General features: G+C 63.5%; 101 protein-coding genes, 7 tRNA genes, 2 pseudogenes and 1 riboswitch (2 of these 111 running past the window's edge). Of the genes and pseudogenes, 69 read left to right on the forward strand and 41 right to left on the reverse strand.

What is annotated here, in order from left to right; all coding sequences use genetic code 11:
* From Q8Z05_RS16045 to Q8Z05_RS16085, 9 genes are all read right to left on the reverse strand, one after another.
* Positions 1 to 949 carry the 5' portion of a 3-hydroxyacyl-CoA dehydrogenase NAD-binding domain-containing protein gene (locus Q8Z05_RS16045; RefSeq protein WP_305940584.1) on the reverse strand. Its footprint begins 1,238 nt before the window's first position, so only the first 949 of its 2,187 coding nucleotides appear in the window; the start codon lies at positions 947 to 949; the stop codon falls past the left edge of the window.
* Positions 946 to 2,286, reverse strand: a complete 1,341-nt coding sequence (locus Q8Z05_RS16050; RefSeq protein WP_371745869.1) for a thiolase family protein — start codon at positions 2,284 to 2,286, stop codon at positions 946 to 948. The genes Q8Z05_RS16045 and Q8Z05_RS16050 overlap by 4 nt, the downstream gene beginning before the upstream one ends.
* 178 nt (positions 2,287 to 2,464) lie before the next feature.
* Positions 2,465 to 3,805 carry an HRDC domain-containing protein gene (locus Q8Z05_RS16055; protein ID WP_305940585.1) on the reverse strand — a complete coding sequence of 447 codons (1,341 nt, stop codon included), beginning with the start codon at positions 3,803 to 3,805 and terminating at the stop codon, positions 2,465 to 2,467.
* Between the two features lie 57 nt (positions 3,806 to 3,862).
* Positions 3,863 to 4,513 carry a DUF3000 domain-containing protein gene (locus Q8Z05_RS16060; RefSeq protein WP_305940586.1) on the reverse strand — a complete coding sequence of 217 codons (651 nt, stop codon included), beginning with the start codon at positions 4,511 to 4,513 and terminating at the stop codon, positions 3,863 to 3,865.
* A gap of 61 nt (positions 4,514 to 4,574) precedes the next feature.
* Complete coding sequence (locus tag Q8Z05_RS16065; RefSeq protein ID WP_305943596.1) at positions 4,575 to 5,663, reverse strand: threonine aldolase family protein; 1,089 nt, start codon at positions 5,661 to 5,663, stop codon at positions 4,575 to 4,577.
* A 37-nt stretch (positions 5,664 to 5,700) separates the two neighbouring features.
* Positions 5,701 to 6,405, reverse strand: a complete 705-nt coding sequence (locus Q8Z05_RS16070; protein ID WP_305940587.1) for an SDR family oxidoreductase — start codon at positions 6,403 to 6,405, stop codon at positions 5,701 to 5,703.
* The gene (locus Q8Z05_RS16075; protein WP_305940588.1) at positions 6,402 to 7,832 is read right to left on the reverse strand and encodes a DUF6421 family protein; all 1,431 of its coding nucleotides are present in this window, start codon (positions 7,830 to 7,832) and stop codon (positions 6,402 to 6,404) included. Before Q8Z05_RS16075 ends, Q8Z05_RS16070 begins: the two co-directional genes overlap by 4 nt.
* 193 nt (positions 7,833 to 8,025) lie before the next feature.
* The gene (gene msrB, locus Q8Z05_RS16080; protein WP_305940589.1) at positions 8,026 to 8,511 is read right to left on the reverse strand and encodes a peptide-methionine (R)-S-oxide reductase MsrB; all 486 of its coding nucleotides are present in this window, start codon (positions 8,509 to 8,511) and stop codon (positions 8,026 to 8,028) included.
* Between the two features lie 14 nt (positions 8,512 to 8,525).
* Positions 8,526 to 9,017, reverse strand: coding sequence for a hypothetical protein (locus tag Q8Z05_RS16085; RefSeq protein ID WP_305940590.1), 492 nt, complete (start codon positions 9,015 to 9,017; stop codon positions 8,526 to 8,528).
* Positions 9,018 to 9,285: 268 nt separating this feature from the next.
* On the opposite strand from Q8Z05_RS16085, the gene Q8Z05_RS16090 reads away from it, so the two are divergent.
* A complete protein-coding gene (locus Q8Z05_RS16090) occupies positions 9,286 to 10,530 on the forward strand; it encodes an alpha/beta hydrolase family protein (protein ID WP_305943597.1) in 1,245 nt (414 codons plus the stop codon).
* Here the strand turns inward: Q8Z05_RS16090 and ybaK are convergent.
* From ybaK to Q8Z05_RS16105, 3 genes are read right to left on the reverse strand one after another with little or no spacing between them, the layout of a single operon-like run.
* Positions 10,514 to 11,026, reverse strand: a complete 513-nt coding sequence (gene ybaK, locus Q8Z05_RS16095) for a Cys-tRNA(Pro) deacylase (protein WP_305940591.1) — start codon at positions 11,024 to 11,026, stop codon at positions 10,514 to 10,516. The two genes, Q8Z05_RS16090 and ybaK, sit on opposite strands and share 17 nt — an antisense overlap.
* 22 nt (positions 11,027 to 11,048) lie before the next feature.
* Positions 11,049 to 11,510 carry a SufE family protein gene (locus Q8Z05_RS16100; protein WP_305940592.1) on the reverse strand — a complete coding sequence of 154 codons (462 nt, stop codon included), beginning with the start codon at positions 11,508 to 11,510 and terminating at the stop codon, positions 11,049 to 11,051.
* A gap of 10 nt (positions 11,511 to 11,520) precedes the next feature.
* Positions 11,521 to 12,432, reverse strand: a complete 912-nt coding sequence (locus Q8Z05_RS16105) for a sulfurtransferase (RefSeq protein WP_305940593.1) — start codon at positions 12,430 to 12,432, stop codon at positions 11,521 to 11,523.
* A 233-nt stretch (positions 12,433 to 12,665) separates the two neighbouring features.
* On the opposite strand from Q8Z05_RS16105, the gene zapE reads away from it, so the two are divergent.
* Positions 12,666 to 13,703, forward strand: a complete 1,038-nt coding sequence (gene zapE, locus Q8Z05_RS16110; protein ID WP_305940594.1) for a cell division protein ZapE — start codon at positions 12,666 to 12,668, stop codon at positions 13,701 to 13,703.
* A gap of 79 nt (positions 13,704 to 13,782) precedes the next feature.
* On the opposite strand, the gene Q8Z05_RS16115 is transcribed toward zapE, so the two are convergent.
* From Q8Z05_RS16115 to Q8Z05_RS16140, 6 genes are all read right to left on the reverse strand, one after another.
* On the reverse strand, positions 13,783 to 14,052 hold the full coding sequence (locus Q8Z05_RS16115) for an antitoxin (protein ID WP_305940595.1): 270 nt from the start codon (positions 14,050 to 14,052) through the stop codon (positions 13,783 to 13,785).
* 172 nt (positions 14,053 to 14,224) lie between these two features.
* Positions 14,225 to 14,299, reverse strand: a tRNA-Val gene (locus Q8Z05_RS16120).
* 43 nt (positions 14,300 to 14,342) lie between these two features.
* Positions 14,343 to 14,415, reverse strand: a tRNA-Gly gene (locus tag Q8Z05_RS16125).
* 57 nt (positions 14,416 to 14,472) lie between these two features.
* Positions 14,473 to 14,547, reverse strand: a tRNA-Val gene (locus Q8Z05_RS16130).
* Between the two features lie 41 nt (positions 14,548 to 14,588).
* Positions 14,589 to 14,659: transfer RNA gene (locus Q8Z05_RS16135), tRNA-Cys, on the reverse strand.
* A 46-nt stretch (positions 14,660 to 14,705) separates the two neighbouring features.
* Positions 14,706 to 14,778 (reverse strand) — tRNA-Gly (locus Q8Z05_RS16140).
* Between the two features lie 340 nt (positions 14,779 to 15,118).
* Between Q8Z05_RS16140 and Q8Z05_RS16145 the strand changes: the two genes are divergently transcribed.
* The 14 genes from Q8Z05_RS16145 (at position 15,119) to hisF (ending at position 26,353) form a co-directional block, all read left to right on the forward strand.
* Positions 15,119 to 15,193: transfer RNA gene (locus tag Q8Z05_RS16145), tRNA-Val, on the forward strand.
* A 104-nt stretch (positions 15,194 to 15,297) separates the two neighbouring features.
* Entirely contained in the window at positions 15,298 to 16,194 is an 897-nt protein-coding gene (locus Q8Z05_RS16150; RefSeq protein WP_305940596.1) for a PD-(D/E)XK nuclease family protein, read from the forward strand.
* A gap of 68 nt (positions 16,195 to 16,262) precedes the next feature.
* Positions 16,263 to 16,850, forward strand: a complete 588-nt coding sequence (gene def / locus Q8Z05_RS16155; protein WP_305940597.1) for a peptide deformylase — start codon at positions 16,263 to 16,265, stop codon at positions 16,848 to 16,850.
* Entirely contained in the window at positions 16,847 to 17,767 is a 921-nt protein-coding gene (gene fmt / locus Q8Z05_RS16160; protein ID WP_305940598.1) for a methionyl-tRNA formyltransferase, read from the forward strand. The genes def and fmt overlap by 4 nt, the downstream gene beginning before the upstream one ends.
* A complete protein-coding gene (locus Q8Z05_RS16165) occupies positions 17,764 to 19,374 on the forward strand; it encodes an RsmB/NOP family class I SAM-dependent RNA methyltransferase (RefSeq protein ID WP_305940599.1) in 1,611 nt (536 codons plus the stop codon). The genes fmt and Q8Z05_RS16165 overlap by 4 nt, the downstream gene beginning before the upstream one ends.
* A gap of 29 nt (positions 19,375 to 19,403) precedes the next feature.
* A complete protein-coding gene (gene rpe, locus Q8Z05_RS16170; protein ID WP_305940600.1) occupies positions 19,404 to 20,096 on the forward strand; it encodes a ribulose-phosphate 3-epimerase in 693 nt (230 codons plus the stop codon).
* 60 nt (positions 20,097 to 20,156) lie between these two features.
* A riboswitch (FMN riboswitch) is annotated at positions 20,157 to 20,309 on the forward strand.
* 117 nt (positions 20,310 to 20,426) lie between these two features.
* Entirely contained in the window at positions 20,427 to 21,623 is a 1,197-nt protein-coding gene (ribD, locus tag Q8Z05_RS16175) for a bifunctional diaminohydroxyphosphoribosylaminopyrimidine deaminase/5-amino-6-(5-phosphoribosylamino)uracil reductase RibD (RefSeq protein ID WP_305943598.1), read from the forward strand.
* Positions 21,623 to 22,291: a riboflavin synthase gene (locus Q8Z05_RS16180; protein WP_305940601.1), complete on the forward strand. Its 669-nt coding sequence runs from the start codon at positions 21,623 to 21,625 to the stop codon at positions 22,289 to 22,291. Before ribD ends, Q8Z05_RS16180 begins: the two co-directional genes overlap by 1 nt.
* Positions 22,288 to 22,989 carry a 3,4-dihydroxy-2-butanone-4-phosphate synthase gene (gene ribB / locus Q8Z05_RS16185; RefSeq protein ID WP_305940602.1) on the forward strand — a complete coding sequence of 234 codons (702 nt, stop codon included), beginning with the start codon at positions 22,288 to 22,290 and terminating at the stop codon, positions 22,987 to 22,989. The genes Q8Z05_RS16180 and ribB overlap by 4 nt, the downstream gene beginning before the upstream one ends.
* Positions 22,986 to 23,699 (forward strand): GTP cyclohydrolase II, encoded by a 714-nt coding sequence (ribA, locus tag Q8Z05_RS16190; protein ID WP_305940603.1) that lies wholly within the window; start codon positions 22,986 to 22,988, stop codon positions 23,697 to 23,699. Before ribB ends, ribA begins: the two co-directional genes overlap by 4 nt.
* A gap of 29 nt (positions 23,700 to 23,728) precedes the next feature.
* Positions 23,729 to 24,214: a 6,7-dimethyl-8-ribityllumazine synthase gene (ribH, locus tag Q8Z05_RS16195; protein WP_305940604.1), complete on the forward strand. Its 486-nt coding sequence runs from the start codon at positions 23,729 to 23,731 to the stop codon at positions 24,212 to 24,214.
* A gap of 103 nt (positions 24,215 to 24,317) precedes the next feature.
* Positions 24,318 to 24,581, forward strand: coding sequence for a phosphoribosyl-ATP diphosphatase (locus tag Q8Z05_RS16200; RefSeq protein ID WP_028270786.1), 264 nt, complete (start codon positions 24,318 to 24,320; stop codon positions 24,579 to 24,581).
* A gap of 58 nt (positions 24,582 to 24,639) precedes the next feature.
* Positions 24,640 to 25,500 (forward strand): ATP phosphoribosyltransferase, encoded by an 861-nt coding sequence (gene hisG / locus Q8Z05_RS16205; protein ID WP_305940605.1) that lies wholly within the window; start codon positions 24,640 to 24,642, stop codon positions 25,498 to 25,500.
* A 76-nt stretch (positions 25,501 to 25,576) separates the two neighbouring features.
* Entirely contained in the window at positions 25,577 to 26,353 is a 777-nt protein-coding gene (hisF, locus tag Q8Z05_RS16210; RefSeq protein ID WP_305940606.1) for an imidazole glycerol phosphate synthase subunit HisF, read from the forward strand.
* 31 nt (positions 26,354 to 26,384) lie between these two features.
* Here the strand turns inward: hisF and Q8Z05_RS16215 are convergent, their stop codons facing one another.
* Positions 26,385 to 27,029, reverse strand: a complete 645-nt coding sequence (locus Q8Z05_RS16215) for a TIGR03085 family metal-binding protein (protein ID WP_305940607.1) — start codon at positions 27,027 to 27,029, stop codon at positions 26,385 to 26,387.
* A 101-nt stretch (positions 27,030 to 27,130) separates the two neighbouring features.
* Here Q8Z05_RS16215 and hisI point away from each other — a divergent pair, with 101 nt between their 5' ends.
* The 11 genes from hisI to pyk all read left to right on the forward strand — a co-directional run bounded on the left by hisI (position 27,131) and on the right by pyk (position 42,391).
* Positions 27,131 to 27,553, forward strand: a complete 423-nt coding sequence (gene hisI, locus Q8Z05_RS16220) for a phosphoribosyl-AMP cyclohydrolase (RefSeq protein WP_305940608.1) — start codon at positions 27,131 to 27,133, stop codon at positions 27,551 to 27,553.
* 77 nt (positions 27,554 to 27,630) lie between these two features.
* Positions 27,631 to 29,226: an anthranilate synthase component I gene (locus Q8Z05_RS16225; RefSeq protein WP_305940609.1), complete on the forward strand. Its 1,596-nt coding sequence runs from the start codon at positions 27,631 to 27,633 to the stop codon at positions 29,224 to 29,226.
* 8 nt (positions 29,227 to 29,234) lie between these two features.
* Positions 29,235 to 29,879, forward strand: coding sequence for a Trp biosynthesis-associated membrane protein (locus Q8Z05_RS16230; protein WP_305943599.1), 645 nt, complete (start codon positions 29,235 to 29,237; stop codon positions 29,877 to 29,879).
* Between the two features lie 74 nt (positions 29,880 to 29,953).
* Positions 29,954 to 30,241 (forward strand): HGxxPAAW family protein, encoded by a 288-nt coding sequence (locus tag Q8Z05_RS16235; RefSeq protein WP_305940610.1) that lies wholly within the window; start codon positions 29,954 to 29,956, stop codon positions 30,239 to 30,241.
* A 2-nt stretch (positions 30,242 to 30,243) separates the two neighbouring features.
* The gene (gene trpC / locus Q8Z05_RS16240) at positions 30,244 to 31,062 is read left to right on the forward strand and encodes an indole-3-glycerol phosphate synthase TrpC (RefSeq protein WP_305940611.1); all 819 of its coding nucleotides are present in this window, start codon (positions 30,244 to 30,246) and stop codon (positions 31,060 to 31,062) included.
* An 84-nt stretch (positions 31,063 to 31,146) separates the two neighbouring features.
* Positions 31,147 to 32,478 carry a tryptophan synthase subunit beta gene (gene trpB / locus Q8Z05_RS16245; RefSeq protein ID WP_305940612.1) on the forward strand — a complete coding sequence of 444 codons (1,332 nt, stop codon included), beginning with the start codon at positions 31,147 to 31,149 and terminating at the stop codon, positions 32,476 to 32,478.
* Positions 32,475 to 33,293, forward strand: a complete 819-nt coding sequence (trpA, locus tag Q8Z05_RS16250) for a tryptophan synthase subunit alpha (RefSeq protein ID WP_305940613.1) — start codon at positions 32,475 to 32,477, stop codon at positions 33,291 to 33,293. The genes trpB and trpA overlap by 4 nt, the downstream gene beginning before the upstream one ends.
* Positions 33,294 to 33,295: 2 nt before the next feature.
* A complete protein-coding gene (gene lgt, locus Q8Z05_RS16255; protein WP_305940614.1) occupies positions 33,296 to 34,483 on the forward strand; it encodes a prolipoprotein diacylglyceryl transferase in 1,188 nt (395 codons plus the stop codon).
* 262 nt (positions 34,484 to 34,745) lie between these two features.
* A complete protein-coding gene (gene gltB / locus Q8Z05_RS16260) occupies positions 34,746 to 39,362 on the forward strand; it encodes a glutamate synthase large subunit (RefSeq protein ID WP_305940615.1) in 4,617 nt (1,538 codons plus the stop codon).
* The gene (locus Q8Z05_RS16265) at positions 39,355 to 40,812 is read left to right on the forward strand and encodes a glutamate synthase subunit beta (protein ID WP_305940616.1); all 1,458 of its coding nucleotides are present in this window, start codon (positions 39,355 to 39,357) and stop codon (positions 40,810 to 40,812) included. Before gltB ends, Q8Z05_RS16265 begins: the two co-directional genes overlap by 8 nt.
* Before the next feature lie 88 nt (positions 40,813 to 40,900).
* Positions 40,901 to 42,391, forward strand: a complete 1,491-nt coding sequence (gene pyk / locus Q8Z05_RS16270) for a pyruvate kinase (RefSeq protein ID WP_305940617.1) — start codon at positions 40,901 to 40,903, stop codon at positions 42,389 to 42,391.
* 177 nt (positions 42,392 to 42,568) lie between these two features.
* On the opposite strand, the gene Q8Z05_RS16275 is transcribed toward pyk, so the two are convergent.
* Positions 42,569 to 43,174 (reverse strand): ANTAR domain-containing response regulator, encoded by a 606-nt coding sequence (locus tag Q8Z05_RS16275; protein ID WP_011691554.1) that lies wholly within the window; start codon positions 43,172 to 43,174, stop codon positions 42,569 to 42,571.
* A gap of 206 nt (positions 43,175 to 43,380) precedes the next feature.
* Between Q8Z05_RS16275 and Q8Z05_RS16280 the strand changes: the two genes are divergently transcribed.
* Together Q8Z05_RS16280 and Q8Z05_RS16285 are read left to right on the forward strand one after the other, a co-directional pair.
* Positions 43,381 to 43,462 (forward strand) — tRNA-Leu (locus tag Q8Z05_RS16280).
* Positions 43,463 to 43,550: 88 nt separating this feature from the next.
* Positions 43,551 to 44,681: a tyrosine-type recombinase/integrase gene (locus tag Q8Z05_RS16285; RefSeq protein WP_305940618.1), complete on the forward strand. Its 1,131-nt coding sequence runs from the start codon at positions 43,551 to 43,553 to the stop codon at positions 44,679 to 44,681.
* Positions 44,682 to 44,699: 18 nt separating this feature from the next.
* Here the strand turns inward: Q8Z05_RS16285 and Q8Z05_RS16290 are convergent, their stop codons facing one another.
* Together Q8Z05_RS16290 and Q8Z05_RS16295 are read right to left on the reverse strand one after the other, a co-directional pair.
* Positions 44,700 to 44,945, reverse strand: coding sequence for a hypothetical protein (locus Q8Z05_RS16290; RefSeq protein WP_305940619.1), 246 nt, complete (start codon positions 44,943 to 44,945; stop codon positions 44,700 to 44,702).
* Positions 44,946 to 45,002: 57 nt separating this feature from the next.
* Entirely contained in the window at positions 45,003 to 45,278 is a 276-nt protein-coding gene (locus Q8Z05_RS16295) for a winged helix-turn-helix domain-containing protein (protein WP_305940620.1), read from the reverse strand.
* A gap of 226 nt (positions 45,279 to 45,504) precedes the next feature.
* Between Q8Z05_RS16295 and Q8Z05_RS16300 the strand changes: the two genes are divergently transcribed.
* Positions 45,505 to 46,008: a hypothetical protein gene (locus Q8Z05_RS16300; RefSeq protein WP_305940621.1), complete on the forward strand. Its 504-nt coding sequence runs from the start codon at positions 45,505 to 45,507 to the stop codon at positions 46,006 to 46,008.
* Here Q8Z05_RS16300 and Q8Z05_RS16305 read toward each other — a convergent pair.
* The gene (locus Q8Z05_RS16305; protein ID WP_305940622.1) at positions 45,962 to 46,285 is read right to left on the reverse strand and encodes an ArsR/SmtB family transcription factor; all 324 of its coding nucleotides are present in this window, start codon (positions 46,283 to 46,285) and stop codon (positions 45,962 to 45,964) included. The two genes, Q8Z05_RS16300 and Q8Z05_RS16305, sit on opposite strands and share 47 nt — an antisense overlap.
* Positions 46,286 to 46,596: 311 nt before the next feature.
* On the opposite strand from Q8Z05_RS16305, the gene Q8Z05_RS16310 reads away from it, so the two are divergent.
* The 4 genes from Q8Z05_RS16310 to Q8Z05_RS16325 all read left to right on the forward strand — a co-directional run bounded on the left by Q8Z05_RS16310 (position 46,597) and on the right by Q8Z05_RS16325 (position 53,621).
* Positions 46,597 to 47,379, forward strand: coding sequence for an RNA polymerase sigma factor (locus tag Q8Z05_RS16310; RefSeq protein WP_305940623.1), 783 nt, complete (start codon positions 46,597 to 46,599; stop codon positions 47,377 to 47,379).
* A 777-nt stretch (positions 47,380 to 48,156) separates the two neighbouring features.
* Positions 48,157 to 49,278 (forward strand): C40 family peptidase, encoded by a 1,122-nt coding sequence (locus Q8Z05_RS16315; protein WP_305940624.1) that lies wholly within the window; start codon positions 48,157 to 48,159, stop codon positions 49,276 to 49,278.
* A gap of 272 nt (positions 49,279 to 49,550) precedes the next feature.
* Complete coding sequence (locus Q8Z05_RS16320; RefSeq protein WP_305940625.1) at positions 49,551 to 51,518, forward strand: ATP-binding protein; 1,968 nt, start codon at positions 49,551 to 49,553, stop codon at positions 51,516 to 51,518.
* 282 nt (positions 51,519 to 51,800) lie between these two features.
* Complete coding sequence (locus Q8Z05_RS16325; protein ID WP_305940626.1) at positions 51,801 to 53,621, forward strand: ATP-dependent nuclease; 1,821 nt, start codon at positions 51,801 to 51,803, stop codon at positions 53,619 to 53,621.
* A 179-nt stretch (positions 53,622 to 53,800) separates the two neighbouring features.
* Here Q8Z05_RS16325 and Q8Z05_RS16330 read toward each other — a convergent pair whose 3' ends face one another.
* Positions 53,801 to 54,085, reverse strand: a complete 285-nt coding sequence (locus tag Q8Z05_RS16330) for a hypothetical protein (protein WP_305940627.1) — start codon at positions 54,083 to 54,085, stop codon at positions 53,801 to 53,803.
* A 180-nt stretch (positions 54,086 to 54,265) separates the two neighbouring features.
* Here Q8Z05_RS16330 and Q8Z05_RS16335 point away from each other — a divergent pair, with 180 nt between their 5' ends.
* From Q8Z05_RS16335 to Q8Z05_RS16400, 14 genes and pseudogenes are all read left to right on the forward strand, one after another.
* Positions 54,266 to 54,553, forward strand: a complete 288-nt coding sequence (locus Q8Z05_RS16335) for a hypothetical protein (RefSeq protein WP_043480665.1) — start codon at positions 54,266 to 54,268, stop codon at positions 54,551 to 54,553.
* A gap of 12 nt (positions 54,554 to 54,565) precedes the next feature.
* Positions 54,566 to 55,954: a type IV secretion system protein gene (locus tag Q8Z05_RS16340; RefSeq protein WP_305940628.1), complete on the forward strand. Its 1,389-nt coding sequence runs from the start codon at positions 54,566 to 54,568 to the stop codon at positions 55,952 to 55,954.
* Entirely contained in the window at positions 55,947 to 56,327 is a 381-nt protein-coding gene (locus tag Q8Z05_RS16345) for a hypothetical protein (RefSeq protein ID WP_305940629.1), read from the forward strand. The genes Q8Z05_RS16340 and Q8Z05_RS16345 overlap by 8 nt, the downstream gene beginning before the upstream one ends.
* Before the next feature lie 9 nt (positions 56,328 to 56,336).
* Entirely contained in the window at positions 56,337 to 57,437 is a 1,101-nt protein-coding gene (locus Q8Z05_RS16350; protein WP_305940630.1) for an SCO6880 family protein, read from the forward strand.
* Complete coding sequence (locus tag Q8Z05_RS16355) at positions 57,434 to 58,894, forward strand: ATP-binding protein (protein ID WP_305940631.1); 1,461 nt, start codon at positions 57,434 to 57,436, stop codon at positions 58,892 to 58,894. Before Q8Z05_RS16350 ends, Q8Z05_RS16355 begins: the two co-directional genes overlap by 4 nt.
* A 9-nt stretch (positions 58,895 to 58,903) precedes the next feature.
* Positions 58,904 to 60,715: a type IV secretory system conjugative DNA transfer family protein gene (locus Q8Z05_RS16360; RefSeq protein ID WP_305940632.1), complete on the forward strand. Its 1,812-nt coding sequence runs from the start codon at positions 58,904 to 58,906 to the stop codon at positions 60,713 to 60,715.
* Entirely contained in the window at positions 60,702 to 61,211 is a 510-nt protein-coding gene (locus Q8Z05_RS16365) for a hypothetical protein (protein WP_305940633.1), read from the forward strand. Before Q8Z05_RS16360 ends, Q8Z05_RS16365 begins: the two co-directional genes overlap by 14 nt.
* A gap of 169 nt (positions 61,212 to 61,380) precedes the next feature.
* Positions 61,381 to 62,463, forward strand: a complete 1,083-nt coding sequence (locus tag Q8Z05_RS16370) for an ArdC-like ssDNA-binding domain-containing protein (RefSeq protein WP_305940634.1) — start codon at positions 61,381 to 61,383, stop codon at positions 62,461 to 62,463.
* Positions 62,464 to 62,524: 61 nt separating this feature from the next.
* Entirely contained in the window at positions 62,525 to 63,037 is a 513-nt protein-coding gene (locus Q8Z05_RS16375; protein ID WP_305940635.1) for a single-stranded DNA-binding protein, read from the forward strand.
* 281 nt (positions 63,038 to 63,318) lie between these two features.
* Positions 63,319 to 64,815 carry a type I restriction-modification system subunit M gene (locus Q8Z05_RS16380; RefSeq protein ID WP_305940636.1) on the forward strand — a complete coding sequence of 499 codons (1,497 nt, stop codon included), beginning with the start codon at positions 63,319 to 63,321 and terminating at the stop codon, positions 64,813 to 64,815.
* On the forward strand, positions 64,812 to 65,933 hold the full coding sequence (locus tag Q8Z05_RS16385; RefSeq protein WP_305940637.1) for a restriction endonuclease subunit S: 1,122 nt from the start codon (positions 64,812 to 64,814) through the stop codon (positions 65,931 to 65,933). Before Q8Z05_RS16380 ends, Q8Z05_RS16385 begins: the two co-directional genes overlap by 4 nt.
* Positions 65,933 to 66,868, forward strand: a complete 936-nt coding sequence (locus Q8Z05_RS16390) for a restriction endonuclease (protein ID WP_305940638.1) — start codon at positions 65,933 to 65,935, stop codon at positions 66,866 to 66,868. The genes Q8Z05_RS16385 and Q8Z05_RS16390 overlap by 1 nt, the downstream gene beginning before the upstream one ends.
* 127 nt (positions 66,869 to 66,995) lie before the next feature.
* The gene (locus Q8Z05_RS16395; RefSeq protein ID WP_305940639.1) at positions 66,996 to 70,412 is read left to right on the forward strand and encodes a DEAD/DEAH box helicase family protein; all 3,417 of its coding nucleotides are present in this window, start codon (positions 66,996 to 66,998) and stop codon (positions 70,410 to 70,412) included.
* A gap of 107 nt (positions 70,413 to 70,519) precedes the next feature.
* Positions 70,520 to 70,761: pseudogene (locus Q8Z05_RS16400) on the forward strand (transposase); the annotation flags it as partial.
* 66 nt (positions 70,762 to 70,827) lie between these two features.
* Here the strand turns inward: Q8Z05_RS16400 and Q8Z05_RS16405 are convergent.
* The 5 genes and pseudogenes from Q8Z05_RS16405 to mobF all read right to left on the reverse strand — a co-directional run bounded on the left by Q8Z05_RS16405 (position 70,828) and on the right by mobF (position 77,064).
* Positions 70,828 to 71,322: a hypothetical protein gene (locus tag Q8Z05_RS16405; RefSeq protein ID WP_305940640.1), complete on the reverse strand. Its 495-nt coding sequence runs from the start codon at positions 71,320 to 71,322 to the stop codon at positions 70,828 to 70,830.
* On the reverse strand, positions 71,322 to 71,855 hold the full coding sequence (locus tag Q8Z05_RS16410; RefSeq protein WP_305940641.1) for a hypothetical protein: 534 nt from the start codon (positions 71,853 to 71,855) through the stop codon (positions 71,322 to 71,324). The genes Q8Z05_RS16405 and Q8Z05_RS16410 overlap by 1 nt, the downstream gene beginning before the upstream one ends.
* Positions 71,856 to 71,891: 36 nt before the next feature.
* Positions 71,892 to 72,341: pseudogene (locus Q8Z05_RS21480) on the reverse strand (cutinase family protein); the annotation flags it as partial.
* 605 nt (positions 72,342 to 72,946) lie between these two features.
* On the reverse strand, positions 72,947 to 73,471 hold the full coding sequence (locus tag Q8Z05_RS16415) for a hypothetical protein (RefSeq protein WP_305940642.1): 525 nt from the start codon (positions 73,469 to 73,471) through the stop codon (positions 72,947 to 72,949).
* A 20-nt stretch (positions 73,472 to 73,491) separates the two neighbouring features.
* Entirely contained in the window at positions 73,492 to 77,064 is a 3,573-nt protein-coding gene (mobF, locus tag Q8Z05_RS16420; protein WP_305940643.1) for a MobF family relaxase, read from the reverse strand.
* A gap of 134 nt (positions 77,065 to 77,198) precedes the next feature.
* On the opposite strand from mobF, the gene Q8Z05_RS16425 reads away from it, so the two are divergent.
* From Q8Z05_RS16425 to Q8Z05_RS16455, 7 genes are all read left to right on the forward strand, one after another.
* Positions 77,199 to 77,408, forward strand: a complete 210-nt coding sequence (locus Q8Z05_RS16425; RefSeq protein ID WP_305940644.1) for a hypothetical protein — start codon at positions 77,199 to 77,201, stop codon at positions 77,406 to 77,408.
* A 1,624-nt stretch (positions 77,409 to 79,032) separates the two neighbouring features.
* Positions 79,033 to 79,923, forward strand: coding sequence for a hypothetical protein (locus Q8Z05_RS16430; RefSeq protein WP_305940645.1), 891 nt, complete (start codon positions 79,033 to 79,035; stop codon positions 79,921 to 79,923).
* 289 nt (positions 79,924 to 80,212) lie between these two features.
* A complete protein-coding gene (locus Q8Z05_RS16435; RefSeq protein WP_305940646.1) occupies positions 80,213 to 80,599 on the forward strand; it encodes a TetR/AcrR family transcriptional regulator C-terminal domain-containing protein in 387 nt (128 codons plus the stop codon).
* Positions 80,600 to 80,794: 195 nt separating this feature from the next.
* Positions 80,795 to 81,283 carry a hypothetical protein gene (locus Q8Z05_RS16440; RefSeq protein ID WP_305940647.1) on the forward strand — a complete coding sequence of 163 codons (489 nt, stop codon included), beginning with the start codon at positions 80,795 to 80,797 and terminating at the stop codon, positions 81,281 to 81,283.
* Complete coding sequence (locus Q8Z05_RS16445; protein ID WP_305940648.1) at positions 81,280 to 82,311, forward strand: hypothetical protein; 1,032 nt, start codon at positions 81,280 to 81,282, stop codon at positions 82,309 to 82,311. The genes Q8Z05_RS16440 and Q8Z05_RS16445 overlap by 4 nt, the downstream gene beginning before the upstream one ends.
* On the forward strand, positions 82,308 to 82,757 hold the full coding sequence (locus Q8Z05_RS16450) for a hypothetical protein (RefSeq protein WP_305940649.1): 450 nt from the start codon (positions 82,308 to 82,310) through the stop codon (positions 82,755 to 82,757). The genes Q8Z05_RS16445 and Q8Z05_RS16450 overlap by 4 nt, the downstream gene beginning before the upstream one ends.
* Positions 82,750 to 83,934, forward strand: coding sequence for an alpha/beta hydrolase (locus tag Q8Z05_RS16455; protein ID WP_305940650.1), 1,185 nt, complete (start codon positions 82,750 to 82,752; stop codon positions 83,932 to 83,934). Before Q8Z05_RS16450 ends, Q8Z05_RS16455 begins: the two co-directional genes overlap by 8 nt.
* An 8-nt stretch (positions 83,935 to 83,942) precedes the next feature.
* Here Q8Z05_RS16455 and Q8Z05_RS16460 read toward each other — a convergent pair whose 3' ends face one another.
* The 6 genes from Q8Z05_RS16460 to Q8Z05_RS16485 all read right to left on the reverse strand — a co-directional run bounded on the left by Q8Z05_RS16460 (position 83,943) and on the right by Q8Z05_RS16485 (position 90,768).
* Positions 83,943 to 84,974: a DUF4192 domain-containing protein gene (locus Q8Z05_RS16460; protein WP_305940651.1), complete on the reverse strand. Its 1,032-nt coding sequence runs from the start codon at positions 84,972 to 84,974 to the stop codon at positions 83,943 to 83,945.
* A 773-nt stretch (positions 84,975 to 85,747) separates the two neighbouring features.
* Complete coding sequence (locus Q8Z05_RS16465) at positions 85,748 to 86,719, reverse strand: glycoside hydrolase family 43 protein (RefSeq protein ID WP_305940652.1); 972 nt, start codon at positions 86,717 to 86,719, stop codon at positions 85,748 to 85,750.
* A complete protein-coding gene (locus Q8Z05_RS16470; RefSeq protein ID WP_305940653.1) occupies positions 86,716 to 87,534 on the reverse strand; it encodes a carbohydrate ABC transporter permease in 819 nt (272 codons plus the stop codon). The genes Q8Z05_RS16465 and Q8Z05_RS16470 overlap by 4 nt, the downstream gene beginning before the upstream one ends.
* Positions 87,531 to 88,487 carry a carbohydrate ABC transporter permease gene (locus Q8Z05_RS16475; RefSeq protein ID WP_305940654.1) on the reverse strand — a complete coding sequence of 319 codons (957 nt, stop codon included), beginning with the start codon at positions 88,485 to 88,487 and terminating at the stop codon, positions 87,531 to 87,533. Before Q8Z05_RS16475 ends, Q8Z05_RS16470 begins: the two co-directional genes overlap by 4 nt.
* A 63-nt stretch (positions 88,488 to 88,550) precedes the next feature.
* Positions 88,551 to 89,822: an ABC transporter substrate-binding protein gene (locus Q8Z05_RS16480; RefSeq protein WP_305940655.1), complete on the reverse strand. Its 1,272-nt coding sequence runs from the start codon at positions 89,820 to 89,822 to the stop codon at positions 88,551 to 88,553.
* 19 nt (positions 89,823 to 89,841) lie between these two features.
* Positions 89,842 to 90,768: a family 43 glycosylhydrolase gene (locus Q8Z05_RS16485; RefSeq protein ID WP_305940656.1), complete on the reverse strand. Its 927-nt coding sequence runs from the start codon at positions 90,766 to 90,768 to the stop codon at positions 89,842 to 89,844.
* 108 nt (positions 90,769 to 90,876) lie between these two features.
* Between Q8Z05_RS16485 and Q8Z05_RS16490 the strand changes: the two genes are divergently transcribed.
* On the forward strand, positions 90,877 to 91,887 hold the full coding sequence (locus Q8Z05_RS16490; protein WP_305940657.1) for a LacI family DNA-binding transcriptional regulator: 1,011 nt from the start codon (positions 90,877 to 90,879) through the stop codon (positions 91,885 to 91,887).
* A gap of 876 nt (positions 91,888 to 92,763) precedes the next feature.
* Here the strand turns inward: Q8Z05_RS16490 and Q8Z05_RS16495 are convergent.
* Positions 92,764 to 94,101, reverse strand: a complete 1,338-nt coding sequence (locus Q8Z05_RS16495) for an MFS transporter (RefSeq protein ID WP_305940658.1) — start codon at positions 94,099 to 94,101, stop codon at positions 92,764 to 92,766.
* 98 nt (positions 94,102 to 94,199) lie between these two features.
* Positions 94,200 to 95,714, reverse strand: a complete 1,515-nt coding sequence (locus Q8Z05_RS16500) for a xylulokinase (protein ID WP_305940659.1) — start codon at positions 95,712 to 95,714, stop codon at positions 94,200 to 94,202.
* Positions 95,715 to 95,858: 144 nt separating this feature from the next.
* On the opposite strand from Q8Z05_RS16500, the gene Q8Z05_RS16505 reads away from it, so the two are divergent.
* The 6 genes from Q8Z05_RS16505 (at position 95,859) to Q8Z05_RS16530 (ending at position 102,315) form a co-directional block, all read left to right on the forward strand.
* Positions 95,859 to 96,701, forward strand: coding sequence for a DeoR/GlpR family DNA-binding transcription regulator (locus Q8Z05_RS16505; RefSeq protein WP_305940660.1), 843 nt, complete (start codon positions 95,859 to 95,861; stop codon positions 96,699 to 96,701).
* Between the two features lie 4 nt (positions 96,702 to 96,705).
* On the forward strand, positions 96,706 to 97,764 hold the full coding sequence (locus Q8Z05_RS16510; protein ID WP_305940661.1) for a zinc-dependent alcohol dehydrogenase: 1,059 nt from the start codon (positions 96,706 to 96,708) through the stop codon (positions 97,762 to 97,764).
* Positions 97,761 to 98,420 (forward strand): class II aldolase/adducin family protein, encoded by a 660-nt coding sequence (locus Q8Z05_RS16515; RefSeq protein ID WP_305940662.1) that lies wholly within the window; start codon positions 97,761 to 97,763, stop codon positions 98,418 to 98,420. Before Q8Z05_RS16510 ends, Q8Z05_RS16515 begins: the two co-directional genes overlap by 4 nt.
* A 191-nt stretch (positions 98,421 to 98,611) precedes the next feature.
* Complete coding sequence (locus Q8Z05_RS16520; protein ID WP_305940663.1) at positions 98,612 to 100,168, forward strand: sugar ABC transporter ATP-binding protein; 1,557 nt, start codon at positions 98,612 to 98,614, stop codon at positions 100,166 to 100,168.
* 20 nt (positions 100,169 to 100,188) lie between these two features.
* Positions 100,189 to 101,187: an ABC transporter permease gene (locus tag Q8Z05_RS16525; protein WP_305940664.1), complete on the forward strand. Its 999-nt coding sequence runs from the start codon at positions 100,189 to 100,191 to the stop codon at positions 101,185 to 101,187.
* Positions 101,188 to 101,238: 51 nt separating this feature from the next.
* Positions 101,239 to 102,315 carry a substrate-binding domain-containing protein gene (locus tag Q8Z05_RS16530; protein ID WP_305940665.1) on the forward strand — a complete coding sequence of 359 codons (1,077 nt, stop codon included), beginning with the start codon at positions 101,239 to 101,241 and terminating at the stop codon, positions 102,313 to 102,315.
* Between the two features lie 525 nt (positions 102,316 to 102,840).
* Here the strand turns inward: Q8Z05_RS16530 and ppgK are convergent.
* The 4 genes from ppgK to Q8Z05_RS16550 form a co-directional block, all read right to left on the reverse strand.
* The gene (ppgK, locus tag Q8Z05_RS16535; protein ID WP_305940666.1) at positions 102,841 to 103,632 is read right to left on the reverse strand and encodes a polyphosphate--glucose phosphotransferase; all 792 of its coding nucleotides are present in this window, start codon (positions 103,630 to 103,632) and stop codon (positions 102,841 to 102,843) included.
* A 230-nt stretch (positions 103,633 to 103,862) separates the two neighbouring features.
* Positions 103,863 to 104,753: an arginase family protein gene (locus Q8Z05_RS16540; protein ID WP_305940667.1), complete on the reverse strand. Its 891-nt coding sequence runs from the start codon at positions 104,751 to 104,753 to the stop codon at positions 103,863 to 103,865.
* A gap of 44 nt (positions 104,754 to 104,797) precedes the next feature.
* Positions 104,798 to 104,938: a hypothetical protein gene (locus Q8Z05_RS16545; RefSeq protein WP_305940668.1), complete on the reverse strand. Its 141-nt coding sequence runs from the start codon at positions 104,936 to 104,938 to the stop codon at positions 104,798 to 104,800.
* Positions 104,939 to 105,132: 194 nt separating this feature from the next.
* On the reverse strand, positions 105,133 to 106,017 hold the full coding sequence (locus Q8Z05_RS16550; RefSeq protein WP_305940669.1) for a LysR family transcriptional regulator: 885 nt from the start codon (positions 106,015 to 106,017) through the stop codon (positions 105,133 to 105,135).
* Positions 106,018 to 106,124: 107 nt separating this feature from the next.
* Here Q8Z05_RS16550 and Q8Z05_RS16555 point away from each other — a divergent pair, with 107 nt between their 5' ends.
* From Q8Z05_RS16555 to Q8Z05_RS16585, 7 genes are all read left to right on the forward strand, one after another.
* Positions 106,125 to 106,892, forward strand: coding sequence for a cyclase family protein (locus Q8Z05_RS16555; RefSeq protein ID WP_305940670.1), 768 nt, complete (start codon positions 106,125 to 106,127; stop codon positions 106,890 to 106,892).
* A complete protein-coding gene (locus tag Q8Z05_RS16560) occupies positions 106,889 to 108,265 on the forward strand; it encodes a hypothetical protein (RefSeq protein ID WP_305940671.1) in 1,377 nt (458 codons plus the stop codon). The genes Q8Z05_RS16555 and Q8Z05_RS16560 overlap by 4 nt, the downstream gene beginning before the upstream one ends.
* A gap of 170 nt (positions 108,266 to 108,435) precedes the next feature.
* Entirely contained in the window at positions 108,436 to 110,001 is a 1,566-nt protein-coding gene (mmsA, locus tag Q8Z05_RS16565; protein WP_305940672.1) for a multiple monosaccharide ABC transporter ATP-binding protein, read from the forward strand.
* The gene (gene mmsB / locus Q8Z05_RS16570; protein WP_305940673.1) at positions 109,998 to 111,338 is read left to right on the forward strand and encodes a multiple monosaccharide ABC transporter permease; all 1,341 of its coding nucleotides are present in this window, start codon (positions 109,998 to 110,000) and stop codon (positions 111,336 to 111,338) included. Before mmsA ends, mmsB begins: the two co-directional genes overlap by 4 nt.
* A gap of 74 nt (positions 111,339 to 111,412) precedes the next feature.
* Positions 111,413 to 112,498, forward strand: a complete 1,086-nt coding sequence (locus tag Q8Z05_RS16575) for a substrate-binding domain-containing protein (protein WP_371745871.1) — start codon at positions 111,413 to 111,415, stop codon at positions 112,496 to 112,498.
* Between the two features lie 322 nt (positions 112,499 to 112,820).
* Positions 112,821 to 112,937, forward strand: a complete 117-nt coding sequence (locus Q8Z05_RS16580) for a hypothetical protein (protein WP_305940675.1) — start codon at positions 112,821 to 112,823, stop codon at positions 112,935 to 112,937.
* 344 nt (positions 112,938 to 113,281) lie between these two features.
* Positions 113,282 to 113,783, forward strand: partial view of a hypothetical protein gene (locus Q8Z05_RS16585; RefSeq protein WP_305940676.1) — the 5' portion only. The gene runs 155 nt beyond the window's last position; the window shows 502 of its 657 coding nt (coding positions 1–502); its start codon is at positions 113,282 to 113,284; its stop codon lies beyond the right edge, outside the window.

Raw genomic sequence — 113,783 nt, forward strand, 5'->3', positions numbered from 1 at the left:
CGTCGGTCTGCATGAGGCCGGCCAGCGTCTCGCACTCGAGCGCCGCGGACTCCGGCTGGGTCATGGTCCGGTTGGCCGCCATGATGTCCAGGACCTTGGCCGGGGCGGGGGACGCATTGGACGTCTTGGCCTCCACGAAGGCCCGCCCGCCGGCTACGGCCTCTGCCCAGCGTTCGGCCACCGCCGGGTCGGCCGGGTCGACAGCGTTGCGGCGTTCCGGGACCGTCTCGCCGGAGATGACGCTTGCGGCCCACGCGAGGGACAGTTCCACGAAGTCGGCCGGTTCAAACATGGCGTCGGCAATTCCCAGGCCGAAGGCCTGCGGACCCGTAAGCGTCCGGTTGTTGCTGAGCGGATTCTCGATCATCACCTTGACGGCGTTTTCGGGTCCGATCAGCCGCGGCAGGATGTACACGCCGCCCCAGCCGGGCACAAGGCCGATGAAGGCTTCGGGAAGCGCCAGTGCACCGGCCCCGCTGGAAACCGTGCGGTACGTGGACTGCAGGGCGATCTCCAAGCCGCCGCCCAGGGCCACGCCGTTGATGAACGCGAAGCTGGGCACTCCCAGGTTGGCCAGGGTGGCGTACACGTCGTGGCCGAGCTGCGCCATCCAGAGGCCGTGGTCCCGGTTGTTGAGGGACTTGACGGCGGAAAGGTCCGCGCCCGCCACCAGGAAGTAGGGTTTGCCCGTCACGCCGACGCCCACGATCTCGCCGCGGGCGGCACGCTCCTTGAGCCCCTCAAGGACTGTGCCCAGCTCCACCAGGGTGTTCGGACCCAGGGTGGTGGGCTTGGAGTGGTCCAGGCCGTTGTCCAGGGTGATCAGCGCGAAGGTTCCGGCGCTGGGCTTGCCTGCGGCGCCCGGCAGCGCGATGTCCTGGACGTACGAATGCGTGACCGTCTCGTCGGGGAAGAGATCGGCAAGCTTGCGGAAATCGGCGGCGCTCATGCTGCGGCTCCTTCGGTTTTGGTGCTGGCAGTGTCAGTTTCGGCGGAGGAATTGTCGGTTGGGAATACGGCGCCGCTGTAGCCTGTGTAGTCCGAGTGATGCGGGTTTTCCCAGATGACGGTGGCCCCCATGCCCAGGCCGATGCACATGGTGGTCATGCCGTACCGTACTGACGTGTCTTCCTGGAACTGACGGGCCAGCTGGTTCATCAGTCGTACGCCGGACGAGGCCAGCGGATGCCCGACGGCGATGGCGCCGCCGTACCGGTTGACGCGGGGATCGTCGTCGGAAATGCCGAAGTGGTCCAGGAAGCTCAACACCTGGACGGCGAAGGCCTCATTGATTTCGAACAGCCCGATGTCCTCGATGCCGAGTCCGGCGTTCTTCAGCGCCTTTTCCGTTGCGGGGACCGGGCCGATGCCCATGACCTCGGGCTCCACGCCGGCAAAGGCGTAGCTGACCAGGCGCATCTTCACCGGCAGCCCAAGCTCTGCGGCGGCCTCCGACGAAGCAAGCAGGGCCGCCGTCGCCCCGTCATTCAGCCCGGCGGCATTGCCGGCAGTCACCCGGCCATGGGGCCGGAAGGGTGTGCGGAGCGCAGCGAGGTCCTCGAGGGAAGTGCCCGGGCGGGGCGGTTCGTCAACGGAGTTGAGCGTCCATCCCTGACCCGGCTTCATGGTGGCCACCGGCACCAGGTCCGGCTGGATCTGGCCCTTCCCGTAGGCTGCTGCCAGCTTGTCCTGGGACGCCGCGGCATAGGCGTCCGTGCGGTCCTTGGTGATGGCCGGGAACCGGTCGTGCAGGTTCTCCGCGGTGTTGCCCATGTTCAGTGCGGCCGGGTCCACCAGGCGTTCGGACATGAACCGGGGATTGGGATCGGCGCCCTCGCCCATCGGGTGGTTGCCCATGTGTTCCACTCCGCCGGCGATGACCACGTCGTACGCACCGAAGGCAATGCCGCTGGCGGTGGTGGTCACGGCGGTCATGGCGCCGGCGCACATCCGGTCCACGGCGAAGCCCGGGACGGTGCGTGGAAGCCCGGCCAGCAGGGCGGCGGTGCGGCCGATGGTGAGGCCCTGGTCGCCGGTCTGGGTGGTGGCGGCGACAGCCACCTCGTCAATGCGGTCCGCGGGGAGCGAGGGGTTGCGGCGCATCAGTTCGCGGATGCACTTGACCACGAGGTCATCGGCGCGGGTTCCGGCGTAGATACCCTTCTCGCCCGCCCGGCCGAACGGGGTGCGGACACCGTCCACGAAAACGACGTCGCGGACGGTTCTGTTCCGTCCGCTGCTGGGCTTTCCGCTGCTGTGTTCTCCGCTGTGGCGGGGCTGGCTCACGTGATACTCCTCATCGAGACATTGGTGCCGGACGCGCGCCAGTGGCAGCGGCAATCCGGGCGGCATTGATTCCAATGTTACTCGTGAGTAACTTAGCTGGCAAGGACCCTGGCGGACTGTTGTTGTCCGCCCCGGCGGCGCAGCCTGCCGAACCGGCTTGCAGCGCAGGTTCGGAAGCCTAGCCCTCCGCTGCGGGAGCGGCCCTGGGTTCCTTCGGTTCCTTGGGAGGCAGCGGCTGCGGATTGAGGAACGCTGCTGTAATCAGTGGCGCTGTCAGCTCGATCTGCCACGGCCGGGCGCCGAGCTCGCTGAGCTCTTCGCCGATCGCTTCTTCGCTGAGCTCCGCGGGCGGACGCCAGGCCACGCGGCGGAGGAAGTCGGGGGTGAGCAGGTTTTCGACCGGAAGGTTCAGTTCGTCTGCTTTGTCCTGGAGCAGGGGCCTGGCTGTCGCAAGCCGTTCGGCTGCGGCCGGGTCCCGGTCCGCCCATACGCGCGGCGGCGGCGGCGCGTTGGTGGGCAGGTGCAGCGGCGGGAGTTCCTCCATGGTCCGGGCGGTCGCGATGCACCGCAGCCAGCGCGGGGCTTCGCGCTGCGCGGCCCGGCCGTGGAATCCCTTGGTGCCCAGCAGCTGCGGAACGGTGGAGGGCATGGCCTTGGCGGCTGCCACCAGGGAAGAGTCGGGGATGAGCCGGCCGGGGGCGACGTCCCGCTTCCGGGCCAGGGAATCGCGTTCCAGCCACAGCTCCCGGACGGCGGCGAGCTGGCGGCGGTCCCGGATCTGGTGCAGACCGGAGGTCTTGCGCCACGGGTCCACGCGGGGCGGGGCGAGCCCGGCAGCCAGGATGGCAGCGAATTCCTGCTCGGCGTACTCGAGCTTTCCGTCGGCCTGGAGCAGTTCGATGAGTTCCTCGCGCAGCTCGGTGAGGACTTCGACGTCCAGGGCCGCATACCGGAGCCAGGGTTCAGGCAGCGGGCGGGTGGACCAGTCGGCAGCGGAATGTTCCTTCGCGAGGCCGAATCCGAGCAGCTGCTCGATGACGGCGGCCAGCCCCACCCGCGGCAGCCCGGCCAGCCGCGCGGCCAGTTCGGTATCGAACAGTTTGTGCGGCCACATGCCAAGCTCGGAGAGGCAGGGAAGGTCCTGGCTTGCCGCGTGCAGGATCCATTCGACACCTTCCAGGGCGTCGTTGATGATCTGCAGGTCCCCGAAGGGTTCCGGATCGATGAGCCATGTTCCTGAGCCCTCGCGCCGGATCTGGACCAGGAAGGCCCGTTGCCCGTAGCGGAAGCCCGAAGCGCGTTCCGCGTCCACGCCGGCGGGGCCCGTCCCCGCGGCTATGGCGGCGGCGCAGCGTTCCAGTCCTGCGGGGGTTTCAATGACTAGCGGCACTCCGTCACGGGGAGCGTCAAGGTCAATGACCTCGGGGACCAGGCTGTCGAAGCCTTCCACCGTGATGTGGGGAGTGATGTCAGCAGCCGGGACGCCGGCTGTGGTGTGTTCCGGATTTTGAGGGGTCATGATGCCTTCAGTTTACCGACATCGCGCTGGAGCGCGCCCCGCCGTGGCCAGCCATGGTCAGTTGCGCCGCCTGCGGGGGAGTGCGGAGACGCCCTCCGGCAACGGAGGGAGTCCGGCGAAGGTGCAGACCATGTCCGACCATGCCTCCAGGTGGGACCGGATATCCGGCCCCTCGGGCGTCCAGGACGCCCGCAGTTCAATGTCGATTGAACCCGGCCGGTCAGCGAGGGTGCCGAAGCTCTCGGACAGGATCCTGGTGGCCGTTCCGCCCGCTGCGCGGTAGGGCGCCTTATGGTTCTCCAGTGCCTCTACGAGCCAGGTCCACGCAACCGTTCCCAGCATTTCATCATTCCCCATTTCCGCCTCAAGCTGGGCGCGGATGTAGGTGACGATCCGGAACTCCCCATCCCACACCGCCGAGCCGTCAGGGTCGTAGAGCAGGATGAACCGGCCCGTGGCGAGTTCCTCGGCGTCGTCGTCAACAGTTCCGGAGGCCCGGACCAGCGCGGCGGAAACGGGTCCGTGTACGGCGGCGGGGGCCGGTCCAGGGACGGGGCCGATGACCTCCGCGCCCAGGGCCACCGCGAAGGGCGCCAGCCGTGAGGGCGCGGGGATCTCGTCCAGGTGCAGCTCACTGCGGCACCGTGCTTTTCGGAGGGATCCCAATGCGGCAAGGAACTCCGCGGGAACCTGGGCGAGTGCGTTCACATTCGCAGGTTACGCAAAGGATGGCGCCGATTCCGGCAGGCTCGCCGCCCCGTGCGCCCGCTCACCGTGCCGCCAGCTCCCGCTTGATGGCGGCAACGAACGAATCCACGTCCTCTTCGCTGGTGTCAAAGGAGCACATCCAGCGGACTTCCCGGGCGGCTTCGTTCCAGTCATAGAAGCGGAATGATTCCCTCAGCCGATCCGCAACACCTTCGGGCAGGATGGTGAACACTCCGTTGGATTCCGTCTTCTGCGTGGGCTCCACGCCGTCGATCCCCTCAACGGCCGCGCGCAACCGGGAAGCCATCGCGTTGGCGTGCCTGGCCGAGCGCAGCCACAGGTCGCCCTCGAGCAGGGCAATGAACTGCGCGGACATGAACCTCATCTTGGAGGCGAGCTGCATGTTCATCTTGCGGAGGTACACCAGGCCGTTGGCGGCGTCGGGGTTCAGGGCCACCACCACCTCGCCGAACAGGAGCCCGTTCTTGGTGCCGCCGAAGGAGAGGATGTCCACGCCGGCGTCGCGCGTAAATGCCCGGAGCGGCACGTCCAGGTGGGCGGCGGCGTTGGCCAGCCGGGCGCCGTCCATGTGGAGTTTCATGCCCTTGGCATGGACGTGGTCGGCGATGGCGCGCACCTCGGCCGGGGTGTAGCACGTGCCGAGTTCGGTGGTCTGGGTGATGGACACGGCCAGCGGCTGGGCACGGTGCTCGTCGCCCCAGCCCCAGGCTTCCTTGTCGATCAGTTCGGGCGTGAGCTTGCCGTCGGCGGTGGGGACCTGGAGCAGTTTGATGCCGCCGATCCGCTCCGGGGCGCCGTTCTCATCCATGTTGATGTGCGCCGTCGATGCGCAGATCACCGCGCCCCAGCGGGGGAGCAGGGACTGCAGCGAAAGGACGTTGGCCCCGGTCCCGTTGAACACGGGGAAACATTCGATGCCGGGGCCGAAGTGCTCCTCCATGAGCACGTGCAGGCGGGCAGTGTAATCATCTTCGCCATAGGACACCTGGTGGCCCTCGTTGGCCGCTGCCAGCGCCGCCAGGACTTCCGGGTGGACGCCTGAATAGTTGTCCGAGGCAAAGCCCCGGACGGCTGGGTCGTGGAGCCGGGCCGCGGTGGCGGCAGGGGCAGTTTCAACTGTGGTTGTCATCGCTTTGGTCACGCTTTCAGTCTAGGGATGTCCGCGATTAACGGGTAAGAAGCAGCCGCCGGCCGTTCAGTTTCGCGGCGGGGGTGGCGAAAAGTCCGACGGCGGCAGCCGCCAGGTCCTCAACGTCGGTGAAGCCGGGGAAGCCGCGGCCGGGGGAGCGCTCCCGCATGGCGGCATCCACGAGGCCTTTCACCACGAAGATGACAGCAGCGCTGTGCGACTCCCGGCTGAAGCCTTCGGCAACCGCCAGGGTCCACGCCTCAGCAGCCGCCTTCACCGCCACGTAACTTGCGCCGGCCGCCGTCGGGGTTTCGGCTGCGGTGGAGGTCACCATGGCGAAACGGCCGGAGTCCGACGCCGCCAGGTCGTCGTAGAACACCCGCGTCACGTTCCTCAGGGTGGTGACGGCGCCCCGTTCCAGGAAGTCCCAGTCCTCGTCGCTCTGGTCCGTGATGCCTTTGGCGCCGCGCCAGCCACCCACCAGGTGGATGACGCCGTCGACCTTTCCGGCTGTGCCGGAAATATCGGCATGCAGCTCCCGGACGCCGGCGAGGCTGGCGAGGTCGCAGACGAGCGGAGTGACGGCGTCGCCCGCTGCCGCGGCGGCGGCGGCGATCCGGGAACTGTCCGAGCCGACCGTGAAAACCCTGTGGCCGGCTTCGCGCAGCGCGCGGGCCGTGGCGATCCCGGACGGGCTACTGCCGCCCGCGACCACCACGTTCAGTGGGCGTCCGGCACTCATCCGGCGTTTAGGGCCGTGGGAACCGTACCGGCCGCTGTGCCGCCGGCCGTGCCGTCTTCACCGCGGTCCGACGAGCCCGTGATTCCGGCCGTGGACTCGATGACGGGACGCATCTTCTTTTCGAGGGCCTCATAGAACATGGACAGCGGGAATTCGTCGTCGAGCACCTGGTCGGTCAGGCCGCGCGGCGGGCCGGCAAGCGGCAGCGCGTCCGGGCCCTTGGCCCAGACGGACGCGGGGTTGGGCGTCACGGTCCCGGAGATCAGCTGGTACGCGGCCAGCCAGTGGGCTGCCTTGGGCCGGTCGATCGAGCGCCAATAAAGCTCCTCGATCCGTACCCCGAGTTCAACCACGACGTCGGCAACTTCGTCCCAGTCAATGCTGAGCTTGCTGTCGGTCCAGTGCAGGACCCGGTGCTGGTGCATCCAGGCAAAGAGCAGCTGGCCGCCGAGGCCGTCGTAGTTGCGGACGCGGCTGCCGGTGATGGCGAAGCGGAAGATACGGTCGAAGATGACGGCGTACTGGACCAGTTTGGCATGCCGGCGTGCCTCGGGGTTGGCCTCTTCGTCCTTTTCGATTTTCACGGATTCCCGGAAGGCTGTCAGGTCGCAGCGGAGTTCCTCCAGTGAATACAGGAAGTACGGCATGCGCTGTTTGATCATGAAGGGGTCGAAGGGCAGGTCCCCGCGCATGTGGGTGCGGTCATGGATCAGGTCCCACATCACAAACGTTTCCTGCGTGAGTTCCTGGTTTTCCAGGAACTCCGCGGCCTCGGCGGGGAGCTCCAGGCGGGTGATCCCGGCCGCGGCTCCGAGGACCCGGCGGAAGCGGGCGGCTTCCCGGTCGGCGAAGATGGCGCCCCAGGTGAACGTCGGAGTCTCCCGGACCGCGACGGTTTCCGGGAACAGGACGGCTGAGTTGGTGTTGTAACCGGGGGTGAAATCGAGGAAGCGGATGGGCACGAAGAGCTTGTTGGAGTATTCGCCCGCTTCGAGGCCGGCGATGAATTCCGGCCAGATGACCTCGATCAGGACGGCCTCCACGAGGCGGTTGCTGCTGCCGTTCTGGGTGTACATGGGGAAGACCACCAGGTGCTGCAGCCCGTTGATGCGGTGCTCCTGTGGCTGGAAGGCGAGCAGGGAGTCCAGGAAATCGGGTACGCCGAAGCCGCTGGCGGCCCAGCGGCCGAAGTCGCAAACCAGCAGTTCGAGGTACAGGGCATCGTGCGGGAAGGACGGCGCCAGGGCTTCCACGGACTCGCAGATGGCGCGCACATGCGCGGCGGCGGCCTCGTGGTCACTGGCGGCGGGTACCGAGCCGTCCTGGGCCTGGAGGGCCTGGATAGCCGTGGCGGCGGTCTTGAGGCGCAGCCACTCCGGGTGGTTCCCGGTGAGCTGTGCGGGGGCGGTGATAGCGGTCGTTGTCATCGTCGGCGATCGCCTTTCTGGTTGCTTGGAGCTTCTACCGTGAGCGTAGCAAGCAAACAGATCTCCTAATGCAAAATTGGCTTGAGCATAAGAAAGACTTGTGCAACTGGATGAGGCGACCCGCCCCAGCCGTAGCGGGGGCGGGGCTGCCCTGCAGGTCCCGGGCATATTCCCGGTTGGAAGAGGAAGGAGGCTACTCGGCTTTGTCCGCTGACACCAGGGTCAGCGAGACGGAGTTGATGCAGAAGCGCTGGTCCGTGGGGGTGCCGTAGCCTTCGCCTTCAAACACGTGGCCGAGGTGGGAGTCGCAGCTTCCGCAGCGGACCTCTACCCGGTCCATGCCCATGGTGCGGTCATGGATGTAGCGGACTGTGCCGTCGGCAAGCGGCGCCCAGAACGACGGCCAGCCGCAGTGGGAATCAAACTTTTCCTTGCTGGTGAACAGTTCTGCACCGCAGGCGCGGCACTTGTACACGCCCGCTGTGTGGGTATCCCAGTATTCGCCGGTGTATGGCCGCTCGGTCCCCGCCTGCCGGAGTACCCGGTACTCCTCGGGCGTCAGTTCCTGGCGCCACTGTTCGTCGGTCTTTTCAACCCGCGGGGCGGCGCCCTCCCCGGCAGGTCCGTCCTCCGGGGCGTGGACGGGCGCGACTTTTGGCTTGTTGCTAAAGATGTTCATAGCTTCGTCAACGCCTAGGAGTCCCCGATAAATCCCGAGCCGGCGTACAGGTGCAGCACCGGAAGCCCCAGCTGGTCCTGTGCCTTGTTGGCCCAGTCGGTATGGAAGGTGTCGGCAATGGCGTGGGGGCGGGTGATGACGACCGCCTGGCCGGCGCCGAGTTCCTTGACCTTGGCCACGAGGCCCTGCACGGCGCCGCCGTCCACCACCTCGCCCGTTACTCCGCCGCCGATCCCGGCCAGCGCGTTGAGCGACACCGCAAGCGTCTCGGCTGCGGCAGCGCGCTCGGAGGCAGGATCCGGAGCGTGGGACGTCAGTTCACGGAAGGCCTTGGCGACGTCGAGGAGGGAGAGGTTTTCAAGGAAGTCCACCAGCAGGTGCCGTTCCGTGTTGGCCGGAACCAGTACCACGAGGGGCGCGTCACCCCCGTCCACCAGGCGTTCGATGTTCACGCGGTCGTCCGCACCCAGCGGCTCTTCTGTCAGAATGACGATTGGATCGCTCATGCCCCCAGCCTAGTCCCGGGCCGACCGTCCCGCACGAATTTCAGCCGGGCCGGTTTTGCCCGGTCACCGGAGGGTTGAGGCGCATCCATCCGCTGTTCCGTCTTCGCTGTTCCGGCGCCGGTGGCATGCCCGGCGGCGTGCCCGAATATGTCCGGAGGCTGGCAGCAGTAAGAATGGATCCATGGCATCCCTTCCGGGCCTGCGCCCCGCCACCACATCGAAACCGAACCGTGCCTTGGACAGGGTCCAGGGCACCGCCGACGCCGGCATGTCCTCCAGCGCGAAATGGGCTGTTGGCGGCGTCATCGCCGGAGGAGCCGCCGCGGGGCTGCTGGGCGCCGGATCGTCGGCCCTCGCCCTCTACTTCGCCCGGCGGGTCATCACACCGGTGCGGGTCCGGGACGAAGACCAGGAAGTGCTGGCCGTGATCCGCGCCGCGGACGGCGTCCAGGTCATCCTGGCCGCCACTGACGACGCCACAGTCGAAGGCACCTATGGGCTGTTCTTCGATGGCGGCCGCGGGCACGCCCGGATCGGCAGGATCATTTCGTACTCACCCGCGGAACGCACGGTCCTGCGCGAGGTGGAAGCCGTCTATTCGGGCGATCTCGCCAAAGCCCGCCGCGGCTACTGGAGCGGCGCCACCCATCCGGACGCGGCGTCCATCGGGCTGTCGGCCGAGGACGTTGACATCGAAGTGGAGGGCGGCGTCGCGCCGGCGTGGCTGGTCCGCAGCCCGGGCCGCTCCGAGGTCTGGGCCATCATGGTTCACGGCCGCGGCGCGAGCCGGCAGGAATGCCTCCGCGCCCTGCGGCCGGCACGGGAACTCGGCATGACCAGCCTGGTGATTTCCTACCGCAATGACGGCCTGGCACCCTCGGCGCCGGACGGACGCTACGGCCTCGGCTCCACTGAATGGCGCGACGTCGAAGCAGCCATCAGTTACGCCGTTGCCAACGGCGCCAAGGACGTCGTGTTGTTCGGCTGGTCCATGGGCGGCGCGATCTGCCTGCAGACGGCGGACCTCTCACGGCACCACAACCTGATCCGCGCGATGGTCCTTGACGCGCCGGTCGTTGACTGGGTCAACGTGCTGGCCCACCATGCCCAACTTAACCGCATCCCGTCCGCCGTGGGACGCTACGGGCAGCTGATGATGGGCCACCCCGTGGGCCGGCGCCTAACGGGGCTGGCGGCGCCCGTTGACCTGAAGTCAATGGACTGGGTCTCCCGGGCCGTGGAGCTCAGAACTCCCACCCTGATCCTGCATAGCGTGGACGACGAATACGTGCCGTACGGGCCTTCGGCCAGCATCGCCGAGAAGAACCCGGAGGTGGTCACCTTCGAGACATTCCAGGGGGCCCGGCACACCAAGGAGTGGAACGTGGACCCGGAGCGCTGGGAGGCCCTGGTCACCGCCTGGCTGCGGCGGCAGCTGGCGCCACGGTTCAAGCCGGGCGCACGCTCACGGAAACACGGTGCCTCCGGCCCTGCGGCTAACGCTCCGGAGTAGCTTTCGGGCCGGTCCCGATGCGGGCGGTGATGGCGCCGGTGAGCCGGACCAGGTGGGCCGGGGCCAGTTCGACATCGAGACCCCGCCTGCCGCCGGAGACGAGGATGCTCTCCTGGCCCAGGGCGCTGTCGTCCAGCACGGTGGGGGAGGGGTGGCGCTGCCCCAGCGGTGAAATGCCCCCGAGGACATACCCTGTCCTGCGCTGTGCCGTAGCCGGATCAGCCATGGCAGCCTTCTTGGCGCCCAGCGCAGCGGCGATTGCTTTCAGGTCGAGGTTTCCGTGGACCGGGACTATCCCCACCGCGAGCCTGCCGTCGACATCAACCATGAGCGTTTTGAAGACCTTCGCGGGATCCACCCCCAACACCTCGGCCGCTTCCGTGCCGTAGCTGGCGGCAGAGGGGTCGTGGATGTAGGGATGCAACACGAAGGGAACGCCGGCCGCAGCGAGGGCTGCTGTGGCCGGCGTTCCCTGGGAAGCCTGTTTGCGCGCCATGCCGTGCCCGGACCGTCGGGCCCTAGGCCTGCGCGGCGGCGGAGGCGGCGACCTTGCGCTTGATGCGTCCCAGCATGGCCGTCATTCCCCGCATGCGCAGGGGAGTGATGGCCCGGGTGAGGCCCAAGAGTTCGGGCATGTCATCGGGGATTGCGAGGATCTCCGGCGCCGTGAGGCCATCGAGGCCTTCGTGCAGGACACCTGCGAATCCCCGGGTGGTGGGTGCTTCAGCCGGCGCCTTGAAGTACAGCCGCACGCTGTCCGGCGAACCGGCGTCGTGCTTTTCCGTTTCAATGGTCAGGAACAGCGGCGACTGGCACTCGACAACCTGCTCCAGCAACTCCGGATGGTCCTTCAACCGGTCCGGCAGTTCGGGAAGCCCCTGCGAGAATTCCAGCAGCAGTTGCAGCCGCTCGGGTTCGGTCAGGGCCTGGAAGTCGTCAACTATTTCCGCCAGCGCGGCGGGAAGGGCGTGGTTATTCATCACGTCCAGTTTACGCCGGTACGGTGCCGCGCTCGGATCCCTTGGTGATGGGTACCCGCACGGCGTTGCCCCACTCGGTCCAGGAGCCGTCGTAGTTGCGTACGGTATCGAAGCCCAGCAGGTACTTCAGGGCGAACCACGTGTGGCTGGAACGCTCGCCGATACGGCAGTACGCCACCACGTCGTCGCCCTCCGTGAGGCCGGCTTCGCCGAGGTAGAGGGCCTCGAGTTCAGGGCGGTTGCGGTAGGTGCCGTCCTCGGCCGCCGCACGGGCCCACGGGATGGAAGCGGCGGTGGGGATGTGGCCGCCACGCAGGGCGCCTTCCTCGGGGTAGGCAGGCATGTGGGTGCGCTGGCCGGTGTATTCCTCGGTGGAGCGCACGTCGATCAGCGGCTTGCCGAAGTGGGCCAGAACGTCCTCCTTGAATGCGCGGATGGGGGCGTCGTTGCGGTCCACCTCGGGGTATTCGGCAGGTGAGGGGACGGTGACATCCGTGGTGAGCGCACGGCCTTCGGCGATCCACTTGTCGCGGCCACCGTCGAGCAACCTGACGTCCTCGTGGCCAAACAGGGTGAAAACCCACAGTGCGTAGGCAGCCCACCAGTTGGACTTGTCGCCGTAGATCACCACGGTGCTGTCCCGGGAGATCCCCTTCGCTGCGGCCAGTGCCGCAAACGCCTTGCCGTCAACGTAATCGCGGGTGACCTCGTCATTCAGGTCCGTATGCCAGTCGATCTTGACGGCACCGGGAATGTGGCCGGTTTCGTAGAGGAGGACATCTTCATCGGACTCCACCACCACGAGCTTGCCGCCGTCCAGCGCGCCGCCGTCGAGGGCTGCCGCCAGCCATTCGGTGGAGACGAGGCGCTCCGGGTGCGCGTACGCTGCAAATTTTTCGTTTTCTTCAACTGGGTAGGACATGGGGATGGCCTTTCACTGAAACGGTCAAACTGAAACGGTCAGGGGCCCCTTGCCACCGGGAGGCGTTGCTGCGGCCGGGCCAGTTCCAACACTAGCCACGCCCCGGCAGTATTGCGCCACTGCGTTCACAGGGCGAAATATGCCCTTGGTCACGTGCGCTCGCCGCGTTAATAGGCCGAAGCCGCATTGCCGGTATTCTTTCTGGGGACACGAGACCAGCAGAACGGACCACCTTGGTACAGATCGAACAGCTCTCCGCGCGGACACCGTCAGTATCCGTGGATGAACTCCTCAAGGGTTTCTATCCCTCCCCGCGGTTCGGCGAGGTGTCCTTTGGCAGCTACCGTCCCGACCCTTCACAGCCGAGCCAGGCGGGCGCGGTCACGGCGTTGGAATCGTTCGCGACCGGCGTCGGTGCCAACGGAAGCTCCGGACTGTTCAGGAAGCTGTTTGCGAAGAAGGACAATTCGCGTGCCGGCATCTATCTGGATGGCGGCTTCGGTGTGGGTAAGACGCACCTGCTGGCCTCGCTGTGGCACGCGGCCCCCGGGCCCAAGGCGTTCGGCACCTTCGTGGAGTACACCAACCTGGTAGGCGCCCTCTCCTTCCGCAAGACCGTTGAGGCGCTGAGCAACTACAAGCTCGTGTGCATCGACGAGTTCGAACTCGACGATCCGGGCGACACGGTGCTGATGTCCCGGCTGATGCGGGAACTGGCGGACGCCGGGGTCAAGCTGGCCGCCACCTCCAATACCCTCCCCGGTTCACTGGGAGACGGACGGTTCGCGGCGGTCGACTTCCAGCGGGAGATCCAGGTGCTGGCAGACCAGTTCGACGTGGTGAGGATCGACGGCGAGGACTTCCGCCACCGCGGACTCCCGGCAGCGCCGGCTCCGTTGAAGAACGACGAGCTGACGCACCACATGCAGGCGGAATTCCACGGCAAGACGGTGGCCCGGGACGATTTCAAGACCCTTATCAACCATCTCGCGGGCGTCCACCCCAGCCGGTACCGGCAACTCCTGGCCGGCATCGAAGGCGTGGTGTGGCGTGATGTTGAAACCATCACGGAGCAGGCAGTGGCCCTCCGGTTCGTCGTGCTGGCGGACCGGCTGTACGACAAGGACGTGCCCATCCTCGCCAGCGGCGTTCCGTTCGATCAGCTCTTCACCGAAGAAATGATGAACGGCGGTTACACCAAGAAGTACTACCGGGCGGTGTCCCGGCTGACGGCGCTGGCCCGCGAAGGGCAGAACCACGAACCGTCCTAGTTTTTGAGCGCCGCCCTTAAACGCCAAAGGTGCCGGCGCCGCCTCACGGCGGGACCGGCACCTCGCTGACGTTCCTGGGTTAGAGGCCCTGCTGCCGGGGTTCACCGGTTACAGGGGGCTCTCCGGCGACGGGAGGTTCTTCGACGACGGGTGCCGTTTTCGGCCTGTTGTCGACCTTATCCACGAGGCCGGCTGCGCCTTTCTGAACGGAATCGATCTTGTCGGCGTACTTTCCGCCGGTCTTTGTGTCGATGAAATCACCGGCTTTGCCGATGCCGTCCTTGATGGCCTGTTCATTGCCACCAACCAGTCGCTGAGCCTTGCCCTTTAGATCGTCAAGAATACCCACGGGCACCTCCCTTCTGTCGCGGAGCCAGATCGCTCCTCCGCCTTCGATCCTAGCCCGAGTCACTGGGCGTGCCAAGGGTACGCGCCGGGAGTTGTCTAGGGTCCTGGTGCCCTATTCAGGGTGGCTGTGCCGGAGCCGGGCAGCAAAAAAGCAGCTCCGGAGAGCTGCTTCGTGGTGGGCGATACTGGGATCGAACCAGTGACCTCTTCCGTGTCAGGGAAGCGCGCTACCGCTGCGCCAATCGCCCGGGCCCGGAGTAGCCGGGGGTGTTACGGGATTAAAGAAAAGAGAGCGGACGACGAGATTCGAACTCGCGACATCCACCTTGGCAAGGTGGTGCTCTACCAGCTGAGCTACGTCCGCACATGAAGCACGTACCGGCGGAACCGGACGTTCAACAACAAGCAAGTTTCCTTGCTCTGGTGGGCGATACTGGGATCGAACCAGTGACCTCTTCCGTGTCAGGGAAGCGCGCTACCGCTGCGCCAATCGCCCAAATGTTCTCCGGGATGAACCGGATACCAAGGTTTTCACCGAGGTGGGTACGGGATTCGAACCCGTGTATACGGCTTTGCAGGCCGCTGCCTCGCCTCTCGGCCAACCCACCGTGTAAGCCAGGTTCCTGGGAACCTTTGCCATGACAGTGTCCTGCGAGCGGACGACGAGATTCGAACTCGCGACATCCACCTTGGCAAGGTGGTGCTCTACCAGCTGAGCTACGTCCGCATTATTGTCAGCATTTCCATGCCGCATTCGGCATTTCCTCGCGTTCCAACGAGTAAGAACTCTATAGGAGGTTCTGGCAACTTACAAATCGGGGAGTCGTCACAGACGCCCGACGGCCCTGCTTCCTTGAAATCTAGGGGATTTTCCTAATTACAGGGTTGTAATTCAGGGGGTTCCGTTGCTGCGTTTGTGGTCCGTACCCCGCGGCAAGGCGCCCGATGGCAGCCTGCCGTCCCCGGGGGCCGGGGCCTTCAGGATCGACTGCTGCAGGCGAGCAATCCGGTGCCCGGTCGTCCGATTTCCAAATGGCGCCGGGGTGGGCTAGCATTCAATGGCATTGGGGCGATTGGCGCAGTGGTAGCGCGCTTCGTTCACACCGAAGAGGTCACTGGTTCGAACCCAGTATCGCCCACCAATGAATGGCCCGTTCCGCTGACCCAGCGGAACGGGCCATTTCGCTTTTCCGGCCTTTCCAGTGCGGGCCGCAATCCTGTCAGCCCTCCATGAAAGAGTGATTGCATGACTGATCCACTCCTTGCCCACGCCACGGAATACGGGCGGATGTATGCGCGCTCCACATCCGAGTCATTTTCCGTCCCGTCCATCACCACTGTCATCGGCCAGCAGCCGCACGGTCTGGATGGCTGGTTCGGCTACATGGGGGCGAACAGCCTGGCCAGCGATCCGCTGCTGCCCGGCATCCTGGGAAGCCCTGCCAAGGTCCGGCAGGCGGTCAGCCGGGCCGCCAAAGCCGCGGAGGCGTACCGCGACGACGCCGCCAAGCGCGGTGACCGTGTGCACAACTACTGCGAACAGGTTGCGCTCAGGGCGCTCGGCCGGCCTCATCAGATGAAGGAAATGCGGGAGGCGTTGGCAGCCAACGGCGAGGAAGCCTTCGCGGCGCGCTTCGATGAATGGTGGGAACTCTTCGGCGTGGAGCCCGTGGCTCCGGAAGTCACTGTCTGGAACAAGACCGTGGGCTACGCGGGAACCCTTGACCTTGTTGCCAAAATCAATGGCAGGACCTGCATCATCGACTACAAGACCAAGGGGACCACCCGGGACGGAACCGTCAAGCCGCTGGACGACAAAGTGGTGATGCAACTGGTGGCGGGCATGAAGGCCGAAGAAAGCCTCGTGGACCCCGTTGCCGGGGAATGGGAGCCCTGGCAGCACGGCGAATCACCCATCCTCCTGGCGGTTGCCATCGGGCAGACAGAGGTGCGGCCGATGCGGGCCAACCCGGATGTGCTCAAGCACCACTGGTGGAAGTTCTGCGCCCTCCGGCGGGTCTGGGAGATGTCAGCCGACACTGTCAGTGCCGGAACGGCGCTGCTCCCGGTGGCACCGCCGCCGGTGCCTGCATCGCCGGGCTCTGCACAGGCGCCCGAACTTCAGGCTGTGCCCGGCAGGTAGCCGGCCAACTAAACTGGACTGGATCCCACCGCCTATTCCCGTAGAGCTCACCGAAGGACAGATTGCACATGGCCATTTTGAATATCCGCATTATCGGCGACCCTGTGCTGCGCACGGTTGCCGAGCCCGTGACGGAATTCGGGCCGGAACTCGCGAAACTCGTTGCAGACATGACCGAGACCATGGAGGACGTGGACGGCGCAGGGCTGGCCGCGCCCCAGGTGGGCGTCAGCAAGAGGGTCTTCACGTACCGCATCGGCGGAGTGGAAGGCCACATCATTAACCCGGTGCTCGAAAACAGCGAGGACTTCCAGCCCGATGAGGTGGAGGGCTGCCTTTCCATCCCGGGCCTTGGCTTTCCCGTCCGCCGGCGCCGGGCCACCCGGGTCACCGGCGTCGACCTGCACGGAAACCCCGTCACCGTGGAGGGCGAGGGCATGCTGGCCCGCTGCTTCCAGCATGAAACAGACCACCTGGACGGCATCCTCTTCACCGACCGGCTCGAAGGCGAAGACCGCAAGTCCGCCCTGCGTTCCATCCGCAACGCCAACTACGACGCCATCACCGAACGGACGACGTCGAAGCGGGCTAAGACCGTGGGATCCAGTTTCGGCGGCGGCAGCTTCGGCGGCGGCAGCTTTGGCGCTGCCGAGTGAGGGTTCTCTTCGCCGGGACTCCCGCTGTCGCAGTGCCCTCCCTGGATGCATTGGTCCAGGCAGGCTTTGACGTCGTCGCCGTCCTGACCCGGCCGGACGCGCCGATCGGACGCAAACGCGTGCTCACGCCGTCGCCCGTTGCCGCGCGCGCCGCCGAACTGGGCATTGAGGTGATCCATGCCGCCAAGGTTGACGCGGAGGTCACGGAGAGGATCGCGGCCACGGCGCCTGATGCCGCGGCCATCGTGGCCTACGGAGGCCTCATCCCGCGCGCTGCGCTGGACATTCCCCGGCACGGCTGGATCAACCTGCACTTCTCCCTGCTCCCCGCCTGGCGTGGCGCCGCACCCGTGCAGCGCGCCGTCATGGCCGGCGACGACATCACCGGAGCTGTGACGTTCCTCCTCGAAGAAGGGCTGGATACCGGTCCTGTATTCGGCACCCTCACCGAGGCAGTCCGCCCGGACGACACCTCCGGAGAACTCCTGGAGCGGCTCTCGCACAGCGGCGCGGTGCTGCTCGCCCAGACATTGTCGGCGATCGAGGCGGGCCGCGCGGTAGCTGTTCCGCAGTCAGGCGACGTATCCCTGGCGCCCAAACTGGGCCTCCACGACGGTCGGATCAACTGGCACGAACCCGCCCTCGCCCTCGGGCGCAGGGCGCGCGGCGTGACGCCCGAACCCGGCGCGTGGACCACATTGGACGGACAACGGGTCAAACTCGAGCCTGTTGTGCTCCGGCCCGACGCCCCGGCACTGCGGCCGGGACACGTACTGCCCGACGGGAAAAGCGTTTTGGTAGGCACGGGATCGCACCCGGTGGAGCTGACGCGCATACAGCCCTCGGGCAAGAAGATGATGGCCGCCGCCGACTGGGCGCGCGGACAGGCAGCACTGGAAGGCGTGGTATTCGAATGAGCGAGTCCGGCACAGGCGGCAGCGGCCGCGGCAGGGGCCCCCAGCGGGGGAACGCAAGCGGCGGCGGAGCAGGAGCCGGCGGGCAGTCCAGCGGATTTTCCGGCCGTGGCCGCGGCCGGGACGGCAGCCAGCGGGATGCCCAGGGCCGGGAGCGCAACCGCGGACCCAAGCGGAACTTCAGCGAGAACGCCCCTTCCCAGCGCACGCGGCGTGCCGATCCGGCCCGCCTGGTGGCGTTTGAGGTGCTGCGGGCGGTCGCTTCGGAAGACGCCTACGCAAACCTGGTCTTGCCGGCCCGGATCCGCCACCACGGGCTGGACAAGCGGGACGCAGGGTTCGCCACCGAGCTGAGCTACGGGGCGCTGCGCGGCCAGGGGACCTATGACGCCGTTCTGGCCCGCTGTGTTGACCGGCCGCTGGACCAGCTGGACCCCGCCATCCTCGATGCCCTGCGGATCGGCGCCCACCAGCTCCTGGCCATGCGCGTTCCCGCCCACGCGGCACTGGACCAGACCGTGGGACTTGCCCGGGCCGTCATTGGCGCCGGGCCGTCCGCCCTGATCAATGCTGTCCTGCGCAAAGTCTCCGCCCACACCCTTGAGGAGTGGCTTGAGCTGCTCCTCAGCGACGAGCACGATGACACGCGGATCGCCTCCATCCGCTACGCCCACCCGGAATGGATTGTCCGCGCCCTCAGGCAGTCACTCGTGGCACACGGTCGGCCGGTCACCGAAATCAACGAACTCCTCGAAGCGGACAACGCCGCCCCGGTGGTCAACCTCGTGGCACTCCCCGGACTGGGGACCTTGGACGACGCCCTGGAAAGCGGCGCCACCGCCGGTGAGCTCGTGGAAGGCTCGGCGCTCTCCAGCGGAGGAGACCTGGGCCGCCTGGCGTCAGTCCGTGACGGCAGCACCCGGGTGCAGGATGTCGGCTCGCAGCTGGTGGCCCGGGCCATGGCTGCCGTGGAACTGAACCGCACGGAGGCGCAGTCCGCCGGCCAGGTCGGAGAGAAATGGCTGGACCTGTGCGCCGGACCGGGCGGCAAGGCTGCCCTGTTGGGCGCCCTTGCCCGGCAGCAGGGCGCCACCCTCCTGGCCAATGAACCCGCCCCGCACCGTGCCAAGCTGGTGCGGCAGGCTCTGTCCGCGGTCCCGCATGAGGTCTGGCATGTCCGGACCGGAGACGGCCGCGACGTAGGCGCTGAAATGGCGGGGACGTTCGACCGCGTGCTCGTCGACGTCCCCTGCAGCGGACTCGGTGCATTGCGGCGCAGGCCCGAATCCAGGTGGCGGCGCACGCCCAAGGACCTTGCGGACCTCGGCCCGCTCCAGCGTGAACTGCTGAAGTCGGCACTGGACGCTGTCCGGCCCGGCGGCGTGGTGGCCTACGTGACCTGTTCGCCGCACCCGGCCGAGACCACCGCCGTCGTCTCCGATGCGCTGCGCAAGCGCGACGACCTGGAACTGCTCGACGCCGGCGCCGCCCTCGATAAAGTCAGCCTGCCCGGACACCTTGACGCCGGGCACGAACTGACAGCCCAGCTGTGGCCCCACGTCCACCGGACGGACGCCATGTTCCTGGCGCTCATCCACAAGAAACCCTGATCGCTCCGCCTTACGTGAAAGGAGCCCACATGGCTCAGTGCTGCATCAACCCCAGCATCCTCTCCGCAGACTTCGTCAACCTGGAGGCGGAGCTGCGCAGAATCAGCAACGCCGATGCCGTCCACGTTGACGTCATGGACAACCACTTTGTGCCGAACCTGACCCTCGGCCTGCCCGTGGTCCAGCGCATCCAGGCCGTGAGCCCGGTGCCGCTGGACGCGCACCTCATGATCGCCGATGCAGACCGCTGGGCCCCCGCCTACGCCGACGCGGGCCTCGCCTCCGTGACGTTCCACGTTGAAGCCTCAATCGCCCCCATCAAACTGGCACGGGAGCTCCGCGCACGCGGGGCAAAAGCCGGAATGGCCCTGCGCCCGGGCACCCCGGTGGAGCCGTACCTGGACATGCTGTCCGAACTGGACCTCCTGCTGATCATGACCGTGGAACCCGGCTTCGGCGGCCAGTCGTTCCTCGACCTGACGCTCCCCAAGATCAGGCGCGCCCGGGCAGCGATCGACGGATCCGGCACCGGAGTGGCACTACAGGTGGACGGCGGCATCACCGACGAGACCATTGTCCGGGCGGCAGAAGCGGGAGCCAACGTTTTTGTGGCCGGCTCCGCCGTCTATGGCGCAGCGGACCCCGCGACGGCGATCGACCGCCTCCGGGCAGCCGGCTCCCGCCCGGTTTCGGCCGGAACAAGCTCTGTTTCGGAATCATGACGGCGTCTGGCGGGAATAGCAGGACCAAGCAGTCAGTTGTGACAGAATAACAACACACACTACGTGCTCCGGGGTCGGTGTAAGTCCGAACCGGCGGTGATAGTCCGCGACCCGCGAGCCGGCACAGATCCTCTCCAGGAACTGGTCCGGCGGACGGTTGAACCGGTGAAATTCCGGTACCGACAGTTAAAGTCTGGATGAGAGAAGCACGTACAGCTGTTACTGCACTGCCCCTTGGGCTGTGCGGTATTGCGCTGTCGTATACCCCCGGAGCCTACGCGGTTCTCGAGGGAAGGAACGACGAACGCTTTGACGCCGCCGACAACAGCCATGTTCAGTGCAGCCGAGATCGATGCCATGGAGGCAGCTCTCGCCGCTGCGCTCCTCGGCCCCCGCGGGGCAAACCCGCTGGTGGGCGCCGTCGTCGTCGGACCCGACGGCCGGCAACTGGTCACGGGTTACCACCGTGGGGCCGGAACGGCGCACGCAGAAGCTGACGCCATAGCCCAGGCCGGCATGAAGGGCATCGATCTGGCCGGATCCACCATGGTGGTCACCCTGGAGCCCTGTAACCATTGCGGACGAACCGGGCCCTGCGCCCAGGCCATCATCGACGCGGGCGTCACGTCAGTGGTGTACGCCGTGGACGATCCCCACGATCCCGCAGCCGGGGGAGCCGCAACGCTGCGGGCCGCAGGCGTCAGCGTGCGTTCCGGGTTGGCCGCGCGTGCAGCGTTCGAGCTGAACCGCCGCTGGTTTGAAGCCGTACTGGCCCAGCGTCCTTTCGTCACCCTCCACATCGCCCAGACCCTGGACAGCCGCATCGCCGCGGCGGACGGCACCAGCCAGTGGATTTCCAGCCCGGAATCCCTCGCTGACAATCACGGGCTCCGCAGCCGCGTGGACGCCATCCTGGTGGGCACGCAAACACTCCTGGTGGATAATCCGCGGCTTACCGCACGGGATGCGTCGGGCGAGACGGCAGGCAGCCAGCCGCTGAGGGCCGTGATGGGGCTGCGCGGAATCCCCGACGACGCCGCCATCCACGGCGACGACGGCCGAGTGCTACACCTGCCCACCAGGGATCCGCACGAGGCCTTGGCACAGCTCTTCTCAGCCGGTGTCCGCCACCTCATGGTGGAAGGAGGGTCGCGGATCCTGAGCGCTTTCCTCGCCGCGGGACTCGTGGACGAGCTCATCGTGTACCTGGCGCCCACCCTTCTCGGTTCCGGCACGGCAGCCCTCGGCGACCTCGGCATCACCACCCTGGCCGATGCACAGGCCTGGGAATGGGACCAGGCGTCCGGGGGAGCCGTGCAGACCCTCGGCCGGGACCTAAGGCTCCACCTCTTCCCGGGGCATGCCGAACCGGCGGCCACAACTGCCCGGCCGGCTGAATCGGCGGAACCGGCCCCGGCAGCCGCGACGGCGGCTGCGCCCCTCCCCGAATTTTTTTCACCCGTCACCAGCTCACCCGAATCCTTACCGCACCGCACCGGCGCGGGTACCGCCACAGGAGGCAACTGATGTTTACCGGAATTATTGCCGAACAGGGCAAGGTCCTGTCCGTGGAACGTGACGGCGACGTCAGCGCCACAGTGCGACTCCATGCACCCGGCAGTACAGAGGGGCTGGCCCTCGGCGGCTCTGTGGCCGTCAACGGCGTATGCCTGACCGCTACGGCCATTGACGGCAAGGAATTCAGCGTCGACGTCATGGGCGAGACGCTGGTACGCAGCACCATCGGCGAGCTCGAAGCGGGAGACACCGTGAACCTGGAACGCTGCGTTCCTGCCGGCGGGCGCCTGGACGGGCATGTTGTCCAGGGGCATGTGGACGGCGTCGGTGAACTCCTCGAGCGCGAAGCACTGGGCAACTGGGACCGCCTGCGCTTCGGGGTGCCACCGAGGCTCGCCCGCTATATCGCTGAAAAGGGCTCCATCGCCGTCGACGGCGTCTCCCTTACCGTCACTGCAGTCAGCGACGCCTCTGAAGCGGCCCCGTGGTTCGAAGTGGGCCTCATCCCCACCACGTTGGCCGAAACCGGCCTGGGTGCCAAGAACCCCGCCAGCCGCGTCAATCTCGAAGTTGATGTGCTGGCCAAGTACACCGAACGCCTGCTCGCGTTCGCCGGCGGCGCTGCCACCGGCGCGGGAACAGCCAACGTCGCAGCCGGAACGGGGGAATCCAAGTGAGCCATGTCAAGAATACGACCGCCTTTCGGGTGGCAGCAGACCGGGTCCTGGACCCGATCGAAGACGCCGTCCGGGCCATGGCTGCCGGCCGTCCGGTCCTCGTAGTGGACAACGAGGACCGTGAAAACGAAGGCGACATCATCTTTGCCGCCCAGCACGCCACCCCGGAGCTGATGGGCTGGACCGTCCGCTACAGTTCCGGCGTGATTTGCGTTCCGCTCGACGGAGCCCGGGCGGATGCCCTGCTGTTGCCGCCGATGGTAGCCGTCAACGAAGATGCCAAGGGCACCGCCTACACGGTTTCCTGCGATGCTGCGGTGGGCGTAAGCACCGGGATTTCCGCGACGGACCGGGCCCTCACCGCCCGGGTGCTGGCTGACCCCGCGAGCCGCCCGGAATCGATCACCCGTCCCGGGCATGTTTTTCCGCTGCGGGCCGTTAACGGTGGAGTACGTGAGCGCCCGGGCCACACCGAAGCGGCCGTGGACCTGTGCCGGCTTGCCGGCCTGGAACCCGTGGGCGTGATCGCCGAAGTGGTGTACGACAACGGAGAGATGATGCGCCTGGACGGACTTCGCGGTTTCGCTGCTGAACATGGATGCCCGCTGATCTCGATCGAGGATCTGGTGTCATATTTGGACGCAGCCGGGCCAGCTGGACAGGCGCCGGTCCCGGCGGGGAATGAGGAGATGCGATGACGGCTTCAGAGGCACAAAAAGACATGAAGGCAGGACGCCGGCCGCATCCGGTGAGCGGGGGACCCGTCGTCCAGCTGCCCAGCGAATTCGGGACCTTCGTGGCCCAGGCCTGGACCGATCTGGTGACCGGTGCCGAGCACCTCGCGGTCAGCTCACCGATCCCGCCGGTGGACGGCACAGCTCCCTTGGTGCGGCTGCACTCGGAGTGCCTGACAGGCGACGTTTTCGGTTCATACCGCTGCGATTGCGGCGAACAACTGGCCTACGCCCTGGAAAAAATCAGCGAGGAAGGCGGCACGCTGCTGTACCTGCGCGGTCAGGAAGGCCGCGGTATTGGCCTGGCCAACAAGATCAAGGCCTACGCCCTGCAGGAAGCCGGCTTCGACACCGTCGAAGCCAACGAGCAGCTCGGCCTTCCAGTGGATGCCCGCTGCTACAACGCCGCCGCGCAGATCCTGGCCGAGCTCGGACTGCACGAAGTGCGCCTGCTGAGCAACAACCCGGACAAGCAGAACCGGCTGGCGGAAGCCGGCGTCACGGTCGTTGAAATGGTTCCCACCGAAGTTCCCTCGCGGGAACAGAACATCCGCTACCTGCAGACCAAGAAGGACCGGATGGACCACCGGCTCACCCTGGACCTCCAGGGCGGGGAACCGGTGACGGCTGTGCCGGCCGCCGGCCAGGGCCCCTTCCAGCACGAACAAGACTGACCCCAACAGGAACGAACCAGGAGACTTAGATGAGTGGACACGGCGCACCGGAGATTGACCTCACAACCCTCAACCCGGCGGAGACGTCGCAGCTGAAGCTGGCCATTGTGGCCGCGAGCTGGCACACCCAGATCATGGACGGGCTCCTGGACGGAGCCCTCCGCGCCGCGAAGGACGCCGGCATCAGCGAACCGACCGTGCTCCGGGTACCGGGAAGCTTTGAACTCCCCGTGGCGGCCGCCCGGCTGGCCAAGCACTTCGACGCCGTGGTGGCACTCGGCGTCGTGATCCGCGGCGGAACCCCGCACTTCGAGTACGTCTGCGAGGCGGCCACGATGGGACTGACCGACGTCAGCGTCAACACCGGCGTTCCCGTTGGCTTCGGCGTGCTCACCTGCGACACCGAGCAGCAGGGCCTGGACCGTGCGGGCCTGCCGGGGTCCAAGGAAGACAAGGGCCACGAGGCAGTCACCGCTGCACTGGCCACCGCCGTGACGCTGAAGCAGTACGTCTAGCCGCACCGCCACCTGCTCCGGACCTGTGCAATACCTCACATCGGCGCCGTCATGGAACGGCCCGACAGGCGGGGTCAGGCCCGGAGCAAGTAGGCTGGAGGGCGTGAAGAATTTCGAGACGCTGTTCGCAGAACTGAGTGAGAAGGCAGCCACCCGTCCGGCAGGCTCCCGCACCGTCGCAGAATTGGAGTCCGGAGTCCACGGCATCGGCAAGAAGGTCGTGGAGGAAGCCGCCGAAGTGTGGATGGCTGCCGAATACGAATCCGATGAAGCCGCAGCCGAGGAAATCTCCCAGCTCCTGTACCACCTGCAGGTTCTGATGCTCGCCAAAGGCCTCACCTTGGAAGACGTCTACAAGCATCTGTAGCCATGCTGAGCGTGGCTGATTGCCTGTAACCAAGACTTCCTAACCCAGAAAGACCCTCATGCTGCGAGTTGCCGTCCCCAATAAGGGATCCCTGTCCGAAGCGGCTTCGGCCATGCTGTCCGAAGCCGGCTACCGCCAGCGCCGCGACACCCGCGAACTGGTCATGGTGGACCCGGACAACGACATTGAATTCTTCTTCCTCCGCCCGCGCGACATCGCCGTGTACGTGGGCCGCGGAACGCTCGACGTCGGCATCACCGGCCGCGACCTGCTCCTCGACGCCGAAGTGGAGGCCGAGGAACTGCTGCCGCTGGGCTTTGCTGCCTCGACGTTCCGGTTCGCCGGACCGGTGGGCGACTTCACCAAGGTGGAAGAGCTCGACGGCAAGCGACTCGCCACCAGCTACGACGGGCTACTGCGCGGCTACTTGGCCGAACGCGGCATTAACGCCAAGGTGGTCCGCCTGGACGGCGCCGTCGAATCATCGGTGCGGCTCGGCGTCGCGGACGCGATTGCCGACGTCGTCGAAACCGGCAACACGCTCAAGGCAGCCGGGATGGAAATCTTCGGCGAACCGATCCTGAAGTCGGAAGCGGTGCTGATCCGCCGCGTTGGCCAGGAAGGCGCCGCGAACGGCACGGCCAAGGAAATCGAAGTCCTGATCCGCCGCCTGCAGGGCGTGCTGGTTGCCCGGCAATACGTCCTGATGGACTATGACATCCGCAAGGAACTGGTGGAGCAGGCAGCTGCACTGACACCCGGCCTGGAATCACCCACCGTCTCGCCGCTGCGCGACTCCGAGTGGGTTGCCGTCCGGTCCATGGTGCCCAAGAGGGAAACCAACCGGATCATGGACGAACTGTACGACCTGGGCGCCCGCGCCATCCTGGTCAGCAGCATCCACGCCTGCCGGATCTGACGCGGGCCCGTCGTCGAGCGGGCCGTCTCCGGCGGGCCCCACCGAATCTCCCACCAGCGAATCCTCAGGAGAAATCATGGCTGTAGCAGTGCGCGTCATCCCGTGCCTGGACGTTGACGCCGGCCGCGTGGTCAAGGGCATCAACTTTGAAGGCCTCCGGGACGCCGGCGACCCCGTGGAACTGGCGCACCGCTACGACAACGGCGGGGCGGACGAACTGACCTTCCTGGACGTGACAGCCTCCTCGGGCAACCGCGAGACCACCTTTGACGTGGTCCGCCGCACCGCCGAGGAAGTCTTCATCCCGCTCACCGTGGGCGGCGGCGTCCGCGGCGTGGCCGAGGTGGACAAGCTGCTGCGTTTCGGAGCGGACAAGGCCTCCATCAACACCGCTGCCGTGGCCCGGCCCGACGTCATCGATGAAATAACGCGGCACTTCGGTTCCCAGGTCCTGGTGCTGTCCGTGGATGCCCGGCGCACCCGGCCCGGTTCCGAGCCCACGGCATCAGGTTTTGAAGTGACCACGCACGGCGGCCGGCAGGGGACCGGGATTGACGCCATCGAGTGGGCACGTGAAGCCGCGGACCGCGGCGTTGGCGAGATCCTGCTCAACTCCATTGATGCCGACGGAACCAAGGACGGCTTCGACATCGAATTGATCCGCCTGGTTCGCGCCGCCGTCAAGGTGCCGATCATCGCCTCCGGCGGGGCCGGCAAGCCCGAACACTTCCCGCCCGCCGTCGCAGCCGGGGCGGATGCCGTCCTGGCGGCGTCGATCTTCCACTTCGGTCCGCTGGACATGATTTCGCAGGTCAAGACGGCCATCCGCGAGGCGGGCTTCGAAGTCCGCTAGGCGGACTTTCCGGCCTGCCGGAGGCGGGCTGCTAGAGGCCGACTTCGGCTGACTGGAGAAGCGCGACGGCGTCCGGCTGGCCTTCGAAGGTCACCAGCGCATGGCGGGTGCGCCCGTGGGCGTGCATCAGCAGTTCACCGGGTTCGCCAACGATGGCCACCGAAACGGGCGCCCGTTTGGCCACATGGCGGGGACCGGAGGGGCGCACCAGCACGATTCCCAGGTCCACTCCCCGGTACAGGATGGCCGCGCGCTTGATGAGTTCGTCCCACAGTGCGTCGGAGTATTCCTCGTCCAGGGCCCGCGGAGCCCACCGGTCCACGGCGCGGCGGACGTCCTCGGTGTGCACGAAGTACTCGATGAGGTTGGAGCTCTCGGCCAGGGCCTTGATCCTCAGCGGCGACAGTGCCGGAGGACCGCCGCGGAAGATGTTCACCAGCCGGGTGTAGTCCTCGGGGGTCTTGAGTTTGGCCGCCAGCTTTGCGGTGGCCTCGTCAGAGGCCTTCGCCAGGCTCTTGACGATCAGGCCAAGCCCCACCCCGGCCTTGCGCTCGCGCAGGTAAAGGTGCGCGGCGAGGTCACGCGTGTGCCAGCCCCTGCAGAGCGTGGGGGAGTCAGGACCGGCCGCCAGCAGGGTCTCGGCCAGGACTTCTCGGGACGGATCGACGAAATGCATCACTTGTGAAACTAGCACGAGAGGCCGCGAGTTGCGCAGTGGAAGCGCTGCCAATTTGACCCCTGATCGTCACACTGCGGCGAGGCACTAGACTTGGTCTGATGTCTGAGCAGCCCGCCCCCGCCCCTGCCCCTGTGCAACCAGTACCCTCCGTCCTGCCTGCCGACGTGGCGGACGCCCTCAAGCGCGACGGCGCCGGCCTCGTGGCCGCCATCGTCCAGCAGTTCGACACCAACGAGGTGCTGATGCTCGGCTGGATGGACGACGAGGCGCTGCGGCGCACCATGACCACCGGGAGGGTGACGTTCTACTCCCGTTCCCGCCAGGAGTACTGGCGCAAGGGCGATACCTCCGGCCATGTGCAGTGGGTGAAGTCCGTTGCACTGGATTGCGACGGCGACGCCCTCCTGGTCCGCGTTGACCAGGTCGGCGCGGCCTGCCACACGGGCACGCGGACCTGCTTCGACGGCCGCGGGCTGTCGGTGGTCCCCGGCAACGCCGGCGCCAGCGAAAACGCCGGCTAACGCCAGGCCGGGCGCAGCGCAGGACACCCATCCACACGTTTCAGGCATTACACAAGAACAGGCGGAGAACCATAGCCATGCAGGACCTTGGAATCATCAGCCCGGGCCTCGAAGAATTCCGGGAACTCGCCAGCCACAGCCGTGTCATCCCCGTCCGGTTGAAGGTACTGGCCGACGCGGAGACGCCCATCGGGCTCTACCGGAAGCTGGCGAACGGCCAGCCCGGCACCTTCCTGATGGAATCCGCGGCCGTGGGCGGTTCATGGTCCCGCTATTCGTTCATCGGCGCCAAATCCCGCGCCACGCTGACCACCAAGGACGGCCAGGCGCACTGGCTGGGCGAACCCCCTGCGGGCGTGCCCGTGGACGGGAACCCGGTGGATGCCATCAGGGACACCGTGGAGGCGCTGCGCACCGACCGCTTCGACGGCCTGCCGCCCTTCACCTCGGGCCTGGTCGGCTTCCTCGGCTGGGAGACCGTGCGGCACTGGGAGAAACTCACCAGCCCGCCCGAAGACGACCTGGAACTGCCGGAACTGGCCCTCAACCTGGTCACCGACATGGCTGTGCACGACAACATGGACGGCACCGTCCTGCTGATCGCCAACGCCATCAACTTCGACAACAGCTCCGAGCGCGTGGACGAGGCCTGGCACGACGCCGTCGCCAGGGTCAAGGCACTGCTTGCCAAGGTCAGCACGCCGGTTGAGCAGCCGATTTCCGTGCTGGAGCCCGCCGCCCTGGACTTCGCTTCCAGTGTCCAGGAACGCTGGAACGAACCCGACTACCTTGCTGCCCTGGATCGCGGCAAGGAAGCGATCGTGGACGGTGAAGTGTTCCAGGTGGTGATTTCCCGCCGTTTCGAAATGGAGTGCGGCGCGGATCCGCTCGACGTGTACCGGGTGCTGCGCAACACCAATCCCAGCCCGTACATGTACATCTTCAGCCTTGAAGACGCCGCCGGCCGGCAGTACTCCATCGTGGGCTCGTCCCCGGAAGCCCTCGTGACGGTCACCGGCGAGGAAGTCATCACCCACCCCATCGCAGGCTCCCGCCCCAGGGGCAAGACCGTGGAAGCGGACAAGGCGTTCGCGGAGGAGCTGCTGGCCGACCAGAAGGAACGCGCCGAACACCTCATGCTCGTGGACCTGTCCCGCAACGACCTCTCCAAAGTGTGCGTTGCCGGCACGGTGGACGTCACGCAGTTCATGGAGGTGGAGCGCTTCAGCCACATCATGCACCTGGTTTCCACGGTGGTGGGCAGGCTTGCTCCCACCGCCAAGGCCTACGACGTCCTGAAGGCAACCTTTCCGGCAGGAACGCTCTCCGGAGCCCCCAAGCCGCGCGCGCTCCGGCTCCTGGATGAGCTGGAACCGCACCGCCGCGGCATCTATGGCGGGGTGGTGGGCTACCTGGACTTCGCCGGAGACATGGACATGGCCATCGCCATCCGTTCCGCCCTGCTCCGGGAGGGACGAGCCTACGTCCAGGCCGGCGGCGGCATCGTGGCCGATTCCGTCAACCCGACCGAAGCCCTCGAAACGGTCAACAAGGCGGCCGCGCCGCTGCGCGCCGTCCACACGGCCGGATCCCTGCACAACATTACCGCCGACTCCCTGACGGAGCCCGGAGATGCCGCGGGCAGCTCACGCAGCAAGAGCCCGGGCAGTTGATGGGTGTCATGGAAGACGGCGTCACCGAGGACAAAACGGGCACGCAGGCGGCCAGCCGGACGGGTGCTCCGGTGTGGGCGCGGAAGTCGACGCTGGTCCTGGTCATTGCGGCGATGGCCCTGGCGGTCTTCGGCACCACCACCCAGACATGGCTGACCGTGCATCTGGATCCGGCCCAGCTGGGCCAGGCAGTCAACAGCCAGGACGGCCTGCCGGTGCAGGGGAGCAAGGCGGCGACCACCGTCACCGCGCTGGCACTCGTCGCGTTGGCAGGCGGCCTGGCCGCCTCGATCGCGGGGCGGATCGCGCGCTGGATCATTACGGCGATCATTGTCCTGGCGTCCGTTGGCATCGTGACCGCCGCGGTGACGGTGATGACGGATCCGCTGGCCGCCGCCCAGGGGTCCATCGCGGCCGCCACCGGCATCACCGGAAGCAGCGTCCAGGTGAGCGTTTCCGCCTTCCCGGCACTCGCCGTCGTCGCCGGTGTCCTGCTGGGACTCGGAGCCTTGCTGATCATTCCGGCCGGACGCCACTGGAAGACGCGCACTAAATATGACGCCGCGACGGCTGGCACGGCCGGCGCCCCGGAGGGCCCCGCGGATGAGATCGACAGCTGGGACAGGCTGTCCCGGGGCGACGACCCCACCTAGGCCGGCCCGCCGATGTCCAAGGCACCGCCAAAAAATGGCAGAATGTAACCAGTATTCATCCTGAGGAGATTTCCATGAGCAAAGCCACTGTTTCCGCATCCAAATCCGCTGCTGCCCGGAACGTCAACACCGGCGTCGACCACAGTGCAGACCTCGGCCACGGCAACAGCCCGGCAGCGTGGACGTGCGTGATCGTCATGCTGGTGGGCGCCCTCATTGCGTCCATCGCCTTTGTCATCGCCAGCACCCCCATCTTCATTGCCGGCGCCGCAGTCATGGTGATCGGCCTGCTGCTCGGCTGGATCATGCGCAAGGCCGGCTACGGCGTGGACGGCAGCAAGCTGAAGAACTCCGGCCACTAGCAGTGACTGTTCTCGATGACATCAATGCCGGTGCACGGGAGGACATGGAGGCCCGCCGGCGCCTGGTGTCCCTCGCCGAACTGAAGGACCGCGCCGCAGCGGCCGCGCCCGCGCGCGATGCCTGGGCTGCCCTCGGCGGGAACGCCTCGCCGCGGAACCAGCTGAAGGTCATTGCCGAAATCAAGCGGCGCAGCCCCTCCAAGGGCGATCTGGCGAGCATCGCGGATCCTGCCGAGCTGGCAGTCCAGTACGCCGACGGCGGCGCTTCCGTCATCAGCGTCCTCACCGAACAACGCCGGTTCAGCGGGTCCCTCGCCGACCTGGACGCCGTCCGGAAAGCCGTTGATGTGCCGCTGCTCCGCAAGGACTTCACGGTGGACGAGTACCAGATCTGGGAAGCGCGTGCGCACGGCGCGGACCTGGTGCTTCTGATCGTCGCGTCGCTGAGCGACTCTGAGCTGCGCGACTTCAGCCAGCTCACCCGTGAACTGGGCATGAACGCGCTGGTGGAGACGCACACGGCGGAGGAGATCGAACGCGCCGTCGCGGCTGACGCCCGGATCATCGGCGTCAATGTCCGCAACCTCAAGACGCTCGACGTCGACCGTTCCGTGTTTGCCTCCCTCGCCGGCGGCATCCCTCCGGAAGCGGTCATTGTTGCCGAATCCGGAGTCCGCGGCGCGGACGACGTCCGGCACTACGCCGCGAACGGCGCCAACGCCGTGCTGGTGGGCGAAGCGCTGGTGAGCGATGCAACCCCGCGAGAGCGGATTGCCGAATTTACCGCTGCCGGGGCAGAAGCCATCGCAGCACGGGTCTGACGACCGGGGCGCCCGGCGGCAGACCGCTGACGCCGGGCGCCATCCGAATTTTCTTATGAACAGTGGAACAGGATGGTGAGACCGATGGTCGACGCGCCAACAACCGGCTCTGATGAGGGCACCGCGGACGCATTTCTGCAAGGAGACCGGTCCCTGCGCCACGCGCCGGGCCCGTACTTCGGCTCCTACGGCGGGCGCTGGATGCCCGAATCCCTTATCGCGGCCCTGGACGAGCTGGAAGACACCTTCGAGAAGGCCAAGGCCGACCCGGAGTTCGTCGCCCAGATCAAGGACCTGAACAAGAACTACTCCGGCCGCCCGTCCCTGCTCACCGAGGCCAAGCGCTTCGCCGGGCACGCCGGCGGCGTCCGCGTCTTCCTCAAGCGCGAGGACCTGAACCACACCGGTTCGCACAAGATCAACAACGTCCTGGGCCAGGCCCTGCTCGCCAAGCGCATGGGCAAGACCCGCGTGATTGCCGAGACCGGAGCCGGCCAGCACGGCGTGGCCAGCGCAACTGCGGCCGCCCTGCTGGGCCTTGAGTGCGTGGTGTACATGGGCGCCGAGGACTGCCGCCGCCAGGCACTGAACGTGGCCCGCATGGAGCTCCTGGGTGCCACAGTCATCCCGGTGACCAGCGGATCCCAGACCCTCAAGGATGCCATCAACGAGGCACTCCGTGACTGGGTTGCCAACGTCGACCACACCCATTACCTGCTCGGCACGGCCGCCGGAGCCCACCCGTTCCCGGCGATGGTGCGGTATTTCCACGAGGTGATCGGCGAGGAAGCCCGCGCCCAGATCCTGGAACAGGCCGGCCGGCTCCCTGACGCGGTCTGCGCCTGCATCGGCGGCGGCTCCAACGCGATCGGCATCTTCCACGGATTCCTGGACGACCCCTCGGTCAGGATCTTCGGCTTCGAGGCCGGCGGCGACGGCGTGGATACCGGACGCCACGCCGCCACCATCACGCTGGGCAAGCCCGGCGTGCTGCACGGCGCGCGTTCCTACCTGATGCAGGACGACGACGGCCAGACCATCGAGTCGCACTCCATCTCCGCAGGCCTGGACTACCCCGGCGTCGGCCCCGAACACGCCTACCTGGCGGACATCGGCCGCGTCAGCTACGAACCCATTACCGACGCCGAAGCCATGGACGCCTTCCGGCTCCTGTGCCGGACCGAAGGCATCATCCCCGCCATTGAATCCGCCCACGCCCTGGCCGGCGCCATCAAGGTGGGCCAGCGCCTCGCGGCCGAAGCGGAGGCTGAAGGGCAGCCCGCGGACAGCAAGATCGTCGTCGTCAACCTCTCCGGCCGCGGCGACAAGGACGTGGCCACGGCCGCTGAATGGTTCGACCTGTTGGACAAGGATTCCGTTGAGGCCGAAATCGGCAAAGAGGGGGAACAGCTGTGACCGGCGTTCAGGACATCACCAGCACCAGCAAATCGGCAGCCGCCATCGACAAGGCGCGCGCTGAAGGGCGGGCGGCCCTCATCGGCTACCTGCCGGCCGGCTACCCCGACGTGGAACAGACCATTGCGGCAGGCATCGCGCTGGCCGAAAACGGCGCCGACCTGATCGAAATCGGAATCCCTTACTCCGACCCGGTCATGGACGGCCAGGTCATCCAGGCTGCCACCACCGAGGCGCTGGCCAACGGGTTCCACGTCCGGCAGGTCTTCGACGTGGTCCGCGGCATCACCAGCAAGACCGACGCCGCCGTTTTGGTGATGACTTACTGGAACCCGGTGGTCCGGATGGGCGTGGACGAATTCTCGCGCCAGCTGGCCGAAGCCGGGGGAGCCGGGCTCATCACCCCGGACCTGATTCCCGACGAAGCCTCCGAGTGGATGGCTGCCTCGGACAAGTACGGACTGGACCGGGTTTTCCTTGTGGCCCCGTCGTCCTCGCCGGAACGCATGAAGCGCACGGTTGATGCCAGCCGCGGCTTCGTCTATGCCGTGTCCATCATGGGCGTCACCGGGGCCCGAACATCCGTCAGCAGTGCCGCCGAAGGCGTCGTCGCCGCAGCGCACGCGGCCGGGGCGGAACGCGTGTGCGTCGGCCTCGGAGTGTCCAATGCCGGCCAGGTCCGCGAGATCGCGGCCTACGCTGACGGCGTGATCGTGGGCACGGCGCTCGTCGCCGCCATCCGCGACGGCGGCGTGGACGCTGTCGCCGCCCTGACCAAAGACCTCAGCACCGGCCTGTCCAGGGAAGAAGCCTAAAAATGCAGACTGTCCTCCACGTGGCGGCCATGGTCCCCGCCAGCATTCCGAGCCCGGACTGGTCCGGGTTCGATATCCCGCTGCCGTGGGGGTCGCTGCGCATCCACGCGTACGCGCTGTGCATCCTCGCCGGAATCGTGGTTGGCCTGTGGCTGACCTCGGTCCGCTGGAACAAGCGCGGCACACCGGAGGGCAGCCTGTGGGACATCGCCATCTGGGCCATCCCGTTCGGCATCATCGGCGGCCGGCTTTACCACGTGTTCTCTTCCCCGGATGCGTACTTCGGCCCCGGCTTCGACGGCACGGGTGACCTTTCCCTAATTCCGCAGATCCAGCGCGGCGGACTGGGCATCTGGGGCGCCGTGCTGCTCGGTGCTGTCGGCGCCTGGATCGGCTGCCGCCGGGCGGGGGTCAAGCTGACCGCGTTCCTGGACGCCGCCGCACCAGGTCTGCTGCTGGCCCAGGCTGTCGGCCGCTGGGGCAACTACTTCAACCAGGAACTCTTCGGCGGGCCCACCACACTTCCCTGGGGCCTGCAGATCGACGCCGACAACGCGAACTTCCCGGCCGGAATGCCGGCTGACACCCTCTTCCACCCGACGTTCCTCTATGAATCCCTCTGGAACATCGTCGGCGTCGTGATCCTGCTTGCACTCGACCGGAAGTTCAACTTCCGGCGCGGACGGCTGTTCTGGCTGTACGCCATGTACTACACGCTCGGCCGCGTCTGGATCGAGGCCATGCGCATCGACGATGCCGAACAGATCAACCTGTTCGGCATCACCACCCGCCTCAACGTCTGGACCAGCATCTTCGTCTTCCTGGCGGCCCTGATCGTGTTCATCGTGCTGGGTCTTCGCAAGCGCGATGAGCCGGACACCCCGTACCTTGCCGGTCACGTTCCGTCCGATAAGGACGGCGACGCCGAGGACCACAAGGCGGAAGATGCCGAACTGGCAGCCGTTCCGGCGGACGGCAAAAGCATCCGGCATTCGGACAAGAGTGTCTCAGATAGTGGGTCCCGTGGTAATCTCCCTGATAACCAAAGCGGTCCGGGGCACACTTCCGCCCCAACTGAAGCGGTGAGGGAATCAACTGCCGGCACCACGCCCGCCAAGGGCGGGCCGGCAGCTGAAAACCCCCTTCACCAGGACTCCGGATCCGCGCCGGACACTGACCGCACCAAGTAGTCAGGGCCGGCAAACCGGGCAGCAGGGCTACCGCCCGCAGCGCCCGTTCCCACAGCGTCGTGGCACCAGGGCCCCCTCCCGTCAGCACAGAGCTGCCGCCGGGTCAAGCCCAGGTCAGGGCCTGCGTAACTGTTAGTTCAGCAGGCCGGGCTGACCTACAATTTCCAGTAAGTAACACTTTGTTGTGCCCATCACACAGGCACCGCGAGTGGGGCCAACGTTGTCCCTTCCATACGCTCGATCAGGAGGAAGGACGTCTCCCATGACCCAAACTCTTCACAGCCCCAGTTGGTCCGAACCGAACCAGCCTGCACCTGCCATGTCGCCGTTCAAGCGGTTCGCGGCGCTGCCGGAGGCCGGTGGGCTCTACAACCCGGAGCAGGAGAAGGACGCCTGCGGCCTCGCCATCATCGCCACGCTCCGCGGGGAGCCCGGCTATGACATTGTCGACGCCGCCCTGACCGCACTGCGCAACCTCGAGCACCGCGGTGCCGTAGGTGCCGATGAGGGAACGGGCGACGGCGCCGGGCTGCTGATGCAGATCCCGGACGAGTTCTTCCGCGCCGTCACCGAGTTTGAGCTTCCGGCACCCGGACAGTACGTCGCCGGTACGGCATTCCTGCCCGCCGAGCAGCGTGAAGCCGATGCCGCCAAGGCAGGCATCGAAAGCCTCGCCGCCGATGAGGGACTCACCGTCCTGGGCTGGCGCGAAGTTCCGATCGTGGCAGACCTCGTCGGTGCCATGGCCCGGGCGTGCATGCCGTACTTCTCCCAGCCGTTCTTTGCCTCCAGCACCGGGGAAGTGCTGGAGCGCAACGAACTCGACTCCCGTGCCTGGCGTATCCGCAAGCGTGCCCAGAACAAGTTCGGCGTGTACTTCCCGTCGCTGTCCTCGCGGACCATCGTCTACAAGGGCATGCTCACCACCGCCCAGCTGGAGCCGTTCTACCCGGACCTCTCGGACAAGCGCTTCAAGACCAAGCTCGCGATCGTGCACTCGCGCTTCTCCACCAACACGTTCCCGTCCTGGCCGCTGGCCCAGCCGTTCCGCACCATTGCCCACAACGGTGAAATCAACACCGTCAAGGGCAACCGGAACTGGATGCGTGCGCGCCAGTCGCAGCTGGCCAACCCGCTGCTGGGGGATTCCCCCGAGGAGCTGTACCCCATCTGCACCCCGGGTGCCTCCGACTCGGCATCGTTCGATGAAGTGGCCGAGCTGCTCTGGCTCTCCGGACGCCCCATCACGCACTCGATAATGATGATGATCCCGGAGGCCTGGGAAAACCACGCCACGATGGATCCTGCCCGCAAGGCGTTCTACGAATACCACTCCCTCCTGATGGAGCCGTGGGACGGTCCCGCCGCCGTTTCATTCACCGACGGCAGCCTGGTGGGCGCAACGCTTGACCGCAACGGCCTGCGCCCCGGACGCTACTGGATCACCGAAGACGGCCTGGTGGTGTTCGCCTCCGAGGTGGGCGTCATCGACGTCGAACCTTCCAAGGTGGTCAAGAAGGGCCGTGTCTCCCCGGGCAAGATGTTCCTGGTGGACACTGAGGCCGGCCGCATCATCGATGATGAAGAGGTCAAGGCCGAAGTCGCCGCCGCCAACCCGTGGGCGGAGTGGGTCAAGGACAACCTGATCGACCTCAACGAGCTGCCGGAACGCGAGCACGTGGTGCACACGGCCGCGTCTGTGAACATCCGCCAGCGGACCTTCGGCTACACCACCGAGGAACTGAAGATCCTGCTGGGCCCGATGGCCCGCACCGGTGCCGAGCCCCTCGGCGCCATGGGTTCGGATACTCCCGTGGCCGTGCTGTCCAAGCGCCCCCGGCTCCTGTTTGACTACTTCGTGCAGTCCTTCGCCCAGGTCACCAACCCGCCGCTGGACGCCATCCGCGAAGAGCTGGTCACGTCGCTGACGTGTGCCATCGGCCCGAACGGCAACCTGCTGGATACCAAGCAGGTCCGGCAGCCGCAGGTTTCGCTGCCGTTCCCGGTGATCAACAACGACCAGCTCGCCAAGATCGCGAACATCGAAAGCCCCGACGGCGACAGGGTCGCCATGAAGGTCCGCGGCCTGTACCGCCCCGAAGGCGGCGAAAACGCGCTGCGCGCCCGCCTGACGGAAATCTGCGAGCAGGTCTCCGGCGCCATCAACCGCGGCGTGCAGTACGTGGTGCTCTCGGACCGCGACTCGAACGCCCAGTGGGCGCCCATTCCGTCGCTGCTGCTTGTCAGCGCCGTGCACCACCACCTACTGCGCAGCGCCAACCGGACCAAGACCGCCCTGGTGGTCGAAGCCGGCGACGTCCGCGAGACGCACCACGTGGCAGTCCTGATCGGCTACGGCGCCTCCGCCGTCAACCCGTACCTGGCCATGGAATCCGTGGAACAGCTCATCAGCAGCGGAGATGTTGTCGGGGTGACGCCGCAGGACGGCGTCTACAACCTGATCAAGGGCCTCGGCAAGGGTGTCCTGAAGATCATGTCCAAGATGGGCATCTCCACGGTGGCCTCTTACACCGGTGCCCAGACGTTCGAAGCGCTTGGCCTCGGCCAGGAGCTGGTGGACGAATTCTTCGCCGGCACGCACTCCCAGCTCGGCGGCGTCGGGCTCGACGTCATTGCCGCTGAGGTTTCGGCCCGGCACCAGATGGCGTACCCGGAGGGCGGCATCGAGCAGCCGCACCGCCCGCTGCTCGGCGGCGGCGAGTACCAGTGGCGCCGCGACGGCGAACCGCACCTGTTCAACCCGGAGACGGTTTTCCGGCTGCAGCACGCCACGCGTGAACGCCGTTACGACATCTTCAAGTCCTACACCCGGGGCGTGGACGACCAGTCCGAGAACCTCATGACCCTCCGCGGCCTGCTGAAGTTCAAGACCGACGCCCGTCCCGCCGTGCCGCTTGAGGAAGTGGAGCCCGTCTCCAGCATCGTCAAGCGCTTCTCCACCGGTGCCATGAGCTACGGGTCCATCTCGAAGGAAGCCCACGAGACCCTCGCGATCGCCATGAACCGGCTGGGCGGCAAGTCCAACACCGGTGAAGGCGGCGAGGACGTGGACCGCCTGCTGGATCCGGAGCGCCGCTCGGCCGTCAAGCAGATTGCCTCCGGCCGCTTCGGCGTGACCAGCCTGTACCTGACCAACGCAGACGACATCCAGATCAAGATGGCGCAGGGCGCCAAGCCCGGCGAAGGCGGCCAGCTGATGGCGCAGAAGGTGTACCCCTGGGTTGCCCGGACGCGCCACTCGACCCCCGGCGTCGGACTCATTTCCCCGCCCCCGCACCACGACATCTACTCGATCGAAGACCTCGCCCAGTTGATCTACGACGCCAAGCGCGCCAATCCGTCGGCCCGGGTGCATGTCAAGCTCGTTTCCGAGGTGGGAATCGGCACAGTTGCCGCCGGTGTCACCAAGGCGAAGGCCGACGTCGTACTGGTTTCCGGCCACGACGGCGGTACCGGCGCCTCGCCGCTGAACTCGCTCAAGCACGCCGGTGTTCCGTGGGAGCTGGGGCTCGCAGAGACCCAGCAGACCCTGATGCTTAACGGCCTGCGCGACCGCGTGGTGGTGCAGGTGGACGGCCAGCTCAAGACCGGCCGCGACGTCGTAATCGCAGCGCTACTCGGCGGCGAGGAATTCGGCTTCGCCACGGCACCGCTGGTGGTGGAAGGCTGCATCATGATGCGCGTCTGCCACCTGGACACCTGCCCGGTGGGCGTTGCCACGCAGAACCCCGAACTGCGGGCCCGCTTCAGCGGCAAGCCGGAGTTCGTGGTCAACTTCTTCGAGTTCCTGGCTGAAGAGGTCCGAGAGATCCTGTCGGAGCTCGGCTTCCGCAGCATCGAAGAGGCAATCGGCCACGCCGAAATGCTGGACACCCGTGAAGCGATCAACCACTGGAAGGCCGAAGGGCTGGATCTGGACCCGATCCTGCACGGGCTCGAGTTCGATGACGACGCCCCGCTGCGCAACCTGACCGGCCAGAACCATGAGCTGGACAAGCACTTCGACCAGCGGCTCATCACCATGGCCGCCGAGGCGCTGACCGACCGCAGCCCGGTGAAGATCGCCGTGGACGTCATCAACACGGACCGTTCCGTTGGCACCATGCTGGGCCACACCGTGACCAAGACGTTCGGTACCGATGTGCTGGCGACGGACACGATCGACATCACGCTGACCGGTACCGCGGGCCAGTCGCTGGGCGCCTTCCTGCCCGCCGGCATCACGCTGCGGATGTTCGGCGACTCGAACGACTACGTGGGCAAGGGCCTCTCCGGCGGCCGCATCATCGTCCGCCCGGACCGTACCAACGTGTTCCAGGCCGAGAGCAACGTGATTGCCGGCAACGTGATCGGCTACGGTGCCACCAGCGGCGAGATGTTCCTGCGCGGCCAGGTGGGCGAACGCTTCCTGGTCCGGAACTCCGGCGCCACGGCGGTTGTCGAGGGGATCGGCGACCACGGCTGTGAGTACATGACCGGCGGCCAGACGCTGATCATCGGCCGCACCGGCCGTAACTTCGGTGCGGGCATGTCAGGCGGAACGGCCTACGTGCTGGATCTGCGGACCACCCGTGTCAACAAGCAGGCGCTGGAATCCGGCGAACTGCAGCTGCGCGAACTGGATGCCGAGGACCGAGACATTGTGCACGGCCTCCTGGTCAAGCACGTCGAGGAAACCGAATCGCTGCACGCGCAGCGGCTGCTCGAAAACTTCGACGACACCGCAGCCCGCATTACCAAAGTCCTGCCGCGCGACTACGCGGCCGTATTGCAGACCCGCCTTGACGCGATCGAAGAGGGCCTGGACCCCGATGGCGAAGAAGTATGGTCTCGAATCCTGGAGGTGACCGGTGGCTGATCCACGCGGATTTCTGAAAGTACGTCAGCGTGAAACCCAGCCGCGCCGTCCCGTTCCCGTCCGCATTATGGACTGGAAGGAAGTGTACGAGGCTCAGGAAAAGGGTGTCCTGAAGAGCCAGGCCGGCCGCTGCATGGATTGCGGCGTGCCGTTCTGCCACCAGGGCTGCCCGCTGGGGAACCTGATTCCCGAGTGGAACGACCTCGTGTGGCGGGACAAGGGCGAGGAAGCGATTGAGCGGCTGCATGCCACCAACAACTTCCCCGAATGGACCGGCCGGCTGTGCCCGGCTCCCTGCGAGGCGTCCTGCGTGCTGGGGATCAACCAGCCTGCGGTGACCATCAAGCAGGTTGAGGTCTCCATCATTGACGAGGCGTTCGACAACGGCTGGGTCAACCCGCTGCCGCCTACCCGCCTGACGGGCAAGACCGTGGCAGTGGTGGGCTCCGGCCCCGCCGGCCTGGCCGTGGCCCAGCAGCTGACCCGTGTGGGCCACACCGTTGCCGTGTACGAGCGCGACGACAAGATCGGCGGGCTCCTGCGTTACGGCATTCCCGACTTCAAGATGGAGAAGGAACAGGTTGACCGGCGCCTTGAGCAGATGAAGGCCGAAGGCACGCGCTTCCGGACCGGCGTTGCCGTGGGCACCGACGTGACCTGGGAGCAGCTCCGCCGCCGGTACGACGCCGTGGTGGTTGCCACCGGCGCCACCGTGCCGCGGAACCTGCCGATCCCGGGCCGCGAGCTCGAAGGCGTGCACTACGCCATGGACTACCTCGTGCCGGCCAACCGCGTGGTTGCGGGGGAGCAGGTGGAGAACCAGATCCACGCCAAGGGCAAGCACGTGGTGATCTTGGGCGGCGGCGACACGGGCGCTGACTGCCTCGGCACCGCACACCGCCACGGGGCCGCCTCGGTGACCACCCTGGCGATCGGCAAGCAGCCGTCCGTGGAGCGCACGCCGAACCAGCCGTGGCCCACGTTCCCCACGCTCTTCGAAGTGGCGAGTGCGCACGAAGAGGGCGGTGAGCGTACGTACCTCGCCTCCACGGTGGAATTCGTTGGCGAAAACGGCAAGCTCACGGGCGTGAAGGTTGCCGAGACCGAGTTCGTGGACGGCAAGCGTCTCCCGAAGGCAGGCACCGAGCGGATCATTCCCGCGGACCTGGTGTTCCTGTCCCTGGGCTTCACCGGCGCGGAGCCTGCCGGCATCACCGAGCAGGTCCACGCTGAATTCGACGGCCGCGGCAACGTGGCCCGCGACGGCTACTACATGACCAACACCGAGGGTGTGTTCGTTGCCGGTGACGCCGGCCGCGGGCAGTCGCTCATCGTGTGGGCCATCGCCGAGGGCCGCGCCTGCGCTGCAGCCGTTGACAAATTCCTGATGGGGACGACGATCCTGCCTGCCCCGGTTGCCCCAACCGACCGGGCCATCGCCGTTCTCTAGTCATACGCTCAGCAGTCACAAACGGGGGACCACGGAAGTTCACCTGCGGTATAACTCCAATCCAGAAACAGACCAATAGGGTAGGTATATGAGACGCGCAAAGATCGTGGCAACGTTCGGACCGGCTATTTCCAGCTTCGAGAACACCCTCGCAGTTGTTGAAGCCGGCGTGGATGTTGCCCGCATGAACATGAGCCACGGCGACTACTCCGTGCACGACGTGACGTACGAGAACGTCCGCAGGGCGTCGAAGCAGCTCGGCAAGCCCGTCGCCATCATGGCGGACCTCCAGGGTCCCAAGATCCGTCTTGGCCGCTTTGTTGACGGCCCGCACGAGCTGGCCGTCGGCGACATCTTCACCATCACCACAGAAGACGTTCCGGGCACCAAGGACATCTGCTCCACCACGCTGAAGAGCCTGACCGATGACGTCAACGTCGGCGATGCGCTGCTGATCGACGACGGCAAGGTGGCCCTGCGGGCCCTCGAGGTCGACGACGTGAAGGTGGTCGCCCAGGTGACTGTCGGCGGCATGGTCTCGAACAACAAGGGCATCAACCTGCCCGGTGTTGCCGTCAACGTTCCCGCGCTGAGCGAAAAGGACGAGGACGATCTGCGCTGGGCCATGCGCCGCGGCGTGGACATGGTTGCCCTGTCCTTCGTCCGTGATGCCACGGACATCAAGCGCGTCCACGAGATCATGGACGCAGAGGGACGCCGCGTGCCGGTGATCGCCAAGATCGAGAAGCCGCAGGCCGTTGAGCAGCTGCACGAGATCATCGACGCCTTCGACGCCATCATGGTGGCCCGTGGCGACCTCGGCGTGGAACTGCCCCTCGAAGAGGTGCCGATCGTCCAGAAGCGGGCCATCGAACTGGCCCGCCGCTGGGCCAAGCCGGTCATCGTCGCCACTCAGGTGCTCGAGTCCATGATCGACAACCCGCGCCCCACCCGTGCGGAGGCGTCGGACTGCGCCAACGCAGTGCTCGACGGCGCCGATGCAGTCATGCTGTCCGGCGAGACCAGCGTGGGCAAGTACCCGATCGAGACCGTCAAGGTCATGGCCCGGATCATCGAATCCACCGAGGTCCACGGCCTGGAGCGCGTACCCCCGCTGGGCACCAAGCCGAAGACCCGTGGCGGTGCCATCACCCGTGCCGCCGTCGAGATCGCCGACCAGCTGGACGCCAAGTACATCTGTGCGTTCACCCAGTCCGGTGACTCGGCACGCCGCCTGTCCCGCCTGCGCCCGGTCAAGCCTGTCTTCGCGTTTACGCCGGTGGAGCACGTCTGGAACCAGCTTGCACTCACCTGGGGCATCCAGCCGGTCCTGGTTCCCATGGTGGACCACACCGACGAAATGACCGCCCAGGTGGACCGCAGCCTGCTGGAACTGGATCTGGTGGAAGACGGCGACCTCGTGGTCATCGCTGCCGGTTCCCCTCCCGGAAAGGCCGGTTCGACCAACTCGCTGAAGGTGCACAAGGTGGGCGACCTCGCTGACACCACGTTCGTGGGCGACGCTGCCAGCAACAAGGAAAAGCTCGGACCCTGGCCGGAAAAGAAGAAGAAGGCCTAATACGTCCACTGCGTGCGGCGCGAGCCGCACGCAGTGCAAAAGGGAGGATCCCCGCCGGTTGGCGGGGATCCTCCCTTTTTTTCTGCGGACCGGTTTGTTTTGTGGACCGGCGGGTGGTGCCGGCTGGCAAGTGCCCGGCAGGCCGTCGTCGTACGTCGCCTGCCGGGGGTGCAGCTGTTAGTTGACTTGGTTGATGATGGTTTCGGCAACCTCGCGCATGCTGAGGCGGCGGTCCATGGAGGTCTTCTGGATCCAGCGGAAGGCCTCGGGCTCGGTGAGGCCCATCTTGGTGGTGAGCAGGCTCTTGGCGCGCTCCACGAGCTTGCGGGTGGCGAACTGCTCCTGGAGGTCGGAGACCTCGTTTTCGAGGGCCTTGATCTCTTCGTGGCGGGAGAGCGCGATTTCGAGGGCGGGGATCAGGTCCGCGGGCGTGAACGGCTTGACCACGTAGGCCATGGCGCCGGCGTCGCGGGCACGCTCAACGAGCTCCTTCTGGCTGAAGGCCGTGAGGAGCACCACGGGGGCAATGCGGGCCTTGACGATCTTTTCGGCTGCTGAGATGCCGTCCATGACCGGCATCTTGACATCCATCAGGACGAGGTCAGGCTTGAGTTCCTCGGCCAGCTGGACGGCCTTCTCGCCGTTGTCCGCTTCGCCGATGACGTCATAGCCTTCGCCCCGGAGGATTTCGATGATGTCCAGGCGGATAAGGGTCTCGTCCTCGGCGACAATCACGCGGCGGGCCGGCTGGGTGTTGGGGTTTGACTCCGTCTGTTCTGACACGGGAACTCCTTGAAAGGTACGGCGGGAACTAGTCCATCTTAGTTGTGCCCGCTGTTGTACTTGGAACTGCTTGGGTTCGTTGCGGCTTCACTGGCGCGATTCTGGAATTCAGCCTATCTGCATGTAGAGTAATTTCGCGCACTGGAAGCGATCGCGTTGCTCACAACTCAGCTGTGAGCCTAAGATTGTTACTCCGTGTACTCCGCGCCCGAGTGGCGGAATTGGCAGACGCGCCGCACTCAAAATGCGGTATCGAAAGGTGTGTGGGTTCGAGTCCCACCTCGGGCACAGTGTTTCCGCAGGTCAGCGGGGTTTTGGACCCCGGAGTGTGCACAAAAGCTCGTTTTTTGTGCACACGAAGCCTAGAATTTTGGGCATGGCCAGCGTTTGGGAACGAAAAAAATCGGATGGATCGACGTCCTTTACGGTCCGCTGGCGGAATCCCGAGACGCGAAAGCAAGAGGGGATTACCCTAGCTACGTCGGCCGAAGCCCAGACGCTGAAGCGCCTCCTCGACGCGAACAACCAGTCCTTCGAAATCGCCCAGCATGCGATGGTCAAGAACCAGACCAAATCACCCACTGTGGCGGCGGTGATCCAGGAACACATCGACCTTCTGGTGCGCCCGTCCGTCGGGACGGTCCACACGTACCAGACGATGTTGAAGCTGCACATCGCGGACGTCATCGGCCACATTCCCGTGGACAAGCTGGACTACCGGCACCTGACCTACTGGATCAAGACGATGCAGAAGAAGGGCAGGTCTCCGAAGACCATCAAGAACAACCATGGCCTGATCTTCGCGGCCATGGAGACGGCCGTCATGCTGCGCTATCGGAAGGACAATCCTTGCCGACATGTTCAGCTCCCGTCGGGCGAAAAGGCAGAGGATGAGGCTCGGTTCCTGACGCACGCCGAATTTGGGATGATCCTTGAATGCATGGGGGAGCGGTACAGGGCTTTCACCGAGTTCCTGGTCATGACCGGAACCCGCTTTGGCGAGGCAACTGCCGTGACCGTGGCTGACGTGGACCTGATGTCCAAGCCCGCAACAATGCGGATCAATAAGGCGTGGAAACGTGGCGCTGATTCCGAGTACTACATCGGTGCGACCAAGACGGGCGCCGGCAAGAGGACGGTCTCCCTGAATCCGCACTTGGTGGAGGTCCTCATTCCCCTGGTTGCCAGCCGTCCCGGCTCGGAGCTCTTGTTTACGACGCCAAAGGGTGAACGGATCATCCATAAGCTGTATTGGCATCACTACTGGGTTCCGGCAGTGAAAGCGGCGCAAGCGCGCGGGCTGACCAAGTCGCCCCGGATTCACGATCTGCGCCATACCCACGCGTCCTGGCTAATCCAGGACGGCGTTTCCCTATTCACGGTGTCTAGGCGCCTGGGGCATGCGTCCACGCGTACGACGGAGCAGGTGTACGGCCACTTGATGCCGCAGGCACTTCAAGATGCCGCGGATGCCGTTGAGCGGTCTGCCGTTGTCTGGCGTGGCTAGCTGCGGCACTCGCCAAAGCTAGGAGTATTTCTGGCGTGCCTGGGCCCGGGTCCCAATCATCCGGACGGAGGCTGGGGATGTACTCGTTGACCGAACTTCACGCAGCTGGGCAATCTCCTTCAAGTGGACAGACGTGAAGACGATCTTTCCCTTGCCCCAGACGGAATGCGGGAACTCGCCCTTGGCGGCCCCGTCACGAAGCCATGCCTCTGAGCACTTGAGGACCGAGGCGGCCTCGGCCGGTTCGAAGAATTCCAGTTTCATGCCTTCTTCGATCCTTTCGTGATTGTGCTGGCGGCAGGACTCGATGCTGAGTCTTGCCTAGCTCATTGGAGCAGGGCCATCCGGCGGCATGACCGTGAAGTGGAAGGTGGCTGCAAAGGCGTCGGTCTGGCGGTGCACTTGCTCGGGAGAGACCGCGAACTGGCTGGAGGCTCGCTGGACAAGACCGGCGTTGCCAAGGAGGTTGAGCTGCCGGCGGATGCTCGACGGCGATGCCTTTAGCCCGGCTCCGATTTCGCTGCACGTTGATGGACCGTTCTTGAGTAAGAAGCGGACAATTTGGCTTCGCGTTCGGTTCATCAGGATGTTCGACATGGAGACCGGAACCTAAGGAATGAAGGGAGCGTGTTGCTGTAGACGGGTCTACAGCAGCAGGTTACCGCTGCTGAGGTCATGATGGAAGGGCTTGTTTTTGCCCATGAATCTTCCAAGCTCGGGGACCCTGATTGCCGACGCGCATGACTCGCGGAATACTGGGCGGTAGGGCGGGGCAGTACCTGACTGGACTGCCGGTGTTGAAGTGGCTGATCAAGGGGCGGATATGCGGATTGACGAGACAGGGCACGGTGCGGGGCTGTCGCCTCAGGCCCAGCTCGCCCGTCGTTTGAATCTGCTGCTCGACGTTGTAGTTGCAGAGCGCGGGAAACCGGTGACGTTTAGGGAAGTGCAGGCGGACCTTGCACGGAGGGGCATCAAATTGTCTCGCGCGCGCTGGTTCTACATGAAAGAAGGGACTGGCCGCCTGGTCAGCGATCCGGTTTTGCTGGCTGGCCTCTGTGACATCTTCAAGGTAGACCCGTCCTATCTGACTGGCGATGATGCAGCCTTGCCCCAACGCATTGATTCCCAGCTTGAGTTCGTCAAGTCCCTGCGTGCGGCCCGTGTGAAGACCTTCGCCGCGCGAACCCTTGGGGACGTATCACCGGAGACCTTGCAGGCCATATCTGAATATCTCAACAAGGATATTGGGCGCCACCCGGGCGGGGAGCAGGCGGCGGCTAGCCCTCCAGAAGATATTCATGATGAGCCGCCAGCAATTCCTTGATCCTTGCCGGGCTGGCTGAATAGCGCGGCGATCGGCCGTGGCGACGGCCTGGTTCGACATCGACTACGATGGCGCCGGACTCCTCCAATGCCAGCAGGTGCTTGGCCACACTAGGTTCGCCGGCGCTGACTGATGCCGCAATGTCCCCACGGGAGGCCGGCCCGTGCGCCGAAAGGTAGCGAAGGATCTCATTCCGTGAACGGTTGCCAAAGGTCGCGACGGCGGCCTCGACGTCGGCTGACCAGGCGTCGTCGTGAGGCTGGGTAATCCTTGGCATGGAACCATTCTCATCTACAGTTCGAAGAAAAGTAAGACCCGTCGTCTTGACGATACTTTAATTATCCTTGAGAATAGTTTGCATAGCCTTATTGCATTCGTGGTCGGCCGTGGTTTATCGGCCATTCTTGAGGTGTCGGGCGTGCCGTCACCGGTCCTACTGGAAGCGTTTAGTCGAAGCGGTGAAGACCCGTGCGAGTCGAAGCCAGAGCAAATCAGGCCCAACATGACGAACCAAGTGCAGTTACCGTCGATGTTTCCTTGCGCAGGCCGCCAGCGCCGACAGTGCTGGCAGTCCCGGTGGATCAGATCATGGTCGCCGTTGACGGTGTGCGCCGATATGTCGTTTCGCATCTGTCCCGGATCGGCCGGGCCTGCGACGTGGACGACGTTATGCAGGACATCCGGGTAGCAGTGTGGGATGGAGTGACCCGCGGCCATTATCGGCAACTCCCAGGCGTTCCCTTCGGGGCCTGGGTCCAGGGAGTTTGCGCCAACGTGTGCGCCGCGCACATCCGCAGGGAACTGAGCCATCAGACGTTCCCGTTGCTCATGGAGCCCGGGGCTGCGGACGAACCGGCATCGCTCGATGCTCTGGCGATTCTGGGTATCGGCGGCGTGGATCGAAGTGCTGAGAAAATCATCGATCAGGAATGGGCGCGAACGATTATCGAACTGACACGAGCGAGCGTGCCGGGGGAAGTTTGGGACCTCGCCGTTGACAGTCTGACCGGGCCACGCCAGTACGGCCCGCCTTCGACACAGGACCGCCGCCGATGGCATGCGGCGACGGTAGTGCGCCAGACGGCGAGGACTGTTCAAAACGCACTGGAGGTTGAGCCGAAAGAGATCCGCAATATCGGGGACGTTTGCCAGCGTGCGGCAGAATGCCTACCCACGCCGGTCCTCGGTCAAACTGCGGCAACCATCGTTCGTCCCGATTTGCGGGGGCCGGACCGAGCCAGGGCTTTGGCGGCGTTGGCCGCTGAGCTTGGAGTCACGGAGCGCTATGTGGCCGTGCAGATTGGGTTCGCCCGGCGGCTGTATCAAACGTCGTGGCGGATTCTCCAGGGTGCAAGGCGACCTGCACGCTAAGTCATGTCCTCAACGGCTCATTCTGCAATGAACTGGCGAGGAGGCTGGAATGTCGTTGACCCGGAGAATTGCATTGCCTGGCTCGAGCAGCCAACGGCGATGGTTGTTCCTAGCGTTCGTGGTTTTGAGTGTGGCGACCGTATTGTTCGCTTTGACGCGGCCTACCCCGGGGCCCGCACCTGAGCCAGGTCCAGCGCTGTCGACGGCGCCGACTCCCCAGAGTTCGGTGGCCTCCTCCACTGGGCCGCAGTCAGAAGCGCTGACGACGGCTCCCCCCGCCGTCGAAGGACCCGACAGGTATGGCCCGCCGCGCACAACGGACTTCCGCAAGCTGGCATCGGCGGCGGCGACAGCTGTCTATACGTGGGACACACGTGGGGCTTCGTACTCCGAGGTGTACTCCGGCCTCCGCAACTGGTGGCAAGTGCTCCCTGACGGGTCCAATCCTCTGGCCGTGCTTGTCCAGGAGTTCGAAGCGACTGGGATCAATGCCGGAACCTATCAGTATCTGGCCGGGCAGCAGGCGTACCGTTCGGCAAGGGTGGAATCCATGATGTGTGACAGTGAGCTTGCCAAGGTGCGAGAGCGACCGGCGCCCTGGGCGGGTCTCCACGTGTGCACGGTTTCTCTTCATGTCTTAGATCAGTCAGTTTCTGCCCGCAACACGTATACGGCCCCAGTCACCGTCATGGTCAACTGTCCGCCAGCCGCCAGTGCTCCTTCGGATCATTGCATCATGGTCGGCTTCTACGCTGCGCCGAACAGGATCGTCTACTAATGCCCGCTCCGGCGATGCTGGCTGTCCTGGCGCGGCGCCGGATCATCCTCCGGGCTCTGGTGGCCGCGGCCACGACCGCGATCCTGGCGGGTGCTTTTGCGCTCTGTGCGGCCGTTGCAGTGCTCGGCGCCAATGCGACGAGCACCGGCTCGATCTGCTCTTCAGCAGGGTTGAGTGGTCAGCGAGGCGCCGACGTGGGTGGTGCCTTGGACATCGGCAATAGCAGCCAGGCGCCGGACAACCTGACGGCCCGGCAATTGAGCCTCGCAGGGGACTACATTTCAGTCGGCAAGCAGTTGGGCGTGCCGCGAGAGGGGCAGATCATCGCAATCATGATGGCTCTGCAGGAATCCAGTCTCAGAGTGCTGGCCAACGTGAACGTTCCCGGATCACTCAACTATCCGCACGACGGTGTTGGAAGCGATCACGACTCCCTTGGCACGGCTCAGCAACGTCCGGCTGCCGGCTGGGGGAGTGTCGAAGAGCTGATGGATCCCATCTACAACGTACGGGCCTTCTATGGGGGAGCGTCTGGTCCCAACCAGGGAAGCCCTCGTGGGCTTCTGGACATCCCTGGATGGCAATCCATGAGCAAAGGCCAGGCTGCCCAGGCTGTTCAGGTGTCGGCCTTTCCCGAGCTGTATGCGCGATGGGAGCCGGAAGCATCGGCCATCGTTGATGCCCTCGACGGCGGGACAGCACCTTCTCCTTGCGTCGATATGCCGACCGTCTCAGTGCGGACACCAGCGTCGCCAGATCTGAGCCAGACCCGCAAGGATATCCTGCGGTTTACCCAAGACGGTGTCGGGGGGTCCTATGTGTGGGGCGGGACGGCCGTCAAAGCCTGGGACTGCTCCGGCTTTGTCCAGTGGATCTACCGGCAAGCCGGAATCAACCTCCCGAGGGTCGAACAATGGAGGGTTGGTGTGCGGACGACCAATCCGCAGCCAGGGGACTTGGTTGTCCAGAACGCACAGGGGCCGGACAATTGGGGCCATGTTGGCATCTACACCGGTGGCGGGATGATGTACAGCGCGCTGAACCCTTCTGTGGGGACGTTGCTGCATCCGATCGCCTGGAATTCAGATACAGCCTATTTCGATCTACTAACCTACCGGTAAAAGTTGCGGCCGCCGGCGACGCCCACTGCCGTATGTTGTCCGGTTGCCCGGGGGCATGTCCTTAAATGAGAATCTGTACGGCAGTCGTTGACCTGCTGTCAGTTGGGCGCTGATGCCTGGAAAGCATCAGTGCGTTGCTGCATCAGATGTCCGTGCCTGCCGATAAGGTTGCAGTGTCGACTGTCGAGGGGTGAATCATGGCGCTAACTACGTCACTGGCGGGGCGAGTCCGAAACACGAGATTGCCGAAGAGTCATGCCCTCTTGCCTCTCTTGGAGGCCGTCGTCAACGGCATCCAAGCCCTTGATGCCCGCTTCGGCGACGAAGTCGAGAAGGCGCGGCTGACTGTCAAGGTCCACCGCAATCCGCAGGACGGGCTAGACCTCGGCCTCGCAAGCCCCGGCCGTGCGGCGCTGAACCCGATCGTCGGCTTCAGCATCGAGGACAATGGAGTCGGCTTCACCCCGGAAAACATGGCCTCATTCGAGACCTTGGACAGCGACTACAAGGCTGGGATCGGTTGCCGTGGCGTCGGACGTCTGCTCTGGCTCAAGGCATTCGACAGGGTCTCAATCCGCAGCGCCTACGACGACGGCGCTGGGAACCTCCGTGCACGCCAGTTCAGATTTTCCATAGAGCGGGAGGTCGAGCACGTCGAGGAACCGGACAGCTTCGAGGGCACCGGCACGGAAGTGCACCTGGTCGGATTCAAGGATGCGTTCCAAAGGAGCGCACCGAAGACTGTCGATGCCATCGCCCGTGAAGTATTTGAGCACTGCATCTGGTATTTCCTCCGGCCAGGCGGTGCGCCGGAGGTCACGATCGTTGATGATGACGAAGCGGTCTCGCTCAAGGAGCTGATGGACGACTTTGTGTACTCCGAAATGCCGACGACCACAATCGCAGTCAAAGGCGAAAAGTTCTACATGGTCAATCTGTGCATCAAGTCCTCCACCCGAAACCCTGCGCCTCGCCTGTACTGGTGCGCGGCGAGCCGAGTGGTCCTCGAGGAGAATCTGACGAGCAAGGTTCCAGGGCTTTTCGGGCGGCTCAAGGACGAGACGTCCGCCGAGTTCACGTACGTCTGCTACCTGTCCTCCGATTACCTCGACGCGCACGTTCGAGCGGATCGCACCGCCTTCGACATGAGCGAGCGCATCCCGGGCGGTTCTCTGATCGATGACATTTCGCTGGATGACATCCGCGCCGGGGTGCTGGGAGAGGTAGAGAGGATCCTCGCCGCTCCCCTCAGCGCCGCCCGTGAAGAGGGCACGGCTCGGGTCAACGACTTCGTGAGCAATCGCGCTCCGCGGTATCGGCCAGTGCTGACTCGACTCGAGTCACTGGGCGTGACAGTCGACCCTTCCATGAAGGACCAGGACCTCGAGCTTCTTCTCCACCGAAACCTTCAGAAACTCGAAGCCAACGCCATCGCCGAGGGCCAGGTTGTGTTCGCTGAAGTTGGTTCCGTACCTCTGGAGAACTACGAAGAACGCCTCACCCAATACCTCGACACGGTCACTGAGATTAACCAGTCAGACTTGGCGGCGTACGTGTTTCGACGGCGTACGATTCTCGACATCCTCGCCCGACTGATCAGGTCCGACGAGCAGGGTAAATACCGGAGAGAGGACGTCATCCACTCGCTGCTCATCCCTATGCGGACCACCTCGAACGACATTGGAACCGACGCCTCAAACCTCTGGATTATCGATGAGCGGCTTGCGTTCCACGACTATCTGGCTTCCGACAAGACCCTCAAGAGCATGCCCATCACCGGTTCCGATTCGATGAAGGAACCGGATGTGATCGCGACGCGGCTCGTTGACACTCCGGTACTCGCGGCAGAGGGGGAGAAGCTTCCGCTGCCGTCGATTGTCGTGATCGAAATCAAGCGGCCGATGCGCAACGACGCTTCGGAGGACAAAGACCCAATCCAGCAATGTCTGGACTACGTCAAGCGTGTGCGCGCTGGTGGGGTGCTGACTGCTTCTGGACGTCCGATTCCTGAGACACCGCAGCCTCCTGCGTTCTGCTACATTGTCGCAGACCTTACTCCGACGATGATCGACAGGTGCAAGTATGCGGGCCTGCGCCCGACCCATGACGGCCTCGGCTATTTCGGCTTCAACGAACCGTACAAGGCTTACATCGAGGTCATGAACTTTGACCGGCTCGTCAACGCGGCTACAGAGCGCAATAGAGCGTTCTTCGACAAGCTGGGCCTGCCCTCTAGCTAGTGCCGATTGGGGGTAAGGGGCCAGGCCCGGGACAGGTTAGTTTCTGAATGTACTGTTGCCCGTCATGAGACAGAACGTTTAGTTGCCCGCGGGTCTATGTCCATAAGTAGACAGGTGGTGAGAGGTCATAGCTGGCGGAATCTGCCCAGCTGAGAGGGGTGTGGATGGCTTGGAGAGTGGCTATCCGTTTCCGTCCCCGGTGTTGCGGGCCAACAGCTGAATTGGCGCGAGCTTGTTAGTGGCTCCCGTTCCTAGGGCAGCTACGCCTATAGACTGACCCGCGTGCATATTGATCGCGTTGACGTAGAGCGGCTGCTTGGGTTCGAGAAGCTGAGCATCGAGCTGGATCCGCAGCTCCAGCTTATTGCCGGGCCGAACAATGCAGGGAAGTCGTCGCTGCTCCGGGTGCTGGAGACCTTCTTTGCCAACCCGACCGGGTCGGATCTGCTGCGGTTGATGCCGTTGCACGAGTACTACGTGCAGGGAGGCCCCAGGATGATGTCCAGCGTTGTGGTGCACTTCGGGGGACTTGCCGATGCCGAGCAGGAGCTGTTCGCCGACGCGGTCCTCAAAAACGGCACTTTCTGGATCAAGATCTCATGCTCACGGGGCGGGCGTATCACGTATGAGGCGAGTCGCAAGTCAGCACGCGCGAGTGAGCTCTACAAAGCGGTACTGCAATCGTTTAGCTTCGTGAAGATCCCGTCCGTCCGCGTGAGCGAATCCGGGCAGGGTGAGAACGACCAGTCGCTGGTCAGGCTGTACGAGACGCTTGAGGGCGTACTCGTGAGATCGGGTGGCTCGCGCAAGACTCAGCTGCAGAAGGAGTTCGAGGACGCGATCAAGCCAGTTGAGGACCTTGTGCACAAGGTCCTCAGCGAGTCCGTCGTCGCCGTTGCGACCGAGCTTCCGTTTAGGGAACGTGAGCTTGGTATAAATTTGCCTGACTCAAGGCATGCTCTTCGAGGGATGCTCCAGGAGGCTGTGATCACCAGCAGGGACGAGGTTGAGGTCTCGATCGCCGAACGCGGTACCGGCTTCCAGTCCGCGATGGTGCTCGGGATCCTTCGGTACGTGGCCTCTCAGAGCCAGCAGGTGGGTGGAAACGTGGTGTTCGCGATAGAGGAGCCTGAAGCCTTCCTCCATCCGCAGACGCAGCGGGCGATGGCAAAGATCCTGCGGGAGATCTCAGCGGGTGCGCAGCTGCTTGTGACTACCCACAGCCCCGTCTTGGTGGATTCATTCTCGGTTCGCCGCATCGTACGGCTTCCGCTCAGTTCCGGTGGCACCAACTACACCGCGCGTCGTCAGGAGCTGACAGAGGCTGAAGAGGGCCGGCTGACCAGATACTGCGACGCAACAAATAGTGAGCTCGTCTTCGCGAACTCGGTTGTTCTTGTCGAAGGCCATGGTGACAAGCTCCTGATCGACCATCTCCTCGCTCGCATCACCGGCGGGGCGGGCGGCCACTACGCCATGGGTATCGCTGTTATTGAAGCGTCGGGCATCGACACGATCAAGCATCTCGTGGCTCTGGCGCAGTACTTCGGCGTTCGCGCCTACGTGATCACTGACAAAGACGGCGTGCACAAGCCAGGCGGCCAAGGCAAGCGCGTGTTACTCGAGATCCTCAAAGCCAGAGATCCTGCCCCGTCCCAGAGCGAGCTTCAGGCTTTGCACGGCTTGGCGGATGCAACGGTGTCGAGCTTGAAGGCCGCGCTTGAGCAGCAGGCGAGTCTCAATCGCGGTCTTGCAAGGTGGGATGCGTTCGTTCTGGCATCCGATCTTGAAGGCCTGCTGCTCGACACGATGGGTCAGAAGAAGCTCGCTGAGATGCTCGGACCGGCGGGCGAGAACGAGGTTGACCAGGCGGCGTCGGATAGATACGCGTCAGGCGCCACAGGCAAAGGGGAGCTGGCGGCCTGGCTTGGCTCGAAGGGATGGAACTCCACAGGCAAGAAGTCGGGGAAGGTCAAGCCTCACTTGCCGTCGGCTCTCCTGAGAGAGCACCTTGCCACACGCACGACCGTCCCTCAGGCGGTAAAGCCGCTCGATGACTGGCTTCGCACGATTATGAAGGATCACGAGCGGTCACCGCTCTGAAGATTGTCGTTGGCGCGGCTGTACCCACTATCGAGGACGCCTTGCTACGTACCACTGGGACAAACTTGCTGGATAGACCAAGAATGACACCGTCGACCCAACTGGGGGAACATGTCGTCGGGCAAGATTGATACCGCACGCAACCATCTCTGAGGGTTGAAGTCGATCGCTGCGGACTACTACAGTCCGCTCTCGCCTTTCCACTCTTCCGGTGTCACGCGCTTGATGCTCGATGAGTGCGCCCAGCCCAGGTGGTACTTACCTGAAGAGTCCAACCATTCAATCAGGCCGTAAGTGTGCGTCCACCCCACAGCCTTGCCGTAGATCCCGCTCACGTAGACCAGAGGCCGGCCATACTTCGGGAAGTCTCGGATTGGAGCTGGGTCATCAATCGGTCGGCTCTCTTCGGCCTGCATCCGGGCAAACATGCGCTCGGAGTCGTCGGGAGAACCACGCTTGATCACCGAACAAGTATAGAACATATGTTCGAATTGATCCCTCGCTCCGAGTTTGTCGCCGCTTCAAAGCGGCATCTCGTTTTTCTGCCAGACCACGCAACGGTCATGTCGCCTCGCCCCGCCACCTCCATGAAGTCGTGAGCCCAAACCCCTCATTTCCTTGGAAGACGACAGATGGAGCGCGCGATGTTTCTGGCAGCGGTGGACCCTGGCATCACCCCGAACACGAACTTTCCCTTTCTCGAATCACTCAAGCAGATCGGCGGAGGCATCCTGGTCGGGGCCTTCATCGTGATCGCGATTGTGGCGATCGTGGGAGCCGCAATGCTCCTCGCCGGCAAGCTCAGCCAGTCATCGCGGCTCGCGTCGGGCGGTGGCATGATCCTGCTTTGGACAGGACCGGTGGCGGCAATTCTGGGCGGGATCAATGGCTACATCCTTTGGTCCCAGTCGGCGTTCAATCTCGGATTCTAGGTCCAGCCAGTCATGCCGGTTCAGTGCGATCTGGGCGGATGGTGGCCGCCCGGTTGCGGTCTTGTCTCGCAAGCGAACGACGGCGTTCAAGGTTCCATCACATCGTTTTTCGCTAACATTCTCCAGGGCACTGCGTCCTGGATCTGGTCGTTCATCACGGGCGCATTCAGTGTCTCCGACGTCGACGATTCTCAATGGACGGCTGTTGAAGGGCTGACGAGTTGGTGGGTTGTCATCATGATGACGCCGCTCGTCGCCGCCATGATCCTCCAGTTGCTTTCCGGTTTGATCAGCCAGCAGCCACGCCGCTTGGTGCGGGCAATGGTTGGCGGCGCCGCAGCCATTCCCTTGGTGGCCGGTGCCGTTTACCTTGTCCGCCAGCTAACCAAAGTGGGCGATTCCGCAGCCACGGCACTGCTCGACTCCATGGGGACGGATCCCTACCTGGTGTTCATGCGGCTCTTTGGCTTCGAACGGGCCCCGGCGGACTCCGGGCGGGAATGGAGCGTCGTGTCGTTGGCCCCCGGAACCGCCGGCGGCGCGGCCGGGGCGGTCGTCGTCACCGTGATGGCTGTCATTGTCGTCTGGATCCTGGCGTTCATCCTAATGTGTTCGATGATCTTCCGGTCCTTCGCGCTCATCGTCCTCGCCGCCGTCGCTCCGGTCGCTCTCATGCTGATGCCATGGGATAAGACGAAAACCTGGGCCCGTCGGTGGTGCGAGATTGTCGTTGCCTTGCTGCTCGCCAAACCTCTTGCAGCAACTGTGCTGGCGGTGGCCATCAAGCTTTTTGCCGACTCGAAGTCATTCGCCGGGCTGGCCGCTGGTGTTGTGGGCATGGCACTGGCCTGCGGTGCGCCTCTGATGGCATTGCGGCTCGTGAGTTTCGCCGGAGGCGAGCTGGCCGCGGCCGCTCAAACTGCCGGTGGTGGACACGTCCTCACTCGAACCTCCAGCTTCACCGCCCGGCAGATAAGCCGGCAGACCGGTGGCCGGTTCACTCTGGCAGGGATGGCTGGCCGTTCGTCGATGACCCGCCCGATCCAGTCGAGTCGTCACCAATTTCCCACCCGCACGCTGCCGACCGGTGCCCCTCTTCCGGGAAGGCCAACGGGTGCAACGCCGTCATCCACGCCAGCTGGCAACGCTGGTGCGTTGATGCTCGACGCCGGCACCTCGGCCGCCAGCCCAGCCTCGCCACCGGGAAGCAGCGCACAGCCGCACCCGGTCCCGGGCGCATCGGCATCGGGAAGCAGACGTGGGGGCCAGACCCCCAGCGAGTCACCACGGCCGTCGTCGAAGCTAACGAACTACGCGCCACCGATCGCCCCGACGGCCCAGCCTCCAATCCACCGGCCAGGAGTAATCCAGCCCCCAACCGACGGTGATTTCCATGTCTGAAACTTCACACACCCTCGAGGCAGTCAAATTCCCCCGCTACGAGCGCCGCGGCTTGTTCATGGGCCTGAAGTGGTATCAATTGCTGTTGCTCGCGGCCGGAGTCGTCGTGGCAAGTCTCGCATCGGCATCTCAAGGACCGATCGGCTTGTTCGCTTCGGGACCGTTGTGGCTGGTGCTGATGCTCCTCGGCCTGCTGCAGTATTCACGGATTCCGTACCCGGTATGGGCCGGCCATGCCGTCCTGTTCTTCTACCGATCGATGGCCGGACAAACAAGGTTCCTAACCAGACCTGAACGAGCAGTCCTGGCCGGACGGCTGGCGCTTCCGGGAGGGCTGGGGAACCTGGAATTGCGACGGACCACGCGAGGGTAGTGTTTCATCGTGGACGCCCGCGGCAGGGAGGCGATAGCAGTACTTCGTTGCAGCACCCGGTCATTCGCGCTGTTAGACAGCGACGACAAAGCCTGGGCCGTGCAGGCCTGGTCCCGCGTCCAGGCGGGCATGGCCCAGCGAACAGGTCTCGCGAGAATCGCCGTGCAGGACTTTACGGTTCCGTATCCGTCCACCGCCCTGCGGGACTTCTACGCAGAGGCGGCCCCGCGGCCGGCGGGCGACTCCAGCGAACTCACTTGGGGTCAGCGCGCGTACGAGGATCTGATTTCGGCGGCGGGATCCACGATGAGCCACGATCTCCTGATCGCACTCGTGGTTGACACGTCCAAGGCCCGACGCCGGATCAGAGAGTCAGGCGGGGGACTGGTCGGTGTCGAACGGGTGCTTCGTCTGGAGGTCGAGGCCATGACCACAGCGCTGGGGACGCACGGCGTCAAGGTGGAGGAGTGGCTGCCGGAAGGCGGAATCCTCGACGTCGTTCGGGGCGCATTCGATCCCGCCGCCGTCGCAAGCGGGGCAAGGAATCCGGCCAAGAAGGAATCACAACCCCGAGACTCCGTGCCGCCGAACATGCCTGCGGGCCCCATGGCCGTGGAAGAGCACTGGACATACGTACGAACGGATTCCGGTTTTCATCAAACGTTCTGGATCGCTGAGTGGCCGCGGCAGAAGGTACTTCCGGGTTTCCTTCATCCGCTGATTTATGTGGGCGACTTCCGGCATACGGTGACGGAGGTGATTCGGGCCGTGCCCACAACTGAGGCGCTGCGGGACATCCGCTCCGCCCAGGAGGCCCATGAAACCAGGCGCCGCATCAACACTCGCTTCGACAGGCCGCTGACCCGAGAGCAACGGGCGGAGGAAGAAGAGGTCGCCCAGCGCGAGGAGGAGATCGTGGCAGGACACGGAGACGTAAGGCCCGCTGCCTACCTGACCGTTACTGCGGGGACCCTGGAGGACCTGGCCCGCCACCGGCAGGAACTGGAGTCGGCTGCCGCGGGAGCCTTCGTCGAATTGCGCCTGCTGGCCGGGCAGCAATGGGCTGCATTCGTCGCCGGTGCGCTCCCGTTCGGGCGGGGTCTGCGATGACACGGACAAAACAGTCGGTGGAATACGTGCCGTCCGGTGTGAACCGTAAGGAGCGGAAGGAACGACGACGGCGGGCGGCTGCCGCTGACAGCCAACCGTGGGCGGCCGCTCTGAACCGGGCGGGCGAGATGGTCGGCGCCCGGCTGGAGACCGCCGAAAACGGCGGCGATTGGGGGAACCGGGAACCCGAGTCGCTGCGTGGCCCGCACCGCCTGCGTCCTGCACCACACCGCGCGTCGACCCTGACCTTCGCGGCGGCATATCCATTCATCACAGAATCCGGGCTCGGCCACGAAGGCACCTATATCGGCACGGACGTCTTCGGGTCGGGAGCGTTTTCCTACGATCCGTGGATTCTCTATGACAAGGGAGTCATCAGCGGACCCTCGATCGTGGTCATCGGCACTGTGGGGACCGGGAAATCCATGTGCGGCAAATCCCTGGTGGCCAGGTCCATAACGCTGGGGCGGAAGGCCGCCGTCGCCTCCGATCCCAAAGGCGAATGGGTTGCCGTTGCGAATGCGGTTGGCGGCAAGGTCATTTCCGTGGGCCCCGGCCGCGCCGCCCGCGTCAATCCACTCGATGCGGGGCCGCGGTCCAGCGTTTTGAGTGAGGCACAGTGGCAGGCCGTGGTGCGCCAGCGCCGTCGCTACCTGTTGGTGGCACTGGTTTCCCTCATGCGGCAGGGCATGCCCCTCCGTCCCGTGGAGCACACAGCCCTGGACATGGCTCTCATGGAGACGGTGGCCGAGAACTCGAATCCGACGCTGCCGATGGTCCTTGACCATCTCTTGAACCCGTCGAAGGAAACGATCGGGCTGGTGGGCAAGGACGGGGGACTGGCGGTCAGCCACTCCCTGAGGCGGACAGTCTCCGGTGACCTGGAAGGCATGTTTGACGCCCCGTCCACGGTCGCGTTCGACGCCGATGCGCCCATCATGGTGATGGACACGTCTGCGCTCATCGGCGCCTCGGAGCAGGCATTGTCCCTGGCCGCCGCGTGCGGTGCCACGTGGCTGGAGGCCGCCGTCACCAATCCCGACGGCGGCAAACGGCTGGTGGTCTACGACGAAGGCTGGCGCATGCTGGCCGATCCGTACATGCTCGCCAAAATGAGCGAGCAATGGCGGTTAGCCCGCACCTACGGCATTGCGAATCTGCTCATCATGCACAAAGTCGCAGACCTCAACGAAATTGGAGACAGCTCCAGCGGGCACCGGCAGAAGGCCCTCGGCTTGCTGACCGAGGCGGACACCAGGATCATCTACCGGCAAAAGCACGACGCCATGCGCCTGACCAAAGAAGCCCTGGGCCTGTCGGAGGCAGAATGCGAGCACGTAGAGAACCTCCCCAAGGGTGTTGGCCTCTGGAAAGTCGGGAACCGTTCCTTCATTGTGGCGAACCGGGTCACCACAGATGAACTGGCAGTCTTCGGCACCGACGACCGGATGATCTGAATGCCACAGATGAGTTCGCGGCGAGGCACCGACAGCCCGTTGGTCACGGCCGGGCTTATCGCCGTGGCCGGTTATGTCTGTCTGTGTTTCCTCGTCCAGGGGGCAGCTAACGTCGTGGTGGCCTGGCGATGCGGCGGCAGTCAGCCGTCGCCCTTCAACCCGGCCGCCGCCGTCGGACTTTTCATCGCCCGGATCGACTGGATCGTCCGCGTACCGCCGGGGTGCGATGTCGGGACCGGCAATGTCTTGTGGATCGTTGGCCCGGTCCTCCTGCTGGCGGCTGCGCTCGCCGTCGGGTCTGTTTTTGCCTGGAGGCGGTGGAAGCAATCCGGCGCGTGGCTGCGCCAGGACATCCTGAGCCGCGAGGGCATCGCGCGCCGTACCGAGATCCTCCAGGATTTCGGAGCGAGGGCCGTTCTGAAGCGCGGCAAGTTCACGCGGCCAGGCCTTGCCGAACCGCGGATCCAGGACGTGGCCTGGACATTAGGCCGTTCCCGCGGCGTCACGATTCATGTCTCCACGGAGGAATCGATGGTCATCCAGGGTGCTCCGCGGTCCGGCAAGGGCCTTTATGTGGTCATCAACGCCATCCTCGATGCGCCGGGCGCTGTGGTTACGACGTCCACCCGCGCCGACAACCTGGTGGTCACAATGAAGGCCCGTGCTACACGCGGCAGGCCGGTCACAGTGTTCGATCCGCAAGGTATGTCCGGACTACCTTCGACACTTCGATGGTCTCCCGTTCGCGGCTGTAAGGACCCGGATATCGCGACGCGCCGGGCTCTCGTTATTACCGCGGACACGGAGATGAAGGGTGAGAACGCTGCATGGCAAAAGCGCTCGCTGATCATCCTGCAATGCCTCCTTCATGCTGCGGCCCTGTCCGGCGAGGGCGTCCGCGCGTTTCGGCGCTGGTCTTCGAGTCCGGTCTTGGCACGTGAGGCGTTGGAGGTCCTGAGCCAACCGGCGGCGGCGCTGGGGTGGCAGGCCGATCTGATGGGCATCCTCGAGGATGACCCGCGGAACACGTCAAACTCCTGGATTGGTGTCTCGGCTGCCGTCGCACCGCTGTCGTCACCGAAAGTGCTGGGCGCACTGGATCCCCGGGACGAGTCGGAGGAATTCGACCCCAAAAGTTTCATCCGGGGCTGCGGCACCTTGTATCTGATCGGCACCCGTGCCGGAGCTGCTGCGGCGGGGCCGTATCTTTCTGCTCTGATCGACGACATCGACAACGCCGCGCGCGAACTGGCATTTGTCGCTCCGGGGGGAAGGCTGGATCCGCCGCTGTCCTTGATTCTTGATGAGATTGCCAACCTGGCACCGTGGCCGGGCCTGCCCATCGCCCTCTCTGACGGCGGCGGCATCGGAATATCAACGCTGGTGGTTCTCCAATCCCTGTCCCAGGCCCGTACCGGCTGGTCCATCGATGAGGCGGCCACCATCTGGGACTCGGCCATCATCAAGGTGATCTTCGGCGGGGGCTCGGACGAACGTGACCTGCGCTCGCTGGCCGGGCTGCTGGGGGAGCGGAGCCTGACCCTGAACACCCGTTCCTGGTCTGCGCAGGGCCGGCAGGACGGCGAGCAGATCAGGGAGAGCCCGGTCCTGCCGCTTCATGAGATCAGGCGCTTGCCTGCAGGCACAGCCCTCATGCTGGGACGTCGAACCCGGCCCATCCTGTTGGACCTGCGCGAATGGCACAAACGAAAAGACGCCGCCGAGCTCGGTCGGTCAAAGCTGGAGCTGGAACGGACCTTGGCTGATGGACACCGTCTGAGGCAGGCAGCAGTTGAGGAGCCGGCCGATGGCCAGCCATGACGACGTCGAGCGCTTTGAGATCCCGTCAGCCGGAGCGGACGACGATGAGCTGACGGCGGAGCTCTTCCGCTCTGCATTCCGGCCACCGGGGCGGGCATCCGGAGTGACATACCGTTGGCGGGAAATGACAGCTGAGCAGGCCGGAGGCGTGTGGCGTTCTTTGGCGGTGTGGGTCCGCTGGCTTGTTGCCACGTACCAGCTGACGACGTCTGTGGTTCCGGATTGCTGGTGGCGTCATACCGAGATCGTGGCTGAGCTCTATGCTCTGCAGCGGGCGGAACTGGCCTCCTACGCCAGCGACGATTCCGGGTTCGGGCCCCTGGCGTTTCACGAGCGGCTGCCGCACGCCGTTGAGCGGCTGCGGATCCATACCCGGACGGCCGGTTGTGTTGGGCTGCAGGCACACAAGGAGTCCGTGTTGAGGACGCTGCGGACAGACGCACCGGACTTCATTGAGTGGCAGGCGGCATCCCACCAGATTGGGGACGAATTCTGAAGTCATGCGGTTATCCCGCCTCAGGACATGAACAAGTATCCGCGGGGTGGTCCCGGCGGGATTCCAAGAAGCATGAAGGGCGGCTGTCGTGGCCCCTGAGTCTGAAGACACATCGAGTGCTGTGGCGGCAGGTGCCGCGCCAGCACGCAGTGAATCGGGCAATTCCCGTATGACGCCGGAGGAGCGCATCTCTGCCTTGACGGAGGGCCTCCACAGAATCCTGGAAAAGGCAGTTGAATCTCCGTCGCAGTGGCAAGTGCTGTTGGAAGCGTCGGCAACGTTGTGGCGCTACTCGGGTGGCAATGTTGCCCTACTTATGATGCAGATGGCACACCGCGGTACCGACGAACCGACTCTGGTAGCCGGGTACAAGGAATGGGCTCGCCACGGCCGAACGGTGCTAAGAGGTGAGCACGCACTCTGGGTGATAGCTCCCCGTACGGCCCGACTCCAGCAGGTCACGCTTCCTGACGGTACCCGGCAGCGCATCCAGGTGGGTGAGCATGCGCCCCATGGCGCCGTCGACGATGGAAAGAAGACGGTCATCACAGGCTGGCGGGGCCAGGCGGTCTTCGACGTCTCACAAACGCAGGGCACACCGCTGCTCGTTCCCCGCGGCGGTGCCGAGTCTGTCTTGGACGTAGCTGAGCTGTTGGGGTCTCTGACCACGGTGGCGGGCAGCCATGGCTTCAATGTCGATGTGACAGACGCCCAGTATGGGCTGACGAGCGGCTTTACGGATTTCACCCACCGCCGGGTTCAGGTCGGCGCCTGGCTCAGCCCAGAAGATCGTGCAGCTGTCCTGGCACACGAACTTGGGCATGTGCTGCTTCATGGCCCCGATGATGCGGTCGGCAGGCTGTATGGCAGCAGCGCAGATCATCGCGGACTTGCTGAAGTGGAAGCCGAATCCGTGGCTTACACGGTGCTGAAGGCCCACGGGATCGACCGCGGACCTCAATCCGCGACCTATCTCGCCGGATGGGCTGACGCCGTCATTGACGCGGAGAAAGACGCGATGGCTCACGACGCCAGCAGTAGGCTCCCAGTGTCCCGTGCGGATATTGCGAAGTCAGTACTTGGACGGGTCACTGCTGCTAGCAAGGGAATTCTCGAAATCACACACCCGCCGGGATTCGGCGGCAAGATCACCAGCGCCGACGCGGACCCACGGCTGAGCCCGGCAGCGTCCTACGCGGGCGTGGAAGAACCTTTGCGGTCGGTGGACGGACCAGTAATGGCCGGGCCGTGAGCCCGACTCGCAACAATTTGTCCGGCGGGAGAGTCCCGCCGGCTTTGGAAAGGACAGAACCATGGGCACTAAAATACCGATCAGCATCGCCGGCAACCTGGTTGCCGATCCCGAACTCAGCGTAGGCGAAAGCGGAGTGGCTCACGCTAAGCTCCGCGTCGCCGTCAACCAGCGAATCCAGGGCGCGGGTGGCACTTGGCAGGACGGAGAACCCGTCTTCCACAATGTCTCTGCATTCCGCGCGCTGGCCGAGAACTCGGCGAGTTCACTGCAAAAGGGCGACCCTGTGACTGTTGCCGGCGAGTTGGAATTCCGCTCGTACGAGAAGGACGGCGAACGCCGCGAAGCCCGACGCATTGTCGCCGACACCATCGGACCGGATCTCCGTTTCGGGACCGCGGTGTACCAGCGCATGTCGCACGGGACAGTGGCAGCGCCGGATGCTGGAGTGCGTGCAGGTGTCGAGGCGCCCGTCGCGGCAGAGGCGGCTACGGCGGCATACAGCGTCAGCTCAAAGAGCCCGGTGGTGGTGCCCCCTTTCGGGGCCGCGGCGGGGAATGAGATGAGTTTCTAAGAGCTGAAAGGGCCGTCCGGGTGGCCGGGAAAGCGGGTTGGTGAGGACGCCAACCGGCTTTCCCACGTGGTGAGGCCGGAGTGCACAGTTCAGCCAAAGGCTTCTCCGGGCTCATAATTCCTACAGAAGCTGATGCTGGAAAACGCATGTTTCCGGCTACGGTTGGCAACCAAGGCGCGTTGCAGCTGAGGGCAACTTCTTTTTCCAATACGAGGGTGCCGCGCGATAGTTCGAAGAAACTGGAGTGTGGAACGTCGCTGAGGCTCCAATAAGATGGGCAGGTGATAACAGGCGAAATCAAATCTCAGGTAGACAAGGTCTGGAACGCGTTCTGGACTGGCGGCATCTCCAACCCTTTGGAAGTTATCGAACAGATCACGTATCTGCTCTTCCTGAAGCGCCTAGACGAGAACCAGACCCGGGCGGAGAACAAGGCCAACCGCACCGGCAAGCCGGTTGAAAACCCGGTCTTCCCCACCGGTCTGGATGAGAAGGGCCGATCCTACCAGGACTTCCGCTGGAGCAAGTTCAAGAACTTCTCCCGAGACGAGATGTACACCGTCTTCGCCGAGCACATCTTCCCGTTCCTGCGCACCGGGCTGGTCCAGCTGGCAAACGGCGAGGAGTCCTCCTACGCCCAGCACATGAAGGACGCTCGCTTCACCATCCCCAACGCTGGGCTGCTGGAAAAAGTCGTCGACATCATCGATGAGATCCCAATGGACGAGCGCGACACCAAGGGCGACCTTTACGAATACATGCTCGGTAAGATCGCCTCGGCCGGAACCAACGGACAGTTCCGCACGCCCCGCCACATCATCGATCTCATGGTCAAAATGACGGCGCCGCAGCCGATGGAGGCCATATGCGACCCCGCCGCCGGCACTGCCGGGTTCTTGGTCCAAGCGGGGGAATTCCTCCGGCAGAAGAACCCGAATCTGCTGACCACTCCGGGGATGAGTCGGTTCTTCCACCACAGCCAGTTCCACGGCTACGATTTCGATAGCACCATGCTGCGCATCGGTTCCATGAACATGCTCCTGCACGGTGTGGAAAACCCCGACATCACCTACCGGGACTCCCTGGCCGACCTGCACGGGACCGAGGAAGAAAAATACGACGTCATCCTCGCCAACCCGCCCTTCGCCGGCAGCCTGGACTACGAGAACGTTGCCAAAGACCTGCTCTCCTTGGTCAAGACCAAAAAGACCGAACTGCTCTTCCTTGCCCTCTTCCTCCGGCTGCTCAAGCCTGGCGGCCGGGCTGCAGTCATTGTGCCCGACGGCGTCATGTTCGGCTCGTCCACGGCGCACAAAGCGCTGCGGAAAATACTCGTCGAAAACCACAAGCTTGAAGGCGTGGTCAAACTCCCGTCCGGCGTCTTCAAACCCTATGCCGGGGTCTCCACTGCGATCCTGTTCTTCACCAAAACCAACTCCGGCGGCACCGACAACGTCTGGTTCTACGACGTGACCTCGGACGGCTTCAGTCTCGATGACAAACGCACCCCGCTGGATACCTCAGACCTTGACGACGTTCTGGCCCGCTGGCAGCAACGGACGACAACGGAGGCCGTCCGGGTACGCACGGACCAGTCCTTCCTCGTTCCCAAGGCCGAGATCGCCGACAATGGCTACGATCTCTCGCTTAACAGGTACAGGGAAGTTGAGCACGAAGAGATCGACCACAAGGCGCCGGCCGAAATTATCGCCGGTCTAGAAGCTCTTGAATACGAGATCGCGCAAGGCCTGGCCGAGCTAAAGGACCTGTTGAAGTGACATCCACTGCGGAAATGATGCTTTCGGCTACCGACTTCGACGTGACGCACGTGCCTCTTGGAGAGATTATTACAGATGCGAAGGTCCTCAAAGCGGGAAGCCGGGCGTACCCGCTTCTGTCCATGACAATGCATCACGGTTTGGTTCGTCAGGAAGATAAGTTCAAGAAGCGCATAGCAAGTAGAGACCTATCTCAGTACAAGGTTGTATCCAACGGCCAGCTAGTTGTTGGTTTCCCAATTGATGAAGGCGTCTTGTCCTTTCAGATGTTGGTGGATGCAGGCATCGTGAGTCCGGCCTATGGTGTTTGGGACCTCCGGAATCCGAACGCGGTTGACCGTAGCTACTTGGAGAAGTATCTTCGATCTCCTCAGGCGATCGGCTACTACGTGGCGAAGCTACGTGGATCCACTGCGCGAAGACGGTCGTTGCCGAGGGCAGTATTTCTCGCCATGCCCATACCGCTCCCACCGGTCGACAAACAGCGGCGGATTGCGGTCATCCTGGACAAGGCCGACGAGCTCCGCACCAAACGCCGGACGACGCTCGCTCACTGCGATGCTCTCGTGGATTCGATGTTTCACGCCATGTTCAGCGCTGCGGACGTAAGGCGAGAAAAAATCGGGAACCTCGTGAAGTTCAAGAGTGGAAGCTTTCTTCCTGCCTCGGGCATGGTTAGCACCGGGGGCTACTCCGTTTACGGCGGAAACGGAGTCAATGGGAAACATGATCAATACATGTTCGCGGAGCGCAAACTGGTCATTGGACGTGTAGGAGCCTATTGTGGTGTCGTTCATGTGACAGTTCCAAAGTCTTGGATAACCGATAACGCTCTCTATGCTGAGTCCATTCCAGCTAGTGCTTCGCTAGATTACCTGGCGACTGCCCTAAGAATTGCAAACTTAAACCAATATTCGAGCCAATCGGGACAGCCGCTAATTTCTGGGAGCCGAATAAATCAGGTTGAAATTGCGCTGCCATCATTCGAATTGCAAGAAAAATTCTCTGAAAGAGTTTCCAACATTGGCAGGCTCAAGAACCGGCTGCAAGCCCAATTGACCGAGCTTGATGCCCTGTTCGCCTCCCTCCAGCATCGTGCGTTTAACGGAGAACTCTGATGAGCGAGGTAGCCTCTCCCACTACTGACTCAGAGGTGCCGATCTGGCCGCTTTTTGTAACCCATGTGCTTCGCGCACTTTCCGCCGGCGAAACGCTGAACCGTCGCGACATCGTTAGCCGCGCCATTGACTCTGCTGGGCTGTCGGAGGCCGCGCGTGAGGAGACGCTGAACACCGGTGGCCTCAGGTCCGAGCAGCGGCTCGGATGGGCCATCAGCAATCTTCTGAAGGCAGGTTGGATTGAACGGCCGGTCCGGGCCAACTACCGCATCACCGCGGCGGGGCGCGAGTGGTTTTCCAAACACCCTGCAGGGATCAGTGACTTTTCCACGGCGCGGATGCTGTTCGCGCCTTTCTGGCCGCAGTCCGATGCCCGAAAGCCGACGCTGTCCATCGTTGATGAGACCCTCGTAGAGGATATTGACCCCATCGAGCAGATCGAATCCGGGATCAACCGCATCCACAGCGACGTCGGCGATGCACTCCTCACGCGTCTGCGGGAGAGCCACCCCGATTTCTTTGAGCAGGCCGTCGTCGATCTACTTCTCAAGATGGGGTACGGCGGGGCCGAACAGCGAGGGAAGCGTATCGGCGGGAGCAACGACGGTGGCGTCGACGGGGTCATCGACCAAGACGCGCTGGGACTGGATCGCATTTATGTTCAGGCTAAGCGGTACGCCGACGGCAATACTGTGGGCCGTGAAGCCATTCAGGCCTTCGTCGGCGCACTGCACGGTGTCGGCGCCTCGCGGGGCGTATTCATTACCACCAGCGCGTTCACCTCCGGCGCACGGGATTACGTGAAGGCCGTTCCGTCGCGGGTCATTCTGATCGACGGTGTCCGGCTTGTGGGGCTGATGATCAAGTACCGGGTGGGAGTTCAGGTGAAGCAGAGCTACGACATTGTCGAGCTCGACGAGGACTTCTTTGAGTAGTCACATCCTCGGAACGAATATCGCATTGCCACAGGTCTGAGCTCAAACCGGTGTTGCCGGGCCACATGTTGGGCAGCATCATCTAGGCTCCAGGGAGAAGAACAACAGAGGAGTGGCATTGGGGGATGTGAACAGCAACTTCGCTTTACTGCAGGCGGAGTGGCCGGGTATTGCGAAGGAAGCGCGGCTGGCCGAGCGGTATGCGCGGCGGGACCCGCGGTCGTCGCTGCTCTACGCCCGGCGGACTATCGAAACGCTGCTGGCCTGGCTGTATGACGCCGACACCTCGCTTGCGTTGCCGTACAGGGGCGATCTCAACGCACTGATGTCGGAACCGACGTTCAAGCGGCTCGCCGGCGAGACGATCGTGAGCAAGTTCCACCTCATCCGCAAGGTCGCGAACAGCGCCATCCACACCAACGCCGCCATCACCGTCCAGCATTCTGAGCAGACCATTCGGGAACTCTTCCACGTCTGCATCTGGCTCGCGCTTCGCTACACCCGGAATCCAGCCAACCGCCCGGCCTCCACGGTCGCGTTCAACGGACAGTTCCTCAGCCCGACGCCGAAGCCGGGCGTTACGGTGCCCGCCGAGAAGCCCCGCACCGCGGACCAAACGGCCAAACTCGCCGAAGAACTGGCCACCAAGGATGCGGCGCTGGCCGCGCAAAAGCAGGACAACGAGGAACTGCACGCCCAGCTTGAGGCCCTGCGCGCACAGATCGCCCGGGCAAAGGAAGAAAACAAGAAGCTCCCGGACAGCCACGACTACTCAGAAACGGAAACCCGGGTCTACATCGACCTCTATCTGCGCGAAGCAGGATGGGCGCTCGACAAGCCAGAGGACCGCGAATTCGAAGTCCACCACATGCCCACCCACGCCGGCCCCACCATTGGAACCGGGTTCGTGGACTACGTACTCTGGGGATCCGACGGCAAGCCACTCGCCGTCGTCGAAGCCAAACGATCAGCCAAATCACCCTACGAGGGGCAGCAGCAGGCCAAGCTCTACGCAGACGCGCTGGAGACGGAGAAGGGCCAGCGCCCGGTCATTTACTACAGCAACGGCTACGAGCACTGGATCTGGGACGACGCCTCCGGCTACCCGCCCCGGCCGGTCCAGGGCTTCCACACCCGGGACCAACTCCAACTCATGGTGGACCGCCGCGCCACCCGGAAACCCCTGGCCACGGCGGCCATCAACACCGAGATCGCAGGCCGCAGCTATCAACAGGCGGCCATCCGGGCAGTCACCGACGCCCTGGAAACCGACAAGGAACGCAAAGCGCTGCTGGTGATGGCGACCGGCTCCGGCAAGACCCGCACCGTCGTCGCGCTCTCCAGCCTGCTGATGCAGGCGAACTGGGCCAAACGCGTACTGTTCCTCGCCGACCGGGTCGCCCTGGTGGACCAGGCCGCCCGCGCCTTCAAAACCAACCTCCCCGGATCGTCCCCGGTGATCCTGGGCCGCGATGTGGAAGCCGACAGCCGCATCCACATCGCCACCTATCCGACAATGATGAACCTGATCAACGAACGGACGGAGGACGGCACGGTCCTGACGCAACGGTTCGGGATCGGCCACTACGACCTGATCATCATCGATGAGGCCCACCGCTCCGTGTACCAGAAGTACCGGGCCATCTTTGAGTACTTTGATGCGTATCTGGTGGGCTTGACCGCCACCCCGCAGTCCGACGTGGACCGCAACACGTATTCCCTGTTCGACATCGAGGACCAGGTCCCCACGTTCGCTTACGAGCTGACGCAGGCGATCTCCGACGGCTACCTCGTACCGCCTCGGACCGTGTCCATTCCGCTGAAGTTCCCCGTCGAGGGAATCCGCTACGAGGAACTCTCGGAGGAGGAAAAGGAGGAGTGGGACTCCGCTGAGTGGGATGAGGACGGGGAGATCCCCGACGCCGTGGATTCGGCTATCCTGAACACCTGGCTCTTCAACGCCGACACCGTGGATAAGGCACTCGAGGTGCTGATGACCCGCGGGCACAAGGTCGCCGGGGGAGACCGGCTCGGAAAGACGATCATCTTTGCCAAGAACCAGAAGCACGCCGAATTCATCGCAGAACGGTTCAACACAAACTACCCCCAGTACGGGGGCACCTTCGCGAAGATCATCACGCACAGCGTCAATTACGTCTCCACCCTGATCGACGCCTTCGCCCGCACCGAGGACAGTCCACACATTGCCGTGTCCGTGGACATGCTGGACACCGGGATAGACGTGCCCGAAGTGGTCAACCTGCTCTTCTTCAAGGTAGTGCGCTCCAAGACGAAGTTTTGGCAAATGGTGGGCCGCGGCACACGGCTCAGGCCGGAGCTGTACGGACCGGGTGAGGACAAGCAGGACTTCTTCATCTTTGATGTCTGCCAGAACGTTGAATACTTCAACGCCGAGTTGCCTGGTTCCGAAGGGTCCCTCGGGCAGTCCTTGGCGCACCGCAGCTTCGCCGTCCGGACACAGCTGCTTGCCGAAGCCCGCACTGCCGGGCTCGACGGCGACTTCGTGCCGGCCCTCCAAACCGGCCTGGTGGGGCAGGTAGCTGGGCTGCCCCGGGAGAACTTCCTGGTGCGCCCGCAGTTGGAGTGGGTGGAGAAGTTCTCAAAGCCTTCTTCTTGGGGTGCCCTTGGCACGCAGGATCTGACGGACCTGCAGACCAAGCTGGCGCCCCTGGCGACGCTGGCTTCTGCCGCCGACACGGAGGAAGCCAAACGCTTCGATCTGCTGATGTACCAGGCGCAGCTGGCGTCATTGACCTCTGCCGCGGCCGTGGAGCCGTACCGCAAGAAAATTGTCGAGATTGCGTCCGCGCTGCAGGATCAGCCGAACATTCCCGCCATCGCGGCCCAGATGGCCCTGATCCAGTCGATCCTGGAGGGAGGTGAATGGGGGCAGGTCTCACCGCAGTGGCTCGAGCTGATCCGAGTGCGGCTCCGGGGACTAGTGCACCTGATCGAGAAGAAGCGCCGCAGGGTGGTCTACACGAACTTCGAAGACACCCTCGGCGAGATTGTCGAGGGTGGGCTGAAGGGGACCGTGACCGGGTCGGTTGATCTGGCCCGCTACCGCGAGAAGGCCCGGATGTATCTGCAGGGATTCCTGGACCACATGGCAATTCACCGACTACGTCGCGGGCTGCCCCTGACCGAGACGGATCTGGCTGAACTTCAGCGCATGCTGATCGACAGTGGTGCGGGTTCACCCGAGGAACTTGAAGCGGCCACTACACAAGCAGAGGGTCTTGGGTTGTTTGTCAGGTCGCTGGTGGGCATGGACCGCCAAGCGGCGTTGGATTCCTTGTCCGAGTTCGTGGGGGACAAGACCCTCAACGCCAACCAGCTGCATTTCATTGACATGATCGTGCAGCAACTCACCGAGAACGGCGTCGTGGATGTTGGTGCGCTGTACGAGTCACCCTACAGCGATGCTGCCCCTGCCGGGCCGGAGAGCTTGTTCCCGGAGGCGGATGTGGATGTGCTGGCTGTGGCGCTGAACCGGGTGCGCGTTTCGGCGATGGTGGGCTAAGGCGGCCATGGTGGGGCCGCATCTAGGCAACGTAGCTAAGGAAGTTCCAGCGGAAGTGTCCGGCGCCGACCCGGGAACTTCACGTCTCACAGCTGTTCAAGAAAGCATCCGCACCGAGACCGGAAGTCGCGCGACTGGGCCGGACACTCAAACAATGGAAGGCAGCGATTTTGGCCTACTTCGAACCAATAGCGCCTCGAACGGGCCCACGGAAGCGATCACCGTCGTCATCGAAACCACCCGCAGAATCGCCCGAGGTTTCCGCAACTTCACCAACTGCAGACTCAGGTGGCTACTCGCCGCCGGCGGTCACCGCCCCTACCGGCTCAAACAGACCAACCATACCTAAATGCGAAGGGCCGCTAAAGACCATCGCCGAAGCTATCCGAGGCTTGAACCGATGAGTGCAGCAGACCTATAAGTTCGTATAAGCCGCGTCTTTCTGTGTCAGCCATGGGGCGCTGGTGGGGTGGATCTTTCCCTTGATATTGCGGACCCAACTGACGTCAGAGTTATCGCGAAACGCCACAACGGGCGGGTAGTCGAGCTCGTCCTCATAAGTAAACGCGTCGCCAGGAAGGACGACCTCACGCGCAGTTAGTCGGCGGCCCTTCCTTGGGCCACCGGAAGCGATGAACCGGACGCCGTAAATCGGTTCATCGCTGAGGTTCTTGAGAATGTACTCGTGGATTGGGGTTGGCAGGCCATCGCCGGTATCGCGGAAGGCGGTCGACGCGATGGAATAGAACTCCGTTGCCTCTGCAATGTAAACAATCTTCCGCGCCTGAGCTATCCGCCGAACCTTGGCGTCTCGGAAGAAAACGAATGCCGTGGCCACGAACGCGGCTGTGGTTCCCAGTCCGCCGACCCAATCAGCGACAGTGCCCCAGGTGTCAGGGTTGAAGTCCACTAGGCCACCACGTCGATGCCCAAGTCATCGGAAATCCGAAGCTCCAGGAGTGTAACCTTTTCCCGGAAGTCGTCCGCTTCGGCGTCGTATGCTTCCGTATTCTGAGCTGTCCGTTCCTTTATGGCTATCAACTCATCCATCAGCGATCTTATGGACTTCATGACATCTTGAGCCGCTGCCAGAACTAGCCTGGGAGCCAGGACGCGCAAGTGCAGCAACGACAGGTCCCTGGCCTTCTTGACCACTTCGTTCGTGTCCTGGTGGAACCCCACTTGCACCTCGGCGAGAGAGAGTCTCAGTTCGTGTACTTCTTCGAGGAACTTCGAGTAGACCTCAATCTTGCGATCACGCAACCACCGGTCATGCTCTACGTCCTGGTCGGCTTCCCGTTGCGTTTCCGCCGCTGTCCGTGCGGCCTCTATCGTCGCCAGTGTGTTCCGGCGGTTGTATGCGCCGGCTATCACGGCTCCGCCCAGACCAGCCGCTATCGATCCAAATGCCACGACCATGAGCCGAATTGTTTCCCCATCCATGGGGACAGTTTGCCAGAGGTAGCTTATGGAAACGCGTCAGTACTCGCGAGGCGTTTCCAGGCGGCCGTCTCTACTAGACCACGTGCAGCCCAGCAAGGTTCGATAGAACTCCCGGTATTGAGTCCTGGCCCAGCCGCGTTGCGCGTATCTGTTATGAGCACAAAGGGGGGCTCTTCGTCGTGGGATAGCACGGTGCGGAGAATATAGATTGAAATTACAAATCGGATCGCCATATGTGCAGTGGTCCTGGAACCGCTGACTCCAAGCCCCTTGGATCTTTGAACACTTGTCGCCGTACAGGGCTATATCTATGCCTTCGAACCCCGGCGTGTAGTTACCCCTGTTAATCGAGGAGTCCTTTGGATTGAAAAGTGGATCGCCGAAGAGGACAACCGACGCGACCAATGATTTCTGCTGGGGTTTGAGATGGGCGAACACCGTTCGAAGGACCTCAGCGCCCTGCGAGTAGCCACCGAGAATAACGTATTTGTTCTTGCACGCCTTCCAATAGTCTGTAAGCGCGGCTTCTAGGGATACAACGCGCCGGTCTGGACGCTATCGACGTAGTCGGCTGCGTATCTCGCTGCTTCCTTAGCGACGAGATGGACCGACAGGTATAGCACGATACTCAATTGGATCTGATTTGAGGCTAGGCACCGCAGCTGTCGAGGCATCTTTAAGAGGCAAGATCGTATGCCCGTAGCCCTCACCGTCACTCTTGGTTTCACCGGACCCCGAACGCCAAAGACTTCGCAGTTCCACATGAGGATGTCCCAGTCGGCCCCGTGAGATATGCCTGCACGGTCAGTAGCGCATCGTACGCCTCAACGGCTCGGACCAAAGGGGGGACAAGGTTTCGCGCTTATTGGTCATGCTTCCCGAAGTCGTCGCGCCCTGAAAGTGCATCCAAAACAGTTTCGGCTGTCCTCCTAAAAAGGATGGCTCACGAAGTGGTCATGGTCCGCAATCTCCAAAAAGCAAGCGCCCGGGTTTGGCCAAAACAATCCTCGTTGTTGCCGTCCTTTAATTTGGATTCATCGAGAGCGGCCGGATCTTCGTCGACGGGCGCTTCCAACCCGCCTTGACGTTGATCAAGCCTCGCTGCCCGGGGCCCAGGCGAGGCAACCGGAAGCCCGTATGTAGTAAGTTGCCGGCCATGGCGCTCCAGGCCTGACTTGTGCAGGATCCGGTGAGATAAGCAGTATCGATCCGGGCCATATCGCTTCCGGCAGGGCTTCGATCCATGCAGGCTGAACGTGGTCGAAGCGGTTCCATTTGATGGTGATCCACGAGCCTGTGGGCTCAAGGGCATCGACGCTTACAACTGTGACCTCTGCCGTCGTGCCGCTGCTTCGCTTCATGTCGTTGAAGCGACGCCACTTATCGGTGGCGCCAGACATCCATAAACGCCGCCGGCGTGCACGGATCAACCAGACCGCCCCGGCGACTGCGGCCGCGAAGAGTGCCATGGCAGCGGTTAATATCAAGGGCAAGTTAGCCGGCCCACTGGCGGCCGCGGTCCCGACGAGATAGACGACGCACACAGCGATTGCCACGCTGCTCAGAATCAAAGCAGGTGTTGCAAGCTTCGGCTTCAGGACTGGGTTCGCATCCATGGATTACCTTCCCGACCAGTTTAGAGTTGCCAGCCGACATTGATAAGGCGGTCTTCCCAGGTCTTCGGGTCATCAGTCCATCTCGGAGAGTCCACAGGGCTGGGGGAGGCGACGCCTGCGTGCTCAACGAGTCGATCGATGTTGACAAGCTGTTCCCTTTGCTCCCACTCATCAGCCGCAGGAACTGGCCCTAAGGGAAGCGGCGAATCGCCTACGCCCCACCTGTCCCTATAGATGGCAATTCGGCGAAGCACACTAGTTGCTTCCTCGGTGGTGACGAATGGTCCCAATGCCTCAAGGAGGTTCCGTTTCCACTCGGCGTCACCCACCATCGCGGCCATGGTGACGTGGTCCATCCTCTGCCGCATCCGCTCCCGTACCTGAGCGATCATGTTGGCAAGGTCGGGACGAACGGTGCGGAGTTCCTCGGTCAAGGGATCAATTCCTGCGGCGGGCAGGGCGGACAGGAACTGCCGGAGCCGGGAGTGGACGACTGCCGCTGTGTCCCGAGCGGATGCGCTTGGTTCCAGCGCGGCGGCGACAACCCGTTGCGTGCTCGGTCGGCTTACTCCAACTGATCTGCGCCACGCAGCTACAGTTGCGCCCCACGAGGGCGATTGCTGAAGTTCGGAGGCCATGCCCAACGAGTGCGCCTCGAGGAACTCCCTCAAATCCTCAGCCGCCGCCAGCTGTGCGAGGTAGTCATACTCGGCACTGAGCCGCTCCAAGCTGTCCGTTTTCGACTGCTCGGCATCACGGACTTCGTGGGCCGTTCGTTCGGCGCCATTGGCGGCAAGGACCTCGCCCAGGATCTGCCGCCACGAGGCTTGCATGGCGGGATCCATAGGCTCGTCATCCAAGGGATCATTCTCGCTAACGTACGCGTGGTTCCCTGCGCGTCCTCGCGTCATGCTCACGTACAACAGCTCACGAGTGAGCCGGCCTTGTGTCACCACGGTGTGGCCGGTGTCCACGGTGATGCCCTGCGAGCGGTGGGCCGTCGTCGCATATCCCAGCTCAACGGAAGCCTCAACGTAGTCCCGGCTCAAGCTAATCGTTGTGCCGGTGTCCCGGCGAACCGCGGTCAGCGAGCCGTCGCGCCTGCCTGTATGGACGACGTCGAGCATGGTTCCGTTCCGGATGAAGTCACCGCTGCTATCGGTTATGGCCCGGTCATTCTGGCGGGCAATGACAGTGTCGCCAGTGCCGGCATGAAGTCCGCCGCTGAGTGGTACCGAGTCTTCCGCATCCACGGCACCTTGGACCACGCGATCGGCCTGGGCGCGCTGGTTGAGCATGCCAACCGTGTCATTGTCCGCTGCGATGAGAATGGACGACTTGCCGCCGTGTATGTCGGTCTGCCATCTGAGGTACGCCTGGTCGACCATGTCGAGATGCACCCCGTGTTGAATGCGCCGGTGGCTGTCGTAGTCAGCAATGGCACCGAAGTCCCCGGCACGAAGCTTCAGCGAGGCGCCTTGCTCCCATGCCTCCTTGAACCGCCAAATCGTGCTCAGCCGCACTGTTTTGCCTTGCCGGTCCAGCCAGCCAAGGACACCCCCTGCGTCAATGGCGTCCAATTGCCCCGGGTCACCCACCAAGAGCACCTTGGCCCCGGCATCCCGCGCCTGCTGTACCAGCGCAGACAGCTGCAGGGTGGACACCATGGAGGCCTCGTCGACGACCACCAGCTGGTTCGGATGAAAACGCCACCTGTCCTGTTCGGCAGCAAGCCGGGTGGCTCTTTGGGCGAGGAGAGTAGTGAGCGGTCCCATGACGGTCACCTGGTTGGCGAGCCGCTGTTCGGTGTCGAAGAACTGTGCGGCCCGTTTGCCGGCGCCCTGACCGACAGATTCGTAGAGCCACTTAGCGACGTTCTCCGTAGTCAGCGCAAGCTCCCGCCCAAGGACCTCGGCGCTCGCGGCCGCCGGCGCCAAACCGACCACGGTACCGGCACCAAAAGCCGCTTCCCAGGCAGCCTTGACCGCGCCGAGGGTAGTCGTCTTACCGGTTCCGGCAGGACCGACGACGGCGTCGAGCCGATGCCCGCTGAGCAGAACGGTGGCTGCTGCCGCCCGTTGGTCGGAGTGCAGATCGAGCCGACCACCGTGTTTGTAGCTGGCCAGCGATTCCATAGCGACGACCGCGCCCACCGCCGGGCCGCCGTCGTCGTTCCTTGCTCCCAGCACGATGTCCTCATTGGTGAGAGTGGCATTGTCCGTGTAGAGACGGGAGCCGTGGAAATCGAAGATGCTGCGGCCTGCGAAGCGGAGATCGGCCTGAGCCTCCGCAGGGAGGGCGTACCGGTACTCATTGAGTGGGACGGACTGGGCTTCGGCGGCCGTGGCTACGATGTCAATCATGGTGTGACGGTCCGCCGGTGTGTGGCAGCGGATTTCGGCGCAGACACGTTCGGCTTCCGCTAAGAGGTTCCACCGATTCCAAGTGGCACGCTTCGCGGCGACGCGCTCGCGGGTCAGGGAGCCCACCGCATCCACCCAGTCTGGTTTGAAGTCGCAGGCCCGGAACGGAGTTCTGTGGGAGCGTCGAATAGTGTTGGCGAGCACTTCTCGGGATTCGAAGCCCTTGGCGGCCGCCCGTGCGCGCCACTGGGCGGAGAGCTGGCGCAGAGGGATGGCTGTTTCCGGTTTGGCGGTCCGGGTGGAAAGTGTTGCCTGCTGGCGGAGCTTGATGGTGGTTGTCGCGGTTGGGGGAGTGCCGTGACTGGCGGTCCATTGGGCCACCAGCCGGTCGGTTTCGAGATCGATGAGACGCGATCGGTTGGAGAATTCGCGGATCAGCGTATCGTCGACGCCGGCTAGTTGCTGGCTGGGGTTGTGGGTGTTCGCGGCCGGCACTCGGACATCGGTATGGGTGCCGAGGTTACGGTGGAGGGCGTCGAAGAGGAGACCGTTGTAGTGCTCGCTGGCAGCTACCGCAGCCTTGTACAAAGTCCGCGAGTCGAGCGTGACCCACGCGCCGTCAGTGATGCGCTGGATGCGGTTGGCTATGACCATGTGCGTATGGAGCTGCGGATCCCCGGCTCGCGACTCCCAGTGGTCGAAGGCAGCAGCGATAGCTCCACGTGTGCCGAGGTGGGCGACACCGTTGCGGCCGGCCCTCGTGTGGATGACGTAAGTTTCGAGCCACTCAAGGGTGGCTTTGACCGCCTGGTGATGGGTCTCGAGGATTTGGTCTTGGAGTGTGCGGGGGCTCAGCGCCCAGAGGACGGAGACGGATTTGGGGACGCTGAAAGTCAGGTCAAAGCCGACGACGGCGTGCCGCGTCGCTGTGCGGCCCTGACTGTTTTGCATGATGGTGGGTTGGCCGTGGGGGCGGCCGAGAGTTGCGCCGGAGTCCGGGTGGGTGGCGTGATCGAAGATCGCTTTGGCGTCCGGTTCCGTGACGACGTCTCCGGTGGTCCGGTTGATTCCTCGCAGGCCGGAGCCGAGCCAGCGCCCCTGCGGTGTTCCGGCTTTCATGTAGTACGTGGTGGCGTCGGCGGGGGTGATTGTCAGATCGTCCATCATGGTGGTCTTAAAGAGATACTTCAGGCCCGACTGAGCGGAGAGCCGGGCGATGGACATGGTCATTGGCTTTGGGTTTCTGGGTCCCGTTTGGTGGCCGTCCAGCCTCGGCGGCGGAAGAGTGCCTTGGTGCTGTTGGGGAGCTCGACGCCGGTGGCATGGCAGACAGCCAGTAGCCTGCCGGCGAGGTGGACCAGGTCGTGGGAATCGGTCTGCTGGATATTTTGGAGTCGTGCCAGGTCGGCACGGAGGTCCCGGACGACGTCACGCTGCTCGGCGTTCTCGGCTTCCAGCCGGTCGATGTCTACAGCTTGAGCCCGGAGTTGGTTGCGGAGGGATTCTTGGCGTTGCCTGCTGCCGGCGAGAGCGGCAGCCAGCTTGGCCCGCGATTTAGAGTGAGTGCCCTCTAGGCCCGGCCCTGCATGGGTGTCCCGGAATTGAACGACCGAGGCAGGTTGCAGGCGTAACGCTGGGACTGGGTGCCGCCGTCGTCGATCGCGTTGTCTGTTGGCGCAGCGCGTGGAACAGAAGCGCTGAGAGGAGCGCAACGGCGCGAAGCTGTCGCCACATTCACCGCAAGTCTTCCCGCTCACGTTGGTTCATCTTTGAAAGCTCCGGTTACGACATGACTTGCCGTGAGTCCGCGCTCACGGTGAATGCCTTGGATGCCAGAGGTGTGAGGGGGTGAGGTTGGGGATCAGATTAGCGGCGGGTGACGATTGGCTGTCGGCGACGGCCGCAGAGAGTCCTCGAGGGAGAGCTATGCTCGCATGGCAGCGATCGGCGCCTGATCCGAGCTAAGGAAGAGTAAGGCCTTCGCGGCGTTTGGCACCAATGAACAGAGGACGAAAACCGCGAAAGCCAGGGGACGGCTCGGCGGCCGTCCGTTGATAATGACGGCCTCGAAACTTGCGGCGGCCAAAGACTTGCGGCGGCAGGGAAAGGAACTGCAGGATATCGTGGAGATTCTCAGCGTGAGCATGTCCACCCTCAGCGGGGCCCTCGGGCCGCGAACGGGCCAGCCGACGCCGGAGTCCCAGGCCCTCGTTCAGAACGTTTCGTAAGCCAGTTCCGCAGGCGGCAGTGCGACGGCGGTTTTGGAACAACCTATGAGACACGAAGATTACGCCGAGCTCCCAGGCTCAGTTGTCAGTTTCAGAAGTCGTCTGCACAAATTTCACTATTCGCCTGCACAGCCGGTTGACGGCAGAAAAGCCCAGGCAGACACACGCTAGCGGACCCGCCGCCGAAACTCAGCGTCTGGGTTACAGGATCGTAGGAATATTCGTCGTCGAGCTGCTTCGCCGCGGACAGGTATTTGACCTTTGGTGCGCCCTGCCGGCAAGGACGGATTTTGCTCTTTTATCAGCGAAGGCTTGTCCATAAGTGTGGAGCCATAGCACTTCTTGCCGAAGTTCCACGCTCTGCCGCCAAAGTTCGGGATCCTTGGTCAACGGTACGCACACCATGGGGTGTGCAGCTCTTGCGCGAAAGTCGCAGTGTGTTAGCACTGTGCGTGACCGTGCATGCGACGTACGCCATGAGGTCTTCAACCCCAGGCCGTAAGAGAGCGCTTCCAGAAGACCCTGAGTTGTGTTCCCGTTGATCTCACCGGAGTCCTTTCGACTGTCGGCGCAGGCATACTCCTTACCCTTCTCGGGACCTTCCTCTCCTTCGCCCGCGGAGGTCATCCAGCCAGCAGCTACGACCAAAAAGGCATTAAAGCTTGGGAAGCCTGGGAGTGCACCGCAGCGATAAGTGGATACGCCGTCGCACTCGTCCTCGTCCTACCCGGTTAAACCAAAACAACCGGGACGGGAGCCTCCACCATGGATAGGGCCAAAAGGACCGTTGACACCACCCAGGGTCGGGTCCAAACTCGTAACCACCCGCCAGCGCAGGCGGGCGAGTTGCGCCCTTGGCAGCTGGGCAGCCAAGACGTCCCGGGTAAGCAAAAAGACCCGCACCAAAAGCTGGCGGCCCACCAGCCGCGAGCAACCACCCTGACGAGCGTCGCACCCTCAAAGGAACACCATGCGAACCCCAGCACGCCTCATCGCCGCAGCAGTCACCCTCCTCGCCGCCCAGACCATCGCAGCACCAGCCCAGGCCCACCTCACCGACCCTCCCCACGGTGAATGGATGGCCGGTTTCGGGATCAACGAAGTGACCCCCATCTACGCCCCCGGCACGTCCTTCCAAACGAACCCCTACGTTGGTAGCTACAACGCGTCCGAACCATTCACCGGCACCAGAGAAGCGCCCCGCACCTACGACTTCACCTTCCCCGCGGGGTTCACCATCACCTACACCGACTACTTCACAAGCCAAGGCCCAGGAGAATGCACCGTCACCGGGACCACCGTTCACTGCGAAAGCGGGAACGACACCATCACCTCAACAAACGACGACGTCATCACCCTCGCCGGAACCACAGGACAAGTTCCCGACGGGACCTACCAAATCACCTCGACCGGCACCATCACCGTGAACTCGCCAACCACAGGAGAAGCGCCCAAGACCTACACCGACACAGGTTCGACGTACCTGGAAATTCGGGCGCAACGCACAACCGACCTCTCCACTACCGGGCCCGGCCCCACCCCGCCGGTCAACGCCGGAGTGGCAACCAAGATCAACCTGCACGTCAGGAACAACGGCCCAGCAACAGCACGAGACGTGTTCTTCTCCGCACGCCCGGAACTGGGAACCATCAGCACCAGCACCAGCGGCTGCAGCACATCGTCGCGGAGCATCACCTGCCAATGGGCAACCCTCGCCCCAGGCGAAATGAAAACCATTGAAGTGCTCATCACGCCTGATCAGCCCAAAGACCAAATGATCCTCAGAGGATCAGTCAGTAGCTTCGAGAACGACCCCAGACCGGACAACGACTCCTGGCAGGTCGCCATCAAGACCAAATGACCCACGAGGGGGACGGACAAGGGCCGCTACCCAGGTAGCGGCGGCCCACCCCCGCCTACACAATCTGCCGCCCGGGCCTGTACCGGGCGGCATGGTGAACCTATCCTGATGGCCATGGGAGACCCAGTGCCCGAGAGGCAGCCTCCTGCTGCGACGCACGGGCATTACGACCCGAGAAAAGCAGCGGCGAACTACGCGCCGATCGTTGCGTCGTTCGGGCCCTGGCAGCCGCGGCGAAGGCCAGGAGTTGCGGGAACGACTCACCGCACATCCAAGCGCGGTCAATCTGATGATTGGCGGGCCGATGAACGGCCCGCACGCACTCGCCCTGAACGAACGCCTCATGGGGATACTCGTGGATACCGGCCTCACGCCAACGGACGCCGGCAAAGCGGCCTATCTGCTAATCGTCTACGTCTTCGGCTCGATAGCACTGGAAGTCGCGGACTCAGGAGAAACACACCGGTTGCCTCCGGAAGCAGAGCGGATAGCCGCACGGCGGGCAGGATTTTCCGCCATCCCGGCCGAAACCCACCCGCTATCCGCCGCCGCAGCCGGCACTATGGCTGGCTACATATCCACCGAGCAATACATGTGGGGACTCCGCAAAGTGCTCGACGGCATCACGGCAGCGCCCATTTCAGAGGCAGACACATCCAGGGCACTTACCAGCTAACCGCGCGGTCCAGGGGGCTCTCGACTGGAGTTCTTGAAACGAAGGATTCTTTTGGCTGGGTGGCCGGCTCTGGACATGTCCAGAGCACGGGCGTTCAATGGAACTGAGGCGTCTCTTGATGGTCCAGGACGAGCGGACCGATAAATCAGATGGCGACCGTGCGGCATAAGTCGGCGGCCGCAGGATGGGGTTCCGATGGACGGCACAGCTTCTGCCAAATATTCGCCGGCGCGATGCGCTGCAGCAGGCTTCTTGGCACTCAATCTGCCGAGCCGCCTTTCGTTGGAGCGGCTGATATCGATCGTTGAGACCCTCCGGCATCGCCGGATTGAGGTCGATGTTTCCGAGTCCCTGAACGGAGGATCGGTCTGCGGTTTGTGGCTGTCCACGGACAGCACGGAGATAATCCTGCACGCGCCGACGCCGTCGGCACTGCATCGCCAGCAGTTCATCCTTCACGAACTGGGCCATATGGTGCTCCGTCATGATGAGCTGGTGGTGTCCTCAAACTATGCGGAGACGCTGTTTCCGAACCTGTCTGGGGAGAAGGTGTCGCGGATCCTGGGGCGAAGTGACTTCCTGGACCATATCGAGGCCGCTGCCGAAACCTTGGCGGATCTCTTTGCCGCTGCCATCCGGGACAGCAGCCTCGAGCCGCGGTCGTTTGAACGGATTTTCGGATGATTCAGGACATTTCAGCAGCCGTGATCTGGTGTCTGGCGTTGTGCCTGCTGCCCGATCTGAAGCGACGCAAAGACCAGAGCATCCTGGTGGCGGCCGTAACCATCGCCACTGCACTCACGCTCAACCTTGACCGAATCTACATTGCGGGGGACCAGCTTCTCGGGAACCGCAATCTCCTGGACCTCATAGCCAATATCTTCATGGTTGTCGGTATCTACTTTCTGTCCCGTGCGATCCTGCGCGCCGCCGACGTCCGCGAGACGGTGGACATTCCCACTAGAGCAGGGCTTTCGGTGCTCGGGATCGTCGTTGCCGCCTTGATTGTCAGCTTCAGTCTGGTTGATGCTCCGCGGACTTCGACTTCCTTTATGAGGGATTTTGGAAGCCAGTGGCCGGCGGCCGTGTACTCGAGTGTTCAGTTCCTCTACATCGGCGCGGTGGTGGCCATCACCGGCTATACCTGTTTCAGGTTCCGCGGCGAGATGGCAAAGCCGTACTTTCGCGTCGCCTTCGTGTTCATCGGCCTCGGTTGCGCATTGGCTGTGCTGTTGGTTCTTGCCGTGCTGGGAATGGACGTTCTTCATCTCATGGGGCAGCTTGATGCCATGGCGCGTCTCTCCTACATCTATGACGCCGCGTTGGTGGGTGCCATGGTTTTCCTCTGCGTTGGCCTGGCCTTGCCGCCCGTCGCACGCCGGTTAGAGCGTAGGTCTGATGCCCGGGCCGCAGCAGTTCTTGTCGAACGACTGGCTGGGCCCTGGGACCGAATCACGTCTGAGCGATCCGAGATCCGACTAGATTTGGCGCCAACTGCGACCGACCGCCACGATGCACCAAAGCGCCGACTGCATCGGATGTTGGTGGAGATCCAGGACGCACTGTTCGTGGACCCGCACCTTGCCCAATTACTGAGTCAGGATGATTTGAATGTACTCAGAGAAGCGGAGCAGCATCTGGGAGCCCGGTTGGCAGGATCCGTACATCGACGGCCAGGGTTGTTGTCACGGAAAGGGGACACGACTCCGTGACCGACAGCGACGGTGGGATCCCCGAACAGCCGCAGGCGAAACTCGCGCGGAAATTAAATCTCCTCCTGGATCTTTTTGAGGCCCAGGGGTCATCGCCCCTGACCTATCCGCAGATAAGCAAGCACATGGCAGACCGCGGAACGCCGTTATCTCGCTCCCGGTGGGCCTACATGCGTGCAGGCGATAGTTCCATGGCGACGGACCCGCAGCTTTTGAAGAACCTCGCCGAATTCTTCGGCGTTGACCCCGGATACCTTTTGGACGACGACGGCGAGGTCCCCGACCTGGTGGACGCGCAGCTCGAACTACTGCGCACACTGCGCGAAAACCGGGTAAGAAACTTTGCTGCCAGACAACTGAAGGGGATTTCTCCGGAGACCCTGCTGCGCCTCCGCAAAGTCATCGACGAACGGCTGAAAGCTCCCGAGGACGACGCCGATGCGTAGGGCCGCTGCAAATGTGGCCATTGGTTGCGGCGTTGCCGGCACGGCCGCCTTCCTTGCAGCGGCCTATTTTGCTAGGGAAGTTGTGGTGCCCAAGCCTGGGCGGAAGGAAGATCTCCAAATCCGTCGTGTGTTCCACGACGCCGACGAAACGTTGATGGTGGAGTTGGCTGCGTCGGCCCGGACGACGGCACCGGGCCGTTACAGCATTTGGTTTGCCAACGGCACAGGGCATGCCTGTATCGGAGAGGTCGTCGCCTCTGACGATGCGGCCAGGACGGTAACCCGCCGCGTTGAACGGGTTGACTCCGGCGATCTCGTGACTGCCAAGGCTGGCATTTGGAGCGGGTACGTCTATGCGACGCCGGAACCGTTGGGGCTGCCATACTCCGACGTTCAGATTCCGGTCGAGAACGGCATGGCGCCCGCCTGGAAGTTCCCACCGACGCAGCCGTCCGGAGACTCTTCCACTTGGGCCATCCATATCCATGGCTTGGGCGGTTCGAAAGCCGGCGCACTCCGCGGCGTGCCGGTTGCGGACCGACTGGGATACACGTCCCTGGTTGTTTCATTCCGGAACGACCGGGATGCGCCTGCATCCGCGGACGGTCGGTATCACCTGGGGCAGACCGAATGGCACGACGTTGAAGCTGCGGTTTCGTATGCCGTGGGGCAAGGTGCACGCCAGATAGTGCTTTTCGGCTGGTCGCTCGGAGCCTCCATCGCGCTTCAGCTGGCGGCATCGTCGGAGTTTCGAGACCGCATCTCCCGCTTGGTTCTCAATGCCCCCGTTGTTGACTGGAGCAGCACGCTGCTGGCCAACGCCCGGTCCGGTGGACTTCCCGGTTGGGTTGCGCGGCTTGGACTGCAGATGCTGAGTTCATCCAGGATGCGTTGGATCCCGGGCTTGGATGCTCCGTTGAGCTTTCCTACCCTGGACTTCCTGGCCCGGGCGGACGAACTCAGAGTTCCCATTCTTGTCATCCACAATGATGGGGACCGTTCGACACCCTTTGCGATTTCTCGCGAGTTCGTGAGCCGGCGCCACGAGCTGGCAACTTTAGTCACCTTCCCGTCTGCGGAGCACACGCAGGAGTGGAATTCGGACCCGGACGGGTGGGACGCGGCGGTGGAGAACTGGCTCCGGAACGGCCCGCCGTCGTCGCCCCTATCCGTATAACTGCTCGGCTACGAGGCTTCGAGGCCCCAGGGCCGGAAGGCCCGGTCTTTGTCCATGTTCCAGCCGGCGACCATTCCGGAGCCGATCATGAGGTCGCTGAGCCTGGCCAAGCGGTAGGCGGGGTCTGCTTCGAGGGCGAGTTGTAGGAACTGGTGGGCTTTGCTGCCTCGGCCTTCCCACCAGTTGACGAAGGCGATGGCGGTGAGGATGGGGGCTGAGTGTTTGGTGCTGCTGTGCGTGTAGGCGTGGAGCAGTAGCTGCTGTGCCCATTCGACGCGCGACCACTGGGGCCCGCCGTGTGTTTGTGCCAGGAGCACCCGGTCCATGGGTTCGTCGATTCCCGGGATATCGGCCATGAGTTGGTCTCGGATGGCGGGGGCTTGGAAGTTCGCAATCAGGCTGATGGTCTGATCGTCGTCCGGGTAGGAGATCGCGTCGAGCATGCCGTCCCAGAGCGTCCTGGCTTGTTCGAGCGCCTCGCCCGGGTTCATCCGGTGGATTTCTTTCACTCGGTCGTCGACGGCGTCCGCTGTGCGGGCTTCTTTTGTCGAGGCCGGCAGGGTGATGTGGTTTGTCGGTGCGATGGTGCTGCCGCGGTAGACGAATTCGGCGTTGATCTGGCTGGACTGGGTCGCTTTCAGCGGTAGTGTCAGTCCGTCGTGGGGGTCGCCGTCGTACGGGGAGACGGTGTTGTCTCCGACGAGGAGCCCGTCGCGGATGGTCATTCCGCGTTCGGCCAGCGCGCATGTCAGTGCTGCGATGGTTGCTGCGTGCGGTTTGGGTTGCCCGGGTTTTGGGGGTTCGGAGGTGTAGACGGCGAAGAGCACGCTGGCGGCGTTGGTGTCGTGGGCGAGGTAGTCGGCCACTGTGCGTGCGTACCGGAGTCCGCCGTCGCGGGTGGGGAGGTCGACTCTGAGTGTTGCGCCGACGCGGTTGGCGTCCAGGGTGATGCACACGAGGCTTTCGTGCGGCCAGAACCCGAGGGTGTGCCCTACGAAACTGAGGACGTCGGCCGGGGTTTTGATGGTGAGCGGTTCCATGTTCCTTCTCCTTCAGCGGCTGGCGGGCACCGGGTGTGTCTGTCAGATTTGTGGGTCGTTCTGGTACATGGAGTCACCGCTGGGTTTGAGGGTCCGGAGTGCAACTTGGGGGACCGGGAGCGGTTCAAAGTTTCGCGAGGAAATAAGCGACGGAGGAGCGCCGAACGAAACTTTGGATCGAGTCCGGCGCGTAGCGCCCTGGTTGCGCGGAGGACCCGCCCAGCGATGATGAGGATCAGAATGACAAACAGCGAAGTTGCTTCTGGTGGTTCATGGAGGCGGGGGAGCGGGGCGGCATGACGCTGACGAATCTTGTGGGGTTCGTCTGGATTTATTGGGTTAGGCGTGCGCCGGATTGGCTTGCGAGGGCAACTGCGGCATGTTCGACGACGCGCTTGTCTGTGACCGCAGGAGCACCGCGCAGCTCCCGCATCTCTCCTGAATTGCTACTCGGCGACATAGGAAAGACCTGCAATCTGCCTGTACGGATTGGCACGCCGAAGCCGAATGGAACAGTCGAACTCCGGACGAAGCACATATACGAAACGCTCTTATCCTGTCAGGTGTTGCGTTGCCGCCAGTGACGAGTCAGGTGTCAGGTTGTGGTCCAGGAGTTTGTCTACCCCTCGTCAGAAAAGAAGAATCTGACCCTATTTAGACGCCCCTGGCCACCTGCCTGACGTCAGGCTGGGGTGTGCCTCAATTCGACAGTCTCGGATGGCGGGTTTCGGGATTCAGGTCAGATACGAGACTGAGCGGTCCGTTGGAGTTGCCTACCTGTCCGCGAGGCGTTCGAGCTGTGTATATTCCTCGGCGGTGAGGGCGAGCATGGAGCCGTGGCTTGCACCTGGGGGCATGACCGCTGCAACCGGGGTCCAGGTGGCCGATGCGAGTGAGTCGCAGGTGAAGGCGGTGTACCGGCGTAGGCCGAATTCGTCGATGAACAGGAACCATGAGTCGGGTCCCGGTCCGCGGATGATAATGGGACCCTCGCCGTGTACGAGTCCGTTTTTACCGATTCCGGTGGCGATGACGGAGTAGTGCGCGCTGTCCAGACTGTTCGAGCGCTCGGCGGTTATGAACTTGGCGTCCGGGGAGGAGGAATCGGCGGAGAGCTCGTCTTTGCTGAAACGATAAAAGTGGCCGTCTGCTTCGACGACGGTGGAGTCAATGACCGACCAGCCACGATCGATCCAGACGCGCGCAGGAGTAAAAGTTCGAAAGTCGGTGGTGTTGGAGCAGAAAATCCGGTGGTAAGCGCGCGCGGCCGGGTCGGCGGAACGCGGCTGAAGCGTGGAGGCCCAGTACAGCAGGTAGGTCCCGCTTGCGGCATCGTAGGCCGCTTCGGGCGCCCAAGCATTTCCCGCATCCGGCGGGGCGACTTTCACTAGCCTCGGACCGGCCCATGACACCAGATCAGTGCTTTCCCAGATTACGATCGATCGGCTGCCTTCCCGGATGCAGTCCTCCCATGCGGTCGCCGGGTTCCTCCTGGCGATGCAGAGGTCCGTGGCCAGGAGGTAGAAACGGGCGGTCTCACGGGGCAGGCCGGCCGCGCGGAGCAGGAAGGGGTCCCTAACGCCCTGCTCTCCCACGCTGGAGTGCAGGACCGGGCGGCCGCCGTTGAGGGCCTTCCATTCCAGTGGATTGCGGCCGGCGCTCAGGGCGAAACGTACTTGTTCCCCGTCGGCCTCGGTAGCGGAGGTGAAGTAGGCGAAGAGGTAGCCGGCCGGGTGTTCGGTCATCCCTTGACGCTTCCGCTGACGAGTCCACTGACGATGTGCCGCTGCATGAAGATAAAGAACACCACCATTGGGATCAGGACGATGACGGTCAGGGTCATGAAGGACGGCCAGTCGGTGGTGAACTGCCCCACAGCGGAATAGACCTGCAGGACCAGTGTTTGTTTCTCTTCCGAACTGATGAACACGTTCGGGGTGATGAAGTCATTCCAGACCCACATGGTCTGGAACACCCCGACAGTGACCAGGATGGGCCGGATGAGGGGCAGGACAATCATCCAGTAGATGCGGAAGGGCCCGGCCCCGTCAATTCTGGCGGCCTCGAGGACCTCTGCCGGGATGGTCCGCATGTAACCGAGGATCAGGTAGTAGCAGAAAATGGACCCGCAGGTGTAGATCACGATCAGCCCTTCGAGGGAGTCCACCAGGCGTACCCCGACGAGCATGCGGTAGAGGGGGACGAGGGTGGCCTGTCCCGGGATGATGAAGGCTGCGACGAGGACTGCTCCGATGATTTGGGAGACGCGGCTCCGGCCGGTGATTTGGCCGAATGCGGCGAGTGACCCGATGGCGAGCATCAGGAAGATGGAGATGGCCGTGACGTACACCGTGTTCATCAGGCTTTGGAGGATCTGGGTGCCTTCGAAGACCTTGATGTAGTTGTCCAGGACCCAGGTTGTGGGAAGCGCGAGCGGGCTGTTGGTGGTTTCCTGCTGGGTTTTGAACGTGTTGACGACGATGTAGTAGAAGGGGACGCTCATGAGGCCGGCGAGCGTGATCATGAGGACGGACGTCAGGGCGTGCCGGGTCTTGGTCATGAGTATTTCCTTTGGAGTGCGTTCGAGAGGGCCATCTGGCCCAGCACGACGAGGCCGACGACGATAAGGAAGAGGACGGCGAGGGCCGATGCAGCCCCGACGCGTGACTGGGCGATGCCGTCCTCGATCAGGGACTGGGTGAGGGTCCTGGTGGAGAAGCCGGGGCCGCCGCGGGTGAGGGTGAACGGCAGATCGAAGACTTTCAGGCCGTTGGTCATTAGCAGCAGCTGGCTGACAGCCATGGCCGGGATGAGCAGGGGAAGGGTGATGTAGCGGAAGCTCTGCCAGCTGGTGGCGCCGTCGATCTTGGAGACTTCGTAGTAGTCGGCGGGGATCGCCTGCAGGTACGCCAGATACAGCACCGCGTGCCAGCCCGTCAGCGCCCAAATGGTGACGGCCACCGTGGAGAGCTGGGCGAGCGTGCTATCGGAGAGCCACGGGATGGGACCGAGTCCGGTGAGCGAGCGGATGATGCTGTTCAGGACGCCGGAGCCGAGGGGATTGAGGATGAAGCCCCACACCAGGCCCAGGATGGCGACGCTGGGAACGGCGGGGAAGAAAAATGCCGAGCGGACGAGGTTGCGACCGAAGAACTTCCGGTTCAGGGTCAGCGCCAGGGGGATGGCCGTCACCGTGACCAGAATGGTGGTGGAGACCGCGTAGAAGATGGTGTAGCCGAGCGCCGAGAGCATCGACGGGTCCTTGAAGAGCTCGGTGTAGTTGTCAAAGCCAACGAACTCGGGGTTGCTGACGTAGCCGTCGAAGTCGGTAAAGCTGTAGTACAGCGACTGGGACATCGGAATCACGTAGAGCGCCACGAAGACCACTGCGATGGGGGCCATGAAGACCCACGAGGTGACGGAGAGCCGGTGCGGCCGCTTCCTGGGCAGTGTCCTGATGCTGCTCTGTTGCTGCTGCAGTGGCTGCAGTTCGGGGGTTGTGGAGAGTGCCAAGGTAAAGCTGCCTTTCTGGGGAAGAGGGGCCGGCGGCGATGCTGCCGCCGGCCCTTCGGGGTGCTACTTGCCTTGGAGCGACGCCAGCTTCGCGTCAAGTGCGGATGCGACCTTTTCAGGAGTGGTCTGGCCCTGGATGAGCTGCTGGAGCAGGGAGACGGTCTCGCTGTTCAGGGCTGCGGAGTTGGTGGGCCAGGTGACCTGGGGGAGGTAGAAATTTCCATCGCGCACTGCCGGCACCATCGAGGACAGGGCAGGGTCGAGCTGCGGAGTGAAATCCTTTGTGGTGGTGATCGCAGCGTTCTGCTTCTGGTAGAGCTCGACGGCGGTCTTGCTCTGGAGGAACTCCACGAGCTTTTCGGCCGCGTCCGGGTTCTTGGCCTTGGCGTTGACCGCGTATCCGGGTGAGACGGCGCCCGCCCAGTACGTGCCGGAGTCACCGGGGACTGGCATGAACTCGAGCTTCATGTCCGGCGCGGCCTTCTGGATGCTGCCCAGTGCCCACGAGCCGGTGCTGATCATCGCCACAGAACCCCGCTGGAACTCGGAGGTGATCTGGTCCCCGGTCAGGCCCGCCACGGAAGGCGAGACGAGATCCTGCTTGAACAACTCGGACCAGTCCTTCAGCGGCTCGGTCCAGGTTTTGGCGAAGGAGGTCTTCCCGGCCCAGATATCGGCATCCATCGTGCCTCCGCTGGCCTGGTTCTGGAGCCCGACCAGGGCCGCCAGGCTCACCGGGATGGTGTCCGCCGGCTCGTAGAACGGCGTAATTCCGGCGTCCTTGAGTTTCTTGCACAGGGCCAGGAAGTCATCCCAGGTCTCCGGCGGATTCGTGAACCCCGCCTTGGCCAGGAGGTCCTTGTTGTAGAGGATGCCGCCGCCCCAGGAGGAGGTTGCCGCGCCGTACACCTTTCCATCCTTGGTGTAGGTGGCCTTGGCGGCATCAGCGATGTTGCCGATCCAGGGCTCACCGCTGAGGTCCTTGGCGAACCCGCCTTCCATGATTTCAGTCTTGTTCTCGGCGGTGATGATGAAAACGTCAGCCGCAGTCCCGCTGTTGATGCGGGTCTGGAGGGTGGAGATGTATCCCTGGACCGGGGTGCCGTAGGAGACCTTCAGGTCAACCGAGGGGTTCTGCTTCTTGAACTCGTCCAGGATCGGCTTCATGCTTGCCTCGTTGTCCCAGGAGTAGAAGCTGACCGTGTTGTCCGATCCGGAACCCCCGGAGGAACCGCACCCCGTCAATGCGGCCGCGGCTGCGACCACTGCGCCGAGGACGGTCAGGCGGAGGGAGGTTTTCCGACGGCGCTGCGGGCTGTTTGTGTGGTGAAACATGGCAGGTGCCTTTCTAGTGCTATTTTGATGCGTTTTCGGATTTAGTGCGATAGCCGGCCAGGTCCCTCACTATGGGTTCGCGGGAGGGAATAACCTTTTGGAGCAGGCCGTCGTCGGTGTGGACCAACGGATCGATTGCCAGTTCCCGGCGGTAGCCGGTCCCGCCGGGTATGGCAAAACGGTGGTAGGCGATAAGCCATTCGTCGGTGTGCGGGATCCTGACGATGGAGTGGTGCCCGGTAGCCCGGATGCCCCGCCGGGGATCCTTCTCCAGGAGCACCCCCCGGTCCGTCCATGGTCCGAACGGGCTTGTGGAGGTGGCATAGCGGACGCGGTAGTCCTCGTGCCGGGTGTCGTTTTCCGACCAGGAGAGGTAGTAAACGTCCGCCCGCCGGTGGAGGTTGACCGCCTCGCGGAAGCCGGGAGGGATCCAGGAGACCACTTGAGCAGGGTTGAAAGAGACCATGTCCTGGTTGAGGGGCACCGTGTGGGCCACGCTGTTGCCCCAGCAAAGGTAGGCGGCGCCGTCGTCGTCGATAAAAACGTTCGGATCGATGGCCCGGCCGGGGAAATCACCCTCCGCGATCAGCGGCTTTCCCAGATCCACAAACGGTCCGGTCGGGGACGAGGCCACGGCCACCCCGATGTTCTCCTGTTCCGCCGTGTAGTAGAGAAAGTAGCGGCCGTCCCGTTCAGCGACGGCGGGAGCCCACGCATGTGCCTCCGCCCACCGGGTGTGTTCAGGCAGCGAGAAAACGACGCCATGATCGGTCCACTCGATCAGGTCCTGGGAGGAAAAGGCCCGGAAGGACGTGGCCCCCCATTCATTGCTGCCGTCGGTAGTGGGGTACAGAAAGTACCTGCCGCCGAAGACGCACAGGTGCGGGTCCGCGTAATAGCCCTCAATAAGGGCCGGGACGGCAGGGTCCCCGTGGAAGTGGTCCAAAAGATTCTCCTCAAAGTATTTATCGATACAAGACGTGTGGATCGATACAAGGGTTTGACGTACGCTGATCGCTAGACGGGTCGGATTGCGGTGGGAAGAAGGAAGACGATGGCAACCATCCAGGATGTGGCTAAGGCGGCCGGCGTTTCGCCGATGACGGTTTCGAATGTCCTCAACGACCACCCCCATGTGAAGAGCAGCACCCGCGCCAAGGTGGTCAAGGCGATGGAAGAACTGGACTACCGGGTTAACCATGCCGCCAGGAACCTGCGCTCCGGCCGCACCTTCACTATTGGGCTGGCGGTGGCCGAATTCGACCGCCCCTATTGGGGGCAGTTCGCAGCCCGCGTCATTGAGGAAGCCGCCGCGCACAACCTCCGCGTCCTCGTCGAACAGACCGGCCGCAGCAAAGAAAACGAAGTCAACGCCCTGGCGCTGTCCCGCAACCGGATGTACGACGGACTGATCCTGAGCACTGTGGGCCTGAGCGCCAGCGATGCAAACATGCTGCGCGTTGACTTCCCGATCGTGATCCTCGGCGAACGAATTTTCTCCGGTCCCGTGGACCACGTTGCGATGGCCAATGTCGAGGGAGCGAAAGCAGCCACCGGGCATCTGATCGAGCGCGGCTGCCGTAGGATCGCCGCCGTCATGGGACCCATGGGGCCCGATCCGGACGCGTCCTCGCTCCGATACGCCGGCTATCAGCAAGCACTTGCCGTCGCAGGGATCAACCCCGACCCGGCACTGCACATCACCATCAATGAATTCACATTGAAGGGCGGACACGACGCCGTCACCCGACTCATCGACTCCGGCACCCAGTTCGACGGACTGTTCTGCGCCACCGACACCGTTGCCCTTGGTGCTCTCCGGGCCCTCCACGAAGCCAAACTCCGCGTCCCGGACGACGTCAAAGTCATCGGCTTCGACAACCTCATTGAGGGCCAATACAGCACCCCCACCCTGTCCACTGTTGACCCGGACAGCGCCGAAATGGCCCGGGCGGCAGTGAAGCTGCTCGTGCAGAGAATTGCCGGAGACTCGCCTAAAGAGGAGCCTACGGAATTCGTCAGCTCCGTCCGTATCATCGGCCGAGAGTCGACTGCTGCGCAGTAATGGTAGGGGGTCGGGACATGAATCCCGGAACATGCTTTGAGACTGTCGCATCCTTCACCTCCGTCCGCGCTGACGTAGCGTTTCCCTGAACTTGTATCGATACATATCGTGCGTGACCCGCGCCACTTCTGTCAAGGCTTGTAGATAAAGTTGATTCGCGGATCCGGACTCACAACCTGCCGCTCCGCAGCAGCGCACGGCGCAAGCTGCGCCTTACTGAGACCTCGGGAGGGGAAACCATCGCAGGCATCACCTCCTTTACAAGCGACTGACGACGCTGTCTGGCGTCCCCTCGGAGCCCTCCCGCGCAATCTTGAAGAGCCGATAACGGATCTTGGGTCAAGTATCTATCGGGTAATGCCAGGAAGCAGGAGCCATGTGAGGGTTCCCCGCACGCATTGCCCGTTAAGGTTTCTCGGAGGTCGCCTCGCCCTAGAGCAGCGTTGGACAGGGTGGCGGGGGAGCGCGGGCAACTTGTGGGCGCGCCGGTCTGGCGTCAGAATAGCGCGAAATTCGGCATTGTTGACGGTGGCTAATGATGTTCTCGGATCCCACCCTGGCAGTTGGAGGGGCAGGAAACCGGGCGGCGGTAGCCCGAGAACTTTCAAAATAGTCCGAATAATCGGGTCTTGATGAAAGCCGCTTAGGGAAGGGGCGGGCGATGTCACCTTCTGCGGTTCGTCAGGGTGTCTGAGAACCAGACCGGAGCTCCACCGACGGGCAAGTCTTCCCAGGTCAGCCGCCCCGACATCAGGTTGGAGTGTAGTTCCAGCTGACATGCGGCAAGTCTGGCGGCGATAGGTGAAAATTCAAAATGAGTAAACGCCCGGCTGGATGCTCCAGCCGGGCGTTTAAGTGGTCTTCATTTTTGGCTACCTAGCCACATGTTTTGAGGTGCCTCGTTCCGACGGTGTCGAGACGAGGTTCTTTTTCTTCGAGTTTGGTCTTGTTGCCCGTTCGGGTGCGTTCATCGGTTGGGCGGAAGGCCAGGGTGAGAAGTGCGGCAAGGCCGTAGCAGCCGGCGAAGAGCCAGACCATTCCTTCCTGCCCGAGTGAGTCGTAGAACAGTGCGACGAGCAGGGGACCAACGGCGACTGAGGCGCCCATTCCTATGTTGTAGGCGGACATGACGGCTCCGGGGTGGCCTGGTTCAAGTCCTGCTGTTAGTGCGGAGAGGGGCACGAAGCCTGCAAGTGCGATGCCGAAGGCGATGCCGGCGAGGACCGCGAGAGGGTAGGAGCCGGTCCACGCGGGGAGGTAATACAGTGCGAGCAGGCTGACGCCGCTGAATACTGCACCGAACCAGCGGACTGTGTTGCGCCAGCCGATCCGGTCTCCGAGCATTCCGAAAATGACGTTGAAGGGGATATTTGCGGCGTAGATGATCGTTGTGAGGAGCAGCCAGCCGCTGAGGCCGAAGTTGAACCGGTCGGCAAACAGGACCGGGAAGAACACGAACGAGCCGTACTGCGGGGCAGTGTTAAGCATCCTGATGATTGATGCGCACAACACCTTCGGACGCGTGGCCATGAGCTTCAGCCCGAGACTGAGCGTGCCGAAGGCCTTATCGCCGGGGCGGACCAATGGCCGGCTTCCGGTCTTCTCGCGGAGACCGAGCAGGGCGACAAGCGAACCTGCAACCACCAGGCCCAGGGAGAGCCAGAGGGTATTGAGCGGGCCGAGCACGGGGATTGATCCGTTTGCGATCAGTGCGCCGAGAGTGGGAAGGCCGGCTGTGAAGGAGACGTAAAACCAGCCAATGGCGGTGGCCAGGCGGGCGCGGTCGGCAACCGCTGCGATCCATACGAGGAAACCGAAGGCAAACAGCGGGTATCCCATTCCCCGGGCGGCGTAGGCGAGGAAGATGACAGTTTCGTTGTCCGCTGCCACGCCGAAGGCCAGGAAGATGACCTCAAAGACTACCCAGCCGGTGGCGCCGATCAGCATGACGCGTTTGGGGCCCCAGAGGTCCGAGAACGCGGCGGCGAGCCAGGATGAGACGGCGACGACCATTCCGTAGACGGTCACCAGGAGGCCCACCCGCTGCACGTCCATGCCGTTGTGGTCCTGGAGGAACGGGGTGAGGTAGTTCGATTCGACGCCGTCCCCGATCATGAACAGGAGGACGCCGACGTAGCCGAGGATCAGAGGTTTGGGGATGCCCAGGCGCTCCCAGAGAGGGTGCGCCGCTTTGACGGCAGTGGAAACAGACACGTTCTTTCCTTTGGAGTGAGGGCCGGCGGGCTTGCGGGGTGAAGGTTCTTGGGTGAGAACGCCGTGCTTTTGTGGCCTTGGGGGATTGCGTATTGCGGTCAGTGGGGGACCGCGTCCAGTGCCTTGTACACGGGGGCGAGGGTTTCGTAGAGGTGCTGGTAGACCTTCCACAGCTGCTCGTATTTTGCTTGGGCGGCTAGATCCGGACGTACGGTGTCACCTCGTCGGGACATGGCGGCTGCAGCTGTCGGCAGGTCGGCATGGATTCCCACGGCCACTGCAGCGAACATGGCCGCGCCCAGCGCTGTCGTCTCCGGAGCCTTGCACAGGATCAGGTCTCTGCCGAGGACGTCGGCGACAATCTGGGCCCAGATGGGGCTTCTGGAACCGCCTCCGGTGACGAGGAGTTCGGTCGGTTTGTCAGCTACCGCGCGGGAGAGTCCTTCCACCTGCAGTTTCACCTCGAAGGCGACGCCTTCGAGGATGGCCCGGTAAAAGTGCGCCTTGGTGTGGGTTCCGGTCCAGCCGATGACCGCTCCGCGGGCTGCGCTGTCCCAGTAAGGGGTTTGGGCGCCATGCCAGTAGGGAAGGGCGAGGAGCCCCTCGGCTCCCGGGCCGATTTCGGTGAGGGCGGCTTCCAGATCAGCGATCTGTTCAGATGCCGGTGTGCCGGTCCCGAAGGCGTCCAGAAACCAATTGATCAGGTACGTTCCCGATGACAGAAACGCTTCGAGGAGGTACCCGTTGCCGCTTGCGGCTACGACAGTCCTGTAGTCACGGTCCCAAACGTAGTCCTCGGAGATGGTGCCGCATACCTCTGCCGTACCCATGTTCAGGTAGACGCTTCCCGGTGCGATGACACCTGCTCCGACGGCGGCGCATTGGCCGTCTCCTGCGGCCGCAATGACCGGGAGCCCTGCGGGCAGACCAAGTTCAGCGGCGACCTCATCGCTAACCAGACCAATGGCAGCGCCGGGGTCGACGATTCGGGGCAGCTTGTCGATCGGCACGCCCACTGTGGCACACAACTCCCGGGACCAGATGCCCAGCACCATGTCCATCATTCCGGTGCAGTCGGCACTTGCCCGGCTGGAGGCCCACTGACCGGTCAGGCGCAGGTTCAGGTACGCGGAAACATCGCCGATCCTGTCTGCAGAGTCCAGTGTCACCGGTTCGTGGCGGCGCAGCCAGGCAAGCTTGTAAAAGCTCGGGGTGGTGTCGGTCGGCCGGCCGGAAATCGCGTGTACCCGGTCGTTACCCAGATCCCGGACCTCGTTCTTTGCCCGGGAGTCCATCCACACCATGGCCGGCCGGATCGGCTCTTCACCGTTCAGGCAGACGAAGGTCTCACGCTGGCAGGTAATAGCCAGCGCGCGGATCCTCGTAGAGCCCAGGAGAGCAGTCACAGCCTTAATGGCCTGTTCCGTAGCCTGCCACCATTCTTCGGCGGATTGCTCGTATTCGCCAGGTGCCGGGTTACTGAGTGTGAGGTTGCCACGTCCTGTGGCGATGGTGTTGCCTTGCGCATCAACTGCGACGGCCTTGCTGGCTGTTGTGGAGCAGTCAATCGCGATGACCACCTCGTGCTGTTCAGCGGTGGTTGGGGGGAGCATGGTGAAGCCTCGCCTTCGAATGCATGTCGCTCTCGCAAAAGTAGTGACCTACATCATCACTCCAACAAACTTAACAAGTCAAGTGTTGTGTTTGTTATGTTTTTGAGGTTAGCTTGTTTCAACGAAATTCGACGAGGAGTTGAGATGGGACCTGATATTCCAAGCCGGCGCCGCGAACAGATAGCCCTGTACGTGAAGGAGGTCGGTGCGGTACGCAACGAAGAGCTGGCCGAACGATTTGGCGTCAGTCTGATGACCATTCACCGCGACCTGGACGCCCTGTCCAACGAGGGGTGGCTGGAGAAGACACGGGGCGGCGCCCGTGCCGGTGGCCTGCGTCTTCACGAGCGCAACGTGGCCCTGCGATACCGCCAAAACACCGCACAAAAACGGGCCATTGCCAGGGGCGTAATGTCCTTCCTGCGTCCGGGGATGACGATCGCGATGGAAGACTCCACGACGACAGCTGCTCTGCTGCCGTATTTCGGCAGCCTCCACCCGATGACCCTCATCACGAACTTCCTGCCCGCCATCAACGCAGCAGCCGCTGACCCCGACATCGATCTCGTGTCCCTGGGCGGGCAGTATGACCGGAATCTGGACTCGTTCGACGGCCCGGCGGTCATAGACCAGCTCGCCCTTCTGAACGCCGATGTGTCCATCCTCTCGGCCGCCTCGGTGCACAAGGGATGGCTGCTGCACCCCTCGCCGGACACGGCCCGGCGCAAGAAAATGCTTTCCGAAATCGGCGAGATGCGGATCCTCATGATCGATTCATCGAAGTTCGACCAGCGTGCGTCATACCGCGTCGGATCCATCGACGATTTCGACGTCGTCGTCACCGACAGCGGCATCTCGGAAGCACACCTGGAAGAACTTCGGCAGCTTTCCCCGGAAATCAACGTCGTCGACGTCCTCCCCGAGGACATCACCGCCCCACCTTTGCTGGGGCTTCCCAACACCTATCCCGTCAGCCAGGAGAACTAACACCATGAACACCATGCGCGCGGCAATCTTCCGCGGCCCAGGGCAGCTCGCGATCGAGGAGATCGAACGCCCAACACCCGGGCCCGGCGAAATCTCGGTCAACGTCCACGCCGCAGCCACCTGTGGAACAGACCTCAAGTCCTACCGCCGGGGCCACCCCAAGCTCTTCCCGGTCCTCCCGGCCCGATTCGGCCATGAGTTCGCCGGCGTTGTGGAAGCCGTGGGCACCGGCGTCGAAGGCTTCGAAGTCGGCCAGCGCGTCGTCGCCGCCAACACAGCACCGTGCGGGCGCTGCTGGGCGTGCACCAAGCAGCGCCCCAGCCTGTGTGAAAACCTCGAGTTCCTCAACGGTGCCTTCGCTGAGCAGGTTGTCATTCCCGCGGCAATCGTGGCACGGAACACCTTCCACCTCCCCGACTCGGTAAGCTTCGCTTCCGCGGCCCCCCTGGAGCCCCTCGCCACCGTCGTCCACGGCATGGCCGAAACCGGAATGCAGCTCGGAGACACGATCGTCGTCAACGGCTGCGGGCCCATCGGGCTCATGTTCATCAAGCTTTCCCGCCTGCGGGGAGCAAACGTGATCGCCACCGACCGTTCCGCCGTGCGCCTGCAACAGGCCAAGGAAGCCGGAGCCGGCCAGGTCCTGGACCTCACAGATCTCGCCACCACCGCTGACCGTTCTGCTGCCGTCCGCGAACTCACCGACGGCAAACGAGGAGTCGACGTCGCCATCGAGGCCGTCGGGCTCCCCGAAGTCTGGGAGCAGACCGTCGAATGCCTGCGCCCCGGCGGCACAGCCGTCCTGTTCGGCGGACCCAAAGCAGGCTCCCGCTTCTCCGTGGACGCCGTGGCAATGCACTACAGCGAGTACACACTCAAAGGCGTATTCCACCACACACCTGAATACACAAAGGTTGCCCTTGACCTCCTCAGCTCCGGAGACCTTGACGGTGAAACGCTCATCTCCGAGACGCGCCCGCTCGAAGCCCTCGTCGAGAGCCTCGAAGACATGGCCCAGGGTAAAGGTGCCAAGTACCTTCTCGACCCGGCGCTGACAGCATGAGCAACGTAATGCTGGCCGATGAGCGCCAATCCGTAGTAGACCTTGCCCAACGCATGGTTCGTGACCGGCTCGTGGTCGGAACGTCGGGGAACATCTCCCGCCGGGTCGGGGACCACGTCCTGCTCACGCCCAGCGGAACCGATTACGACACAATGACCGCAAAGGACATTGTCGTGGTGACTTTGGACGGCGAGAGGGTCGACGGGCTCCTCAACCCAACTGTTGAAATGCCCCTGCACCTGATGTGCTACGCACGTCACGACGCGCAGGCGGTCGTGCACACCCACTCCACCGCGGCGACGGCCCTTTCACTGCTGCAGGACGAGGTCCCGCCGGTGCATTATCAGCTGGCGATGTTCGGAGGGTCCGTTGCGGTTGCCCCGTACGCGACCTACGGCACCGAGGCCCTGGTGAACAATGTGTCCAACGCATTGAGCGAAAGCACGGGTGCCGTCATGAAGCACCACGGGACCATCTGCATCGGGGAGAACCTCCAGAAGGCGTACGACCGTGCCCGCCAGCTCGAATGGTTGTGCGATGTCTGGCTGAGGGCCCGGAGCGTTGGGGAGCCGGCGCTCCTCCCGGCAGATGAGATGGAGCGGGTCACGGCCGGCTTCCTCAGTTACGGGAAGCAACCCACCGGCACCCAGGCCTAGCCCAAGAACTCCCGCTGGGGCAGGCCGGAAGGGCATGCCGGAAGGGCATGCCCCAGCGGAGAGCACGCTTTACGAGCACCCTCTCCCTTCAATGAGTGGGCCCATCCGGGCCGCTCCATCCGGACCACGCCGGAAATCACTGTGAAATGGATCAGCTCCGGGCGATGGTGCTTGGGGCGGAAAGAACCAAGATGACCAGCCCAACGACGAGTCACAGGTCAGATGAAGCCCCCGAGGCAGGCCTGAGCAGCCCCGTAACCCTTGAGTGCCTCAACATCAAGAAGTCCTTCGGCGGAGTACCCGTGCTGAAGGACGTGTCTCTGCAGCTCTTTCCCGGAACCATCACCGCACTTGCCGGCGAAAACGGTGCCGGCAAGTCAACGCTGATGAAGATCGCATCGGGACAGTACCGCCCTGACGCCGGAAGAGTCCTCGTCCAGGGACAGGACCTTCCCGCAGGCAACGCCCAGGCCTCCCATAGGCTGGGCGTGAGCATCGTTCCCCAGGAGCTGGCATCCGTCATGGATCTCAGCGTTTACGAAAACATTTTCATCGGTCGTGAGATCAGGGGTCCGTTCGGTCTCCAGCGCAAGAAGATGATCGACGAGGCCCGAAAGAACCTGGAAGTGTTCGGTCTGGACATTGATCCGGCCACCATGATGGGCAGCCTGCCGGTCGGCATCCGCCAGATCGTCGAGATCATCAAGGCCACCAACACCGGCGCCAGGGCCATCCTGCTGGACGAACCCTCCAGCGCCATCGCTGAACGCGAAGTCGAACGACTGATCTCTGTGATGCGACACCTGCGCGACCGCGGGGTGGCGCTGCTCTTCACCACCCACAAAATGGAGGAAATCCGCGCGGTCGCCGACCGGGTAATCGTCCTCCGGGACGGCGGCCTGGTCCTGGACAAGCCCTTGGCCGGGCTCAGTGACGACGACATCGTCACGGCCATGATCGGCCGTGAACTCGAAGACCTGTTTCCCGAACGCAACACCCCGGCTGAGGAAACCGTGCTTGAGGTGGACGGCCTGTACGTGGCCGGAGCAGGAGGGCCTGTGTCGGTTTCAGTCCGGCGCGGCGAGATCGTCGGCCTGGCCGGGCTCGTTGGAGCAGGACGGACCGAACTGCTCGAAACCATCTTCGGCATGCGCCGCAGCATGGGTGGGGAGGTCCGGGTCCTGGGCAAATCCGTCAAGAAGCACTCCCCGTCGGCTGCGATTGATGCGAGGATCGCCATCGTTCCCGAAGACCGGAAGGGGTCCGGGGCGATCCTGTCGATGGACGTCCTGGACAACGGAAGCCTGCCTCGGCTTTCCCACTACTCCACAGCGGGGTTCTTAAAGCAGGGCGCCCGCCGCGCGGCAGTACAAAAGGCAACCGACTCTGTGCGGCTGCGCAGCCGAGGCCTGGGCCAGCCGATGGAAACCCTCTCCGGCGGCAATCAACAAAAAGTCGTGCTGGCACGCTGGCTCACCGGCCCTGTCGACGTCCTGCTTATGGATGAGCCCACCAGAGGAGTCGATGTCGGAGCCCGCAGTGAGATCTATCGCATTATCGTGGAGCTCGCCTCCCAGGGCATGGCCGTTCTCATGGCCTCCAGCGACATGCCCGAAGTGCTCAGCCTGTCCCACCGCGCCCTCGTCATGCGGGGCGGGGAAGTAGCCGGCGAACTCAGCCGAGAAGACCTTGACCGATCCGACGTGCAGGAAAAGATTTTCCGGCTCGCCAGCGGCCTGACCCAGTAAATCCCCAGAGGAAAACAACGATGTCGACCACCACTACAACTCCAGCCCCAGCTAATCCAACCACCCAGCGCTTCTCCCGTGAATGGTTCCAAAACCTAGCCATCCGCTACGCGATGGTCATCGTCATGCTGCTCGTGATCGCCTTTTTCCTCTACCGCAGTGCGCGGTTCGGAACGGTCGATAACGTCACAACGATCCTCATCGCAGCAGCCCCGTTCGCTCTGATCGCCCTGGGGCAAACGCTCGTCATCCTCACCGGCGGCATCGACCTGTCCGTAGGCAGCGTCATCGCCGTCAGCGCAATGTCCGGCGCCCTGTTCGCCAAGTCCTTCCCGGACCAGGTCTGGCTCTCAGTCCTCGTCGCAGTACTCGTCGGACTGATAGCCGGCAGCATCAACGGTGCAGTCATCTCACTGATCAACGTACCGCCCTTCATCGCCACACTGGGAATGCTGACCCTAGCCTCCGGACTGGCCTTCGTCGTCGGTAACGGCGCCCCCATCAACGGACTTCCAACAGCCTTCGGGCAAATCGCCAATACCCAGATCCTGGGCCTGACCATCCCGGTTGTGCTCATGATCCTGGGCATCGTTGGCTTCGGGCTGATGATGCGCCGCACCACCTACGGGCTGAGGATCTACGCCGTGGGCGGCAACAGGCTCGCCTCCGAGATCGCCGGCGTGAAAACCGGGCGCGTTCTCTTCAGCGTCTACGCCATCAGCGGCGCCCTGGCCGGCCTCTCCGGCATCATGCTCTCCTCCCGCGTCATCAGCGGCTCACCGAGCCTGGGCCAGGGCTACGAACTGGACGCCATCGCCGCCGTCGTCATCGGCGGGGCAAGCCTGATGGGCGGGCGCGGCACCATCTGGGGCACAGTCCTGGGCCTCCTGCTCATCCAAACCCTCAACAACGGCCTGGACATCCTCACCGTCCCCGCCTACTGGCAGGACGTCATCAAAGGCGTGCTCATCGTCACCGCAGTCGCGATCGACGTCTGGGCCAGCAAACGCCGAACCTGACCACCCGCTGCACCCGCCACCAACAGGCAAGCCATAAGGAGAAACCAATCAATGAAGATTAGCCAGCTTATTCGCCGCGGAACCGCCGTGGCCGCCACCGGAGCCCTCGCCTTGACCCTGGGAGCATGCGGCGCCGGAGACCCCAGTGCCCAGAACGCTGCCAGCGAAGGAGGCAAGAAGCCAGTACGAGTCGGCGTCAGCGTCTACAACATGTCCTCCTTCATCACCGCAGGGAAGGAAGGCATCGACCGGTACGCGAAAGAAAACAACATCGAAGTCCTCTGGAACTCAGCAAACAACGACGTCAGCACCCAGGCAAGCCAGATCGACCAGTACGTCAGCGCGAAGGTCGACGCCATCCTGATCGTCCCTGTCCAGCAGGACTCGCTCCAGCCGCAGGTAGCTGCAGCAAAGGCAGTCGATATTCCGATCCTGGACGTCAACGCCAGCCTAAAAAACCCTGACCTCTCAGGCAGCGTGCAACCCGACGATGTCGCAGCCGGCGCCCAGGAAGCCGAAATGATGATGAAGAAACTGGGCAACAAAGGCAAGGTCGTCATCCTCGAAGGACCACTCGGTCAATCCGCACAAATTGACCGCTACTCGGGTATCGAGTCCGTGCTGAAGAAGAACCCGGACGTCCAGGTGCTCGCCAAGGACACCGCCAACTGGAGTCGCGAAGAAGCGGTCAACAAAATGAAGAACTGGATCTCGGCCTTCGGAACCGAAATCGACGGAGTGATCGCCGAGAACGACGACATGGGCCTCGGTGCTCTCCAGGCCCTTCGCGAAGCCGGCATCACCAACGTCCCCATCGTCGGCATCGACGGCATCCAGGACGGACTCAACGCGGTAAAGAACGGAGACTTCATCGGCACCTCCCTCCAAAACGGCACAGTCGAACTGGCCGCAGGAGTCGCGGTCGCAGCCAAAATCGCCCGAGGCGAGGAAGTCAATAACCATGGCACGTACAAGATGGCTGCCATCACCAAAGACAACGTCGATGCCGCCCTTGACCACGTAGTGAACAAGCGCGAAGTCTTCCTGAATGAGCTGACCAAGCTCATCGACAAGAATCTGGAGACCGGCAACCTCGCCTACGAGGGCTTGCCCGGCCAGGAGAAGTAGCAACGCTCCACGCGGCTCCCTCGCTTCTTGCCCTTACTCTAGGCATTAGCTCCCACAGGTTTCGTTCGCAACCTGTGGGAGCTAACGGGGTTAAACCTCGGATAATCTGCAGCCTGGCAACCGCAGCCAACCCAGAACTCCCGGACCTACTTTGGAACGCCGATAACGGATATGCCGTCAACCGCTCGTGTGTAGTGACTGCCCCTGCTTCCTGACGACGACGCCGAGTTAGATCGGTCCATGGCTGGGGTCAATCCAGGTTTTCCACGGCTGGAAATTGGGAGCCGTTGGGGTAGCTCCCCAGCAGCAGTCGCGGTGGATAACCTATGGCGATTGTCCCCGGTTGTGGGCTGCGGTGCGTGCGAGCAGTCCGATATGTCAGGTTGGGGTGTACCTCAATAGGGATCGCCGGCAGCCTCACGGATCTATATGGTTTTCGAAAAAAGGGATGAGGGGCGCCAGCAGGCATCACTGGGGGTTGTGGGGACTATTCGAGTGCGGCCGAGTCGCCCTGCGGCGGAACCATTACAGATGGTGATCGGAAACACCTGTTCGCCCCTTCTGCTGGTTTACGTTGAACGCTGCGCCGACAATTCCCGCGTCATTCAGGAGAAGGGCCGGGACGATGGGTGTTCGGAGCTGCAGTTTAGGCAGGTAGTCACGCGCGCGTTGGGAGATACCACCTCCGACAATGAAGAGTTCTGGTGACAGGAGGTGTTCCAGATGCAAAAAGTAGCGCTGCAGCAGGGAGCTATATTTGTCCCAGGAAAGGCCGTGTCGTTCGCGGGCGACTGCGGACGCTCGCGCTTCTGCCTTGAAACCGTCGATTTCCAAATGGCCCAGCTCGGAGTTCGGAACAAGCTGCCCGTCCACGACGAATGCGGATCCGATACCGGTGCCTAGGGTGATCATCAGGACACTGCCAGAAACCCCGGCACCGGCCCCGTAATGGGTTTCGGCAAGGCCGGCTGCATCGGCGTCGTTAACGACCTCCACTGCTCGTCCCAGCCGGTTCGTCAAGAGCGCACTAATGTTCTGGTTCAACCAACTCTTGTCCATGTTTGCCGCAGACAGGACTATGCCTTGCTTGATGATGCCAGGAAAGGTGACACCGATAGGGGAGTTGGCTGCCAGCTCGGAGGAGGCGGAGAGCTTATCGGCTATCAGGGCAACCGCTTCGGCAACAGGCCCTGTTGTAGCAGGCCGCGGGGTAGCGACGCAAAGAGGTTTGCCCAGGAGCGCACCACTTGCAAGGTCAACGACGCCGCCCTTAATTCCAGTGCCTCCGATGTCGATGCCGATGAGCGGGGTTGTCATGTTGCAGGTCTCCATCCTTGCGGTCGAACTCTCTTTAGGGACAAGCGCGGCGTTTTGCCCTGCGGCAGAAGGAAGCAGGGACCGGTGAAATGATCAAAACCCCAAGCGCTGCCGAGCTAAAGGGGTCCACCAGGGGCCATGCTGCCGGACAAACTAAGGGGAAGTAGGGCCAACGACGTGACCTGTCCCGCGACGCTCATAAGTTGTTCGAGATTTTTTTAAAGAAGGCGCTAGATCAAGGGCATTTCGGAAAGAATGGCACGCATATGCATCGCTTGTCGTGGAATGAATTCGGCTACGGTGAAACCGACGACCTCTACCGAATCTGCGACGTCTTGGATGATCCGGCGCAGGTCTGTTGCTTTAAGGCCGTGCGGCTCGGACCCCAGTCCCAGCATGTGCTCGTTTCCATCGATTGAGTCGACGTCGAAGTGGATTGCCACCTTGGTGCAGTTTGTGGACTGGAGCCATTCAAGCAGCGCCGTGCTGTTCTCAGAGAGCTCCTTGGGGCTGAACGAATGCAGGCCCCACTCGGCAATGTGGGGGTAATCGTCTTCTGTCCATGAGTGCAAACCCACGAGGGCGACACGTTCAGCGTCGATGATCCCCGGCAGTAGTCCTGTAATTTCGGGATCACCTTTGCCAACGAGTGTTGAGACAGCCATGGCATGGTATCCGTCGTACTCGCTATCAGAAGTGCCTACATCCGGATGCGCATCAATCCACACCACTGCAACGTCATCCCCGTACCGATTTGCAAGGTAGGAGAAGGGCGCGACGCTGACAGAGCATTCCCCGCCAAGCGTGGTGATCTGGTCGGGTTGCTGCTCGTTGATCAGCTTAAGCGCGCATGCAAGCTGGTCAACGAGTATTGGTTTTGCTTCGATGCCATCCTGTGTTTGCGTGCCCTCACCAGACATTGTTACTGGCACAACGACTGTGGGACCGTCGTGTGGGGGAAGCACAGCCTGGAGCACGGATGCCCCCAGTGCATATCCTCTGCGGGCAACTTCCAGTGGAAACTCGGACGCGTAGATCCTGATGGCATCCACGCCTCCGCCCTGCCATTGGGGCCATACGACACGAAGGTGTCTTCCGATGCTGCTTTTTGATGCGGCCATTGACGCTGCTCCTTGCTTGGTGGTTCGCTACGGACGAAGGGCCGCTACGAGCGCGCCTGGGAAGCGTCAACGGCAGGTTGATAGAACACGCGCGGCTCACCTAAGAGTGCGCCATGGTGCAGGTCGAGGACGCCCACTTTGATATCCGTGCACCCGATGTCGACGCCGATAAGTATTGAGGTCATTCGTGGATTCCTGTCGTAAGGGGGTTTTAATCTATGAACGGCGGCAGGCATGAGGAACAGGGGAACGTAGTGCTGGTCCTGCTGCTACGCGGGGGCAAGACCGACGGGCTTGAGACCACGTCTGGGCTGGCGGCACGGAGGAGCCCTGTGTGGCGGGCGGCGGCCCTCATGCACGGCAACGCGTGCATGGGCCGTTAAGCGGCAGCGACAGCGGCGGGCTGGGTCTGGGCGGCAACGGCGTTTACCAGTGCCCGTTCCAGGGGCCCAATGTCGGTTCTCGCCGCCGCCATAACGCGCTCGGTGGGCGGCGGGTTGAGCACGATCTTTTGCAGGGAGCGCTCGTCCACGGCCCGGTCCGCGGTGGTGAAAGTGATCCCCAGCCCCGCCGCGACCATCGCCTCGGCAGCCTGGGCCGATGAGGCGGCAAGCGTGACGTCGTCAGCGAAGCGCCATCCATCGCTTATCGAGGCGAGGCGTTGGAGGGCGGGCGAGCCGACCCAGCCCTCGCCGAGGAGGTCCTCGGCGGAGACTTGGTCCCGGCCTGCGAGCCTGTGGTGAACGGGCACCAGGAGCATGTAGTCCACGTCGAAGGCGAGCATCAAGTCGCCGGGCCATTCTTTGAAGTCGACACCGAACCCGACATCGATGGTTCCCCGTTGGATTGCTTCACGCAGCAGCTGGCCGTTTTCATACTCCTGTACGCGGGCGCGCAATTGCGGGTGCTGTCCCCGCAGGGATCCCAGTGCTGCTGCAACCCGGGCGACATGCTCACTGTGCTGGATACCGACGGCGATTTCGGGGATCTCGGCGGCTGCGGCAGTGAGCGAAGCCAGTCTGGCGGTGGCAATTTCCCCTGAGAGGTGCCTGACCTTGTCCAAGAACGCCTGACCTGCTGCCGTGGGGAAAGTTCCACTGGGAAGCCGGTCGAACAGCCGGACGCCGACTTCATCTTCAAGAGCAACGATCTGCTGTGACAGCGATGGCTGGGCCACGTGCATTTGTTTGGCAGCGAGGCAAATAGATCCGGCCATTTCGACGGCGAGGGCTGCATCGATCTGGCGGAGAGTTATTTTCTCCATAGAGAAATCCTATGCCTATGCCCTTCAACCCTAATAGGTTCGCCCTATGCCCCTAAGTGGGGATTGGTCTTTGATTCGGCGCCATACCCGAGCGCACGCTTGATGGCATGACCATCCACAACGAACTGGACCTGCATCAGTCAGCGGCCGAAGCGCTGCGTGACACCCTCAACTCCTACCGCGTCGTCGACCTCAGCCGCGAACTGATCCAGGGAATCCCCACTTTCCCGACTCACCCCAAGTTCTTCCTGCTGCCCTTCCCGGCGATGAGCGACCCGGCCGAATTCAACCAGCTCATCATGAGCGATCACTCCGGCACCCACGTCGACGTACCGGCTCACTTTGTGCCGGCCCACGACGATGACCGGCGCGTCTACACTCACGAGATTCCGGTGACCGGCCTGATGGGTCGTGCCGTGAAGTTAAGCTTCGGCCCATACGAACCCACCAGCTACAACATCGGCCTGGACGAGATCATCGAGTGGGAAGCGCAGAACGTCGCGATCGAAGCCGACGACATCGTCCTGTTCGATACGAAGTGGGAGCACCGCTGGTCGCTTGTTCCCGAAGGCTTCGACTACCTGCGCGGCTGGCCGGGAATCACTGGTGAAGCAGCCAAATACCTCCGCGAAAAAGGCGTCAAGGCGGTTGGCATCGACTGCATCAGCATCGACCCGGGTGACAAGTCTGGCGACGGCCTGCGTGCGCACTACGAACTGCTGCCCCATGGAGTGCTCATCATGGAGAACCTCTGCAACCTGGTCGAGGTCCCCACTGTCAGCTACTTCATGGCACTTCCCCTGCGACTGACTGGCGGCACCGGCTCTCCGCTCCGTGCCATCAGCCTGATCCCGAACGGCGGTGTCAACCAGTGACCCGCGACGTCTCCTTCAAGGAAGTCCAACTGCCCGAACTCGCCGTCCTCGAAGACGAGCCGGTCTTGCCCCGCAACGTTTACGAGCAACGGTGGGCACGGCTCCGGGAACGCATGGAGCAAACCGGCCTTGGCACCGTCGTTGTCTACGCCGACCGGGAACACCCCGCCGGTTCGCTCTACCTGACCGGGTTCGACCCGCGGTTTGAAGAAGCCGTCGTCGTCGTTGGACTCGGTGGCCCGGTCGCTGTCATCGCCGGCAACGAATCCCTGTCCATGGTTACCGACCGCGGACTGGACCTGAAGGGCGTGCTATGCCAGTCGTTGAGCCTGCCCGGTCAGAAGCGTCAAACCCAGCGCAGACTGTCCGACGCTCTCGCAGAAGCCGGGGTTGATGCGTCGCGTCCCGTTGGCCTGGTCGGGTGGCGCTCCATTCCCCAGGACGACGTCCAGGGGTCTGAGCCGGCGTTCGCCGTACCCCACTTTGTCCTGCAGGAGCTGCGCCATGTTGCCGCTTCCGGCGTTGTGGACGCCAGTGACCTGCTGGGCAGCAGCGACGGGCTGCGTGCCACAAACGACGTTCACCAGCTGGCGCTGAATGAGCATCGGTCCACCCGCGCGTCCGGGCATGTGTGGCGGGCGATTGAAGCCCTCCGGCCCGGCATCAGTGAATTGGAGCTCTCCGTTCTTATGGGGCTTACCGGGCTTCCACTGGCGGCTCACGTCATGCTGGCCACCGGCGCCGACCGGGTCAACGGGCTCTACAGCCCTTCCGGCCGGGTAATCGGCCGCGGCGACAGGCTCTCCACGGCAGTCGGCCTGCAGGGCGGGCTAGCCTCCCGTGCCGGCATCGTGGCAGAAATCGGTGATGAGGAACTCAGCGAAGAACAGCGAGAGTTTGTCCGCGGCTACTGGTTGGCTGTTGCGACCTGGTACGAATCCCTGGCGATCGGGGCCTCCACGGGTGACATCGCAGAGAAGGTCACCAAAGTCCTGGCGACGGCAAACATCGAACCGCTGCTGAACCCCGGTCACCTGCAGCACGTCGATGAGTGGCTCGACAGCCCGTTCGCTATCGGCAACGATCACCGGATCCACTCGGGCATGTCACTGCAGGCCGACATCATCCCGGTCGGGTCCGACCCCGGCATGTTCGCGAACGTCGAAGACGCTCTCGCCATTGCAGACGAAGCGCTGCGTGCAGAGTTCGCCGAACTCTACCCGGCAGCCTGGGAACGTGTGCAGCAGCGCCGCGCCTGGATGGAGCAGGCGCTCGGCATCCACCTCGCCGAGGAAGTACTCCCGTTCTGCGACCGGCCCGCAGCGCTCCCCCCGGGACTGCTCAGCCCCACTTTTGTCGCGACACTTACCTGAGAAACCACCGGATCGGGTGCCGCCACAGGTGGCCGTCAGCCCCGCTGGCGGCCACAGCACCGCACCTCTCCGTCCCATGGGCGGTCGGCACCCCTTCCGAGGCGACCTCGCACTGTTCAAGGGCTTCGACACCTGCTTTGCCCCTACCCCGAAAGGGAAAAGGAATGCCAATGGCACCACAACCAGTCATCCTCGAGATGCGCGCGATCACCAAGGAATTTCCCGGGGTGAAGGCGCTTGAGGATGTTTCCCTCACGGTTCGAGCCAACGAGATCCACGCGATCTGCGGCGAAAACGGTGCCGGGAAGTCCACCCTTATGAAAGTTCTCTCCGGCGTATACCCGCACGGGAGTTACACAGGAGACATCGTCTATCAGGACGAAATCATGCGGTTCAAGGACATCAAGTCCAGTGAGCAGCACGGGATCGTCATCATCCATCAGGAACTCGCCCTCATCCCCGAACTGTCGATCACCGAGAACATCTTCCTCGGCAACGAACCCGGCCGCAACGGGTTCATCAGCTGGAGCGAAGCCCGGCGGCGCGGCGTCGAGCTGCTCGCCAGGGTTGGGCTCGCCGATGACCCGGACACTCAGATCAAGAGCATCGGCGTCGGCAAGCAGCAGTTGGTCGAGATCGCCAAGGCTCTCAACAAGAACGTCAAACTCCTGATCCTCGACGAGCCTACGGCGGCACTCAATGAAGCGGAGTCCGCGCACCTGCTCGACCTCATCGTCGGGCTCAAACACAAGGGCGTCAGCTCCATCATCATCAGCCACAAGCTCAACGAGATCGAGAAGGTCTCCGACCAGATCACTATTATCCGCGACGGACACAGCATCGAAACCCTCGACGTCAAGGCGGACGGAGTCGACGAAGACCGCATTATCCGCGGGATGGTCGGCCGCACCCTCGAAAGCCGTTTCCCCGAACGTACCCCGAACATCGGTGACACGTTCTTCGAAGTGCGCAACTGGGTCGTCCAGCACCCGCAGGTCTCTGAGCGGCTTGTCGTGAAAAACTCCAGCTTCTCCGTCCGCCGCGGCGAGATCGTCGGCTTCGCCGGTCTCATGGGGGCGGGCCGGACGGAGCTCGTGATGAGCATCTTCGGCCGATCGTACGGCAACTTTGTCTCGGGGGAGATCCACAAAGACGGCCGTCAGATCCAGGTGCGCAACGTCTCCGAGGCGATCGACAACGGCCTGGCCTACGTCTCCGAGGACCGCAAGGTGCTTGGACTGAACCTGCTCAACGACATCAAGGAATCGGTAGTATCCGCCAAGCTGAGCAAGATCGCCAGCCGGGGTGTCGTGAGCAACCACAAACAGCAGGCGGTCGCCGAAACGTACCGCAAGAATCTCCGCATCAAGTCCCCGGATGTCCACCGAAACGTCGGAACCCTCTCGGGCGGCAACCAGCAAAAGGTGGTTCTGGCCAAGTGGATGTTCACCGACCCGGACATCCTGATCCTGGACGAGCCCACCCGCGGCATCGATGTCGGCGCCAAGTTTGAGATTTACGCCATCATCCAGGAACTCGCGGCCCAGGGGAAAGGCATCATCCTCATCTCCTCCGAGCTCCCCGAACTCCTCGGAATCTCCGACCGCATCTACACCATCTTCGAAGGTCAGATCACCAACGAACTCGCCATCAGCGAAGCAACCCCCGAGACGCTCCTGAAGAGCATGACATCCGCCAGCAAGAAGCCAGCCACGAAGGACGTGACCCGATCATGACGACCCAGATTCGCGAGAAAAAATCGGCAGGAGGGATCCGCGACCTCGGCAAAATGTTCGGCTCCGGCCAGTCAACGGGACGCCAGTTCGGCATTCTCGGGGCGCTCGTTGTCATCACCGTCATCTTCCAGATCCTCACAGGCGGCAAGACCCTCGATCCGGTAAACCTGATCAACCTGATCAACCAAAACGCCTACGTGCTGATCCTGGCAATCGGCATGGTGATGATCATTATCGCCGGCCACATTGACCTCTCGGTCGGCTCGACCGCGGCGATGGTCGGGATCATCGTCGCGAAGGCGATGACCGAGTGGCACCTGCCCTGGCCGGCCGCTATCCTGCTGGGACTAGGCATTGGCGCTGCCGTCGGAGCTTGGCAGGGCTGGTGGGTTGCCTACGTCGGCGTCCCGGCGTTCATCGTCACTCTTGCCGGAATGCTGATCTTCCGGGGACTCAACCAGCTCGTCGGAAACGCCAACACCATCCCGGTCCCGGCCGACTTCACCTTCATCGGCGGCGGATTCCTCCCCGAGTGGGGACCCGATACGGGCTTCAACAACTCCACGCTGCTCCTGGGCCTGGTCATCGCGGCGGTCCTCGTTGTCCTCGAACTCCGGATGCGGCGAACCCAAACCAAGTTCGGCTCCGACAAGGCGCCTCTGTGGGTCAGCGCGTTCAAGCTCGTCGTGCTCGTCGGGGTCGTGCTGTACGCGACGTTCCTGTTCGCCGGCGGCCGGGTCGGCACCTCGTTCCCGGTCTCGGGCATTATCCTGGGCGTCCTCATCATCATCTACTCGTTCGTGACACGCACCACCGTCTTCGGCCGCCACGTCTACGCCGTGGGCGGGAACGCACACGCTGCCGAGCTCTCCGGAGTGAAGATCCACCGGGTCAATTTCCTGCTGATGATGAACATGTCAGTCCTGGCAGCGCTGGCCGGCATGATCGCCATCGCCCGTTCCATCTCCTCCGGCCCCCAGGACGGCCTCGGCTGGGAGCTGGACGCGATCGCCGCGGTCTTCATCGGCGGAGCCGCGGTAGCCGGAGGCATCGGTACCGTCGCCGGCTCCATCGTCGGCGGCCTCGTCATTGCGGTGCTCAACAACGGCCTTCAGCTGCTCGGCGTGACCAGCGACAAGGTCCAGATCATCAAGGGGCTCGTGCTCCTCATCGCGGTCGGCATCGACGTGTACTCCAAACGCCGCGGCGGCCCCTCGCTGATCGGCAGGTTGCTCAACCATGGCAAGACCCCGGGTACCCCCACTTCCAAACCAGACAGCCTGGTGGCCGCCCGCGCCGACGATTCCACCGAGGACACCCCGGCCCTGGTGCCCTAAGTCCCGCACCAACCGCAACACCTTCACATAATGCTCCACCCATGCAAATGTGGGTTTCACAGAAAGATACGCCAGTGCGAAAAATCACCACAGCGACAATGACCGTCGCAGCAGCCACCATGCTCGTGCTCTCCGGGTGTTCCGGCCGCGGAGAGGCCACACAGTCCGCCGCAGCCGGCTTCGACAAGGGGTCCACGATCGGCGTGGTCCTTCCGACCAAGACATCCGAAAACTGGGTCCTTGCCGGTGACCTGTTCACCAACAGCCTCAGGGACGCGGGCTTCAAGGGCGATGTGCAGTACGCCGGTGCTTCCAGCTCGGTCGCCGATCAGCAGTCCCAGATTTCCTCGATGGTCACCAAGGGCGCCAAGGTCATCATCATCGGTGCAGTTGACGCTGGCCAGCTCACGTCCCAGGTGAAGGCCGCCCACGACGCAGGCTCCGTCGTCATCTCCTACGACCGTTTGATTGTCAACAGCCCTGACGTGGACTACCACATCGGCTTCGACTCGTTCCGGGTCGGGGAACTTCAGGGACAGTCCCTGTTGGAGGGCCTCGAGGAGCGGTTCCCGGACAAGAAGACCTACAACGTCGAGCTCTTCTCCGGCTCGCCTGACGATTCCAGCGCCGCCGCCTTCTTCAACGGCGCCATGAAGGTCCTCAAGCCCAAGATTGACGACGGCACCCTCAAGGTCGTCTCCGGCCAGTCCGAAATCAAGCAGACCGCCACGCCGGGCTGGCTGCCGCAGAACGCCCAGATCCGCATGGACACCCTGCTCGCCGGCACCTACGGCTCCACCGACCTCGACGGTGTCTTGTCACCGAACGACACGATCGCCCGGGCGATCATCACCTCGGTCAAGGGCGCTGGCAAGACCGTTCCCGTCGTGACCGGCCAGGACTCCGAAGTGGAATCCGTAAAGTCCATCGTCGCCGGACAGCAGTACTCCACCATCAACAAGGACACCCGCCTCCTGGTGAAGGCCAACATCGAAGCTGTCGAGGCTCTTGCCGGCGGCCAGAAGCCCAAGACCAACACCGAGATCGACAATGGAGCAAAGAAGGTTCCCGCCGATCTGCTGACGCCCCTGATCGTCACCAAGAAGAACGCCGTCGAAGCCTACGCCAACGACCCCGTCCTGGCCCCGCTGACCAAGTAGCCGCAGGACCCCTTACGGGAGGCGGGCTGTATCCCCAACGACCAGCCCGCCTCCCGTCCTGCCCTACATGCCGCAACCGCAGATATTTCCCGGCTCAACAGTCTCCGGCAGATGCTCATCACTGGTCGATCTGCAGAACCGTTCCTCTCCTGCAAATCGCTATCCCGAAATCTGGAGAAGGCATGACGCCCACAACCAACACGGCTGGTGGCAAAGTCACCGCACCTGATCGGGCCACTTTGAAGCAACTGCTCGACCATGCTGAGCTCCTCCCACGGCAGGCTATGAATGGGAATTTTTCCGCCTCGACGGCTCAACCGGAATGAGCCTTTGGTGGTGGGACCACGAAGTGCGCCACACCGGCATCCTGCTGTCTGCCGATTGCCCCTTCATAAAGGGCTGCAAGCCAATTGCTGTAGGGCCGCGGCAAACAAACTAAGGGCCCGCCCACGTAAACCGCCTCCTCACGGCTTTTTCTGCCTCGCCCACGACTACTTGCCAGGCGTCTCCAGCAAACCCACAGGAAACCCATGTCTTCAATCGATGTCCATGAGCACAACAGGGAGGATCTGGACGATGCGCTCCAGGCTGCCGTCCCCAAAGCAATCGGGAAGGCACTCTCCTTCCCAGGGAAAGGAATCCTTGTAACTCGCCACAATTACAACTCCTACAGCGTCAAGCTGACTCACGGAGTGCCTTTCGGTACGACCAGGGAACGGGATCTCTTACTCCCCAACGCCGCGAGTCAAACTCTGACCCAGGGGCCGTCCTCTTTAGCAGGCCATGGCTGATCAGAGCGCACTTCTACAAATACTTGAACGCATAAATTCCTTCGACGCTGTCGTCTGGGATTTCGACGGCGTCCTATCCGAAACGGAGGCACTTCATCAGGAAAGCTACAGACAAGTCACGATGTCCCGGGACTTCACCCCTGAGGGCGACTGGTACACGCCTCTCATCGGCAACACCGCAAACGAAAACTGGCGGATCCTGATCAACCGGGGTCTGCCCGCTAAGGAATCAGACCTCCCGGCCCTTGAAACGGAACGCGAGCACGCATTCAATTCAGTTGTAGGAGCGGGACTGCCCCTCAGCGGGATCGGAGCAATTCTCGTCCCTGCCTTCGCCGCGAGCGGTACAAAACAAGAGATTGTCTCGAACGGCGATCTAACGCTGATACGGGCTTCTGTTCGGCAGTGGGGCTTTGACGACGTTTTGAACGTCGTCCCACGTCACCGTGCTGAGGACAAGCGCGCGTTGCTCGAATCGCGGGCACGACCAGGCG

The sequence above is a fragment of the Arthrobacter oryzae genome (genome assembly GCF_030718995.1).
Taxonomy (GTDB): Bacteria; Actinomycetota; Actinomycetes; order Actinomycetales; family Micrococcaceae; genus Arthrobacter; species Arthrobacter oryzae_C.

What these genes read in the sequence shown, in the direction of transcription:
- Q8Z05_RS16055 (WP_305940585.1), bottom strand. Translation starts at nt 3,805, where the DNA reads ATGACCCCTCAAAATCCGGAACACACCACAGCCGGCGTCCCGGCTGCT.
- Q8Z05_RS16065 (WP_305943596.1), bottom strand. Translation starts at nt 5,663, where the DNA reads ATGACAACCACAGTTGAAACTGCCCCTGCCGCCACCGCGGCCCGGCTC.
- Q8Z05_RS16070 (WP_305940587.1), bottom strand. Translation starts at nt 6,405, where the DNA reads ATGAGTGCCGGACGCCCACTGAACGTGGTGGTCGCGGGCGGCAGTAGC.
- Q8Z05_RS16075 (WP_305940588.1), bottom strand. Translation starts at nt 7,832, where the DNA reads ATGACAACGACCGCTATCACCGCCCCCGCACAGCTCACCGGGAACCAC.
- msrB (WP_305940589.1), bottom strand. Translation starts at nt 8,511, where the DNA reads ATGAACATCTTTAGCAACAAGCCAAAAGTCGCGCCCGTCCACGCCCCG.
- Q8Z05_RS16085 (WP_305940590.1), bottom strand. Translation starts at nt 9,017, where the DNA reads ATGAGCGATCCAATCGTCATTCTGACAGAAGAGCCGCTGGGTGCGGAC.
- Q8Z05_RS16090 (WP_305943597.1), top strand. Translation starts at nt 9,286, where the DNA reads ATGTCCTCCAGCGCGAAATGGGCTGTTGGCGGCGTCATCGCCGGAGGA.
- ybaK (WP_305940591.1), bottom strand. Translation starts at nt 11,026, where the DNA reads ATGGCGCGCAAACAGGCTTCCCAGGGAACGCCGGCCACAGCAGCCCTC.
- Q8Z05_RS16100 (WP_305940592.1), bottom strand. Translation starts at nt 11,510, where the DNA reads ATGAATAACCACGCCCTTCCCGCCGCGCTGGCGGAAATAGTTGACGAC.
- Q8Z05_RS16105 (WP_305940593.1), bottom strand. Translation starts at nt 12,432, where the DNA reads ATGTCCTACCCAGTTGAAGAAAACGAAAAATTTGCAGCGTACGCGCAC.
- Q8Z05_RS16150 (WP_305940596.1), top strand. Translation starts at nt 15,298, where the DNA reads ATGACTGATCCACTCCTTGCCCACGCCACGGAATACGGGCGGATGTAT.
- def (WP_305940597.1), top strand. Translation starts at nt 16,263, where the DNA reads ATGGCCATTTTGAATATCCGCATTATCGGCGACCCTGTGCTGCGCACG.
- Q8Z05_RS16165 (WP_305940599.1), top strand. Translation starts at nt 17,764, where the DNA reads ATGAGCGAGTCCGGCACAGGCGGCAGCGGCCGCGGCAGGGGCCCCCAG.
- rpe (WP_305940600.1), top strand. Translation starts at nt 19,404, where the DNA reads ATGGCTCAGTGCTGCATCAACCCCAGCATCCTCTCCGCAGACTTCGTC.
- ribD (WP_305943598.1), top strand. Translation starts at nt 20,427, where the DNA reads ATGTTCAGTGCAGCCGAGATCGATGCCATGGAGGCAGCTCTCGCCGCT.
- Q8Z05_RS16180 (WP_305940601.1), top strand. Translation starts at nt 21,623, where the DNA reads ATGTTTACCGGAATTATTGCCGAACAGGGCAAGGTCCTGTCCGTGGAA.
- ribA (WP_305940603.1), top strand. Translation starts at nt 22,986, where the DNA reads ATGACGGCTTCAGAGGCACAAAAAGACATGAAGGCAGGACGCCGGCCG.
- ribH (WP_305940604.1), top strand. Translation starts at nt 23,729, where the DNA reads ATGAGTGGACACGGCGCACCGGAGATTGACCTCACAACCCTCAACCCG.
- hisG (WP_305940605.1), top strand. Translation starts at nt 24,640, where the DNA reads ATGCTGCGAGTTGCCGTCCCCAATAAGGGATCCCTGTCCGAAGCGGCT.
- hisF (WP_305940606.1), top strand. Translation starts at nt 25,577, where the DNA reads ATGGCTGTAGCAGTGCGCGTCATCCCGTGCCTGGACGTTGACGCCGGC.
- Q8Z05_RS16215 (WP_305940607.1), bottom strand. Translation starts at nt 27,029, where the DNA reads ATGCATTTCGTCGATCCGTCCCGAGAAGTCCTGGCCGAGACCCTGCTG.
- hisI (WP_305940608.1), top strand. Translation starts at nt 27,131, where the DNA reads ATGTCTGAGCAGCCCGCCCCCGCCCCTGCCCCTGTGCAACCAGTACCC.
- Q8Z05_RS16225 (WP_305940609.1), top strand. Translation starts at nt 27,631, where the DNA reads ATGCAGGACCTTGGAATCATCAGCCCGGGCCTCGAAGAATTCCGGGAA.
- Q8Z05_RS16230 (WP_305943599.1), top strand. Translation starts at nt 29,235, where the DNA reads ATGGAAGACGGCGTCACCGAGGACAAAACGGGCACGCAGGCGGCCAGC.
- Q8Z05_RS16235 (WP_305940610.1), top strand. Translation starts at nt 29,954, where the DNA reads ATGAGCAAAGCCACTGTTTCCGCATCCAAATCCGCTGCTGCCCGGAAC.
- trpB (WP_305940612.1), top strand. Translation starts at nt 31,147, where the DNA reads ATGGTCGACGCGCCAACAACCGGCTCTGATGAGGGCACCGCGGACGCA.
- lgt (WP_305940614.1), top strand. Translation starts at nt 33,296, where the DNA reads ATGCAGACTGTCCTCCACGTGGCGGCCATGGTCCCCGCCAGCATTCCG.
- gltB (WP_305940615.1), top strand. Translation starts at nt 34,746, where the DNA reads ATGACCCAAACTCTTCACAGCCCCAGTTGGTCCGAACCGAACCAGCCT.
- pyk (WP_305940617.1), top strand. Translation starts at nt 40,901, where the DNA reads ATGAGACGCGCAAAGATCGTGGCAACGTTCGGACCGGCTATTTCCAGC.
- Q8Z05_RS16285 (WP_305940618.1), top strand. Translation starts at nt 43,551, where the DNA reads ATGGCCAGCGTTTGGGAACGAAAAAAATCGGATGGATCGACGTCCTTT.
- Q8Z05_RS16290 (WP_305940619.1), bottom strand. Translation starts at nt 44,945, where the DNA reads ATGAAACTGGAATTCTTCGAACCGGCCGAGGCCGCCTCGGTCCTCAAG.
- Q8Z05_RS16295 (WP_305940620.1), bottom strand. Translation starts at nt 45,278, where the DNA reads ATGTCGAACATCCTGATGAACCGAACGCGAAGCCAAATTGTCCGCTTC.
- Q8Z05_RS16300 (WP_305940621.1), top strand. Translation starts at nt 45,505, where the DNA reads ATGCGGATTGACGAGACAGGGCACGGTGCGGGGCTGTCGCCTCAGGCC.
- Q8Z05_RS16305 (WP_305940622.1), bottom strand. Translation starts at nt 46,285, where the DNA reads ATGCCAAGGATTACCCAGCCTCACGACGACGCCTGGTCAGCCGACGTC.
- Q8Z05_RS16310 (WP_305940623.1), top strand. Translation starts at nt 46,597, where the DNA reads ATGGTCGCCGTTGACGGTGTGCGCCGATATGTCGTTTCGCATCTGTCC.
- Q8Z05_RS16315 (WP_305940624.1), top strand. Translation starts at nt 48,157, where the DNA reads ATGCCCGCTCCGGCGATGCTGGCTGTCCTGGCGCGGCGCCGGATCATC.
- Q8Z05_RS16335 (WP_043480665.1), top strand. Translation starts at nt 54,266, where the DNA reads ATGTTTCTGGCAGCGGTGGACCCTGGCATCACCCCGAACACGAACTTT.
- Q8Z05_RS16340 (WP_305940628.1), top strand. Translation starts at nt 54,566, where the DNA reads ATGCCGGTTCAGTGCGATCTGGGCGGATGGTGGCCGCCCGGTTGCGGT.
- Q8Z05_RS16345 (WP_305940629.1), top strand. Translation starts at nt 55,947, where the DNA reads ATGTCTGAAACTTCACACACCCTCGAGGCAGTCAAATTCCCCCGCTAC.
- Q8Z05_RS16355 (WP_305940631.1), top strand. Translation starts at nt 57,434, where the DNA reads ATGACACGGACAAAACAGTCGGTGGAATACGTGCCGTCCGGTGTGAAC.
- Q8Z05_RS16360 (WP_305940632.1), top strand. Translation starts at nt 58,904, where the DNA reads ATGAGTTCGCGGCGAGGCACCGACAGCCCGTTGGTCACGGCCGGGCTT.
- Q8Z05_RS16365 (WP_305940633.1), top strand. Translation starts at nt 60,702, where the DNA reads ATGGCCAGCCATGACGACGTCGAGCGCTTTGAGATCCCGTCAGCCGGA.
- Q8Z05_RS16370 (WP_305940634.1), top strand. Translation starts at nt 61,381, where the DNA reads ATGACGCCGGAGGAGCGCATCTCTGCCTTGACGGAGGGCCTCCACAGA.
- Q8Z05_RS16375 (WP_305940635.1), top strand. Translation starts at nt 62,525, where the DNA reads ATGGGCACTAAAATACCGATCAGCATCGCCGGCAACCTGGTTGCCGAT.
- Q8Z05_RS16390 (WP_305940638.1), top strand. Translation starts at nt 65,933, where the DNA reads ATGAGCGAGGTAGCCTCTCCCACTACTGACTCAGAGGTGCCGATCTGG.
- Q8Z05_RS16410 (WP_305940641.1), bottom strand. Translation starts at nt 71,855, where the DNA reads ATGGATGGGGAAACAATTCGGCTCATGGTCGTGGCATTTGGATCGATA.
- Q8Z05_RS16415 (WP_305940642.1), bottom strand. Translation starts at nt 73,471, where the DNA reads ATGGATGCGAACCCAGTCCTGAAGCCGAAGCTTGCAACACCTGCTTTG.
- mobF (WP_305940643.1), bottom strand. Translation starts at nt 77,064, where the DNA reads ATGACCATGTCCATCGCCCGGCTCTCCGCTCAGTCGGGCCTGAAGTAT.
- Q8Z05_RS16430 (WP_305940645.1), top strand. Translation starts at nt 79,033, where the DNA reads ATGCGAACCCCAGCACGCCTCATCGCCGCAGCAGTCACCCTCCTCGCC.
- Q8Z05_RS16435 (WP_305940646.1), top strand. Translation starts at nt 80,213, where the DNA reads ATGATTGGCGGGCCGATGAACGGCCCGCACGCACTCGCCCTGAACGAA.
- Q8Z05_RS16440 (WP_305940647.1), top strand. Translation starts at nt 80,795, where the DNA reads ATGGACGGCACAGCTTCTGCCAAATATTCGCCGGCGCGATGCGCTGCA.
- Q8Z05_RS16445 (WP_305940648.1), top strand. Translation starts at nt 81,280, where the DNA reads ATGATTCAGGACATTTCAGCAGCCGTGATCTGGTGTCTGGCGTTGTGC.
- Q8Z05_RS16455 (WP_305940650.1), top strand. Translation starts at nt 82,750, where the DNA reads ATGCGTAGGGCCGCTGCAAATGTGGCCATTGGTTGCGGCGTTGCCGGC.
- Q8Z05_RS16460 (WP_305940651.1), bottom strand. Translation starts at nt 84,974, where the DNA reads ATGGAACCGCTCACCATCAAAACCCCGGCCGACGTCCTCAGTTTCGTA.
- Q8Z05_RS16465 (WP_305940652.1), bottom strand. Translation starts at nt 86,719, where the DNA reads ATGACCGAACACCCGGCCGGCTACCTCTTCGCCTACTTCACCTCCGCT.
- Q8Z05_RS16470 (WP_305940653.1), bottom strand. Translation starts at nt 87,534, where the DNA reads ATGACCAAGACCCGGCACGCCCTGACGTCCGTCCTCATGATCACGCTC.
- Q8Z05_RS16480 (WP_305940655.1), bottom strand. Translation starts at nt 89,822, where the DNA reads ATGTTTCACCACACAAACAGCCCGCAGCGCCGTCGGAAAACCTCCCTC.
- Q8Z05_RS16490 (WP_305940657.1), top strand. Translation starts at nt 90,877, where the DNA reads ATGGCAACCATCCAGGATGTGGCTAAGGCGGCCGGCGTTTCGCCGATG.
- Q8Z05_RS16500 (WP_305940659.1), bottom strand. Translation starts at nt 95,714, where the DNA reads ATGCTCCCCCCAACCACCGCTGAACAGCACGAGGTGGTCATCGCGATT.
- Q8Z05_RS16505 (WP_305940660.1), top strand. Translation starts at nt 95,859, where the DNA reads ATGGGACCTGATATTCCAAGCCGGCGCCGCGAACAGATAGCCCTGTAC.
- Q8Z05_RS16510 (WP_305940661.1), top strand. Translation starts at nt 96,706, where the DNA reads ATGAACACCATGCGCGCGGCAATCTTCCGCGGCCCAGGGCAGCTCGCG.
- Q8Z05_RS16515 (WP_305940662.1), top strand. Translation starts at nt 97,761, where the DNA reads ATGAGCAACGTAATGCTGGCCGATGAGCGCCAATCCGTAGTAGACCTT.
- Q8Z05_RS16520 (WP_305940663.1), top strand. Translation starts at nt 98,612, where the DNA reads ATGACCAGCCCAACGACGAGTCACAGGTCAGATGAAGCCCCCGAGGCA.
- Q8Z05_RS16525 (WP_305940664.1), top strand. Translation starts at nt 100,189, where the DNA reads ATGTCGACCACCACTACAACTCCAGCCCCAGCTAATCCAACCACCCAG.
- Q8Z05_RS16530 (WP_305940665.1), top strand. Translation starts at nt 101,239, where the DNA reads ATGAAGATTAGCCAGCTTATTCGCCGCGGAACCGCCGTGGCCGCCACC.
- ppgK (WP_305940666.1), bottom strand. Translation starts at nt 103,632, where the DNA reads ATGACAACCCCGCTCATCGGCATCGACATCGGAGGCACTGGAATTAAG.
- Q8Z05_RS16540 (WP_305940667.1), bottom strand. Translation starts at nt 104,753, where the DNA reads ATGGCCGCATCAAAAAGCAGCATCGGAAGACACCTTCGTGTCGTATGG.
- Q8Z05_RS16545 (WP_305940668.1), bottom strand. Translation starts at nt 104,938, where the DNA reads ATGACCTCAATACTTATCGGCGTCGACATCGGGTGCACGGATATCAAA.
- Q8Z05_RS16550 (WP_305940669.1), bottom strand. Translation starts at nt 106,017, where the DNA reads ATGGAGAAAATAACTCTCCGCCAGATCGATGCAGCCCTCGCCGTCGAA.
- Q8Z05_RS16555 (WP_305940670.1), top strand. Translation starts at nt 106,125, where the DNA reads ATGACCATCCACAACGAACTGGACCTGCATCAGTCAGCGGCCGAAGCG.
- mmsA (WP_305940672.1), top strand. Translation starts at nt 108,436, where the DNA reads ATGGCACCACAACCAGTCATCCTCGAGATGCGCGCGATCACCAAGGAA.
- mmsB (WP_305940673.1), top strand. Translation starts at nt 109,998, where the DNA reads ATGACGACCCAGATTCGCGAGAAAAAATCGGCAGGAGGGATCCGCGAC.
- Q8Z05_RS16580 (WP_305940675.1), top strand. Translation starts at nt 112,821, where the DNA reads ATGAGCCTTTGGTGGTGGGACCACGAAGTGCGCCACACCGGCATCCTG.